82 protein-coding genes, 1 other RNA gene and 1 other annotated feature (1 of these 84 running past the window's edge) are annotated in these 89917 nt (G+C 45.1%); of the genes, 60 read left to right on the top strand and 23 right to left on the bottom strand.

Features of this window, described 5'->3' with window-relative positions:
• Nucleotides 1-504: 504 nt before the first annotated feature.
• Nucleotides 505-1728, bottom strand: a complete 1224-nt coding sequence (locus AB4Z45_RS17395) for an MFS transporter (protein WP_076266798.1) — start codon at nt 1726-1728, stop codon at nt 505-507.
• Between the two features lie 189 nt (nt 1729-1917).
• Between AB4Z45_RS17395 and AB4Z45_RS17390 the strand changes: the two genes are divergently transcribed.
• From AB4Z45_RS17390 to AB4Z45_RS17380, 3 genes are read left to right on the top strand one after another with little or no spacing between them, the layout of a single operon-like run.
• Nucleotides 1918-2439 (top strand): type IV pilus modification PilV family protein, encoded by a 522-nt coding sequence (locus tag AB4Z45_RS17390; RefSeq protein WP_441910506.1) that lies wholly within the window; start codon nt 1918-1920, stop codon nt 2437-2439.
• Nucleotides 2423-2911, top strand: a complete 489-nt coding sequence (locus AB4Z45_RS17385) for a PilW family protein (RefSeq protein ID WP_441910505.1) — start codon at nt 2423-2425, stop codon at nt 2909-2911. Before AB4Z45_RS17390 ends, AB4Z45_RS17385 begins: the two co-directional genes overlap by 17 nt.
• A 10-nt stretch (nt 2912-2921) precedes the next feature.
• Nucleotides 2922-4670, top strand: a complete 1749-nt coding sequence (locus tag AB4Z45_RS17380; RefSeq protein ID WP_441910504.1) for a hypothetical protein — start codon at nt 2922-2924, stop codon at nt 4668-4670.
• Nucleotides 4671-4784: 114 nt separating this feature from the next.
• Here the strand turns inward: AB4Z45_RS17380 and AB4Z45_RS17375 are convergent, their stop codons facing one another.
• A complete protein-coding gene (locus AB4Z45_RS17375) occupies nt 4785-8993 on the bottom strand; it encodes a DUF5057 domain-containing protein (RefSeq protein ID WP_441910503.1) in 4209 nt (1402 codons plus the stop codon).
• Nucleotides 8994-9256: 263 nt separating this feature from the next.
• Between AB4Z45_RS17375 and AB4Z45_RS17370 the strand changes: the two genes are divergently transcribed.
• From AB4Z45_RS17370 to AB4Z45_RS17305, 14 genes are all read left to right on the top strand, one after another.
• Nucleotides 9257-10921: a GspE/PulE family protein gene (locus tag AB4Z45_RS17370; RefSeq protein ID WP_441910502.1), complete on the top strand. Its 1665-nt coding sequence runs from the start codon at nt 9257-9259 to the stop codon at nt 10919-10921.
• A gap of 15 nt (nt 10922-10936) precedes the next feature.
• Nucleotides 10937-11983, top strand: coding sequence for a type IV pilus twitching motility protein PilT (locus AB4Z45_RS17365; RefSeq protein ID WP_441910501.1), 1047 nt, complete (start codon nt 10937-10939; stop codon nt 11981-11983).
• Nucleotides 11983-13191 (top strand): type II secretion system F family protein, encoded by a 1209-nt coding sequence (locus AB4Z45_RS17360; protein WP_441910500.1) that lies wholly within the window; start codon nt 11983-11985, stop codon nt 13189-13191. The genes AB4Z45_RS17365 and AB4Z45_RS17360 overlap by 1 nt, the downstream gene beginning before the upstream one ends.
• Before the next feature lie 73 nt (nt 13192-13264).
• Complete coding sequence (locus AB4Z45_RS17355) at nt 13265-13780, top strand: type II secretion system protein (protein WP_441910499.1); 516 nt, start codon at nt 13265-13267, stop codon at nt 13778-13780.
• Nucleotides 13781-13883: 103 nt separating this feature from the next.
• Complete coding sequence (locus AB4Z45_RS17350; protein ID WP_441910498.1) at nt 13884-14639, top strand: prepilin peptidase; 756 nt, start codon at nt 13884-13886, stop codon at nt 14637-14639.
• Nucleotides 14640-14655: 16 nt separating this feature from the next.
• Nucleotides 14656-16167 (top strand): pilus assembly protein PilM, encoded by a 1512-nt coding sequence (gene pilM / locus AB4Z45_RS17345; RefSeq protein WP_441910497.1) that lies wholly within the window; start codon nt 14656-14658, stop codon nt 16165-16167.
• The gene (locus AB4Z45_RS17340; RefSeq protein WP_441910496.1) at nt 16160-16759 is read left to right on the top strand and encodes a hypothetical protein; all 600 of its coding nucleotides are present in this window, start codon (nt 16160-16162) and stop codon (nt 16757-16759) included. Before pilM ends, AB4Z45_RS17340 begins: the two co-directional genes overlap by 8 nt.
• 220 nt (nt 16760-16979) lie before the next feature.
• On the top strand, nt 16980-18050 hold the full coding sequence (hemE, locus tag AB4Z45_RS17335) for a uroporphyrinogen decarboxylase (RefSeq protein ID WP_441910495.1): 1071 nt from the start codon (nt 16980-16982) through the stop codon (nt 18048-18050).
• Nucleotides 18043-18996, top strand: coding sequence for a ferrochelatase (gene hemH / locus AB4Z45_RS17330; RefSeq protein WP_441910494.1), 954 nt, complete (start codon nt 18043-18045; stop codon nt 18994-18996). Before hemE ends, hemH begins: the two co-directional genes overlap by 8 nt.
• 5 nt (nt 18997-19001) lie before the next feature.
• Complete coding sequence (gene hemG, locus AB4Z45_RS17325) at nt 19002-20468, top strand: protoporphyrinogen oxidase (RefSeq protein ID WP_441910493.1); 1467 nt, start codon at nt 19002-19004, stop codon at nt 20466-20468.
• A gap of 100 nt (nt 20469-20568) precedes the next feature.
• The gene (locus AB4Z45_RS17320; protein ID WP_441910492.1) at nt 20569-21861 is read left to right on the top strand and encodes a CapA family protein; all 1293 of its coding nucleotides are present in this window, start codon (nt 20569-20571) and stop codon (nt 21859-21861) included.
• Nucleotides 21862-21885: 24 nt separating this feature from the next.
• Nucleotides 21886-22647: a glycerophosphodiester phosphodiesterase gene (locus AB4Z45_RS17315; RefSeq protein WP_441881016.1), complete on the top strand. Its 762-nt coding sequence runs from the start codon at nt 21886-21888 to the stop codon at nt 22645-22647.
• Between the two features lie 80 nt (nt 22648-22727).
• Nucleotides 22728-23588 carry a DUF92 domain-containing protein gene (locus tag AB4Z45_RS17310; protein ID WP_441910491.1) on the top strand — a complete coding sequence of 287 codons (861 nt, stop codon included), beginning with the start codon at nt 22728-22730 and terminating at the stop codon, nt 23586-23588.
• 466 nt (nt 23589-24054) lie between these two features.
• The gene (locus tag AB4Z45_RS17305) at nt 24055-24549 is read left to right on the top strand and encodes a DinB family protein (RefSeq protein ID WP_441910490.1); all 495 of its coding nucleotides are present in this window, start codon (nt 24055-24057) and stop codon (nt 24547-24549) included.
• A gap of 74 nt (nt 24550-24623) precedes the next feature.
• On the opposite strand, the gene AB4Z45_RS17300 is transcribed toward AB4Z45_RS17305, so the two are convergent.
• Nucleotides 24624-25352, bottom strand: coding sequence for an SDR family oxidoreductase (locus tag AB4Z45_RS17300; RefSeq protein WP_441910489.1), 729 nt, complete (start codon nt 25350-25352; stop codon nt 24624-24626).
• 188 nt (nt 25353-25540) lie between these two features.
• On the opposite strand from AB4Z45_RS17300, the gene AB4Z45_RS17295 reads away from it, so the two are divergent.
• Nucleotides 25541-25888, top strand: a complete 348-nt coding sequence (locus AB4Z45_RS17295) for a winged helix-turn-helix transcriptional regulator (RefSeq protein ID WP_441910488.1) — start codon at nt 25541-25543, stop codon at nt 25886-25888.
• A 73-nt stretch (nt 25889-25961) separates the two neighbouring features.
• Here AB4Z45_RS17295 and pepF read toward each other — a convergent pair whose 3' ends face one another.
• The 3 genes from pepF to AB4Z45_RS17280 form a co-directional block, all read right to left on the bottom strand.
• Nucleotides 25962-27752: an oligoendopeptidase F gene (gene pepF / locus AB4Z45_RS17290; protein WP_441910513.1), complete on the bottom strand. Its 1791-nt coding sequence runs from the start codon at nt 27750-27752 to the stop codon at nt 25962-25964.
• Between the two features lie 194 nt (nt 27753-27946).
• Nucleotides 27947-28129 carry a hypothetical protein gene (locus AB4Z45_RS17285; RefSeq protein ID WP_076266818.1) on the bottom strand — a complete coding sequence of 61 codons (183 nt, stop codon included), beginning with the start codon at nt 28127-28129 and terminating at the stop codon, nt 27947-27949.
• Nucleotides 28130-28261: 132 nt separating this feature from the next.
• Nucleotides 28262-28495 (bottom strand): hypothetical protein, encoded by a 234-nt coding sequence (locus AB4Z45_RS17280; RefSeq protein WP_076266819.1) that lies wholly within the window; start codon nt 28493-28495, stop codon nt 28262-28264.
• A 146-nt stretch (nt 28496-28641) separates the two neighbouring features.
• Here AB4Z45_RS17280 and AB4Z45_RS17275 point away from each other — a divergent pair, with 146 nt between their 5' ends.
• The 3 genes from AB4Z45_RS17275 (at nt 28642) to AB4Z45_RS17265 (ending at nt 30638) form a co-directional block, all read left to right on the top strand.
• Complete coding sequence (locus AB4Z45_RS17275; protein ID WP_441910487.1) at nt 28642-29343, top strand: class I SAM-dependent methyltransferase; 702 nt, start codon at nt 28642-28644, stop codon at nt 29341-29343.
• A gap of 83 nt (nt 29344-29426) precedes the next feature.
• Complete coding sequence (locus tag AB4Z45_RS17270) at nt 29427-29624, top strand: cold shock domain-containing protein (protein ID WP_054024152.1); 198 nt, start codon at nt 29427-29429, stop codon at nt 29622-29624.
• A 294-nt stretch (nt 29625-29918) separates the two neighbouring features.
• The gene (locus AB4Z45_RS17265; protein ID WP_441910486.1) at nt 29919-30638 is read left to right on the top strand and encodes a YebC/PmpR family DNA-binding transcriptional regulator; all 720 of its coding nucleotides are present in this window, start codon (nt 29919-29921) and stop codon (nt 30636-30638) included.
• A gap of 133 nt (nt 30639-30771) precedes the next feature.
• On the opposite strand, the gene AB4Z45_RS17260 is transcribed toward AB4Z45_RS17265, so the two are convergent.
• The gene (locus AB4Z45_RS17260; protein ID WP_083681702.1) at nt 30772-31959 is read right to left on the bottom strand and encodes an MFS transporter; all 1188 of its coding nucleotides are present in this window, start codon (nt 31957-31959) and stop codon (nt 30772-30774) included.
• A gap of 134 nt (nt 31960-32093) precedes the next feature.
• Here AB4Z45_RS17260 and AB4Z45_RS17255 point away from each other — a divergent pair, with 134 nt between their 5' ends.
• The 3 genes from AB4Z45_RS17255 to pfkA are packed head-to-tail and all read left to right on the top strand — an operon-like array spanning nt 32094 to nt 34515.
• Nucleotides 32094-32411, top strand: coding sequence for a hypothetical protein (locus AB4Z45_RS17255; protein ID WP_076266822.1), 318 nt, complete (start codon nt 32094-32096; stop codon nt 32409-32411).
• Nucleotides 32412-32434: 23 nt separating this feature from the next.
• Nucleotides 32435-33517 (top strand): tetraprenyl-beta-curcumene synthase family protein, encoded by a 1083-nt coding sequence (locus tag AB4Z45_RS17250; protein WP_441910485.1) that lies wholly within the window; start codon nt 32435-32437, stop codon nt 33515-33517.
• Nucleotides 33518-33546: 29 nt separating this feature from the next.
• Nucleotides 33547-34515: a 6-phosphofructokinase gene (gene pfkA, locus AB4Z45_RS17245; protein ID WP_076266824.1), complete on the top strand. Its 969-nt coding sequence runs from the start codon at nt 33547-33549 to the stop codon at nt 34513-34515.
• A gap of 72 nt (nt 34516-34587) precedes the next feature.
• Here the strand turns inward: pfkA and AB4Z45_RS17240 are convergent, their stop codons facing one another.
• From AB4Z45_RS17240 to AB4Z45_RS17230, 3 genes are all read right to left on the bottom strand, one after another.
• The gene (locus AB4Z45_RS17240) at nt 34588-35784 is read right to left on the bottom strand and encodes a putative glycoside hydrolase (RefSeq protein ID WP_441910484.1); all 1197 of its coding nucleotides are present in this window, start codon (nt 35782-35784) and stop codon (nt 34588-34590) included.
• A 229-nt stretch (nt 35785-36013) separates the two neighbouring features.
• Nucleotides 36014-36202 carry a hypothetical protein gene (locus AB4Z45_RS17235; RefSeq protein ID WP_076267060.1) on the bottom strand — a complete coding sequence of 63 codons (189 nt, stop codon included), beginning with the start codon at nt 36200-36202 and terminating at the stop codon, nt 36014-36016.
• 144 nt (nt 36203-36346) lie between these two features.
• Entirely contained in the window at nt 36347-37147 is an 801-nt protein-coding gene (locus tag AB4Z45_RS17230; protein WP_076267061.1) for a YitT family protein, read from the bottom strand.
• A 194-nt stretch (nt 37148-37341) separates the two neighbouring features.
• Here AB4Z45_RS17230 and AB4Z45_RS17225 point away from each other — a divergent pair, with 194 nt between their 5' ends.
• From AB4Z45_RS17225 to AB4Z45_RS17210, 4 genes are all read left to right on the top strand, one after another.
• Nucleotides 37342-38958, top strand: coding sequence for a DEAD/DEAH box helicase (locus AB4Z45_RS17225; protein WP_339203532.1), 1617 nt, complete (start codon nt 37342-37344; stop codon nt 38956-38958).
• Between the two features lie 181 nt (nt 38959-39139).
• Nucleotides 39140-39916, top strand: coding sequence for a YesL family protein (locus tag AB4Z45_RS17220; protein ID WP_076266827.1), 777 nt, complete (start codon nt 39140-39142; stop codon nt 39914-39916).
• A 48-nt stretch (nt 39917-39964) separates the two neighbouring features.
• A non-coding RNA gene (ssrS, locus tag AB4Z45_RS17215) (6S RNA) lies at nt 39965-40147 on the top strand.
• Between the two features lie 113 nt (nt 40148-40260).
• Nucleotides 40261-40650, top strand: a complete 390-nt coding sequence (locus AB4Z45_RS17210; RefSeq protein ID WP_083681704.1) for a DUF1499 domain-containing protein — start codon at nt 40261-40263, stop codon at nt 40648-40650.
• Between the two features lie 77 nt (nt 40651-40727).
• On the opposite strand, the gene tpx is transcribed toward AB4Z45_RS17210, so the two are convergent.
• Entirely contained in the window at nt 40728-41246 is a 519-nt protein-coding gene (tpx, locus tag AB4Z45_RS17205) for a thiol peroxidase (protein ID WP_076266829.1), read from the bottom strand.
• Nucleotides 41247-41348: 102 nt separating this feature from the next.
• Here tpx and AB4Z45_RS17200 point away from each other — a divergent pair, with 102 nt between their 5' ends.
• Both AB4Z45_RS17200 and AB4Z45_RS17195 read left to right on the top strand, forming a co-directional pair.
• On the top strand, nt 41349-41996 hold the full coding sequence (locus AB4Z45_RS17200) for a rhomboid family intramembrane serine protease (RefSeq protein WP_441910483.1): 648 nt from the start codon (nt 41349-41351) through the stop codon (nt 41994-41996).
• 34 nt (nt 41997-42030) lie between these two features.
• Nucleotides 42031-42927, top strand: coding sequence for a LysR family transcriptional regulator (locus AB4Z45_RS17195; RefSeq protein WP_441910482.1), 897 nt, complete (start codon nt 42031-42033; stop codon nt 42925-42927).
• Nucleotides 42928-43020: 93 nt separating this feature from the next.
• Here AB4Z45_RS17195 and AB4Z45_RS17190 read toward each other — a convergent pair whose 3' ends face one another.
• Together AB4Z45_RS17190 and AB4Z45_RS17185 are read right to left on the bottom strand one after the other, a co-directional pair.
• Complete coding sequence (locus AB4Z45_RS17190; RefSeq protein ID WP_076266832.1) at nt 43021-43701, bottom strand: zinc metallopeptidase; 681 nt, start codon at nt 43699-43701, stop codon at nt 43021-43023.
• 35 nt (nt 43702-43736) lie between these two features.
• Nucleotides 43737-44162: a MerR family transcriptional regulator gene (locus tag AB4Z45_RS17185; protein ID WP_372238962.1), complete on the bottom strand. Its 426-nt coding sequence runs from the start codon at nt 44160-44162 to the stop codon at nt 43737-43739.
• Between the two features lie 607 nt (nt 44163-44769).
• Here AB4Z45_RS17185 and AB4Z45_RS17180 point away from each other — a divergent pair.
• The 3 genes from AB4Z45_RS17180 to AB4Z45_RS17170 are packed head-to-tail and all read left to right on the top strand — an operon-like array spanning nt 44770 to nt 47991.
• Nucleotides 44770-46134, top strand: coding sequence for an ammonium transporter (locus tag AB4Z45_RS17180; RefSeq protein WP_339203527.1), 1365 nt, complete (start codon nt 44770-44772; stop codon nt 46132-46134).
• 42 nt (nt 46135-46176) lie between these two features.
• Nucleotides 46177-47244, top strand: coding sequence for a DUF294 nucleotidyltransferase-like domain-containing protein (locus tag AB4Z45_RS17175; RefSeq protein WP_441910481.1), 1068 nt, complete (start codon nt 46177-46179; stop codon nt 47242-47244).
• A gap of 12 nt (nt 47245-47256) precedes the next feature.
• Nucleotides 47257-47991, top strand: coding sequence for a 3'-5' exonuclease (locus AB4Z45_RS17170; protein ID WP_076266836.1), 735 nt, complete (start codon nt 47257-47259; stop codon nt 47989-47991).
• Here AB4Z45_RS17170 and AB4Z45_RS17165 read toward each other — a convergent pair.
• Nucleotides 47977-48432, bottom strand: coding sequence for a M67 family metallopeptidase (locus AB4Z45_RS17165; protein WP_441910480.1), 456 nt, complete (start codon nt 48430-48432; stop codon nt 47977-47979). The two genes, AB4Z45_RS17170 and AB4Z45_RS17165, sit on opposite strands and share 15 nt — an antisense overlap.
• A 253-nt stretch (nt 48433-48685) precedes the next feature.
• On the opposite strand from AB4Z45_RS17165, the gene AB4Z45_RS17160 reads away from it, so the two are divergent.
• Entirely contained in the window at nt 48686-49225 is a 540-nt protein-coding gene (locus AB4Z45_RS17160; protein WP_441910479.1) for a TlpA family protein disulfide reductase, read from the top strand.
• A 64-nt stretch (nt 49226-49289) separates the two neighbouring features.
• Here the strand turns inward: AB4Z45_RS17160 and cimA are convergent, their stop codons facing one another.
• Nucleotides 49290-50906 (bottom strand): citramalate synthase, encoded by a 1617-nt coding sequence (cimA, locus tag AB4Z45_RS17155; protein WP_076266839.1) that lies wholly within the window; start codon nt 50904-50906, stop codon nt 49290-49292.
• 202 nt (nt 50907-51108) lie between these two features.
• Here cimA and AB4Z45_RS17150 point away from each other — a divergent pair, with 202 nt between their 5' ends.
• The 3 genes from AB4Z45_RS17150 to AB4Z45_RS17140 all read left to right on the top strand — a co-directional run bounded on the left by AB4Z45_RS17150 (nt 51109) and on the right by AB4Z45_RS17140 (nt 54236).
• Nucleotides 51109-52395 (top strand): DNA polymerase IV, encoded by a 1287-nt coding sequence (locus tag AB4Z45_RS17150; RefSeq protein ID WP_441910478.1) that lies wholly within the window; start codon nt 51109-51111, stop codon nt 52393-52395.
• Nucleotides 52396-52451: 56 nt separating this feature from the next.
• Nucleotides 52452-52688: a ferredoxin gene (locus tag AB4Z45_RS17145; RefSeq protein WP_053376893.1), complete on the top strand. Its 237-nt coding sequence runs from the start codon at nt 52452-52454 to the stop codon at nt 52686-52688.
• A gap of 159 nt (nt 52689-52847) precedes the next feature.
• Nucleotides 52848-54236 (top strand): L,D-transpeptidase, encoded by a 1389-nt coding sequence (locus AB4Z45_RS17140; protein WP_441910477.1) that lies wholly within the window; start codon nt 52848-52850, stop codon nt 54234-54236.
• 5 nt (nt 54237-54241) lie between these two features.
• Here AB4Z45_RS17140 and AB4Z45_RS17135 read toward each other — a convergent pair whose 3' ends face one another.
• On the bottom strand, nt 54242-54382 hold the full coding sequence (locus AB4Z45_RS17135) for a hypothetical protein (protein WP_441910476.1): 141 nt from the start codon (nt 54380-54382) through the stop codon (nt 54242-54244).
• A gap of 174 nt (nt 54383-54556) precedes the next feature.
• On the opposite strand from AB4Z45_RS17135, the gene AB4Z45_RS17130 reads away from it, so the two are divergent.
• The 3 genes from AB4Z45_RS17130 to AB4Z45_RS17120 all read left to right on the top strand — a co-directional run bounded on the left by AB4Z45_RS17130 (nt 54557) and on the right by AB4Z45_RS17120 (nt 60324).
• Nucleotides 54557-55654, top strand: a complete 1098-nt coding sequence (locus tag AB4Z45_RS17130) for a quinone-dependent dihydroorotate dehydrogenase (RefSeq protein WP_441910475.1) — start codon at nt 54557-54559, stop codon at nt 55652-55654.
• A gap of 17 nt (nt 55655-55671) precedes the next feature.
• Nucleotides 55672-56475 (top strand): GTP pyrophosphokinase, encoded by an 804-nt coding sequence (locus AB4Z45_RS17125; protein WP_076266843.1) that lies wholly within the window; start codon nt 55672-55674, stop codon nt 56473-56475.
• A 282-nt stretch (nt 56476-56757) separates the two neighbouring features.
• Nucleotides 56758-60324 carry a LamG-like jellyroll fold domain-containing protein gene (locus AB4Z45_RS17120; RefSeq protein WP_441910474.1) on the top strand — a complete coding sequence of 1189 codons (3567 nt, stop codon included), beginning with the start codon at nt 56758-56760 and terminating at the stop codon, nt 60322-60324.
• Between the two features lie 121 nt (nt 60325-60445).
• Here AB4Z45_RS17120 and AB4Z45_RS17115 read toward each other — a convergent pair whose 3' ends face one another.
• From AB4Z45_RS17115 to AB4Z45_RS17100, 4 genes are all read right to left on the bottom strand, one after another.
• Nucleotides 60446-60982 carry a PCYCGC motif-containing (lipo)protein gene (locus AB4Z45_RS17115; RefSeq protein WP_441910473.1) on the bottom strand — a complete coding sequence of 179 codons (537 nt, stop codon included), beginning with the start codon at nt 60980-60982 and terminating at the stop codon, nt 60446-60448.
• The gene (locus AB4Z45_RS17110) at nt 60979-61494 is read right to left on the bottom strand and encodes a thioredoxin family protein (protein ID WP_076266845.1); all 516 of its coding nucleotides are present in this window, start codon (nt 61492-61494) and stop codon (nt 60979-60981) included. The genes AB4Z45_RS17115 and AB4Z45_RS17110 overlap by 4 nt, the downstream gene beginning before the upstream one ends.
• A 309-nt stretch (nt 61495-61803) precedes the next feature.
• A complete protein-coding gene (locus AB4Z45_RS17105; protein WP_441910472.1) occupies nt 61804-62025 on the bottom strand; it encodes a hypothetical protein in 222 nt (73 codons plus the stop codon).
• Nucleotides 62026-62178: 153 nt separating this feature from the next.
• Nucleotides 62179-62397 (bottom strand): hypothetical protein, encoded by a 219-nt coding sequence (locus tag AB4Z45_RS17100; RefSeq protein ID WP_441910471.1) that lies wholly within the window; start codon nt 62395-62397, stop codon nt 62179-62181.
• Between the two features lie 245 nt (nt 62398-62642).
• On the opposite strand from AB4Z45_RS17100, the gene AB4Z45_RS17095 reads away from it, so the two are divergent.
• The 3 genes from AB4Z45_RS17095 to AB4Z45_RS17085 all read left to right on the top strand — a co-directional run bounded on the left by AB4Z45_RS17095 (nt 62643) and on the right by AB4Z45_RS17085 (nt 65917).
• The gene (locus AB4Z45_RS17095; RefSeq protein WP_441910470.1) at nt 62643-64292 is read left to right on the top strand and encodes an RsmB/NOP family class I SAM-dependent RNA methyltransferase; all 1650 of its coding nucleotides are present in this window, start codon (nt 62643-62645) and stop codon (nt 64290-64292) included.
• A 1-nt stretch (nt 64293) separates the two neighbouring features.
• Entirely contained in the window at nt 64294-65046 is a 753-nt protein-coding gene (locus AB4Z45_RS17090; protein ID WP_441910469.1) for a 16S rRNA pseudouridine(516) synthase, read from the top strand.
• 73 nt (nt 65047-65119) lie between these two features.
• Nucleotides 65120-65917 carry a Cof-type HAD-IIB family hydrolase gene (locus AB4Z45_RS17085; protein WP_441910468.1) on the top strand — a complete coding sequence of 266 codons (798 nt, stop codon included), beginning with the start codon at nt 65120-65122 and terminating at the stop codon, nt 65915-65917.
• A 242-nt stretch (nt 65918-66159) separates the two neighbouring features.
• Here the strand turns inward: AB4Z45_RS17085 and AB4Z45_RS17080 are convergent, their stop codons facing one another.
• Nucleotides 66160-67992, bottom strand: a complete 1833-nt coding sequence (locus tag AB4Z45_RS17080) for a DEAD/DEAH box helicase (protein ID WP_441910467.1) — start codon at nt 67990-67992, stop codon at nt 66160-66162.
• A gap of 127 nt (nt 67993-68119) precedes the next feature.
• Between AB4Z45_RS17080 and AB4Z45_RS17075 the strand changes: the two genes are divergently transcribed.
• The 5 genes from AB4Z45_RS17075 (at nt 68120) to leuS (ending at nt 74239) form a co-directional block, all read left to right on the top strand.
• Nucleotides 68120-68314 (top strand): YwbE family protein, encoded by a 195-nt coding sequence (locus AB4Z45_RS17075; RefSeq protein WP_076266853.1) that lies wholly within the window; start codon nt 68120-68122, stop codon nt 68312-68314.
• A gap of 53 nt (nt 68315-68367) precedes the next feature.
• Nucleotides 68368-68670 (top strand): hypothetical protein, encoded by a 303-nt coding sequence (locus AB4Z45_RS17070; RefSeq protein ID WP_076266854.1) that lies wholly within the window; start codon nt 68368-68370, stop codon nt 68668-68670.
• Nucleotides 68671-68813: 143 nt separating this feature from the next.
• The gene (locus tag AB4Z45_RS17065; RefSeq protein ID WP_441910466.1) at nt 68814-70007 is read left to right on the top strand and encodes a GNAT family N-acetyltransferase; all 1194 of its coding nucleotides are present in this window, start codon (nt 68814-68816) and stop codon (nt 70005-70007) included.
• A gap of 167 nt (nt 70008-70174) precedes the next feature.
• A complete protein-coding gene (locus AB4Z45_RS17060; protein ID WP_441910512.1) occupies nt 70175-71365 on the top strand; it encodes a CynX/NimT family MFS transporter in 1191 nt (396 codons plus the stop codon).
• A 99-nt stretch (nt 71366-71464) separates the two neighbouring features.
• Nucleotides 71465-71718, top strand: a binding site (T-box leader).
• Nucleotides 71719-71800: 82 nt separating this feature from the next.
• On the top strand, nt 71801-74239 hold the full coding sequence (gene leuS, locus AB4Z45_RS17055) for a leucine--tRNA ligase (RefSeq protein ID WP_430058016.1): 2439 nt from the start codon (nt 71801-71803) through the stop codon (nt 74237-74239).
• 40 nt (nt 74240-74279) lie between these two features.
• Here the strand turns inward: leuS and comER are convergent, their stop codons facing one another.
• Nucleotides 74280-75119 carry a late competence protein ComER gene (comER, locus tag AB4Z45_RS17050; protein WP_441910465.1) on the bottom strand — a complete coding sequence of 280 codons (840 nt, stop codon included), beginning with the start codon at nt 75117-75119 and terminating at the stop codon, nt 74280-74282.
• A gap of 201 nt (nt 75120-75320) precedes the next feature.
• On the opposite strand from comER, the gene AB4Z45_RS17045 reads away from it, so the two are divergent.
• The 7 genes from AB4Z45_RS17045 to holA all read left to right on the top strand — a co-directional run bounded on the left by AB4Z45_RS17045 (nt 75321) and on the right by holA (nt 83764).
• Complete coding sequence (locus AB4Z45_RS17045; RefSeq protein ID WP_441910464.1) at nt 75321-75881, top strand: ComEA family DNA-binding protein; 561 nt, start codon at nt 75321-75323, stop codon at nt 75879-75881.
• Nucleotides 75882-75961: 80 nt separating this feature from the next.
• Nucleotides 75962-77254 carry a homocysteine synthase gene (locus AB4Z45_RS17040; protein ID WP_076266859.1) on the top strand — a complete coding sequence of 431 codons (1293 nt, stop codon included), beginning with the start codon at nt 75962-75964 and terminating at the stop codon, nt 77252-77254.
• A 97-nt stretch (nt 77255-77351) separates the two neighbouring features.
• On the top strand, nt 77352-77882 hold the full coding sequence (locus tag AB4Z45_RS17035; RefSeq protein ID WP_076266860.1) for a deoxycytidylate deaminase: 531 nt from the start codon (nt 77352-77354) through the stop codon (nt 77880-77882).
• 110 nt (nt 77883-77992) lie between these two features.
• The gene (locus AB4Z45_RS17030) at nt 77993-80578 is read left to right on the top strand and encodes a DNA internalization-related competence protein ComEC/Rec2 (protein ID WP_441910463.1); all 2586 of its coding nucleotides are present in this window, start codon (nt 77993-77995) and stop codon (nt 80576-80578) included.
• 381 nt (nt 80579-80959) lie between these two features.
• Nucleotides 80960-81508 carry an RNA polymerase sigma factor gene (locus AB4Z45_RS17025; RefSeq protein ID WP_053376850.1) on the top strand — a complete coding sequence of 183 codons (549 nt, stop codon included), beginning with the start codon at nt 80960-80962 and terminating at the stop codon, nt 81506-81508.
• Nucleotides 81505-82470 carry an anti-sigma factor family protein gene (locus AB4Z45_RS17020; RefSeq protein WP_441910462.1) on the top strand — a complete coding sequence of 322 codons (966 nt, stop codon included), beginning with the start codon at nt 81505-81507 and terminating at the stop codon, nt 82468-82470. Before AB4Z45_RS17025 ends, AB4Z45_RS17020 begins: the two co-directional genes overlap by 4 nt.
• A gap of 259 nt (nt 82471-82729) precedes the next feature.
• Complete coding sequence (gene holA, locus AB4Z45_RS17015; RefSeq protein WP_441910461.1) at nt 82730-83764, top strand: DNA polymerase III subunit delta; 1035 nt, start codon at nt 82730-82732, stop codon at nt 83762-83764.
• Between the two features lie 160 nt (nt 83765-83924).
• Here holA and rpsT read toward each other — a convergent pair whose 3' ends face one another.
• Nucleotides 83925-84197, bottom strand: a complete 273-nt coding sequence (gene rpsT / locus AB4Z45_RS17010; RefSeq protein ID WP_053376847.1) for a 30S ribosomal protein S20 — start codon at nt 84195-84197, stop codon at nt 83925-83927.
• Between the two features lie 217 nt (nt 84198-84414).
• On the opposite strand from rpsT, the gene gpr reads away from it, so the two are divergent.
• The 5 genes from gpr to hemW all read left to right on the top strand — a co-directional run.
• The gene (gene gpr / locus AB4Z45_RS17005) at nt 84415-85422 is read left to right on the top strand and encodes a GPR endopeptidase (protein ID WP_441910460.1); all 1008 of its coding nucleotides are present in this window, start codon (nt 84415-84417) and stop codon (nt 85420-85422) included.
• Between the two features lie 204 nt (nt 85423-85626).
• On the top strand, nt 85627-86880 hold the full coding sequence (spoIIP, locus tag AB4Z45_RS17000) for a stage II sporulation protein P (protein WP_441910459.1): 1254 nt from the start codon (nt 85627-85629) through the stop codon (nt 86878-86880).
• A 17-nt stretch (nt 86881-86897) separates the two neighbouring features.
• On the top strand, nt 86898-87335 hold the full coding sequence (locus tag AB4Z45_RS16995; RefSeq protein WP_441910458.1) for a hypothetical protein: 438 nt from the start codon (nt 86898-86900) through the stop codon (nt 87333-87335).
• Between the two features lie 80 nt (nt 87336-87415).
• On the top strand, nt 87416-89233 hold the full coding sequence (gene lepA / locus AB4Z45_RS16990) for a translation elongation factor 4 (RefSeq protein WP_076266867.1): 1818 nt from the start codon (nt 87416-87418) through the stop codon (nt 89231-89233).
• Nucleotides 89234-89378: 145 nt separating this feature from the next.
• A protein-coding gene (hemW, locus tag AB4Z45_RS16985) for a radical SAM family heme chaperone HemW (RefSeq protein ID WP_441910457.1) crosses the window boundary here: on the top strand, nt 89379-89917 show its 5' portion. 631 nt of this gene lie beyond the right edge of the window; the window shows 539 of its 1170 coding nt (coding positions 1-539); its start codon is at nt 89379-89381; its stop codon lies beyond the right edge, outside the window.

Below are 89917 nucleotides of genomic sequence, written 5' to 3'. Positions count from 1 at the left end.
TCGGAGTAGGCTTTAAGCGCATATGTGTGCTTATGGGGTAGGAGTAACGTTGATTTGTGAGCTGTAAGAACCTATGTGTTCTTACAGCTTCTATCGGACGTGGTGGGAGTGCTCGGAGTAGGCTTTAAGCGCACATGTGTGCTTATGGGGTAGGAGTAACGTTGATTTTTGAGTTGTAAGAACCTATGTGTTCTTACAGCTTCTATCTGGCGTGTTGGGAGTGCTCGGAGTAGGCTTTAAGCGCATATGTGTGCTTATGGGGTAGGAGTAACGTTGATTTGTGAGCTGTAAGAACCTATGTGTTCTTACAGCTTCTATTTGGTGTTGGAAGTAAACTTTAAGCGCATATGTGTGCTTATAAGGTAGATGTCGCATGTGTCGTATCGTTTGAACTCATTAAGAACCTATGTGCATGTACAACGAGGGTACAACATTAATCTAAAAAAGGGTCATGAAGGAATTTACACTCTCCTTCATGACCCTTTGCTGTCTCCATGTAATCGATCAGCCGTCCTTGACCGGCTCTTTTGGCTGTGGCCGCTTGCGAAGCAGCGACTGCCATACCCATCCAGCGTTAATCATGAGCATGACCGCAGATAAAAGAAATAAACCTTTAATGCCGATCCAACCGGAGAGGGCACCACCCGTGATCGGGCCAATCATGTTGCCTAGACTCATTGTGCTGGTGTTGAAGCTGTAGGAACGGCTCTCCATGCCGTCAGGTGTGTATTTTCGAATAAGGGAGTTTACGGCTGGGATAAGCCCCCCGAGAAAGATGCCAAGAAAAAAGCGGGCAATGAGCAATTGCCATACAGTGCCTGCCATCGCTTGCGGAATAAAGGCGAGCGACGAACCAACAAGCGCTACGCCAAGTACACGTTCTGCGCCGATTCGGTCACTAAGCTTACCGAGCAGCGGCGAGGACACGAGATTGGAGAGACCGGTGACTGATCCGACGAAGCCTGCCAAGAAAGCAAGGTTGGCCGTTGTCCCGTGAAGCTCCTGAACATAAAGCGGAATAAGCGTCATTGGGCTCATCATAGCGAATTGAATGAGAAAAGTGACGGCAAATAACGCAGTAAGCTGAGGAATGCCGCTTAACTTCCGAAAACCTTCGATGACGGAGGCTTGCACGCGAGCAGCTGCTTTCATGCGGTCAAACGGTTCTTTTACAACAAATAGAGCAAGCAGCGAGGCTGCAAACAGCAAGGCACCTGTCAGGTAGAAGATCGGCCTAAAGCCAATAGAATCCGCGAGCAAGCCGCCAATAAATGGGCCAAGTATCGTTCCGGCAATGCCTCCTGATTGAATCGTTCCCATCGCGAAGCCCATCTTGTTTTTAGGCGTTGTTGCTGAAATTAATGCGATAGATGCAGGGTTGAAGCCGGATATTGTCCCATTCACCATACGAAGCAGCAGCAAGTGCCATGGAGTTGTGGCAAATCCCATCAATACCATAACGATGGACATACCGAAACCAGAGCGGAGAAGCATCATTTTGCGACCGTACCTGTCAGCCATCTTTCCCCATATGGGTTGAAAAATAAACGAAGTCACAAAGTTGCCCGCAAAAATAAGCCCAGCCCACACGCCGATCTCATGCTTATCGGTTAAACCTAAATCAAATTGCAAATAGAGGGACAGGAACGGAATGATCATCGTCATCCCAGCCATAACGAGAAACTGTCCGAACCACAACACGATCAGATTTTTTTTCCATTGTTCCATAAGAAAATTATAACATATGTGATCAAGGCAACAAAAATGGTTCGAATGACTTATCGAATCTTCATATTAATGTCGAAACTCGTTCTTTTGTCATAGAAAAATATACCTAGCTATAGTAAACTGAGATTAGAAGAAAAAGGAATTAATTATGTCGATGGTGGCTATGAAGAAGCGGGTGAGGAATCACAAATGAGATTTTATAAGAAAGCAGAAGGACAATCGGGCTTTTCACTAATTGAAGTACTAGCTGCATTTACAATACTATCCATCGTTGCTCTAGCAATGACAGCATTTTTCACGAATGCACTCACCTATGCGAAAGGGAATCAGAATAAGACAGTTATGGTGAATCTAGCACGGAATGCTTTATTTTATATGGAGAAGCAAGAATTTGATCCGATCAAAAAATACTTTGTTGTGGATGGCAAAACGGAGATTTCATGCGGGGCGACAAGCTGCTCTGAAGAAGTGAAAAAGCTGGTTTCGAATGGGGATATATTATTTGAGGTTCTTCACCCAACGATTAACGGTGTTGCATATCAAATATCGATTGAATATCAGAAAGACATTATGACCGATCTTTCGCTTCAAGGAAAAACAGCGAATTATTTAATCCCGATTAACGTTCTTGTAGAGCCTATTGGGGGCAGCAACAATGCTCGTGAGGTAACAAGGGTGGAGGGCTACATAACAAATGAGAAAATACGTTAGTAAGCTTCGAAATGAAGAAGGAATTTCATTAATTGAACTCATCGCATCAATGGCTTTGCTTTCGATATTTGGAGGAATCATATATTCAGTACTCGTCTTCGGAATTGGCACTTATAACAAAATCGAGGTTGAAAACTCCTTGCGTGATGAGGGAGATTTAGTTATGTCCTCTGTTATTAACGAGTTGTATACCTTCGCGCCAGATTTAATAGGGTCAACGGGGTATGGCATTGAGCTGTCCAAAAGCGATCCCGTCGAAGTGAAGATGATCAAGATCGATAATGGCGAAATAATGGTAGGAAACCGCGATCTCAAAATAAAATCAACGATTGCTCCAGCATCTACCATCAAACTCATTTGTGAGAAGCCTGGGGCCTGCAGTACAGGACTTATTGAGATTAAGCTTGTACTTAATCAAACCCACGCTGGAAAAACACAGCAATTAGCATTAGAAAGTAAATTTGGATTCTAGGAGATATGCCATGATTCGAAATGAACGCGGCTATGCGTTATTGCTTGTTATATTTATGATTCTTTTATTTACGATATTAGGGACTGCCATTTTAGGTGCTAGTTTAGGCGGAGCAACTCGAACAGAGACACGCGAAAACGATGTGCAAAGCCTTCATTTAGCGGAAAAGTCTCTTAATCAAGCCGTGTCTTATTTAATTTCCGAGTATGATGGACGAGATGATATTAGCTCTGAAGACTTAAAAAAATATATGAATGAGTTTGAGAAATCAAATACTACAAATACAAAGCTTGACGGGGCAAACGCCAAAACAAAAATTGAAGTTGTTAGTGGCAATGATCCAAAGAGCTATAAAATCAAGCTAACATCTGAAGCGATTGTTAATGGTGTTAAGCGTGCGATGCAGCAAACTGTACAGATTGATTCTTATCCTGAATTTCTCGATTATGCATTTGGTTCTGAGGAGGATGTGATTATCAATGGGGCTCCCTATGCAATAGGGAAAATTTATGCAGGTGATGAATTAAAAATATACAACCAAGCTTTTTATGACTACAAAAATGTGAATTTACGACAGCCTACGCAGTTTCCCAAGCTTAATGAAGATAATGGAGACGTATATGTGCCCTCCTTCAATGCTATCAAATATTATGAAGGCTCAGACTTAAATCCGGAAAATGGCTATAAAAGTCTGTTAACAAACGATCAGAACGAGCTCAAAAAAATACTCGGTATTAATTATGATAAAATTCATATCAAAGATGCGAGTAAATTTAGATCCATTAATATTGATCAATCGTTCATTGACAAGGCAGTAGAAGCGACTGGTGTGGTGAATGAAGTTGTTCGAGGTAAGCTCAAAATGGCTTTTAATGATGATAACATGACTCCATTTATTAATGAATTGCTCAACAACGGAATAAAGGAAGTTTCGATTGAGCATGAGCCACCATTACCAAATTTTGAAAATTCCGTAGAAGTCGATAATTACAATAAAAAGAAGCAGAAGTATGACAATTACATAAATACATTTAACAGTGTGTTATCAGAATCTATTATTCATCAGGGAGATCTGAATTTAGAGGGCGTGCTCTTTAAAAAACTCACCTATGGAGAAACGGCGAAAAAATCAGGGAAATGGTTTATTGTGAATGGTGATTTGACGATTAATAACACTGATAGCAATAGTGATCTTTTCATTTCTGCTAATATACTTGTAACGGGCAATGTGTCGATTTCAGGCAAGAAGATTAAAGTAGATAGTACGATATTTTGTTTAGGAGCAGGGTCAGAAAAGAAAGAAACTATTATACAGGATGCTGAGATAAAAGGTATGAAAGTGGGAAACGATACAAAGCAGCTTGTCCTCATATCCAAGAAAAAAATCTTGCTTAATCGATTTGATTCATTCTCCTATTATAAGAAATACGAGGGAGAGAATATCGATAAAAATAGACTCGATGCTTTCTTTTATACGGAAGATGAAGCAGAGTTATATGGAGTAGGGTCGACGTTTTGGTTAAACGGTGGTTTTTTTGCAAAAAAGAATCTTACGATAAACGCCGTTTTAGGGGATGTTAAAGAGAAATTAGATGCTTCTGGCATAGATTTCCCTCCTCAAATAGGAAGTTTAGGCAGTCTCGATTCAAGATTCATTATAGAACACAACCCTCATATTTTTGAAGAACAGTACACGACTGGTTTGCCTAGAGTGCAACGAATAAGCGTGATGGTCGGTAGAATTGAATTAATAAATTAGTATACAAAATAAAGTAGCCTTCTGAGAACTAACTCTGAAGGCTACTTTATTGCCCAACTAAAGCTAAGGAACAACAAAGCCGCCAAGCATTTGATGCTTGGCGGCTTTGTCATACTAGTATCTTCCTTTGCCGTCTGTTGTTGTTGTGGTTGGATTATTAACGATGATGGTGATCTGAGCAGCAACCTTTGGATCATTTGTATAAGCTACCGTGATTGTTGCTGTGCCTGATTTAAGAGCAGTAATCACTCCGTCAACATTCACGCTCACAATCTCGTTGTTACTACTGCTCCATAAAAGCTCGTTTTTAATTTTGTCTTTACCATCTCTAGGAATGGATTGAAGTTCACCCCATAATTCTACAACTGTTCCTGGGTCAACTGTTTTGCTGTTTAACAATTTCAATTTAACCTGGTTTACTTCAATGGTTAGCTTGTTAGAAACGTAAATACGCCCTGCGTTCGTCGTCACCGTTAGTTTAACTTCTACATTGCCAGCTTTTATGCCTTTAAGTGTTGCAGAGTCTTGTGCTTGTGAAGTCAAAATACCATTCGCATTTCCTTCCGTAACACTCCAAACTGCTGTTTTAATCGGGTCATTGCCAGAAGCAGGAATGACAGCCGATAATGCAATGCTCGTACCTAATGGAATATTACTTGGTCCACTAATGACTGGGTTCGGTATTGTCACGGTTACTAATGCATTTTTGGATATCCCACTGCCATCCGAAGCTGTAACTGTAATCGTTGCTGCTCCAATACCAACCCCTGTAATTTTACCGTCACTTCCGACATTTACAATAGAGGTATCGCTCGATGACCAGGTAACCGCTTTGTTTTTTGCATCGACTGGATTAAACACAGGTGTCATTTGCTTTGTTTCGTTAAGTAAAAGCGTTGCATCAGCTAAATCGATACTTATTAGCTTCTTGTATACCGATATTGTCTTTGTCGCGGTATATTCTCTTTTTTTGTTCGTTACAGGATCTGTCTGATCAGTAGTCACCTTTAGGGTAATGGTTGCATCGCCAGCTGATAATCCTTGTACATTCGTTGAGCTGCCGCTGGTGTTGCTTAAGCTTATATTTCCAGTGTTTGATGTGACTTTCCAGTTATAGGACGTGATATTCTCATAATCTGCTGTAAATAGTTTTGATTCCAGAATAATGGATTCACTAACGGCGACATTTTCCGGGCCAGTAATATTAAGCCCTGGGCTAATAACGGTAACGACTGCGCTTGTTGTAATTTTACTGCCATCAGTTGTTGACGCAGTTATGTGTGCAGTACCTGATGTGATGCCTGTAATAATGCCAGTACTGCTATCGATGGAAGCAACAGTTGGATGATCAGACGTCCAGATCAGTTGTTTATTAGTAGGATCTTCAGGCGTAAATACGGGAATCAAAGGCAGTCTGTCACCTACTAAAATCGTTTTATTATTTACAGTTACCGTCTTGATTTTAGTAATTGCTTTTAATACATAATGTGGGAATTGCAGCTTTTTGGAAGCCTGCTCACCAATATCTTTAAAGTCTAATTGGGCATCAAGTAATGGATAAGACCCGTCTTTTTTCGGTGTAACCGGAATACTGAAAGTAAACGGATTAGCAGTGTATGTGTTTCCAGAAAGCGTATATCTGATATCTTTAATTGTTCCAGTGACAGTGTAGCCTGTAGCCAAAGTACCGATCTTATTAAAATCAGTCGGAAGTGCTCCTATCTCTAAATTAGCAGGAAACGTTTCTTTAAATTTCAACGATGTAACGATCATTCGATCAGCGGCAAGTGCTTCGTTTCTGTTTATTGGTCTAGGTGTCAGTGTATAAGTGAAGGTTGCTGCTGTATCCTTTTCAACGGTCTCCTGAACGACATTACTGGAAACGGTACGACTCAGCTCGAGGTTGGAGGAGACTTTTACAACCCTTACATTTATGAATTTAACTACTTCAGCGCCTTTAGCATCGCTTGCGATAATTTGGACTTTCAAATCTCCGCCGTTTGGAAGAGGATTAGTAACGGTCTTATTCACGGTTGATCCTGACAGAATCTTTTCGTTAGTTGTGACAGGATAAGACTTTCCGTTGTATATCAGATTTATTGATGTTGTTAGCTCTCGATCGTTCAAGTCGAAATCCTCAGCCTTGTAGTTAATCAGAAGATCCTGATAGGAGGGGATAAAGTTATTGTCGACTTGATTATACTCAATTGGACTGAAGACAGTCAGTTGAGGAGCATGATTAGATCCCATAAATGCTCTATACATGGTATTGATAAACAACTTTTGTTCCCACGCTGGGAAGCCTTTATTTGTATGACCTGAACCTGAATAGGTCACATTGCCTTTGGAATACGTGTAATAATGATTCCAGCTGTCACCAGAAGTACGGACACCACCGATCATATTGTACCAAGGGATAACAGTAGCGTCCTCTAAATCAAGAGTGAAATACTGGTTGTGCGTCGTAGCGACCTGTGTGGATTCGTTTAATAAAAAAGGGTATTGCGTTAACAGACCTTCATTTACTTTTTCTGTTGATGTAGCTTGTAGCGGATTTCCGAGTCCCATGTCTGTACGTGGGGCAATTTGTCCAGTTGTCGTTTGGAATTTATTGAGCCAGTTTTGACTTTCGCTATTATTATTCACAAAGATAGTATCATGCGTAAACATAACGCTCTGACCTGTACTTATGAACTGCTGTACAGCAGCTGTTGCGTTATTACCGATTGGTGCAAAGTTGTTGTACTCATCGACAAATCCGAATATGAGCATGTCATATTTTCCGTTTAATGTGTTGTAACCGCTGTTATTAAAATTAGTTATTGAGGTCGTATCGATGGTAATGCCATAATCATTAGTTATTAAATCTTTGGATTGTAAATTATTGTTTAGATTGCTGTCGTTTGTGTTTTTGTTCGGCAACACTTGAAGTACTTTAATATTGATTTTCTCATCTTGGAAGCGGTATACCCCAGTTTGAATATCTTTTAAAGGACTGCCGAATTCAGATAGCTCGAGTCTCCAATACTGAAGACCAGAGTATCCGGGTGGAAGCTTATACGTAAGCGTACCGCTTTTCTCTGTAACCGTTTGAGAAGTAACAAATTGTTCAGCGCCAAACGGCAGAGAGCTGTCAGTCCCAATATACAAGTTTAAATTAATATTTTTGGAAGCTACATCGCCAAGGTTATCGACTGCATATTTAAATGTGATGATCTCATCAGGAGAATATTTTTTTGTAGAGGTTGATGTGTAGCCGTCAGGCTTCTCGGTTAGGGTGAGTAAAGGTCTGATATTCCCTTTATCGAGAAGATTGATTTTTGATACAAAATTAGCTTGGCTAGAAATGTCATTATTGTTCACAAAAATTACGTTGCTTTTAGTTTTTCCTGCTTGGTTGTAGATGGAGAAGTTCTTTTTCAAAAGAGCTTCTTTTTTGTTACTACCACTTCCTAGATCGTCTTGGTATAGCAATCCTTTTTTGCTGCTGTCTGTAGAATCGCTATAGAGAATAACTGGGAGTCCTTTGTCAACGAAGTTTTTAATAATCTCTGTTGCTTTTAATTGAGTAATATCATTTTGCTTGTTGGCCGTATTATGGGCACTTGACGTAGAGCTTTGAGTAGGGAGAGTGATACTATAACTACCCTTACCAATGTATATCGCGTCATAGTTACCATCTAGCTGTTCTCGTGATGCAACAAATTGTTTCATGCTTAACGTTTTTATCGTAATTAGGTTAGTTGTGCCGACCGCAGCAGTCAGATCTGAAGTTCCTGATTCGGTAATTTCCAATACGTTAACAGTAGGACGAAGCTTTTTAACAGAAAGATTGAATTTTTGAGAATCATTTTCTGTATCGTTTTTAGCAACTAAAGTGTTTGAATTTACTTCCAAGTATTTTTGCGAGGAATTAATTGTATTTTTCGTTTTAAATCGAACAATTCCTTCAGAAACCGCTTGCTTCACGAATTTTTCACTATCTGAAGGATTCGTTTTTGTTAAAACTGTAAGTTTATTTTGATTAGAGGATGATGTGGAATAGGAAAGATATTTGTTGGTGCCTTTGGATTTGATAGACACGATATCATTGCCATGATCCTCAAGCTCAAACAACTCGTCTAAGAAATATTGGTTTGTATTTACGCTAATTGTATCATTCTTCACGGAAACAAACTTCGAATTATTACTCAATGTAATCGTAGAACTAGGAACCGATGCATTAACTAAGTAAGGCCTAACCCCGATGTATGTAAAAGTCATAGCTAGTATCGTAATAATGCAAACGATTGAAACTCTTTTCCTCAGAAATGATAGATTCATGATCCTTTCCTCCTTGTAAACTAAAATCGAATGAGTCTTATTACCTAAAAATTGCAATGAAAACTGTTGTAATTTGCCATATGTAGGATATAATCAGTGTAAGCGACAACGCTAGTTGTTGCAAGATAAACTAGTGAAATACATAGATGAGAGCGGATATTGTTAATTTAAAGATAGGATTCAATGTGAAGTAGGTATATAGAACCAATTATATAAAACTATTTATTTGCATTGGAATAGGGATAGAGATAGGGGTTGAAGCTGTGGCGGCAATCAAAAAAAGACTAGGAGATTTGCTTGTTGAGAGCTTGCTGATTTCTGAGGAGCAGCTGCAGGAAGCATTGCGTGAACAGAGTAAGACCAAGCAAAAGCTGGGTGACTTGCTCATTACACAAGGTTATATTACCGAACAGCAACTAATAGAGGTTTTAGAGTTCCAACTTGGTATCCCGCATGTGAGTTTATACAAATTTCAAATAGATCCGGCAATCGCTCAGATTATTCCAGAGAGCATGGCAAGACGATATCAAGCTATCCCGATTCAAAAAGAAGGCGGAAGGCTGATGGTCGCAATGGCCGATCCGCTTGATTATTTTGCAATAGAAGAATTGCGAATGAGCACGGGTTTCCGTATCGAACCAGCCATTTCAAGCAGAGATGAACTACAACGAGCTATTGCTCGTCATTACGGTCTTCAAGATTCCATGAATCAGATGCTGGTCGATCTTTCTTCTTCGGATGATATTCAAGAAATAGAAGTGATGGATGAAGATTCGCCGGTCGTTCGCCTTGTGAATCAGATGATTCAGCAAGCCGTTCAACTAAGGGCATCGGATATACATGTGGACCCAGGCGAGATGCAAATATCGATTCGTTATCGGGTGGATGGTGTGCTTAGAACGGAGAAGACGGTTCCGAAGCAAATGCAAGGCTTCATCACAGCCAGGCTCAAAATTATGGCAAAGCTCAATATTGCCGAACGCAGATTGCCTCAAGACGGACGCATCAAGATGCAGGTTGATTTTAAAAATGTCGATATTCGCGTATCCTCACTTCCTACAATACACGGTGAAAAAATTGTATTGCGTATTCTCGATTTAAGTACAGGTGTGAAGGCCATTGACCAGCTAGGCTTTAACGAGCATAACTTCACCTTATTTAAAGAAATGATCGACAAGCCGTACGGAATTTTGCTTATTACTGGCCCTACAGGCAGCGGTAAAACAACTACTTTATATTCTGGACTTCAGCATTTGAATCAGGAAGATACGAATATTATTACGATTGAAGATCCTGTTGAGTATCAGCTGGAAGGCATCAATCAGGTGCATGTGAGTCCGAATATCGGGCTGACATTTGCAGCAGGACTGCGCTCTATTTTGCGGCAAGATCCGAACGTCGTTATGGTGGGTGAAATTCGAGACAGCGAGACTGCAGAAATTGCGATCCGTGCATCGTTGACGGGGCATTTGGTATTGTCGACTTTACATACGAATGATTCGGTTAGTACGATTACCCGTTTTAGAGATATGGGTGTTGAACCCTATTTGATTGCTTCCTCTCTCGTAGGCGTTGTTGCGCAAAGGCTTGTCCGACGCGTTTGTGCGGACTGCAAGCAGTCGCATGCTGTGACCGACCAGGAACGAATATTTTTGAGAAGTCGTTCAATTGAGATAGAGACGCTTATAAAGGGCAAAGGCTGTGGAAGCTGCAACAATACTGGATACCGCGGCCGAGTTGCTATTCACGAGGTATTGTTTGTGAATGATGAGCTGCGCGAGCTTATTAACGAAGGGGCATCGGTTCAACAATTGCGTGAAGCGGGAGCAGGGCAAGGTATGATTCAATTGATGGACGACGGCTTGGAAAAAGTAACACGTGGGATTACGACGCTGCAGGAAGTGCTGCGCGAGACGGTAGCACATTAGGCGGAGGGTGGTAACATGTCTGCAAAAGAGAAAATAATGGATCTGCTTAGGCAAGCCCATGAGCAGAAAGCATCCGATCTTCATATCTCGGTTGGTTCTGCCCCAACATTTCGGGTAAACGGCGGTTTAAAAGCAAGTGGAGTCGAGCCTGTTAACTCAGAGGAAGCTATGGAAATGGCGGGTTCGATGCTTAATGAGCAGCAAATGAAATTTTTTCAGGATCAAGGGGAGATTGATTTCTCCTACAGCATGACGGGCTATTCCCGTTACCGGATTAATATTTATCGGCAGCAGGGCAATGTAAGTATTGCGGCAAGATTAATACCGACGCAAATTCCTACACTGGAGCTGCTTCAGCTTCCACAGATGATTGCGCCTCTTGCCAATAAACCTCAAGGGTTAATCCTTGTGACGGGCCCGACTGGGAGTGGGAAATCGTCAACGCTGGCTGCATTTTTAGGTTATATCAATCGAACGCAGAAGAAACATATTATTACGCTGGAAGATCCGATTGAGTACGTACATAAGAGCGAAGGATCGATTATCGATCAGCGCGAGGTAGGCAGTGACACAAGAAGTTTCTCCAATGGCTTGCGTGCTGCGCTCAGGCAAGATCCAGATGTGATTTTGGTAGGGGAAATGCGAGATTTGGAGACGATTGCTGCTGCCGTAACGGCTGCAGAGACAGGCCACCTCGTACTGGCTACATTACATACTACGGATGCGCCTCAGACGATTGATCGAATTATCGATGCTTTTCCAGGTCATCAGCAGGCGCAAATTAGAGCACAGCTTGCTGCAGTTCTAGTGACAGTCATATCTCAACGTTTGTTTCCAAGAATAAACGGTCAAGGCAGAATTGCTGCGACAGAAATTCTAGTCAATACTCCGGCAGTAGCAAACTTAATTCGTACAGAGAAGGTTCATCAAATTAGAAGCGTGATGCAGACGAGCCGAGCGTTAGGGATGCATACTCTCGATATGTCGATTAAGGAATTGCTGCAAAAGGGCATGATTGATCCACTGGTAGCCAAATCTTATTTGGTGGAGGGAGGACTCTAATGCCGCAATATAACTATCAAGTCAAGGCAAACACCGGACGGCTGATCAAAGGCAAGCTCTCGAGCATGGATAAAGCTACAGCAGTAGAGGAGCTTCGCAAACGAGGCTTAAAGGTGTTGTCGGTTCAAGAGGTTCGATATACGGTCTTATCGACCGAACTATATATTGGGAATCCAGTAAAAGGGATTCATTTCATTATTTTTTGCAGACAATTTGCAACGCTCATTCGTGCAGGTGTTACACTCGTCGAATCAACCGCCATTTTGTCTGAGCAGACGGAGAGCAAACCACTGAAAAAGGCTTTAGTCGATGTGAACTCGTCCTTGCTAAGAGGGGTTTCGTTCTCGCAAGCAGCGCAGGAGCATAAACGAATTTTCCCGCCGATGTTCATCAGCATGGTACGCGCAGGCGAGGAAACGGGAGATTTAGAGGGTACGCTGGATCGTCTTGCTGTATTTTTCGAAAAAGCACATACGACGAAGGAAAAGATCAAATCGGCGATGACCTATCCGATTGTAGTTGGCATAATGTCTCTCGCGGCGGTCGTTTACTTGCTTCAAGGTGTTGTGCCGCAATTCGTCACGATGTTCGCCTCATTTGACGCAGAATTGCCGATGATCACGAAAGTCGTATTGTCATTAAGCGATAGTATATCTAATCAGTGGTATATATGGTTGCTGGCTCTAGTGGCTATCCTCACTGCCTATCAATTTGCGATACGCTCGGAGCGAGGAAGTTACTTTATTGATTATGCGAAGCTGAAGATTCCGATTTTCGGCAAGCTGCTCCAGAAGGGCGCTATCGCTCAAATGACAAGGACACTTTCTTCACTGTATGCGAGTTCCGTGCCGGTATTGCAGTCTCTGGCTATCGTAGAGCAAGTCGTTGGCAATAAGGTAATCGGAGAAGTAATCCGCAAATCAGGTGACTCGCTAAGACAGGGTAGTCCTTTATCCGATCCGCTCAAAAAATCTTGGGTGTTCCCGCCGCTCGTTACGCAAATGATAGCTGTCGGGGAGGAAACGGGGGCGCTTGATCAGATGCTCTCGAAAGTAGCTGATTTCTATGAAATGGACGTTGACAACACAGTTGACCGTCTTAAGTCGTTAATAGAGCCGCTATTAATTGTATTTCTGGCTGGCGTTGTTGGTTTGATCGTTATGGCGATCATGCTGCCGATGTTTAGCTTATATTCTACTGTTGGGTAAGCACAGGATGCGATGAGTCCGCTCATCTATCTGTTGCTATTCATAAATAAACTATTTTCAGGAGGAATTACAAATGCAAATGTTATTGAAACGTTTTAAAAAGGAAGAGAAAGGTTTTACGCTAATCGAGCTCTTGGCGGTAATCGTTATTTTGGCTGTTATCGCGGTAATCGCGGTTCCTTTGATTGGTAATATTATTAAAAACACAAAAGATGATGCTGATGTTGCAACTGCTCGTCAGGTTTATGATGCGGCTCGTTTGTATATTACATCAGAAGAGAACGGTGATTTTAAAAGTAAAACTGTAAAAGTCGTAGGAACTGGTACTACTGCATCAACTAAAGGGTTAATCAGTATGGGATATCTTGAACCGCAAATCATGTTGCCTAGTAATAAAGAACCTATAACTAATGGATTAGTTAAATTTGATTCTGACGGTAATCTAACCTCAGTAACGTTGGCGACAGGAGGTACTGCTGCAGCCCCAACAATTGCAGATGGATCTCTTCTTACAGGCGCCACAGATAATATTACAGCTGCCGGTAATAAACTTTATATTGGTGCCACTGTACTAAAAAGTGGGAAATAGTAGATGAGGTTACGGGAGAGTAACTAATGATTAATTAGTTATTCTCCACAATAATAATTTTAATGATGCAAGATTTTTAGAAATAAGAAAGCGACCAATAACCATGAACCTACTAATCTCCATCTACCTATTCATCCTCGGCCTCATCTTTGGCTCTTTCTTTAATGTAGTAGGACTTCGAGTCCCAATGAAACAATCCATTGTGAATCCGCCTTCGCATTGCCCGAATTGCGGAAACCGCTTGAAAGCTAGAGATCTTATTCCGGTATTAAGCTGGCTGTTTGCCAGAGCGAAATGCAGACAATGCAGTGTTCCGATATCTGTTGTTTATCCTCTTGGAGAATTAACGACAGGTCTTTTGTTTTTATGGATATACTTAACTTTTGGAATTTCGTGGGAAATGGTAATTGGTTTATTGCTCGTCAGTATGGGAGTGATCATCACCGTTTCTGATTTGAAATATATGCTTATTCCGAACCGGATTTTGCTTGCTTTTGCGCCGCTATTTATCATTCTTCGTCTTATTTATCCGCTGGACTCCATTTGGATTCATGTGTGGGGAGCTCTGCTTGGCGGGGGTGTTCTGCTGCTGGTCGTAATAGTGACTCGCGGCGGGATGGGAATGGGCGATGTGAAGCTGATTATGCTGCTTGGCTGGATTATTGGATTTAAAAATTTAATTCCAGCTTTTATGATTGCTTGTTTAGCAGGAACTCTTGTAGGTGGGGCGCTCTTGCTGATGCGTATCGTTCAGAGAAAACAGCCTATACCTTTTGGCCCGTTTCTTGTGTTTGGTGCATTATTAGCCTTTGCTTATGGCGAGGATTGGATTTCGTTTTACTTATCGATATTTGAGTAGCAGGATGTGATGATTAATGATTACGGGATTGAACCGAATAGGTTTGACAATCGATCATACAGGTGTTCGATATGTGAAAGCGAAGAAGAAAAAGGGCTGGGAAATCGAAAAAAGCGGCTTTTTGCCTTTTGCAGCAGGATTAATAGTAGAGGATCAATTTACAGCGGTTGAGGAGCTTCGAAATCAGCTTAAGCACTGGGTAAAAGCTGAAAAGCTAACAGGGGCATTTGTTACTGTGTCGATACCGACTTCTCAAGTGATTATTCGTAAGCTTTTTATTGAATCGTCAAATGCAAAGGAATTAAAGCAGCTGATCGAGCTTGAAATCGAAACAGCCCTTCATTTGCCTTTTGAAAAACCAGTATACGACTATGTGATCATATCTTCAGCAAATGATAGAAGTGAAGTGCTCGTTTATGTGTCGCCGCTCAAATGGATTCAGCAGTGCGTGGCACTATTAGAGGGTGCAGGTCTAAAGGTAAAGTATGCTGAATTAGCTTCTACTGCTCTAGCACGGGCTATTAAAGAGAAAAATGATACAAAGCTAGAGAGCACGATGCTGATTAATTTGGATGATTCGAATATTGAAATTTATATGTTCCATAATAGCCAGCCCGTATTTATGCGAGTCATGAATGAATATGAGCAGCTAGCGATCAAAGAGACGGGACTTGCTCCTGAATTAATAGCTAGCATCAATGCGGAAATTTCGAGACTATTAAACTTTTATCAATATAGTATTCACGAGGGCCAATCGAAAATAACGCATACGCTTGTAACGGGCAATGTCATAGGAAAAGAGCAGCTCATTAGTGAGTTCAGCTTGCTGCAGCCGGACATGCTGGTTGAAAGCCAAAGCTTTGCTTCCTCATCACCTCAGATGAAGGGCAATGAAGCGGACGAATACCGCATGGCGTTTGGACTTGCGATTAGAGAAAACAAGGATAAGGCTATAAATCTTCTTCCAGAGAGAAGCATTAACAAGAAGCAATTTTCTGCTCAGCTTGTCGTTGCAGGTGTCCTTTGGTTTGCATGCCTGATCGTCATTGTGTCCTTGTATGCAGGGGCTAGCTCTAGTCTGCAAAAGCAAACGAAAGCAGCTGACGCTCTGACGCAAAGCAATGCTTTATTAGAACAAGAGCTCGCTAATTTAAACAAGCAAAGTCAGCTCGATGTTGATCCGGAGTCAGTTATTAAGAGCATTCGAGAGCATCGACAAGATGCCGTCGCTGTCCTTGATCAATTGCAAGACCATTTGCCAGCACTCGCTGCTATTCAAACGATGGAGTACAGCAAGCCGGGCTCCATAGCACTTATTGTGAAATTTGTTGATATGAAGGATGTTGCTGATTATTTAAGTGTTTTAAGAACGCTGCCTTTTTCAGGCGGAGCGCTGCTTCAAGGCTTTACAGGGACAGAAACGCAGCAAATCGCCCGCTTCGAGATGAAATGGAAGGGTCAGCTGGAAAGCGAAACGCAAGATACTACGGGAACGACAGAAGAAGGAGGAGTTGCTGCTAATGGATAACAACAAAAACCATTCGCTCATCATCCTCGCGATCATGCTGATGTTTCTCATTTTGCTAGTTAGCTATGTGACGATGCTTCAACCGGCTTATAAGAAGCTTGGGGACAAAAAAGATCAGGTTGTTCAGTTGCAAAAAACGACCGAGCTGCTGACCAAAGCTCTTAGCAACAAAAAGGAAAAAGGGAAGTTGCCCGAGCAAGAGATTCAAGCGACTTTGCCGCTTTGGGACAATACGGAGCAGATGATCGTCAGTTTGAAGGAGATCGGACTGAGCACACAAACAAAGCTGAGCAGTGTTTCATTTAGTGTATCGGAAACGAACCAACTGAACACTTTAATTGGAACTAAAGAACCGATGTACCCAAGTGTAAAAGAGTTGAAGACGCAGTTAGTCATACAAGGCAGTTATGAACAGATACGGAGCTGGCTTGTTGAGGTTCAGAAGCTGCCACGTTTGGTCATCGTTGATAATATCCGATATTCAATGGCGATTAGCGGATCCATTTCTGCAGAAATTTCAATTACAGCCTTTTTTGATCCTTCGTATGCGTTTATGCTTGATAATCCGGTTTTGCCAAAAGCAGCTGAATAATGCTGCTGCTAATCACGAATAAATAAAAGCGCGAGTACGATTTGGTGTTGATTTCCAAGTCTTTCGTGCTTTTTTTATTTGAACATTCATACATCCTTCATGCAAGCTGCTGCTGATTGTCATACTATTGTCATAGGAAGTGGAGTGTCGGCGGTTGTTAGGTTTGCGGAAAAAGGGCATAATGGAAGCATAGGAAAATACATAGAAATGGGGAACGGGAATGTCTTATAACGACCGTTTCATACGGGCTTGCCGGAAGGAACAAGTAGATCAATTACCTGTATGGTACATGCGACAAGCGGGACGATATGATCCGGAGTATCGCAAAATAAAAGAGAAGTATTCTTTGCTTGAAATATGCAAACAGCCGGAGCTTGCGGCTGAAGTAACGATGATGCCGGTTCGTAAGCTGGGTGTCGATGCAGCTATTTTGTATTCTGATATTATGAATCCAGTAGCATCTATCGGAATTGATTTTGATATCGTAGCTAATATTGGGCCCGTAATTGCGAACCCGATTCGTTCGGCTGCTGATGTTGAGCGCTTGAAGCCGATTGATGTGGAGGGCGATCTAGGCCATGTCATTGAGACAATTCGGATACTGGACCGTGAGCTGGAAGTGCCGTTAATTACGTTCGCTGGTGCACCATTCACTATCGCCAGCTATTTAATTGAAGGAAGGCCATCCAAAAACTATTTGCGTACGAAAGAAATGATGTACAGCGAGCCGGAGCTATGGCATGAATTGATGCGTAAGCTTGGCGACATGGTCATCACTTATTTGCGCGCGCATATCGCGGCAGGCGGTAAAGCCTTTCAATTGTTCGACAGCTGGGTAGGCGCTTTGACGCCAGCGGATTTCCGGAAATTCGTCTTGCCGACGATTGAGCGTATTTTTGCAGAATTGTCAGACTTGCCGCAGCCGAAAATTTACTTCCCAGGCGTAAGCTCAGGAGAACTGCTTCCGGAACTATTAAATGTCAAATCAGATGTTATCGGTCTCGACTGGCGCGTTTCGATTGCAGAAGGCCGCCGGAGACTGGATCATGGCTTTGCCGTGCAAGGCAATCTAGACCCTACCATTCTGACTGCGCCAATTAGCGTGATTGAGTCGTATGCGAAAGAGATCATCGATAGCGGAATAGAGGAGCCAGGATTTATTTTCAACCTTGGTCATGGTTTGTTCCCTGAAGCATCACTCGAGAAGCTGGCTCAGTTAACTGCATTCGTACAATCGTATTCTAAAAAGGCAATCGCTGCACGCAGCCATAAGGAGACTAGTCATGTCTGAGCATAAAGCGAAACAAATAGGCGTACTTGTAATGTCCTACGGAACGCCGGAATCGATGGATGATGTTGAAACGTATTACACGCATATTCGCCGCGGCAATGCACCAACTCCTGAGCTGCTTGCTGAGCTTAAGGGTCGTTATGAAGCGATTGTAGGCGGGGTTTTCCCGCTGCGTGAAAATACGAACGGTCAGGTTGCCGGCTTGCAGGACAAACTAGAACAGCTGGCTCCTAACAAATTCACATGCTACCAGGGCTTGAAGCACGCAAAACCGTATATTGAAGACGGTGTTGAGCAAATGGCGAAGGACGGCATTACGCAAGCGGTGGGTATCGTACTTGCGCCACATTTTTCAACGATGAGTGTGGGCAGTTATATTAAACGTGCGGAAGAAAAGGCGAAAGAGCTAGGTATCGCGATGACTTTCATAAAGCAATACCATATGCATCCGAAATTGCTTGAGGCGCTTACGGATCGCGTTGTAGCTGGATTAGAACGCTTGGATGCTGCTACAGATGGTGAAGAGCGTGTGAAGGTACTCTTTAGCGCGCATAGCTTGCCTGAAAAAATTCGTGAGCTAGGTGATCCTTATGAGCAGCAGCTGCTTGAAACATCCGCAGCGGTTGCGAAAGCAGCTAACGTGAAGGATTGGCAGTTTACTTGGCAAAGCGCAGGACGAACAAGAGATCCTTGGCTTGGCCCTGATATTTTGGAAACATTGCCAGTGCTCGCTGAAGAGGGTGTAAAAGCAGTACTTGTTGCACCAGTTGGTTTCGTATCAGATCATTTGGAAGTGCTGTACGATCTTGATATTGAAGCACAAGCTGCTGCGAAAGAGCTGAATATGACTTTGGATAGAATTGCGATGCTGAATCGTGATCCTTTATATATGGAAACATTGGCAGAATCGGTCATCGAGGCTTTGGACAGCCAAGGGAAGGAATGAATGAGATGCGGAGAATCGGAAAACCTGATCGAATTGTCATTATTGGCGGAGGGATCAGCGGACTGAGCTCCGCTTTTTATTTGCAGCGGGAAGCGGAGCGGCAAGGCAGAGAGCTGGAGATAACCATCGTAGATGGGGCTCCTGCCTTAGGCGGAAAAATTAATACGCTGCAGCGTGACGGGTTCGTCATCGAGAAAGGGCCGGATTCTTTTTTGGCGCGCAAGCTTGCCATCATTGATTTGGCGGAGGAGCTTGGCATAGCGGACGAGCTTACGACAACGAATCCAGGAGCGAAAAAAACATATATTTTGCATCAAAGAAAGCTGTTTCCGATGCCGGCGGGGCTCGTGCTTGGGGTTCCGACTGAAATTGGGCCGTTCGTGAAAACAGGCTTATTGTCATGGGGCGGCAAGCTGCGAGCGCTGATGGATTTGGTGCTGCCTGTTCGCAAGGAGCAAAGCGATGAGTCGCTTGGCGGTTTTTTGGAACGGCGAGTAGGCAATCAAGTAATGCGGCGCATCGCAGAGCCGCTGCTAGCAGGTATTTATGCAGGTGATCTGAAAAAGCTAAGTCTGCAAGCTACGTTTCCGCAGTTTGCCGCGTCAGAGCGCAAGCATGGCAGCCTTATTCGCGGCATGCAGCATAACCGTAAAGTGAGTGCTGCTGCAGGAGCGCTTCCAGCCGTCGCAAAGGGTGGAACTTTTTTGACGTTCAAGGGTGGTTTGTCTTCGCTTGTTAACGCACTAGATAAAGCTTTGAGTAAAGTGCAGCGACGACTCAGTACAAAGGTTGTGGAAATTAAACGATGTGCGGATCTAGCATTAAGCAGCGATCAAGCTGTTTCGAGTGCGTCAGAGGGAGCTCGTTATGAGGTTGTCCTTGATAGCGGGGAGACGCTGTGGGCGGATCAAATCGTGATGACGGCACCTGCATATAACGCGGCAGAGCTGCTTGCGCCTTTGACAGAAGTTAATGAGCTGCGCGCTATTAATTATGTATCCGTTGCGAACGTCGTACTGGCATTTGATAAAGCGACGTTTGGGCTCGATTTTGACGGATCGGGATTTGTAGTGCCTCGCTCAGAAGGTTTGCAAATTACAGCTTGCACATGGACATCAAATAAATGGCTGCATTCGAGTCCGGAAGACAAGGTGCTGCTTCGCTGCTATGTCGGACGGTCGGGTGATGAAGAAAGTGTTAGACTTCCGGATGCTGAGCTTATTAAGGCTGTACGGCGAGATATTGAAGAAACAATGGGCATAAAGGCAGAGCCTTTGTTTGTTGAAATTACGAGGTTGCCGCGCTCCATGCCGCAATATCCGGTGGGTCATGTTGAGAATATGAAACAGCTGCGAGAACGCTTCGAACAGGAGCTGCCAGGAGTTTGGGTTACGGGTGCAGCATTCGATGGAGTAGGTCTTCCGGACTGCATAAGACAGGGCAAGGAAGCTGCTCAGGAACTATTAAAGTAAGCTCGCAATAATAGTTCTCCCCGCGAAGGTGGATCATTGCTATAATGGAAGAGTCTAGCTATTCATAGACTTTGATTCTATTAAAGAGGAGCCATCTTCCATGCACATATCACGTTCTGAAACGCATCAGCAGGATAGGTCTAAACGTAAAAAGAGGCTTCGAAGACTCATTTTCGTTAATTTGTCGCTGCTAGGCATCATTATCATCATATTAGGTGCCTGGCTTGCGGCTGAAAATTCAGATAAGCTCAAAGAGTTGTTAAGCTTCGTAGGTAATGGGAATAAAGGACAAAATCAAACGGTTAACACAGGTGATAAAGGTTCAGAAAAAGAGCCGGATTTAACAGAAGACGTCGATTTGTCTGGAAATGATACAGGGTCCAATCTACCAAATGAAGAGGAAGATACTTCTGCTGTAACGGATCCTAACGGAGCCGGCAGCGAGGAAGAGAGAGTCAGCCTTTCCTTTGTAGGGGATTTGCTCGTTGCTGATTATGTGAGCGCCATTACTGCCCGTGAAGGCTATGAGTATCTCTATCAACCTGCCATGCTGTACTTAAGCGAACCGGATCTGACGGCTGGCAATTTGGAATTTCCAGTAACGAAGCGTGGTACTCCGGTAACCGGAACGCCATATGTGTTTAAAGGTTCGCCTGATGTTCTTCCATCGATACGCAATGCAGGCTTTGATGTTTTGAGCTTAGCTAACAACCATGCGCTTGACCAAGGTGTTGAGGGCATGCTCGACACGATGAAATATTTGGATGAAGCAGGCCTATCGCATATGGGGGCGGGCAATAATGATACCGAGGCTTTCACTCCGGTGATCAAAGAGGTTCGGGGCATTAAAGTAGCTTATATTGGCCTCAGCAGAGTCGTGCCGTTCTCTTCATGGAAAGCGGATAAAAATACAGCAGGATTAGCTGAAACCTATGATACTCGGCGTGCTACTGAAGCGATTGCGAAAGCAAAGAAGGAAGCCGATATCGTTGTCGTGATGGTGCATTGGGGCAAGGAACGAGTCGATCAGCCCGAACCTTATCAAAAAGATTTTGGCAAACAATATATCGATGCGGGAGCAGATCTGGTGATCGGAAGCCACCCGCATGTGCTGCAAGGCTTCGAAATGTATAAAGGCAAATGGATTGCATACAGTTTAGGAAACTTTATTTTTAGCTCATATCCCAAGGAGACAGCGGGAGAGACTGGTGTTCTTGACGCTGTATGCACAAAAAATGGGGATTGCGAGATGACGTTTCATCCGATGTTTACAGTTAATGCGCAGCCTACCCCACTCGAGGGTGAAAAAGCAAAAGCGTTACTCGATCGGCTAACATCGGTCTCCTTTGGCGTAAAGCTGAACGAGGATGGACGCATTACACCTGAAAAATGAGCCGAGTGAGAGGATGAGCGTTTAATGAAAAATCCGTGCGTAGCGCACCGAGGCTGGTCTAGCCGCGCGCCGGAAAATACGATGGCAGCTATACGATTGGCGCTCGCTGATCCGCTAATTGAATGGATTGAAATTGATGTTCATCTTTCAAAGGATCATGTACCGATGGTGATTCATGATTACACGCTGCGCAGAACGACAGATGGAAAAGGCGATGTGAAAAAAAAGACGGCTGATGAGCTTGCAGCACTGGATGCGGGCAATTGGTTTTCACAAAAGTATCAAGGCGAGCATATTCCGACGCTTGCTCAGGTGCTTAAAGAATCAGTCGGACATTGCAAGCTTAACATCGAGCTGAAGACAGACGGCATCCGTTATCCGTTGATCGAGCAGAAGGTGCTTGAATGTATACAGGCATATCAAGCAGAAAGTGAAGTAGTCATCACGTCCTTTCATGAAGGGACATTATACCGAATGAAGCGCCTATGCAGCCAAATTCGTACCGGTATTATTATAGACGGCTGGCGGAATTCGCTGCCTAAGGAGCTAAAAGAGCTTGGAGCAGATTTTTTATCGATCAGCTATTCCAAGCTAAACAAGGAACGAGTCGAGCTACTGAAAAATGCAGGCATTCAAATTATGGCCTGGACGATCAATGAGAAACGTGCGATCCGTAAAATTGCTGCACTTGATCCGGAATTATTAATATGTACAAATTACCCGGAACGCTGGCATGAGCTGCGGGCTGAAAGCATGGAATTAGAAGTAGTAAATAGAAAAAAATGATTAAAAATAATAAATAGAGTGCAAAAAATAAGATAGCAAGCTTTTTTGGGGTTGTGTATAAGCAGGAGGTTGCTCGCTAGATGGTAGGATGGATAGATGAATGGTGGTTGCGTCTGATTATCGGCTTAGTGGGCAGCTGCTTTATTGCGGCAGCAGCCTATCATGTGAAATCATTGTCTGCTTCAGGCGCATGCTCGGCGATCGTAATGGGAACCGGCTTCGTAACACTAGGTGAACCGGTCTGGTTTGGATTATTGATCGGTTTTTTTGTTTCATCGAGTGTATGGTCGAAGTGGAAGAGAAAACATAGAGCGAAGGAAGCTGCTGAAGCCAAATATGCGAAGACGGGCCGCCGTGATGCAGGGCAAGTATGGGCAAATGGTGGCGTAGGACTCCTATTATGCGCCGCTCATGCAATTTGGCCTGATGAAGGGTGGCTATTCGCGTACATCGGCGTGATGGCTGCTGTAAACGCGGATACATGGGCCACGGAGATCGGGGCCTTAAGTAAGACGGCGCCGCGATCGGTGACGAGCGGCAAGCCGGTCACGCCTGGAACGAGCGGCGGCGTCACGCCGCTCGGCAGCGCAGCAGCGCTCGCAGGCGCCGTGTTCATCGGCACCGTTGCCGCGCTGCTGCTTGCGACCCCGCAGCCAGCAGAGGCTGCTGCGGGTACGCTTGGCGGCGCGGCGGCGGTATATATCGCCGCAGCGGCCGCCGCTGGCCTGGCCGGGGCGTTCGCCGACTCTTTGCTCGGCGCAACCGGCCAGGCCATGTATCGCTGCCGGGTATGCGGCAGCGAGATCGAGCGCGCCGCGCATTGCGGCAGAGCGGCGGAGCAAGTGCGCGGCTTCGCCTGGCTGAACAACGACAGAGTGAACCTTCTGTCGTCGTTATTCGCAGGCGTGCTAGCATGGGGGATCGGTCAAGTTTTTCTGTGACCGATGCGAATAGCTAATGTGAAAAGACTGATCAGGATGAAGAAATTCATCTGATCAGTCTTTTTTAACAAACCCGCGCAATAAGCACAAATATGCGCTTACAGCACCAAAAGTAACCTTACTACCTGTCTGTAAGAACACATACGTGCTTACAGAGCAAATTCAGCGCATGAGCAACCTCAAACCCGCGCAATAAGCACAAATATGCGCTTAAAGCACCAAAAGTAACCTTATTACCTGTCTGTAAGAACACATACGTGCTTACAGAGTAAATTCAGCGCATGAGTAACCTCAAACCCGCGCAATAAGCACAAATATGCGCTTACAGCACCAAAAGCAGCCTAATTAGATGTATGTAAGAACACATATGTGCTTACAGAGTAAATTCAGCGCATGAGCAACCTCAAACCCGCGCATTTAGCACACAAATGCGCTTACAGCACCCGAAATCCAAGGAGGGACTCTTATGAACGACAGTTTTAATCGAGAGTGGTTAACCAATAAATTTGAAGAAATCCGAAAAAGAATGCTGAAGGCGATCGATCAGCTTGATGATGACCAGTTGAATTGGCAGCCTGATCTCGCTAGTCACAGCATATCGATGTTGATCAATCATATAGATGGCAATATTGAAGAGAGAATCGTAAAAGGCATTTTACGCGAAGACAATAAAAGAAGCCGTGACAATGAGTTTAAACCTGAATATGTAAAGAAGGCAGTCTTGCAAAAGATTATTCAGGATAGGCTGCAACTGGTCATCGATACGATTCAGACGATTTCGGATGAAGCGTTGGAACAAACCCAAACGGTGAGGAACCGGGAAAGAACGAACTTGGATATGCTGCATCAATGTGCTGCCCATTATTCTGAACATATGGGACAACTATTCTATATTGCAAAACTATGTTTGAAAGAGGAATACACATCCACTTCAGTGGTTCGCCCAAAGTCATACGAATAGATTGCAGAACCAAAAGATTCATTGCCATTGCTAAGGAATCTTTTGGTGTTATCCGAGCTCTACAAAATACCTGCTTAACGCAAAATATATCCGCCATCAGGAAAAAGGGTGCTTCCAGTTGTATACGTATTAGTCATTAAATAAATCGTAGTATGGGCTGCTTCGTCAGCTTGACCGATTTTGCCTAACAGATTGATTTTTGCATAGGCATCATAAGACTGGTCTCTGACTTCCTGCTCTGCACCTTCCCAGTTGAAATTCGTATGGATGGTGCCGGGAGATATAACGTTGACACGTATCGGAGCAAGTTCAACCGCCAGCGCTTTGCCAAGACTTTCGATAGCGCCGTTGCAGGCAGCATAGGAAGCGCCGCCCTCAAGCGGCCGTTGGCCAAAGGCACCGGACATGAGCACAATTGAGCCATTCGAATTAATAAATGGAGCAGCGTATTTCACCGCATTGTACTGCGGCCAAAATTTTGAATTGAAGCAGCTGTGTGCAACCTCAACACTTGACGTAATTGGTCCTCGAACATAGGAGGCTCCCGGTGTAAACAAATGGTCGAAATGACCGATCTGCTCGAAAAAAGACTGAAGCGCCAGTTCATTCTTGTTATCTAATGCATAGGCTTCAACATGCTCATGGCCTAAGTACTGCCGTGCAGCATCCAACCTTTCTTTGGACCGGCCGGCAATGACAACTTGAGCCCCTTGCCCTATCGCTTGTTTTGCAGTCGCTAAGCCAATTCCTGAGCTTCCTCCGATAATGACGATACGTTTATTTTTTAATGAAAAATTAGACATGATCATATTCTCCTTTTGCAGTCAAATCACTTCTAATGTTTATTATTCATGACAAAAACAAGACTGCCAAGTACGCACTTTGTTCGTACTTAGTACGAAAAATCGTACTAATCATAAAAAAATATAATGACTGGAACTAACGTGCGCATGCAAATAACATGCGGTATGATGATAGTGGAGGGGATACGATGATTACGGATTTGAAGGAGCCGAGGCTAAAAGGTGTACTTACCACCCTTCATATGATTGGCGGGAAATGGAAGCCGCTTATATTGTTTATTTTATTAATTGACGGGACCAAACGATTTGGTGAACTAAGACGGCTTATTCCTGATGTCTCGCAAGGCACGCTTGCGAAGCAGCTTCGCGAGCTGGAAGAGGATGAGCTCATTACCCGTGTTATCTATCAAGAAGTGCCTCCGAAGGTGGAGTACAGCATTTCTGAACACGGAAGAACACTGACCTCGGTGCTAGACAGCATGTGCGGCTGGGGTAGGGAGCATTTGGCTTACGTTAATACGAAGGAAATAAAATAATCAATCCAGCTTCTCAAAAATAAACAGCAAAGAGACCGTCAAGCAGGCTTGACGGTCTCTTTTCGTATTTCGGTTATTTCGTCAATTGCTCCATTTGACCAATAAGCTCTTCAAAGACGCTCATTGCTTGCTCAATTGGCTCAGGTGAAGACATATCCACGCCGGCTTTTTTCAAGATATTAATCGAGAAGTCTTTGCCGCCGCTTTTGAGGAAGCCAAGATAACGCTCAACCGCTGGCTCGCCTTCCTCCAAAATTTGTTTGGAGAAGCTGGTTGCAGCTGAGAAGCCCGTTGCGTATTTGTACACATAGAAGCTGTTATAGAAATGGGGGATACGAGCCCATTCCATTTCAATGTCTTTATCTACGACCATGCCTGAGCCGTAGTACTGAACGTTAAGATCGTAATAGATTTTGCTAAGGTCTTGCGGCGTTAACGAATCGCCTTGCTCCGTGCGCTCATGGATGATTTTCTCGAACTCTGCAAACATCGTTTGACGGAATACGGTTGTACGGAACTGATCCGCATAATAAGTGAGCAAATACATTTTTTCTTTTGGATCAGTTGATTTGTTAAGGAGATAATCCATCAACAAAGCTTCGTTTAATGTCGAAGCAACCTCAGCAAGAAAAATCGTATATTGTGCGTCGCGGTAGTTCTGATTTGTGTCCGAATAATGGGAATGCAGAGCATGACCCATTTCGTGCGTCAATGTGAACATGCTGTTCAAGTTGTTATTATGATTGAGCAATACATACGGATGCGTGCCGAAAGCGCCCCAGCTATAAGCACCGCTGCGTTTGCCTTCATTCTCGTACACATCAATCCAGCCATTATCGAAGCCCTCTTGCAGCACCTTCAAATAATCTTCGCCCAGTGGCTTCAAGCTTTCTTTTACTGTTTTTTTGGCTTCCTCATACGTAATGTCCATTTTGAACTCGTCAACGAGCGGTGCGAACAAGTCGTACATATGCAGCTCATCCAAACCGAGCAGCTTTTTGCGAAGCTCCATATAACGATGCATCAATGGCAGATGCTTATGAATGGTGTTGATAAGGTTTGTATATACTTCCTGCGGAATGTTGTCACCATAAAGGGACATATCCAGCACGGAGTCATATTTGCGAGCTTTTGCATAAAAGCTGTTTTTTGTAACGTTAGCCGTCAATGTTGTAGCAAGTGTGTTTTTTAACTTGCCGTATGTTTCGTACACTGCTTTAAATGCCTCGCGGCGTACGTCTTGGTTTTTGCTCTCAAGAAACTGTATGTAACTGCCGTGTGTCAGCTCAACCAATTCGCCTTTTTCGTTTTTCACTTTTGGGAATTTGAGGTCTGCATTGTTCAGCATGCTGAAGATTGTACCGGGAGCGGAGCTCATATTGCCTACTTGTGCAAGCAGCGCTTCCTCGTCTTTGGATAAAATATGAGCTTTCTGGCGACGCATTTCTTCGAGTGTGTGGCGGAATTTGGCAACGGATTCGTTCGTTATCAATTGCTCCAGCTGCTCATCGGATAGACTGAGAACCTCAGGTGTGATGAATGATAATGCTTCGCCGGATTCCACACTTAGTTTTTTGGATTTCTCGGAAAGAGCCTGATAAGTAGGTTCTGCCGTATCCTCATGATGCTTCATATTTGCATATACATAAAGCCGTTCAACATGCAGTGACAATTCGTCTTCAAGCTCGAAGCAAGCTTTAAGCTGCGCGACGTCGGCTAATTTGCCTTGGAATTCGGATATTTTTTTGATTAATCCTTTTGCTTCTGCATATTCCTTGTCCCATGCCGCTTGGCTTGCGAAAATATCCTCTAGCTTCCAGCGGGTCTCAGGTGCCGATTCTGAACGTTTAGGTACGTGATTCATCGAATTCCTCCTTGGTATGGATAAGGTTGGTAAAGCATGCTCTGCATGTGCCGCGGTCTCATTTGTAGCGGAAGCACCTGGCACGAGGCTTAAAACAAGCAGCAGGGGAAGCCATTTCATCCAGTTATCACCTCAGGACACAGTTTGTTTCTACTATGTCCGTACGGGATAATGAATATTCAGCTGCCTGCCGGCTAAGCTGTACCCATTGTGAAAAAAGCATATACGATCAGAAAAAACGCAAATGCAATAAATCCAATGGATACAAGCGCAAGACCTCTGCGTATGCCAGGAGGCAAGGTATCTCGTTTCATGATAACGATGGCTCCTAGCGCAAAGGCTGCAATAATGAAAATAACTGAAGCGGTAGCATCCATTTGAAGGTAAGTCCTCCTGATTGTAAGCTGGCCTCAAAAGGCAGCATTCTAATTTTACCTATGCACAAATGCGTAACGATATGTTCGCCGCGATGTGTGAAATATCCTGCTGATTGGTTAGAAATAGACTGCTTATACTTCCTTTAGCGCACTCATAATGGATGCTAGTTCATCTTCGCGTCCAACAAAGTCAGCTGCGCGAAACCGATTCTGTGCCCAGTGAAGCATCTCAGGGCGGCTAATAAAAGTATGTGTGTCCTCGCCCCATTGATCAGAAATTTCCCGAACAATAAGTGTTTTGCCTTGAACTTCAACCGTCAACATATTGTATTTGTCGGTCTTGTAAATTTCGTGTTTCTTAAACATGCGTAAATTCCACCCTTATAGTAGTTAATTATGGTATTCTTATCATCATAGCCATTATGGCGGCGGTAATCAATACGACGCTGCAAGAAGAAGCTATAGCTGTAACGAGAATAGTTGAGATGAGACGAGCAGAGGAGAGTGCAAGAATGAGTAAACAGGGCTATGAGCAAATGGGAGTCGCGATGACTTGCAGAAGCTACGAAGAGTATTTAAGGATGTTTGATTTACAGCAGGAGGATCTTGCTAAAGGGGAAATTCTTGATGTTGCAGCCGGGGGTTCGTCATTTACTGCAGAAGTAAACGAGAAAGGTTTTTCAGCAACTGCTGTTGATCCGCGCTACGGGGCAGGAATTGAGCAATGGATTTCTGAGGCTGCTGAGGAAATCGAAACATCAACGGCGAAGATTGCAAAAATTCAGGAGCATTTTGACTGGAGCTATTACGGGTCGGTTGAGAATCATCGAGCTGGACGCGAAACATCCATTGAGCGATTTAAAGCCGATGTATTAAGAAATGAGAATAAACAAATCTATATAGATGGCAAGCTTCCAGAGCTGCCCTTCAAGGAAAATCGCTTTTCACTCATTTTGTGCAGCCATTTTATGTTTTTGTATGCGAATCAATTTGGTCATGAATTTCATTCGCAGGCTGTTCTGGAACTGATGCGTATTTGTAAACCAGGCGGTCAAATTCGAATTTATCCGCTTATATCGCTTAACTGGGAGTCTTATTCGGAACTAGATAACTTGATTGCGATGATAGCTGCTAACGGAGGGCGCACAGAGCATGGAAACTCAAACCTTCCGTTTATCCCTGGATCTAGTCAATATTTGAAAATTTTACTTTAATTGCTTTTTTGAAATGGGATAGCTATAATAATTTTACTCGCACGTTCAAATAAAACGGCGGTCATATTTAGGAGGTTGTTCAATTGAAAGGAACAGTTAAATGGTTTAATGCAGAGAAAGGCTACGGCTTTATCCAAACAGAGGGCGGAGAAGACGTATTCGTACATTTCTCAGCGATTCAAAGCGATGGCTTCAAATCTTTAGATGAAGGGCAAGCGGTTGAATTCGACATTACTGAAGGTAACCGCGGTGCTCAAGCGGCCAACGTCATTAAACTATAGGAAAATGTGCGAATGGAGAGGGTTCCCTGGAAGCAGGGAGCCCTTTTTTAATATGAACATATTACCATTAACAGTATTTTTAGATTCTAATGTCAGCCTTTTATAAATAATCAAAGCATTTTTTATATATTTTGAAGCTGGACTATTAAACCATCTTTGCAATACGAATTTCCAAGCCATAATCAGATCAATAGATAACGTGAAATAACCGCCGTTTGCGCTTGCTTTCATTGACCAAGACCTGTTTGCAATGATAAACTGTTGCTTGGAAACTTTGTCAGGGGAGCGAGCATAATGAAATTTAAATTGTTCAAAGACCGTAAAGGAAAGGCCGATCAGGCTAAAAATAACAAGTTCGTCAAGCTTGGACGTGAAATTTATGTACAAGCCCGCAGAGGCGGACCAAACCCAGACGCGAACTTTGGTTTGAAAACAGCGATTGCCAACGCAAGAGCGGAGCAAATGCCAAACGATAATATCGAGCGTGCGATCAAGAAAGCAGCTGGTGCAGGCGATGGCGTCGAATACGATGATATTATGTATGAGGGTTATGGCCCAGGCGGCGTAGCTATTATGGTTAAATGCTTGACGGATAATCGGAATCGTACGGCAGCGGACGTTCGTTCTGCGTTTAATAAACGTGGCGGCAATATGGGTGAGAGCGGCTGTGTAGGTTATATGTTCGACCATAAAGGATTGCTTGTTGTCGATCGTGAAGCTCATGAGACAGATGAGGATACGATGATGATGGTTTCGCTTGAAGCTGGAGCTGAGGACGTTATCGTCAATGACGACAGCTTTGAAATTTTGACACATCCGCATGAGTTCGAGCAGGTGAAGAATGCGCTTGAGAAGGAAGGGTACACCTTCGTAAATGCTGGCGTGCGCTGGCTTCCGCAAACGATTGTTAAAGTCGACGGCGAAAATGCGGAGAAGCTGCTTAAGATGATGGATGCTTTTGAAGACAACGACGATGTGCAGGATGTATACTCCAATTTTGAAATTGTAGAATAGTATCTGCGTAAGCAATAAAAAAGGCTGCTCCAAGCGTAGGTGATACGCCTTCTGGAGCAGCCTTTGTTTAACTATAAGAAATGATTTCATTTGTGACACTGAAGGTGTTTTTGCTTGGATGAACTAGAGCTCATTATCGGTTCGTGCGACTGAAAAAGTATCTTGTTAGGAAGGCAGCTGCTGCAACCAGTGCTAAGGCAGCTCCCATACGAAAGAAGGTCTCGCGTCCGAAATGCTCATAAATATAACCGCCGAACATGCCGCTGATCACACCGGCAAGTCCAGTCCAGACAACGGCATAAACGGCTTGGCCGGATGCGCGGAACTCGTCGGGAATCAGGTGGGACAAATAACGCAGCGCAGTTGAAAAATAAATGCCGAACGAAACGCTGTGCATGGCTTGGGTAGCAATTACCCAGCGTGGATCTTGAATGTCGCTTAGCAGCCATAGTCTGACAGCATACATGATGGATGCGATCATAAGCAGCGGCAGCTCCTTAAATTTATGGCCGTATTTGCCGAGCAGAAACAAGATCGGAATCTCGCTCATCGCGGACACGAGCCATGCAAGTCCAACCAAAGAATCGCTTGCTCCCATTTGACGCATGGTGACGGCAAGAAATCCCTCGTACATACGGTGCGGGATCGAAATGGTCAAAATAATTAAAAAGAACAATAGGACATCGCGCTGGCGAATAAGCTTAAAGAATCCAGAGAAATCGATTTTACGAGCGCTTCCTTGATAGTCTCTAATTCTCGTCGTTAAGGCGAGGGTGATGGCTATGGTACAAAGTGCTAGCGGAAGCGTCCACTGTGAGCCAATTTCTTTTAGAATAAGTCCGAACGTATAAGCCGTTACTGCAAAGCCAAGCGAGCCGAATATGCGTATTAAAGCGTATGGCGTTCCGGTGTACTGACTTGATAATAGCAGCAGACTGTCACTTAATGGATTAATAGGTGTCTGAAAAAAATAAAAGCCCATCATAACAAGGCAAACAAGAGCAAAGTTCTCAATAGGGAAAAGCAATGAAATCATGACAAGCTGTCCAAATAACAGAATCATAAGCAGTTTTTTTATCGTTCTGAATTTGTCGCTGGCTATCCCAAGAAGGATATTCGCAAAGATTGATATGAACGGTCCCGTTGAGTAAATAATTCCAATTTGCTGCTCAGAGAAACCTCTATCCAAAAAGTATAACGGGATAAAGGAAACAACCATCGCAGCGGTAGAATAAGAAGAGAAGCTGTAAATTCGCAGTGAAAGTGTTTCCTTGCGTGCAGTCGAAGAGCGCTCTGCTGGCGCAATCTCAGATGTGTCCATCTTTTAAAGCTCACTCCATCTCTTTACAAAAACAATATGGTTCTCAGTATAACATGGATTAGTTATCGAACCAATGAGATTTGAAGCTGGATTATTATGAGCTGAGATGATACATTTAGAGGCGGAGGTTTACAATGGGTGCTTATCGTTTTGACTGGAATGAACGGCTTCGGATCCGTATTCCCGTGCTGGAAATGGAATGGGAGCAGTATGCAGCAGCTGTGCAGCTTGCGATCGTAGAGCAGTGGGAACTCATTCGTGGGACGATCCCCGATCGCGTGAAAGAGTTTGAAGCGTTCATCAATGAAAAGCAGGCAAAGCTGTTTGAAGAAGATAGCTTTGAGCAATCCTGTATACTAAACTATGAAATTGCCGATTATGCAAGTAGGATAAACGACCTTCATATTTGGTATCGCCTAGAGCAGCAATTAGAGCCGCGCTGGCATTCATGAACGATTTTGAGGAGAGGTGCATCATGAGATTGACGACTTTGACAGGCCATCGAGTGCCCCAGAGCCCACTAAAGCTCATGCATCGCGTATATAAATATGTACTTCCCGAAGTGGCGCGAGAGCTCGAGCAACATCGCGTATTTGCACTGCAAATACCAGATGCTGAGCTGCGAACACAAGCTCTTAGCAGTATGGACAGCAAGAAGTTTCATTGCCAAGGCGGCGGAGTTTATGCAGCGGCGAACTTAGAGCACAGACATGTGCTCATACCGTTAATTGTTGCACTGCAGACCATTAGCGACTATTTGGATAATTTATGCGATCGCAGTACTTCTCTTGATCCGAATGATTTTCGATTATTGCATCAATCGATGCTCGATGCCGTCAATCCCGAAGCTCAGCTTCAGGATTATTATGCATTTCGTGATGAAAAAGATGATGGCGGTTATTTGCATCATCTGGTTCGAACTTGTCAGATCCATGTCGCGCAATTGCCTTCCTATGGAAGTGTTCAACAGCATGTGATTGAGCTAGTCACTTTATATGGCGATTTGCAGGTGTACAAGCATATACGCAAGGAATTGCGCGAGGAGCATTTGTTTGCATGGTGGGAGCAGCATCGAGGGAACTATCCAAACCTGAAATGGAATGAATTTGCTGCGGCATCAGGTTCGACGCTGGGCATGTTTATGTTGTTTCTAGCCGCAAGCGAGCCATGCTTATCCACGCAGGACGCTGCAGCGATCAAAAATATTTATTTTCCGCATGTTTGCGGACTTCATATCCTGCTCGATTATTTAATAGATCAAGAAGAGGATCAAGTAGGCGGAGACCTTAATTTTTGCAATTATTATGATAATGACAGTCTGCTTGTTGAGCGTCTCGGTACGATTGTGAACCGAGCGCGTGAGGATGTGAAGCAGCTTCCTGCTTCTCGTTTTCATCGTTTGATTATTGAAGGGCTCTTAGCCTTATATTTGTCAGACCCGAAGGTTTGCCACCAGGCGGATGTCAGAAATGTTTCTAGGAGGCTAATGAAGAACAGCCCGCTTACGCGTCTGTTTTTCCTTATTAACAGCATCTGGATTCGGAAACAACAGGCTTAACTATAAATAAAAAAAGTGGAGGAATGACCATGTCTGCAGTCAAATCAATCGCAGTATTGACAAGCGGAGGAGATTCGCAAGGAATGAACGCAGCCGTTCGTGCTGTTGTAAGGAGTGCACTATATCACGGTTTGGATGTATATGGTGTTCAAAGGGGTTACCAAGGGCTTATCAATGACGACCTTAGACAAATGGATTTGAGAAGCGTTGGCGATATTATTCAACGCGGCGGTACAATTTTGCAAACAGCTAGATGTAAGGAGTTTATGACACCTGAAGGCCAACAGCGCGGGGCCGAAGTGCTTCGTGCTAGAGGTATTGACGGTTTGGTCGTTATTGGCGGCGACGGCTCTTATCATGGCGCTAATAAGCTAAGCAAGCTGGGCATCAAAACGATGGGACTTCCAGGAACGATTGATAACGATATTCCGTTTACGGATATTACAATCGGCTTTGATACCGCGGTTAGCATCGTAGTAGATGCGATTAACAAAATTCGCGACACGATGTCATCGCATGAGCGTTCATCCGTCGTTGAAGTTATGGGACGTCATTGCGGCGATATCGCTTTGCATGCTGGTCTAGCAAGCGGTGCGGAGACGATTCTTGTACCAGAGGTTCCTTTTGAACTGACTGAGGTTGCAGAGCGTATGAAGACGAATTTTGCCAAAGGCAAGCGTCATTCAATTATTGTTGTAGCAGAAGGTGCGGGCAAAGGTGAAGAGGTAGCAAGACAGATTACTGCTAATAGCGGAATTGAGCCGCGTGTAACTGTACTTGGACATATTCAACGCGGCGGTACGCCGACAGCAATCGATCGTATTCTAGCAAGCCGTCTTGGTGACTTTGCTGTTAGACAGCTAATGGCTGGCGATTCAGGCAAAGGCTGCGGCGTTGTTAAAGGCGAGCTCGTAACGACTGATATTGATCTTGTTGTCAATACGAAGAAACCATTTGACACTGATATGTATGAGCTGGCACTTCGTTTATCCCAATAAAATAAATATAAAAAAGTCCACCGCCGCTTTGTATGCGAAGGTGGACTTTTTTGTGTCTAAATAGGATTTAAGCTAATCATATTCCACGTTAGGAGTGTATTTATTTCCGGCATTCCATAGGAGAAACTCCTTGATGCCTGTTTCTTTCAAAGCTCTAATCTGAGCTTCGACTTCCGTTTTGCCATACTTCACAAAATGACCAGCGCCTAACCAGCTTGCTGTGAAATCTTGAATCCACGGACGAATAATCGGTTTTGACTCCGTACCCGGATCAAGCTTCTTATGCGTATCAAGCATGGCGCCTTTTATAGTCTCATATGGGCTTTTGTCAGGATCCTTTTGTTTAAACCATCCTGTACTATAGTGACTAGGATAAACCATAGGCGAAATGACATGCACATCATTTGAAATTTTCACAAAATCTTGGCCAATGCCTTCGGCTGTCGGTACGGATGCCGCATAACCAAATATATCTACCGAAACCCTAACACCGAGCGGCTGAAGCTGTTCTCTAGCATATTTGACAAATCCAGCGACAGTGTCCACGCGGCTCTGATCAGCCTTGCTGAAGGTCAGTGTATCAGATTTGTTATCAAAGCCCTCTGGGAACCGAACATAGTCGAATTGGATTTCCTTAAAGCCAAGCTTTGCTGCTTCCTTGGCGACAGCAATATTATAATCCCATACTTCTTTGCGATAAGGATTTACGAAGCTCTCGCCGCGATTATTTTTCCATATCGTTCCGTCTTGCTGGAGGAAAGACAGCTCAGGCTGCTTTCGCGCAAGTACCGTATCCTTGAAGACTACAATTCTGGCTATCGGATAAATATTATGTTTTTTTAAAGTAAGCATAAGTTCATTAATATCTCGGATATATTTCTTCGAAGCGCCAACCTCTAGCAGTTCGGGTGTTGTAGTAGGATATGTAATGTAGCCGTTGTCATCTTTAATGTCGATTACCATACTATTGAGGTCCGTGTCGTCAAGCAGCTTTAAAAGCGATTCCATGCGCGCACCGCCCGCGCTATGAGCAGTTACATAGATTCCTTTGATCGGCGGTGTTTCAGGCTGCGGGTCTTTTTTGACCAGTCCAGCGTGATTTTTTCCTGAGAGTTCGCCTCCATTTGCAGCATCATCCGGATTAATGATGGTTTGGCCAGCTGCGGAATTTAAGTATGCAATTGCTAGCTGCTTCACTGCGGTGTTATGCTCTCCGCTTCCAGTGAGCAAGCTGTACAGCAGCAGCAATGTTGAAATGATGTTGTCCATTTTGCTCTCTCCCCGTTAGCTATTCTGTTCAAATTATAAAGCAGATGGCATGTCTGGGTCATTAACTTTTTTACAATTGTCATAAAACTCATATTGAAAATTTGCTAAAAAGCTGAAATAAAGACTTGAGAATAGGGGGATTATCGCCGCCGTTTTCCTGTAAAACAAACAAAAGCCAGCCGAGTGTGACTCGACTGGCGCATAAATAATCCGTGTGTGTCCCGCATTGTCATTGTAACAAAGCTTCTCTCTGCTGATTGCAAATACTGTGCTGCACAATTTCCATTGCGTCAGCAGGCTCTAATACTGCAAGACCGTCACGCAGCACAATGCTGATGTCCAATTCGCGTTTCGTAAGAAAAGGACTGAGCTCTGGGGCTAGCTTCTCTACAATTTGAGACAATTTGACCGTTTCCATATCCACCTGAGCCTCACCCTTTCATATCTAATGTTTAGGGGAAATCATATGGCAAGAAACCAAACTACGGGATACAAACATTATATCAGGATCATTTTCAAAAACATAGGGATACGGTGTAAAATCCATACCTGCGTATATGATTTAGTCTTTTGGCTTGTAAAAATCGCCGATGACACCAACCGTTTCTACGATGTTAATGAATGCACGCGGGTCGATGGTGGTAATCGTCTTGCAAAGCTCTGCTATTTCATATTTCGTTCTTACAGTCATCAGCATATCGCGATCACCCGAAGAATATGCACCGCGTGTTTTTATTATTGTAATTCCGCGCGGGTGCAAGAGCAGCTTTGCGAGCAGCTCTTCGGTTTTGGTCGTGATAATGAAGGCCGTAAGTTTAATATGCCTCACGTGGATGAGATCTACTACTTTTCCAGCGGAAAAAATAGCGACGAGCGAGTATAAGGCTAAATTCCAGTCCTTCGTAAACAAAATCAACACTGCAATGACTACGCCATTCAATAAAAAAATAATCATGCCTATTGGCCAATCGTGTTTCCGCGTTGCAATCGAGGCAATAATATCGAAACCGCCTGATGAGCCGCCGTACCGAAGTGTTAAGCCGCTGCCAAACCCGACTATAATCCCGCCGAATACAGCGCCAAGCATAAGGTCATCCGCAATTTTCATGACGGGTATAACCTGTAGGAATACCGTAGAGGCGACAACGGTGTAGACGCTCCATATAATAAAGCGATGACCTACGATAAACCATCCCCATAATAGCACCGGTACATTGAGGATAAAATAAAGCAAGGCGATGTTTCCGCCCGTAATATAGCCGACCATCATGGAAATACCAGATATTCCACCGCTAAGCAGCTGGTGCGGAATTAGAAAAAAATTGAAGCCCAGTGCGATAAGGAAGGCGCCTATTGTCATCATAGGGATTGTAAAAAGGTAACGCAGGGAATGCGGATTCAATAAAATCGCTCCAATGCAACCGACTTGTTTAATTCCTTTATTTTGGCATGCTTAGTATGGCTTAAATTGGTTTGCTGGTATTCATGATTGATTGTGTGCTATAATGATTTGGATATTCTTAAGTAGGCTGCAGATAAAAGGAGTTTGAGAAAAGTTTGAAAACATTTGCTGAATTTGGCTTGGAACCAAAAGTGTTACAAGCAATTACCGAACTTGGATTCGAGGAATCTACCCCGATTCAAGACAAAGCTATCCCTATTGCTATGGCGGGACAAGATTTAATTGGCCAAGCACAAACGGGTACAGGAAAGACAGCGGCATTCGGAATTCCGCTCATTAACAAAATTCCGACAAGCGAGGAACGCATTGTCGCATTAATAATGACGCCAACCCGTGAACTCGCTATTCAAGTGGCTGACGAGATCGGGAAGCTGACAAGGTACAAAGGTCTTCGCTCATTGCCGATTTATGGCGGACAGGAAATTGGTCGTCAAATCCGTGCATTGAAGAAGAAGCCTCAAATTATTATTGGTACACCAGGACGTTTGCTTGATCACATCAACCGCAAAACAATCCGTCTTGAAGATGTACAAACCGTTATTTTGGATGAAGCAGATGAAATGCTTGATATGGGCTTCATGGAGGATATTCAATCTATCCTTAAGCAAGTGCCAGACGAGCGTCACACGATGCTGTTCTCTGCAACAATGCCAGCAAACATTCAGAAGCTTGCACAGCAATTTCTGAAAAACCCTGAGCATGTTTCAGTTATTCCAAAACAAATCACAGCTCCACTTATTGAGCAATCTTATATTGAAGTGCATGAGCGCCAGAAGTTCGAAGCGCTTAGCCGCTTGCTTGATATGGAATCCCCTGAGCTAGCTATCATTTTCGGTCGTACAAAACGTCGGGTTGATGAGCTTAGCGAAGCGCTTCAAAAACGTGGATATACTGCAGACGGTTTGCACGGCGACTTGTCGCAGAACCAACGCGACAGCGTAATGCGTAAATTCCGTGATGGCAGCATCGATGTATTGGTAGCGACTGACGTTGCTGCTCGTGGCCTTGATGTATCCGGCGTAACGCATGTTATCAACTTTGACCTTCCGCAAGATCCTGAGAGCTATGTACACCGTATCGGTCGTACAGGCCGCGCAGGTAAAGAAGGTACAGCTTGGTCATTCGTTACACCTCGTGAAACGGACCACTTGCATTTCATCGAGAAAGTAACGCGTCAGAAGATGAACCGCAAGCCGCTTCCAAGCATCGCAGAAGCGATTGAAGGCAAACAACGCGTAACAGCTGAACGTCTTCTTGAAGTCGTTCAAAACGAAGAGTTCTCTGAGTACAAAGCGATTTCGATTCAATTGCTTGAGCAATATGATTCCGTTCACTTGCTCTCAGCAGCAATTAAATTGCTGACTGGCGAGAAGAAAAACGTAGAAATCGAATTGACACCGGAAGATCCGCTTCGCGCGAAAAAACGCAAGCCGGACATTCGTTCAAACGGTCGTCCATTCAACCGCAGCGGTTCGTCCTCTTCATACGGCGGCAATCGCAGCAGCAGCACTGGCGGCAGCGGTGGCGGCGGATATCGCGGTCGCGATGACAGACGCAGCAGCGGCAGCAGTACTGGCGGCAGCTCACGCGGTGGCTATGAGTCCCGTGGCGGCAGCAGCAGTGGCGGCGGCTACGCTGGTAAAAGAAGCAGCGAAGGACGTCCAGAAAACCGTCGTCCAAAAAGCTCTTCCGACGGTTATGTAAATAACTAATAATCGTTTCCCTTGTATAACCAAAAAAATCGAGGAAGTCCGTGATCCCTAACGGGCATCTGGACGACCTCGATTTTTTTATTATTATTCTATTGGTTGTCTTATTACAAAACAGATATACGAATTCCGCTATACTTTGTAGTCTAGTGGGAGTAATCTTACTTTTCTGGAGGCAGATCCGATGGAACCAAAGGGGCTAATGGGTGGGTTTTACCGAATTTCGGAATGGATCATGAGATTGGCAGTTATTAATGTTTTGTGGTTGATCTGTTCGATTCCATTCGCTTTTTTTGCATGGGGATTGGTTTTGTCACAGGATGTCAATCAAATCTATTCCGCTCTTATTGCGATGGCAGTCGTCGCGCCATTCTCTTTATTTCCAGCAACAGCAGCTATGTTTGCGGTTGCGCGCAAATGGGTAATGGGAGAGAGTGACGTTGCGCTGTTCAAAACGTTCTTCCGCGGTTACAAGGAAAATTATAAGCAAAGTATGCTAGGCGGTATTATTTATACGATACTGCTTGCAATTATGGTTGTTGACTTTATCGTATATCGTGAACAATTGAATTTGCTTTCATACATTTTCATTGCATTTTTGCTGCTGTTAATCGTATCGCTATTTAATTTTTTCTCTATGCTTGTCCACTATCATATGAAAACGTTTCAATTACTGAAAAACGCTGTTCTCATTACGATCGGCAAACCTTTCCGTTCGCTTTCTACAGCGATTATGAGCGGTGCGGTTATGTATTTCAGTACTAGATTCACTTTTCTTATTCCTTTCTTTATGGGCAGCATCATCGCTTACCTGGCGTTCTGGAACTTCAACTTGATTTACCAGAAGCTGCAGGACCAAGCGGAAAAAGCGCGTTTGGCAGAGGAAGAAGAAGCAGAGAAGGCTGCCGAGCTAGACCGTATCGATTTGGTTAAAGAAGATTCGAGCGGCTCCAGTAAATAACAGCCCATCAAAGTTTACTTTTTCTTTTGTTCAGTCTATAATAAGCAATACCTCCTGCGATGCTCGTTACGGCTTTACGCTGTTTTGAACCAATGGCTGTTTCACGGGAGACCAATATCGAGACGCAGCTGACATGCCCCCGAAAGGGGATCTCAAAAGCGGTTCTGCGGTCACCCACCTGCGTAAGCGGGTTCAGAAACATGTGAGTCGGACGGCATAGGCGGGTTCTCATTTTCAAATAAAGAGCATTTGCTGGTTAAATCCAGTGATAGCTCTTTTTTCATGGGACAAATCATGGTATCATATAGAGTAATGTACATAGATGCCGGAGGGGGAGATCGTTGTTGTTGAAGCGGACCTTGATCGGGCTGCTGCGCAGTCATGAACAGACGGGCGACAGGGCTAAGGATCCAATGCTCAAATCTCATTTCTACAAGCTGTCGAAAGATAAGGCTTGGGAAGAAGTGATATCGACTCTTAAGAAAATGCAAGGATATAAGGTGCTTCATGAGGTGCAATCCGTAGGGGAGATTGTGCTGGAGAAGCGCACAGCATTTGGAAGAACGATGGACATCACCGTTTCCGTTATTAGCGTAAATCCGCTCCAATCAGCTGTCGATATTTATTCAGCATCCCGCGGCTCACTAGGGGATCTTGGTTCTAATTACAGAGTCATTATGGATTTATATCGTACGCTTGATAAGAAGCTGGCTGCATTTAAAGTAAATAATTAATTCATAAACAAAGCGAGGAAGGGTAGCCTTCACTCGCTTTGTTTGCAATAGTGCTGAAAATTTTCTTTGTTTTGAAATTACACGAGTGCTTTTACAGCGTTGATTGCTTGCTCGTAATTCGGGTGCTCTGTCATTTCAGGCAAATATTCAACATATTGGATCGTATCATTAGCATCGATAACGAAGATCGAACGTTGATCCAAACCAAGTTCTTTAATATATACGCCGTATGATTCGCCAAAGCTATGCGCTTTGTAGTCGGACAGCAATACAACTTTGTCGATACCTGCAGCACCGCACCAGCGTGCTTGTGCGAACGGTAGATCAACGCTGACCGTTAGGACAACAACATTGTCGCCTAGTTCGCCAGCAGCTTCGTTAAAGCGACGAGTTTGTGCATCGCAAACGCCAGTGTCGATTGAAGGCACAACGCTGATTAGTTTGATCTTACCGGAGTAGTCCTTGAGGGAAACATTTTCAACAAGTGATTTGTTAAGATTGAAGTCTGGGGCTTTGTCCCCTGCTTTAAGTTCTGGTCCTACTAATGTGATCGGGTTGCCTTTGAATGTGGCAGCTCCATTACGTTCTTGTGTCATTTGTAAATTTCCTCCTCTAATAGATATGGTCAATACCAGATTTATTATAATCGTTATGAAACAACCTTGTCCAATTGTTGGATTGAGAAAGGGGATGTACTAGTGATCTTCTTGCGATATGAGAGCTTTCGCTCTTACTTAAAGATGTATCCCGTAACATCAATATTAATTTTATTGAATATTATTTATTTTATTGTCGTATTATGGAATGGCGATCCTAATGATTCCTTGCATGCATATCAGTATGGCGCGTTTGCTACTGATCCTGTAAATGATCCATTTGGATTAGAACAGCCGTGGCGTTATATAACAAGCATGTTCATGCATGCGGGATTTGAGCATTTGCTCTACAATATGTTTGCTTTGCTCGTGTTTGCACCGCCGCTAGAGTATCTGCTTAAACAAACGAGATATATTATATTTTATTTACTTTGCGGGATTGCGGGAAATGCGATGAGCGCTTTCGTAAATGTGCTGCAAGACGATCTTTATGGTCATGTGGGTGTAGGAGCCTCTGGGGCGATTTACGGCGTGTATGGCGCCTTTCTGTTCATATCGTTGTTCCGCAAGGCTCAGCTTGACGAGAGCTCTCGTAAAACGGTGTATACGATATTAATATTTGGGGTTATTTATTCGATTGTAGTAGCCAAAGTGGATTTATGGGCACATGTTGGCGGCGCTCTTGCAGGCTTCTTGCTCTACCATTTCTTTGACCGAATAAAGACTCAAAAGAAACAGCGATACTCATAAAAACTATGTAAGTACGGGAGAGAATTGAACCGGTATGGAACTTCGTCAGCTTCATTATTTTGTAAAAGTAGCGAAAAAAGAGCATGTAACGCAAGCGGCGGAAGAGCTGCATGTGGCGCAATCTGCAGTAAGCCGGCAGATTCATCAGCTTGAAGAAGAGCTTGGCGTAAAACTGTTCGTTCAAAAAGGTAGAAATTTGCAGCTCACACCAGTCGGTCAGCTTTTCCTAAAGCGTGCTGAAGTGATATTGGCTGATCTGGAACGTGCTGTCATTGAAATACATGAATTTCTGGACCCCGAGAAGGGTGAAATTAGACTGGGCTTCCCGCATAGTCTTGGGATCTCATTAATTCCACAGGTTGTGGCAGCTTTTCGCAAGCTCCATCCGAATGTGAAATTTAAATTTAAGCAGGGGATGTATCCATCGCTTATTCGTGACATGGTGAAAGGCGAGATTGACTTGGCGTTTATATCTCCTTTCCCTGATGAACATGAATTCGTTTGCGGCGAAGTATTGCTGACAGAGGAGCTATATGCGATATTGCCGCCGGGGCATCGCTTATCAGACAAAGCATCGATTGCACTGAAAGAGCTGGAGCATGAGACGTTCGTGTTGTTTAGCGAAGGGTATTCGCTTAGGCCGATCGTTTGGGGAGCTTGCCAAGAGGCAGGCTTTACGCCGAAAATCGGTTTTGAAGGGGAAGAGACGGATACGATACGCGGTTTGGTAGCCGCTGGGATGGGCGTAAGCCTTCTTCCTGAGATGGCGCTTCACTATACAGGGCCATTGCAGCCGACTAAAGTAAGGGTAATCGAACCTCAGGTGACTCGTACAATCGGACTTATCCAGCGTTCAAATGAGAAATTGCCTTTAGTTGCGAAAGTGTTTCACGGTTTTCTGCTTCGTTATTTCCAGAACACGATAAAATAGATAAAAGAACAAAAAAAGAGGAGCAGTTCCTGTCGGTCGATGAAGACCGAAGGGGAGCTGCTCCTCTTTTGTTTAGCTATAAGACACGTAAGTTTATTCCTGACGGCTGCCGCCTACGAAGATTAAGATATATCTGACAAGCTCCAGCAAGGACAAGAGAGCCGCTGCTACATACGTTAAAGCCGCTGCGTTAAGCACCTTTGCAACTCCGCGTTCCTCATCATTCGTTATGAACCCTTCAGCAACCATAATGTCTCTAGCTCGGTTGCTTGCATTAAATTCAACCGGAAGTGTAATGACCTGAAAGGCAACTGCTACTGAGAAAAATATGATGCCAAGCCCAATTAGATTGAGTGCAGAGAATAGAATACCGGCAATAAATAAAAATGGTGCTACGCCGGATGCAAAGTTCACGACTGGGAATATACGATGTCTGAGCACGAGCATTGGGTAATGCTCCGCATGCTGAATGGCATGGCCGACTTCGTGACAAGCGACTGAAATCGCTGAAATTGAATTTTCATAATACACAGGCTCCGACAAACGTACAACTCGGTGAATAGGATCGTAGTGATCGGTCAGTGTACCGCGTACTGGCTCGATCGGTACATCATGAAGTCCGTTAGAATCAAGCATTCTTCGTGCTGCCTGGTAACCGGTCAAACCGCTGTTCGCTTGAACTTGCGTCCATTTTTTAAACGTTCCTTTGACTCGGAATTGAGCCCAAATTGTTAGTATAAATGCAAGTACGATTAAAACATAGATAAACGCCATTGAGTCATTCCTCCAATTTTTGATGAAATGTATAGCTACATGAGGGAGCTTTTGTTAATGAGAAGCATAAGTGCCTCTATGCAAGCTGCGGTTTGCGGCATAAGACGAGTGTAGAGGTGATTGGCTTGACGAGGCTTGAGCTTCTTAATAACAGGCTCTAACTCCTTCACTTCACGCTCGAGCTGGCTTAGATGGTACTGCAAGTCCGTAAGCTTACGTGAGACCTGCTCCTCAGGTGTAATCTTGCTCCAGCTTTCAATTGTGGCCTTAATCTCATCTAATGTATATTTATCTTTTTTCATCTGTTCAATACGTTCCAGACGCTGCAAAGTTTCATCAGAATAGAGGCGATAGTTTTTGGCGGAACGCTCTGCAGGCTCTATTAGACCGATTGAAGTGTAATAATCAATGGTTCGTGCACTGATTTGCGCAAGCTTGGATAGTTCTCCGATACGATACATTTTCAAATCCTCCATTCGTTCAAAATATAAGTAAACTAGATCCCGCTTGCGTACTAAGCTTATGTTTCATCTCATTCTGAGATGATGTGTCGACAAAGAACAGGTTTGTTGTTTTAGCTCGTCATGTCTAAAAGAACATCATTACCTATTGAGGTGAAATTCACAATCACCATCTTATGGGAAAACGTATAACTATTGTTCCTCTAATGATAATAGGAAAGTAACCATACAGTCAAACGTGTTACATGACTATACAATTTTAGTGTCAATTTTCAATTTCGACAGGGCGTTTTCATGTGTTTCTTCTATATAACGTAATTTAGGTGACATGAAACGGGTGTGAGTCATAGTGATTTGCGTTTTTAACTAGAAAAAGTAGGAACCAATACCTATATAGAGTGAAAATGCGAAGAATAAGGAGTTTCAGCTGACGATTTTGGCGTTGATTTGCCTCATTTCTTAACGTTCGTGTTAGATTATATGCCGAATGTTTGATTTTTTTTATAAAAATAGTTAAAACGTATTGTCAAATTGAGCACTACTGACTATAATGACATTAAGTCTTTCTTAACGTGTAAGGAAATATAACATTTAGGGAGTGGTCGTAGTGATTAAGAAAACGATGTTAGCTTTAGGAATCTTCACCTTATTGTTCCCGGTAATGGCGTTTGCAGAGGATCCTTCCGCAGCAACGTTGAACATGGGTCTCAACTCTCTATGGGTTATGCTCTCATTCATTCTTGTTCTTCTCATGCAAGGCGGTTTTATTCTTCTTGAAACAGGCTCAACACGGATGAAAAATGCTGGTCACGTTGCTGGCAAAACGATTTTCACAACGGGTTTGGCAGCACTTATTTATTGGGCTTTCGGCTATGGCATCGCATTTGGCGGGGATAGCGGAATTAACGCATTGATCGGCTGGGGCAATTTCTTCTTCGATCCATCACTAGCAGCTGGTGAAGGCGAGAGCTATCCAAGTACTGTATTCTTCTTGTTCCAATTAGCATTTGCAGCGGTTTCGCTTTCCATAGCATGGGGCGGTTTTGCAGAAAGAGCTAAACTTTCAGCTTATATCGTATTTACTGTATTCTTTATTGCGATAATCTATCCTGTAGTAGCTCACTGGATCTGGGGCGGCGGTTGGCTCGCTGAAGATGGAGCGCAAGATTTTGCAGGCTCCACAGTTGTTCACTTAACGGGTGCGCTTGCAGCATTTGCAGCGACTGTATTACTTAAACCTCGTATTGGTAAATTTAACAAAGACGGCTCTGCGAATGAGATTTTGGGACATAACCAAGTATTCACAGCACTTTCTGTATTGCTTCTATGGGTGGGCTGGTTTGGGTTCAACGCAGGCAGCACGGTAGCGATTGGCGATGGATTTTTTGGATATGTAGCATTCAACACGATGCTTGGAGCAGGCGCAGGCGGCGTGGCAGCACTTCTTATCTCTTGGGCAGTAACAGGCAAAGCTGACATTACGGCTATGCTGAATGGTACGCTAGCAGGTCTAGTTGCAATTACAGCTTCTTGTGCTTACGTGGCTCCTTGGGCGGCAGTCGTCATCGGTTTAGTAGCTGGCGTGCTCGTGTTCTACAGTGTGAAATTTTTCGAGAAAGTTAAAGTAGATGATCCTATCTATGCATTATCTGTACACGGTGCGGCTGGTGTGTGGGGTACGCTTGCCAACGGTATCTTTGCAACACAAGAACTTGCTGATAAAGTGGGAGTTGGTACAGGCGGCTTGATCGACACAGGCAGCTGGAAGCAACTTTGGGTACAATTCGAATCGGTAGTAGTCGTTGGCGCATTCGTACTCGCTGCATCATTCCTTATCCTAGGTATTATGAAGCTCGTGATGGGCTTCCGCGTAACAGAGGAGCAAGAAATTATCGGTCTTGACCTGAGTGAGCATGGAGCTTATGGTTATCCTGAGCAAATGAAAAAAGCTGGTCAAAACATTCAAGGCTAATAGAAGGTACGCGATGGACTGACCGAAAGGAGAGAGCGTCGCATGAGTGATCCGGTGCGATTGCAGCTGCTTAAGCAGATTGGTTCAGCTGATCATGTGGATAGGCTGCGAAACTTGCGGGATCAGGTTCACGAGCATATGGAGGCTCTTCTCCCAACGCGTCCAGTCGAACAATTTAATGAACAATTAAATGAGGTGCACGACGCGGTGATTCAGCGCTCGATTATCCTCGCAGAAGCGGAAATGGCACGGAGGGGGAATGGTTCTCCCCCCGTGCCTTACGCATATGTATTGTTCGGCAGCGGCGGTCGGCAAGAGCAAACTTTGTCAAGCGATCAAGACAGCGGAGTTGTCTATCAAGATCCAGTGGCTGATTCAACAGAAGTTAAGAACTATTTTTTGAATTTAAGTGCGCTCATTGTAAACAATCTCCAAAGTGTAGGTTACCCGCCTTGTGAGGGCAATGTGCTAAGCAGCAACTCGGATTGGTGTTTGTCCATTTCGGAGTGGAGCGTTAAACTGGGTGCTTGGTTTGAGGAGCCTGCTTGGGAGGCAGTGCGTTATTTGCTTATTATCGCTGATGGCCGCTGTATTTATGGTGATTATAAGCTCGTTGAACAGCTTAAAGAATTGTTTTTTATTGATATGCTTAACCACCAGATCATCCTGCAGCGGATGCTGGATAATACGCTACGGCATAAGGTGCTGCTAGGCTTTTTTGGCCAATTGCTGAAGGAGCAGTATGGCGAGGAAGCGGGCAGCTTGGATATTAAATATGGCGCCTATATTCCTATGGTTAATTCGATTCGGCTATTATCCATACAAGAAGGCATCCGTGAAACCTCTACGCTTGAAAGAATTAGAATGCTTGTAAAGGCAGGGAAGATGTCATCAGCTGACGGGGCTATTTATGATCAAGCTTTTCGGATTTTTCTCCGGCTCCGTCTAATGACGACTGAGAAAAATGCAGATGGCTTATATGCCAACAATGGAAAGCTGTCGAGCCATAAGCTTACGAAGGAAATGACGGATGAGCTTAAGAGCGGACTGCGTCTTGGCAAGAGGCTGCAACGAACGGTTTTTAAGCAAACAATGGGCAGGTTTACGTAAGGCGGTGGAGAAATGAAGGAACAAAAAGGCGTCGGTCGCATGTGGAACCTATACAAAATGGGAGGATTTACGCCTGCCATCGCTTCTATGCTAGGCTCGCAAAATGCGCAGCAAATGGCGTTTATTCGGAATGTCAATAAAGAGCAGCGCAAGCAGTCGATGTTCGATATGCCCCTTCGAGAGCTGGAGGTCATTGTTTTTGATCTAGAGACTACAGGCTTTTATCCGAATAATGGGGATGAAATTATTTCATTTGGCGCTGTATTGTTTCGAGATGGCGAGCTTGTTGAAAGTGAAACCTTTTATAGTCTCGTGAATCCTAAACGAAGAATTCCGAAAGCGATAGTCGAACTGACCGGCATTACGAATGAAATGGTACAGGATGCGCCTGATTTGATGCAGGTGCTTCATGATTTTATGGAGTTTGTCGGCAGAAGGCTGCTTATCGCTCATGCTTCCGGCCACGATAAGCAATTTCTGAACGCGGCATTGTGGAGGACGTCAAAGATTAATTTGAACCACAGAGTGCTGGACATGATGATGGTTGCCAAATGGCTCGAGCCCAATCTGGAAGGATACAGTCTCGATGATTTGCTTGAGAGCTGCTGTATTCCAATTACAGAGCGGCATCATGCTTTGCAGGATTCAATCATGACAGCAAAGCTGTGGCGGAACTATTTGACGCGCATTTTGGAACGAAATATTACGACGCTCGGCGATCTGTATGCCTACTTAAGCAAGCACTAGCTGCAGTGGAATAAATGAACCTTCTGAGCGGCGATAGGGCTTAACGTCAGGCGATTTCAAGTTCTCGAGTGAAACAATCCAATAGGAAAGCTCCGAAGCGGGCAGGAAACCGTCAGTGTCGCTAGAAGACGGAATAGCCTTTGTATGCGGATGCGAATGAAATAAGCCGACAAGCGTTTGTCGGTTTTTTTGCATGTCATAATAAGCTGCGGTCCACTCGGTCGGGTCAAACGAGAACGAATGCATGGGATCGTTATGATTATTAGTTATGGGGATAACGATATCTATAATGGCTTCATTTTGATCAGTGGCAATGGAATGTAAGGATTGGCTGCTTGCCATAATGCCGCATGCCTCTAAAGGTTGAGCATCCGCACATATTTGAATAAGCCGCTCGTATGCCGATTTGGTTATGCATCCACGCGTTTGCTGTGATTCCAACACAATGCCTCCTTTTTTATAATGCGAATGAATTAAGTATAACGAAATAGGCTTAAGTACGCTAACTTCAATAATGATGGGTATGAATAATACTCAACTTACCCATAATAGTCGTCAGAGAATAGATAAGAACCATTTCTTTAAAAATGACGTTTTGATGGCTAATTTGTCCTGTGTATTGAGCTTCTATACGGTGCATGATACCATGAAGCGATATAGGCATTTGAAAATGTGAAAAAAAGGATGGAACCTCATGAAGCGTGTCGCAGCACTATTTACGATTGCGTTGCTGTTTGCAGGATTAGCTGTATTTCAATATAAAAATGATGACTCGGATTCAGCAGCGTTAGCAGCCACCTCCGTCGATTTTAAGCCGAAAGCGGGATTTCAAGCGACAATCTTCAAACTCCCTGATCTTGATGAGAAGTCCTATGAAATAGGGGGCAAACAGGATAAACTGACCTTCGTTAATTTCTGGGCATCTTGGTGTGGTCCTTGTGAGCTGGAAGCGCCGGATCTGCAGCGGCTGCATGAGCAATACGGGGAAAAAATTTCACTCGTTGGCGTTAATGCTACGAAATTTGATAAAGAACGGGCAGCTAGAGACTTTGTCAAAGAATATGAGTTCACGTTTCCAATCTTAATGGATCGGGTGGGCGATGTGACGAAGCAGTATAAGGTAGATACGTTTCCAACAACGTTCCTTATTGACAGTGAGGGCGTCATTAGAGAGCGGATCAATGGCGTCATTCCTTATGCGGAGTGGGAACGCATGATTGAGAAATGGATGTAGTCGGCAGCAACAACAAAAAAGAGTCGAGCAGGCGTGAACAGCCTGTTCGACTCTTTTTGTTGTTCTAATGATTGACGAGACCCATGCGATCGTGAGGATCAACTAGCGTGCTGTCAACCTTTACCATGTTAAGCAGGGCATAACGAATACTGTCTACGAGAGCTTCCCAGCTTGCTTCGATAACGTTGTTTGATACGCCAACGGTGCTCCACGTATTGTTTAGTCCTGTCGACTCGATAAGAACACGCACCTTAGCTGCTGTAGCGTCCTTCTCGTCGATTACACGGACTTTATAATCCGATAGATGGATATCAACGATTTCCGGATAAAACTGCACCAGCGCCTTGCGCAGGGCGTTATCGAGGGCGTTGACAGGTCCATTGCCTTCAGCAGCCATATAAACTTGCTGGCCGCCAACGTTGATTTTTACAATCGCTTCTGAAATCATTTGGCCGTTTGTTTTTTCAACGAGCATTTTGAAGGATTCAACCTTGAACAATTCTTTTACTTCGCTGCCGAATGCTTCACGAAGCAGCAGCTCCATAGAAGCGTCGGCGCCTTCAAATTGATAGCCTTGATGCTCGAGCTCTTTAATTTGATCCATAATGAGCTTTGTTTTCTCATTATTTGCGTTGACATCAAGTCCAAGCTCTTTTGCCTTGGATATGATATTGCTTTGTCCTGCGAGCTCAGAGACTAGAATACGCTGCTTGTTGCCAACAAGCTCTGGTTGAATATGCTCATAGGTTTTGGAATCCTTCATAATGGCGGAGACATGAATGCCGCCTTTGTGAGCGAATGCGGCATTGCCGACATAAGCTTGACCAACAGGCATGTGGACATTCGCAATTTCACTGATATATCGAGCAGTACTCGTCAATGTGCGAAGCTTATCCTCTGGCAAAACGTCATAATTCATTTTGATTTGCAAGTTAGGGATGATGGAGCATAGGTTCGCGTTCCCGCAGCGCTCGCCGTAGCCGTTAATCGTGCCTTGTACTTGACGAGCTCCAGCTTCGATTGCTGCTAAAGAGTTTGCGACAGCCAGCTCACAGTCATTATGTGTATGAATGCCGATAGGAGCCGTTAGCTCCTGCTTCACGCGCGAAACGATTTCATGGATTTCACTAGGCAAAGTGCCGCCGTTCGTATCGCATAGGACGAGCCAGTTGGCGCCAGCCTCCTGTGCTTTCTTCAAAACAGCAATGGCATACTCCGGATTGTTCTTGTAGCCATCGAAAAAATGCTCGGCATCGAACAAGGCTTCCATTTGATTTTGCTTTAGAAAAGCAATGGAATCAAAAATCATCGACATATTTTCTTCTAAAGTCGTTTGCAGGGCTGTATGTACATGGAAATCCCATGACTTGCCTACAAGCGTAGCGGCCGGAACACCGGACTCCACGATGCGAACAAGGCTGGCATCCTGCTCTGCCAAACTGTTTTTGCGACGAGTGCTGCCGAAGGCAGTAATTTTGGCGCTTAAATTGAAAGCTTTGATCCGCTGAAAAAACTCAATATCCTTACTGTTGCTTCCAGGATTTCCGCCTTCAATATAATGAACGCCCAACGTGTCGAGCTTCTGGGCAATTTTTAATTTGTCATCTGCCGACAGGCTGATCCCTTCACCTTGAGTACCGTCACGCAGCGTCGTATCGAATATAGATATGTTTTTTGTCATTAACGGGACGCCTCCTTCACTGAATGCCTTTTCAAATCATAATTTAGTATTATAACACTTGTCGCCTTGAAAGTAGAGGGGGCAAAAGGAATTTTTGTCAGCTCGCGCGTGCTTCGTTGACTTGACCCTATTGGAATTGTATGCTTGGGTGGATAAGCTTATGTAGGCTTATGGCTTAGGTTAGGCGGTGTGTTGCGCGATTATGACAAATACGAATGAGTTCTATCCGGCTAAGGGCCGAGTGATCATTCATTTAGATATGAATGCTTTTTATTGTTCCGTACATGAGGCTGAGGAGCCGGAGAAATATAAGGACAAACCAACTGCGGTGTCCGGCAGCGTTGAGCAGCGAAAGGGTATCCTCGTCACTTGTTCTTATGCAGCACGGAGCAGAGGGATAAAGACGGGAATGACAGTCAGACAGGCACTAACACTTTGTCCTGAGCTTATATTAATCAAACCGGACTTTTCGTTATACCGCAAATATTCACATGGCTTTATGGCAATCGCTAGACAATATACGCCGCTCGTTGAGTCTGTATCGATTGACGAATGTTATATGGACATTACCGGTTCGAAAATGTTCGGCTCGCCGCTTGATATTGCGGCTTCGCTGCAGCAGCGGATTAAGTCCGAGTGGTCTCTTCCTTGTTCAATTGGTTTAGCTCCAAATAAGCTGCTTGCAAAGATGGCATCCGACATGAAAAAACCAAACGGGCTGACTGTGCTGCGGATTCGTGATGTGCAAAAGGTGCTTTGGGATAAGCCATGCGATCATTTGTTTGGCATTGGCAAAAAAACAGCTGATAAGCTCAGCAAGCTGAATATTCGGACGATTGGCCAGTTGGCGGCATCGGATGAAACGATGCTGAATAAGCATTTTGGCGTAGTTGGCTCTTGGATGAAATCAGCTGCCCATGGACTTGATTATTCTGAAGTTAACCCAAATCGGGAACGGAACAAATCGATCGGTCATACGACCACGCTTCCAAGCGATATTACATCGCGGGACGACGTTTTCCGGGTGCTGCTTAATTTGGCGGATCAGACAGGTCGCAGGCTGCGAAGGCAGAAGATGGTCGCAACCACGGTTCAAATCACAATTCGCAAGCCGGATATGACGACGATTGCCCGCTCCCACACCCTTGCAGCTCCTACGGAATCGAGTGAAGATTTCTATAGGGAGGCGTGCAAGCTATATGACCGGCATTGGAAGGAAGGCGAGCCGATTCGGCTGCTTGGCATAACGCTCCAGAACCTCACTTTGCTTGCGGAAACTGCATTGCAGCTTGATTTGTTCAGCTACGAGAAGCAGCCGAGAAAAGAAGCGTTGACTAAAGCGATGGATCAGCTCCGCGACAAGTATGGAGAGGATGCTGTTTTGACTGCAGGAATGCTTGGTGATGATCCTTCAACCTTAATTAGGAATAAACGAATTCGCGGTACATCCTTGCAAAAGGACGATAGTTTGTTATATATTGATGAATGAAGCTTGACTGTACAGAGACGAGATTATTCCGTTTATTTATTTGGGAGGGGATTTCCATGGGTAAGTTTACTTGGGTTGAAAAAGATACGTGCATCGCTTGTGGAGCTTGCGGAGCAACTGCTCCTGACATTTATGATTATGATGACGAAGGTCTTGCAGAAGTTATTTATAAAGCTGACGGCAATACAGGCAACACTGAAATTCCTGAAGATTTGTTCGATGATTTGCAGGATGCAGCTGACGGCTGTCCGACAGATTCAATCAAAATTGCAGACGTTCCTTTTAATTACTAATTTTTGAGTGATGATAAAAAAGTTCCTCTCCGCTTTGCTATGCAGCGGTGAGGAGCTTTTTTTGTATATGGAGCAATAACAGAAATGGACTCGGGATTACAATCAAACTCCTTGCCTGCCGATATAGAGGATATATACCACATGTCGGGAGGATGGGGGATGGACTCTCCGGAAGATATTTTTTATTTGAAGCAATTTGTAAAGCAGCACCCTGATAACCAAATGGGTTGGTATTTGTTAGGCAAGCAATACAAGCTCGCCGGCAAGGAGGGCAAAGCGAATTATTGCTTCCTGCAAGCTGGTGAAGTATACGATGCCTTCGAGCATGAAAGTCATCCGTTATCGGAAAATCAATTGCAGTTGCTTAAAGATTGGGATTTGCAGCAAAAGAAAAAAAGGCGAGCTCGCAAATTAGGAGCATTAGCTCTATTGTTCCTGCTCGTTGCAGTGTTTGCTCCAGCTAGCACTTCCGTATTCAAGGAAAGGCCAGAGCAGCCCGAGCCTATAGCCTTAGTTGAAGTGAACCCAATTGGCGTTGTGTTTATACCGCGTAAAGAACGAAATCCAGTCGGCAGCGCATGGAACAGCCTCATTGCAGCCGGCAAGCAAGCACCTCTTCATACCATTGCAGCTCGCCTTGAGGAAGATGAGGGCTGGCGGAAATGGACAGGGAACACTAGACTGCTCATGTCTGTAGAAAAGGAAAACGGAAGCAGTAAGCTGGATGTAACGATGTATGACCGCCTTACCTGCGAGTGTGAGCCTTCCGAGGCGAGCTCGGCAGCAGCACAATATAAGGAATGGAGCAGGCAGCAAGAGACGCACTGGACGCTTGCAAGCGGCATCTATCAATATGAGAAAAAATATAAAAAGTGGCCGGAGCAGCTGGATGATCTCATTCAATCTTATCCGAACAATGTTCTTTCCGGGGAACGCAGCGGTATGCGCTCTATGTTTCCGGCTGTATTGCGAAAGCTGAAAGTCGCGCAGGCACAAAAAAACCGTTCAATCCAAGAGCAAGCAGCAGGAAATCAGCAGCAAGAGGAAAGCGATAAAAGAACGAGTCCGATCGTAGGCACAAATGGAATTTTGGATAAACAGTGGAGCCAGCCGCTGGAGGTCGTAGTGGATAAAGCAAGTTATCGACTTGCTGTCATCCAAGGTGACATTATTGTGCGCAGCTATAAGGTGGGCCTCGGAGGCGATGCAACGCCTGAGGGAAGCTTCTACATTAGTGAAAAGGTTAGAAATCCGAATGGGCGTGACGATGGAAACTTCGGAAGCCGAGGAATGACATTATCGAATACGCTGTACGCGATTCATGGAACGGATGAACCCGGCAGTATTGGCAAGGACGAATCACTTGGCTGTATCCGGATGGGCAAAGCTGATGTGGAGGAGTTGTTTGATATGGTGCCGCTAGGAACGGTTGTCAAAATAAAAAATGGGACGCTTCCGTCTAAGGTGCAGCAGCCAGCAGAACGCTTTCAGCTGGAGCCGCTCCAAAACGAAACCAATCCCTTGAAAATCTATAAATGGTTGACGTAGACCGCTTACGAAGTGAAAATAAGAAGCAGCGCGACAGCTACAACGACTACGCCGACGATTGAACCAATCCATATAAGCGCTTTTTTGTTTACTTCATCCTTCGGTTTCGCTTTTATTGTAGCCGGTCTTCTTTTTGGTGAACTCATCGACAATCAACCTCTCTATTTCATAGTAATAAATAATATGATTTCATTGTAATCGTTTTCTAGACAAGCCGCAATACAATGGAAGCTTGCACCTTGCGTGCAGGCTCTTTTCTTTTTGCCGCAAAAAAGATAAACTGTCAGATAGAGCATACATCTAAGATCGGAGTGAGTAAGTTGATTTATTCTTCAATTTTAAAACCTATTTTTTTTCGAATGGATCCTGAGAGGGCCCATCATCTTGTGATTGACGGCTTAGCTGCCGGCGGTGTAGTTCCAGGGCTGAATGGTCTGATGAATGCGATGTATGGCGTAGCAAAGTCGCCTGAGCTTGCTACAGAACTATTCGGACTGCAATTCCCGCACCCTGTTGGACTTGCTGCTGGACTTGATAAGAACGGCAAAGCTGCGGACGGTTTCTCAAGCATAGGTTTTGGTTTTGCTGAGGTTGGAACGGTAACGCCAAAAGGACAAGCCGGCAATGAGCAGCCGCGATTGTTCCGCCTCCCATCAGACGAAGCGCTTATTAATCGGATGGGCTTTAACAATGATGGCACTGCGGCAATGGCAGAGAAGCTGTCACGACGCAAAATAAATAGAATCCCGATAGCGGTTAACATTGGCAAAAACAAAATAACGCCAAATGAACTTGCTCATGAGGACTATCAGACCTGCATACGCGAATTGTATACATACGGCGACTTTTTTGTCGTCAATATCAGCTCTCCCAACACCCCGGATCTGCGTGATTTGCAGCATGGTGAAGAACTGAAAAATTTGCTTGCCGCTGTAAAAAAGGAAATAAACACGCAAGCGGCGAAAACAGGAGCAAAAGCAAAACCTGTTCTCGTCAAAATTGCGCCTGACATGACAGATGAACAGCTGGAGCTTACCGTTGCGACTATTATGGAAAGCGGAGTTTCAGGTATAATTGCAACAAACACAACATTATCGCGCCAAGGCCTTCAGCATTCGAATGCTGGCGAAGCGGGCGGGCTCAGCGGCAAGCCGCTGCGAGATCGTTCAACGGAGGTCATACGGGCGGTATATCGCCAAACCGGGGGCAAGCTGCCCATTATTGGCTCGGGCGGCATTTTTACAGCACAAGACGCATACGATAAAATCCGCGCGGGAGCTTCACTTGTAGAAATCTACACGGCGCTTATTTACAAAGGGCCTGGAGTGCTGCGAGAGCTAACGAGTGGATTGAAGGAATGTTTACGCAAAGATGGCTACCGCAATATTGCCGAAGCAGTTGGTGCAGATCACGTTTAAGAACAGGAGGCGGCCGGATGGACGGTAGAGACTGGAATCTTTTTTTACAGCCTTATGAACAAGCGGTTGAAGAACTTAAAGTGAAATTTAAAACGATGCGGGTCGAACTGAAGATACGAGAAGCTTACGCGCCGATAGAATTCGTCACCGGCCGGGTTAAGCGAATTTCTAGTATTCTGGAAAAGGCCAAGCGTCTCAAAGTCCCCTCGGATCAATTGGATACGGGTATAGAGGACATTGCAGGTATTCGCATTATGTGCCAGTTTGTGGATGATATTCACCGCGTAGCTGGCTTGATTCGCACGCGTAAAGATCTTTCCCTTGTATATGAGAAGGATTATATTACGAATTTCAAAGACAGCGGCTATCGAAGCTACCATATGATTGTAGAATATCCAGTTCAAACAGCACTAGGATACAAAATCGTGTTGGCTGAAATTCAAATACGGACGTTAGCGATGAATTTTTGGGCGACAATCGAGCATTCATTAAACTACAAGTTTAAAGAAAGCTTGCCTGAAGATGTGCGTGAGCGGTTGAAAAAAGCGGCTGAAGCCGCATCGCAGCTGGATACAGAAATGACCAGCATACGCAAAGAAATTTTGGATGCGCAGACCGAATTCGAGGAGCAGTCCAACGTGGTCTCGAAGGTGCTTAAAGGCATTCAAGATTTGTATTTTTATAATCGGGTTCGTGAAGCTGCTCAATTTCAAATGAAATTTAATGAGAAATTTGAAAAAGAGGACTATCATGAGCTTAATCAGCTTTCGCTTGATATTCAAACAGCCATTGGGAAAGCTAAGAAAGCAAACCAAAGCTAGTATAAAAGCAGGCGCAAAACCAATTTGAATTGGATTTAAGATAGTTAGGCAAAATGAACATTGAAGACGACTTTCACTCCATTATAGAGTGAGAAGTCGTCTTTTTTTGTTGTCTAAGGGAGGTTGCGCCCATTCCATCATTTACAATAAACAAACGTTAAAATGACTTCTGTTTAACAATACAACCAATCAAAACATATATAATGCACATGAAACAAGAAAATAAAAGGAGTGATTGAGTTGTTTTATAGGTGGAGGAGAAGTTTAGCGGTTTTCATAGTTATGGCTGTTTTATGTTCCAATGCACAAGGGTTCATTCGATCAGCAAGCGCTGCCGATGGTGCGGTACAAGCACCTGAAGCATCTGTTGCTGGAGGGCGTTACGAGGCTGCAATAGCGGTTGTATTAAGCTCTAAAACAAGTGATGCTAGCATTTATTATACACTTGACGGAACGCTGCCTAATGAGAAAAGCAAAAAAGCTGACAATAATCCGATCACGATTGCCAAAACCACAAACCTTAGCGCGATTGCGATAAAGGATGGCGTGGCGAGCAAGGCAGTAACGTTTGGCTACATGATTAAAACAAGTGAAAAGCCGCTGCTGCAATTTGTAGCGATGTCAGACGTTCATGTAGGCTCGCGCACGACAGGTGATCCAAGATATGAAAGCTATTTCGATACGATCGCATCGATCTTTCCAAATCCTGATGCCATCCTAGTTGTAGGTGATATGATCAACGATAACGGGGGAGACAAACCGAACGATCATCAAATGGTAAGGGAAATTTTCCAAGCGAATCTAGCTAGAAAAAATATGACCAATACAAAGATGCATGTTGCAATGGGAAATCATGACGCGACAGTTGCAAAAGTGAATGAGCATTATCCTGCGGATTGGTTCACATCACAGGCTAATGGCTATTATGAAACTCAAATCGGCGGCTATTATTTTTTCTTCTTGAACGGAAACAACTACAACTCGGATACAAGCCAGCGCAATTGGCTTAAGGGCAGACTAGCTGAAATTACAGCTGATCCGTTAAACAAAAATAAGCCGATCTTTGTAGGCATCCATCAGCCGATCACAGGGACGGTAATGGACGGACAGCAGGCGTCCAATCCGAATCTTAACAGTGATCTGGCGGGCTACCCGCAGGTTATTACGTTGTCGGGGCACTCCCATCTGACCAACAGCGATGAACGCTCTATTTTCCAGAAGGATTATACGGCTCTGAATCTAGGCTCGATGTCGTACATTGAAGCAGAGCATGGCTACTCTGCTGTAACGAATGCAGGGCTGGTCAGCCGCTTTGAATTTCCGGTATCTCAGGCTGATTTTATTGAAGTGTATGCGGATCGGATTGAAGTGGATAGAATTGCTTTTAATGCAGATCCGGCAGATATAATGGATGATTGGACGCCGGTTCCCCCATTCAGCAGCGTCGGTACAATTGCTGGCGAGAAATGGGTTATTGAACTGAAAGGCAACACGATTCAAGAGATTAAAAGCAATTTCAAGTATACGAGTGCAAACCGCAATAAAGTAGCACCGCAATTTCCTGCTGAGACGGATCTGAAAGTGACGGATCTGGATGGAACGCCTAAGCTGAGCTTCAATCAAGCGAAGGATGACCAAAACATGCATCATTACGAGCTGACGCTTACGAACAAAAGGACGGGTACGACCGCAAAATCGGTTAATGTGTTCTCCGACTATTTCTTTACGCCGATCCCGAATGCGATGACGATTCCACTGGAAGGACTTGATCCGCAAACGACCTATACTGCGGTCATTTATGCCGTTGACAGCTACGGGAACAAGTCTAGCGCGATCCAGCATACATTCCGTACGGAGGGTACGCTGCCTGAGCTTACGCCGATTGACCCTGAAACGATGTGGAAGGACCTAGTCGTTGATATGAAGTTTGACGACAACTTAAACGATGATGCGAGCGGCGTGAAGGGTTCAGCTGTATCACGCGGAAGCGTTGCGTATGTGCAGGGCAAATCAAATAAAGCTGCGTACATTCCGGCAGGCAATGCGAATTATATCGATATGGGCAGCCGCAGCGATCTGAAGTTTGGCAGTGGCAGCTTTACGGTATCGTTCTGGCATACAGGCAATTTATCCGGTGATCAGACGGTCATTTCGAATAAAAACTGGAACAGCGGCAAAAACGTCGGTTGGTATATCGGACCTGCTGTGTCCAATGCAATGACGTTAAACATTGCAGACGGCACGAACCGAATGGATACTTCGGCGGGTAGCGTAGGAAGTGAATGGCACTTGCTCACGGTCACCGTCGACAGAGCAAATCAAGTTGGCAAAGTGTATGTCGATGGCGTGGAGAAGGCCTCTAAAGAGATGACTGCACTTGGCACGAGCAGTGTAGACACCGCTTTTAATACGATGATTGGCGCAGATGGCAACAAAGGAAACGGCGGTGCCAATGTTACGATGGACGATTTGAAAATTTGGAAACGGACGCTCACTGCAACGGAGATCAAAGCGTTATCCGATTCCTACAAAATCATTCCTGCCTATACGTATGAGCAGCTTAACAAGTTGAAGATTGATGCTTCGGCCTTTGATGCTGCCAGTGAAAGTGTTGTTGGCGTCACCTATTCCGCTGCCAAGATGATGGAGCTCCGTTCTGCTTTAAGCAGTGCATCGGCGCTTACTCCTGAAAGCCCAGTTAACGAAATCGATGAAGCTTATGTGAATCTTATGCTCGCCTTGGAAGCGGCAAAGGAATCTGTTACTTATCAGTTCCTATCGAAATCGGCATTTGCAATCGAATCTTTCAGCTCTTATGCGGATAATGAAGATGCATTTGCATCAAATATTCTCGATGGAGATTCGGCGACTATTTGGCACTCCAAATGGGAAGCTCCCGCGGCAGATTTCCCTCACTGGGTTATTATTGATTCAAAGAATAGCCCTAGCTTGAGCGGCATTCAAAGAACAAGCAGAATGAATCAAACTGCGCTGGAATTTCCGAAAGACTTTGAGGTATACGCATCTGATCGCTTGTCAGATCTAAGTGACGCGGCATTCCTTGCGAATGAAGCCAATAAAGCGACAGGCACCTTCGGCAAATCGTGGACAGGCAGTACGTATAAAGACTTTACACCGCTTAACAAAACGATTTCCGGCAGATATATCAAATTTGTTGTAAAGAGCACTTATAATGCAGCAGGCACCTTTACGAGCATGAGTGAAATTGATTTTACAGGTACCGTGAAGGACAAGCAGACGGAAAAAGCCAGCTTAAAAGGTGAAACGAAAGTAACAGTGGGTGGTTCCATTGCGCTTACTTACGGTCTGGAAAACGTAGTCGGTTCCGTTATGGCAGAGGACATTACGATTGAATATGATCCTTCCAAGCTGACCTTTGTTTCAGCAGTATCCATGGATGAAACTAAATTTTTGATCCCAGAAACGAAGGATAAGGATGGACAAGTAAGATTGATTGCAGTCCATTTGAATGAGGCACAGACGAATGCGAATGGGGATTGGATGAAGCTCACATTCCAAGCTAAGGCAGGAGCTTTGGCAGGCCCAACTCAAATTACAGTGAAAAAAGCAGTATTATCCGACAGTGTGGAAGAAGTAACGATAGCCGGCGATTCGCTTGCACTTGAGGTTATTAATATCCCTGGCGATTATAACAATGATGAGAAGGTAAGCATCGTTGACTTAGCAATCCTCGTAAAATCATATGGTGCGAAGGAAGGCGACAGCAACTGGAATGCAGTTAAATCTGGAGATTTGAACAACGACAAGGTCATTGATATTCTCGATCTCGTATTAATGGCCAAATTAATCGTTGATTGGAGCAAATAAGAAAGAATAAGTAAATAAAGCCTTAGCTGCATTACATGTTTGAAAAAAAGAAGCTGTCCAGCAAGGTCGGAGTAGACCTAGCTGGACAGCTTCTTCAATTTATACAGCAGATGAGCGTTAACTAATCTGTTGATTTTTTTGGTTTGTACAGCTTATCGATGGCTTCACGTATTTCTTCCTTGGTCTTGCCTTGCTTGCTTAAGGCGATTACTTCTTCCATCTCTTTCTTACAAATGCCGCAGCTGGTACTGTGATTGGTCCATGTGACAGCGCCCTCGTCCGCGGGATGTTCGGCAACATAGCAGCGCAGAAGCGAGTCATGGGGGGTTTCAACTGCTAACCCATCTGAGCAACCGCAATAACATGTGATACCGCTCATAATGTCGGCGTGAGCATGGACTCCTTTATAAAGCTCGCTCGTATGTGGCGTATAGTCCGCTAAAAAACCAGGCAGCTCGTCATAGGATGCTGTTGTTTGCCATGTTTCGGAACCGTGTTGATGCTCAGCGCCTGCCTTGTCGTCGTTCGCTAAGCCGCATGCGGTGAGCAAAGTAATAAAAGCGAATGCGAGCAGCAAAGCATACATGATGCTGCGAATGCGAGAATTTTTTTGCTCCTCCGTAATCTGCTCAGCCGTTTGGCGCTGACGCTTCATCATTTGGTTTCAGCCCCCGAATATTTATTGAAAAACGCTCTAAAATCATCTAGTTTATAGCCGGTAGTTCCTTCTTCAGCAAGTCCGCCCTCTAGCTTGTCAATTTGAACGCCATCTTTGAAATAAGCAAGTGTAGGCGTAAACTCGACATTATATTTGTTGAAATAGCTTGGGAATTCTCTTAAGTTGAATTGCGGAAGGTCAATTCCGAGCTCATCAACAAGCGGCATAAGCTGTGGCGTTGTTCTTTGGCAATGCGGACAATCAGAAGCGAATAGGTAAACGAAGAAATCTTCCTTATCGGCCACTTTCTTGTCTAATTCAGCAGGTAAAATGATATTCTGATAGTTAGGATCATTAAGCAGCTTGCGTGTTTCTGGGTTCAGCTCGGAGAGGGGCTTGTCATATACGGCGTTTACCTTGCCACTGTTGTTTAAAACGGTAATAAGACCGAATAAAATAACAACGATACCGATATAGACGTAAATCATTTTCAATTTCTTTTTCTTCTTCATGTAAGCAACTACCTCCGAAACAGGTTTAAGTGGACAAGCTATGAAAGAACAGCATGTCCTTACTTAAATATATTATATAACAAATCCGTATTGGTATGTAAGAGCTTGAACATCAATGTCATACAACATTCGGATTTAGAGAATGAAAGGAAATATACGGATAAAATGTTGGATATTACTGGTTGTCTGATCTGGCGTTAATTGCTTGAGGATCTTGCATGGCTTCTCTCTGTTCAATATAGTTTACGCTAAACGAATGCCTGATGCAGATCGATTTGTTCTTCGGTTCGTTCTGGAGCGTGACCAGCCTCATAATCGCTGTCGATATAGACTGTTTTTTCGCTTTTCGAATATTTTCATATAGGCGATTCGGTATAGCCGATCCTGCGGACTCGCGATCAACTTGGAGAAGCTTTCGTCATCGCCGGCTATTGCTTTTTTTACAAGTTCAATTTCATTTGAAATGGCGGTCGGCCTCCTTATGAGTGATAGTCGTGCTCTAGTTATGCTCTCCCACATGATTACATTCATACTGAACCTTGCCCCAGTCAGGTGCGCCGATAGTGGCTGTTCCAAAACCTGAGGCAAGCACTTTTTCACCATGTTTTAGGGTATAATGATAGGTGCCCTCTGAAAGTCTCGCCTCGCCCTTTAAGGAATAATTGACGGATACAGGAGTGATCATCAGGTTGTGAAATGATTCGTTATCGACTTTTTGCTGCTTGCGTACATCGTTAGCGGTATGATGACTTTGCGAACTTGTTCGACGCTCTCTTGATGAATTTCATATAGCTCGATATGGAGCGGGATGTCGAGTGACAACTTGTTCACCGGAACGATAATGGTCTGATTCACTTTGCCCCATTCCGGTCCGCCTACAGAAGCAGTTCCAAAATCAGTCATGATGATTTTATCGCCCTGCTTGATTGTGAAATGGTATGTGCCTTCGAATAGGCTTGCTTCGCCATTAATTTCAAATACTAAACTTTGCTTCGCTGCTTCAAAATAGCGTTTCGGTGCTTGTCTAACTTTTCAACAATTTTAATGGCGCTTCATTATTCCGTGCGTTGTATAATGGATCCTTAAGCTTTGTGTACGAATGCCTCGGCGAATGCTGAGAGGCTATTTATTTGGCAGGAGGAAATAGCATGAACGGCAATTTGCCGCGTAATTTCACAGAAAAAATGGAAAAGCTGCTTGGTGATGAGTTTGATAGCTTTATGTCTTCGTATGATGCACCGAGAGTATATGGTCTTCGAATCAATCGATTAAAGCTAGGTGTCGAACAATGGAAAAAGCTATCTGACATGGGCGAAGAGGTGCGTGAAATACCTTGGGCACCGGATGGTTTGTATTACAAAGAGGGTGAACGGCCAGGCAAACATCCGCACTATCATGCGGGGCTCTATTATATTCAAGAACCGAGTGCGATGGCTCCGGTAGAACTGCTGGACGTTCAGCCTGGTCAACGCGTACTTGATCTATGCGCGGCTCCAGGAGGCAAATCGACGCAAATTGCAGGGAAGCTGCAAGGAAGCGGAGTGCTCGTCACGAATGATAACGCCAGAGAAAGAACAAAGGCTTTGGCCAAAAATATAGAGCTTGCCGGCGTACGCAATGCTGTCGTGCTTAACGATGAGCCCGCAGCAATTGCCGCTGTTTTTCCACAATGGTTCGATCGTATTCTCATTGATGCCCCATGCTCCGGCGAGGGCATGTTTCGCAAGGATGATTCAATGATTGCAGAATGGGAGAAACACTCGATTGAAAAATGCTCCTTAATGCAGCGCGATATTATGCAGCATGCCGCAGCGATGCTGGCACCTGGAGGGAGAATGGTCTATTCGACATGCACGTTCTCGCCGGAGGAGAACGAGCAGCAAATAGCTCAGTTTTTAGCCGAGCATGAAGATTTTTTTGTTGAAGCTATTTATCCTCAGCATGGCTGGAGGGCAGGCAGAGCGGATTTAGCAGAAGGCATGGCGCAGCTTGATGAAGAGCGTCTGCAATCCATTCAAGGAACGGTAAGGCTATGGCCGCATTTAATCGAGGGAGAAGGTCATTATGCGGCTGTCCTTAGACGCAGCGGGGAGCGGACAAGCAATATTGAAGAAGGGGTCGCTGCTTCTGTAAAGCGCCAGAGCGTCCAGTCTGCTGGCGGAAGCTTAAAACGCGAAGTCGTGCCAAGCAGCGGGAAAAGACAAGAAAAGAAACAAGATCATAGGGATGAGCGCCGCGCAGCTAAACGGCAAACGAGAAATGACTTTGCCAACACTGGATTGGAGCGCCCTGCAAACAAGAAAGGAGCAGGGAGTGGTCGTGATGGAGCCGCGATGAACCCTACTAAAGAAGCAAGTCCAATTGAGCTGTGGCACCAGTATGCAGAACAATTTGCGATAAATGCACGAAGCTGGCCAGGGCGTGTTGTAGCCTTTGGTTCTCGCGTATATATTCAGCCTGCCGAACTGCCATCGCTCGATGGCTTGCGCGTGGTTAGAGCCGGCTGGTATGTAGGTGAAGCTATTCGAGGTCGATTTGAACCGTCACACCCGCTAGCCATGGGGTTAAAGCGAGATGAAGCCGTGCGCTCCGTTAATTGGAGATCGTCTGATGAGCAGACGATTCGATATCTCAAAGGGGAAACCTTGTTTGTTGATGATTCGGAATTAACGGTGCATGCTGGCGCCCCCTCAAAAGGATATATATTAGTTTGCACAGACGGTTTCCCGATAGGTTGGGGGAAATATGCCGCTGGAATGATCAAAAATGAACTGCCTGCAGGATGGAGATGGATGTAGAATGAGTAAACGTATTCGAATTGACAAGCTGATCGCCCATATGGGACTGGGTACGCGCAGCGAAATTAAACGAGCTGTGAAGCTCGGCATGGTTGTTGTCGATGATAAAGTAGTGAAAGACAGCGGACTAATCGTTGACCCTGATACAGCAAAGGTTTATTTTGACGGCGCACCTGTCGTGTATCGTGATGTCGTTTATTTCATGTTGAATAAGCCGCAGGGCGTTATTTCTGCAACAGAGGATAGCCGTGAACGCACGGTAATCGATTTACTTGAGCTCTCCGATCGGCAGCGAGATCCATTTCCAGTCGGACGACTGGATAAAGATACGGTTGGCTTGCTGCTGCTGACGAACGATGGGCAGCTTGCTCATGAACTGTTGTCTCCGCGCAAGCATGTTGCGAAGACCTATGAAGCATTGGTTCTTGGCGATGTTGGCGAAGAAGACCAGCAGCTTTTTTTGGCTGGCATTGCATTAGACGACGGGTATGTTACGATGCCGGCTGAGCTACACATCAAGAGTCGTGAACAACGGGATGATGAAATATTTTCGAGTATCTCCCTTACTATTATGGAAGGTAAGTTCCACCAAGTGAAAAGAATGTTTGAAGCTGTCGGCAAAAAGGTCGTATACTTGAAAAGAGTATCGATGGGACCGCTTAAGCTTGATGAAACCCTTGAAGAGGGCTCCTATCGGGAGCTGACGGAAGAAGAACTAGAGCTTCTGCGCTCACATAAACGGAAGACGGATTAGACATTGTATCTAGTGTTTGCTGTAATTAAGAGATAGAGAGAGCACTTACAGAGTTTGGAATAGGAGTGGAGACATGAGCCTTAATTATGACTTAATTGCTTTAGATGTGGATGGGACACTGCTTACAGATGATCATGTGCTGACGAAAGCTATTCGTGAGTCGGTACATGAGGCTGCCAATCGCGGAGCTCAAATCGTATTATGTACTGGGAGAGGACCATCAGGCGCACTTCCTGTGCTGAAAGAGCTTGGACTTAGCGGGACGGTGATTACTCATAACGGAGCAGCAACGATTAATGCGGATGACCATTCCGTTGTTCACCAATTCGATATGGTACCTGAGCATTTATTGCGTTTTATTCAATATTGCCGCGAGAATGGCATTCATTTTGATTTGAATACTGCTTTTGAAATGATGGTCGAGAGCATGACGCCGGAAGTAGAAGCAATGTATGGTCATTTTCAAGCTAAGCCATCGATTCATGATTTCCGCCTGGGCTTGCCTAGCGGCCTTGTAAAATTTACAGTTTTCGGAACGAAGGATCAGATGGATGTCGTACAAACGGAATGGTCGGGATGGCCTAAGCAGCTTCATTCGATTCGGAGCGGCGACTTCTTTATCGATGTGCATCATAGTGAAGCCAATAAAGGAAAAGCGTTGCAGCAGCTTGCTGCAATTAAAGGCATTGATCGCAGCCGAATTCTAGCAATCGGCAATTATCATAATGATATAACAATGCTTCAATTTGCGGGCATGGGCATAGCAATGGGCAATTCTCCTGAGGAAGTGAAGCTGGCAGCTAATGCAGTTGCACATTCGAATAGCGAGGATGGCGTGGCTAGAGCGCTTTATGAGCACGCTTGGAGCTAATATTTATCCCGGATTTACGAAAACTAAATTTTACGTTTTCGGATGCAGCGGCGCGTATAAATGCCAATGCAATTCTACTAGCTGCGGCAGAGGATATTATGACGCCACATTGACTATCAATAATAATCAGTATGATCTAACGGTTAACGAAGTAAGATCCTGACGGAATGAAATAGAAAAAGAAAGAGCGGTCAGCACTAGGAATAAGTTCCTGTGTTGACCGCTCTTTCTTTTAAAGTTGTTTACCGATTGCGTCCGCCGCCACCGCGCGGTTTGCTCGAAGAGCTTCCGCCACCACGCGGGCTGTTGCCGCGACCGCCGGCAGGTGAGCCGCTGCGTCCGCCTGACGATGATTTGCCGCGCTTGCCTGTTCCACGGCCGTTTTCGTGCTCATTTAATGTTTTCGCTTTGAAATCACTGCGCGCTGCTTCCCAGGGGCTATCCACCTTGGACGAGGCACGGCCTGCTACATGCTCTGCGCCGCGAGGACTGCCGAAGCCGCCGGTGCGAGTTGCACCACCGCGAGCTGAGCCGCCACGACTCTCGGAGCGTTCGCCACCGCGAGCTGAACTTCCGCGACTTTCGGAACGATCACCGCCGCGAGTGGTACTGCTGCGGCTTTGGGAACGGTCATTACCGCGAGCGGGGCTTGCGGATTCGAATCGGTCCCCACGGTTGGCTGTCCAGCCTGTGCTCTCGCCAGCTGCTTCGGAAGCTTGACCGCGAATCTCAGCTGTTCTGCCTGTACGTTTGCCAGCATTAGGACGTACGGTCTCGCGTTGGCCTCTGCGTCCGCCTGGCTTCGCATTGCGATCGCCTTGAGCAGAACGGTCACGACCGCCGCGGCGTCCACCCTCGGATGGCTTGCTGCTGGAACCGCGTGTACTGCTTTTGCCAGCTGCACTGCGTGTTCTCTCTGGACGATCGCCAGATTGTGCGCGTACAGATGTTTCGTTGCCTTCGCTGTCAATCGCACGGCGTGCAAGCTTAGCATTTATGCTTTGTTCAATAAGAATCAAATGGTTTTTGTCATAAGGAGTTGCGAGTGTAATGGCTGCGCCATCTTGCCCAGCGCGACCTGTTCTGCCAATACGGTGAATATACAGCTCGCCGTCTTGTGGAACGTCGTAGTTGTAAACATGGGTAACCCCTTCAACATCGAGTCCGCGAGCAGCAACGTCAGTCGCTACGAGCACCTGCAGTCTTGCATCTCTGAAGCGCTTCATTACTTGCTCACGCTTCGCTTGCGTAAGATCGCCGTGCAGCTCATCCGATTCGATGCCGATCTCTTGGAGTTCCTTGTTTAATTTTTTCGCGCGAACTTTAGTCCGGCAAAAAATAACGGCCAAATAGGGCTGATGACGCTCTAGCAAATGCACGAGAGTTTGCTGCTTGCTTCTATCCGTTGTTTCATAGACGATTTGTGTAATGCTGTCGAGTGTGACGTTGGTACTGCGTACCCGAATATCGACAGGCGTCTTCATATAATCAGCAGCCAGCTTGCGAATAGCATCAGGCATTGTAGCTGAGAACAACATCGTTTGACGAGTTTTCGGCGTTTGTGAAATAATGCTTTCTACATCTGGCAGGAAGCCCATGTGAAGCATTTGATCCGCTTCATCGAGAACAAGCATCTGCAGCTTGCCTAGGCTGACGGTTTCACGTTTCATATGATCGATTAGACGACCAGGCGTTGCAACTACGATATGGGGCGAGCGCTGCAGCTTGCGAATCTGAGCATCAACGTCTTGGCCGCCATAGGCAGCAAGCACGCTTACGCCAACAGCGGGAACAAGTTTTTTGAGCTCGCTCGTAATTTGAATCGCAAGTTCCCTCGTTGGAGTTAATATGAGAGCTTGGACTTGTTCTTTCTCTATATTAATACGTTGCAAAATAGGCAAAGCAAACGCAATCGTTTTGCCTGTGCCCGTTTGAGCTTGTGCAATAACATCCTGCCCGTTGAGCAGAAGTGGAATCGCTTGCTTTTGAACCGGAGTCGGTTCGATAATTCCATCATGGTGAAGCAATTCGCTTAGCTTGGGAGTTATACCCAAAGCGTTAAATGCGTTAGACATTAATACATTTCCTCATTTCGTTTACATCTTTTGATGTTAAGTATAACAGCTGTCCTTATAATGTGCATCTTTACTTTGCTTATGCTATGCTAAAAGCCGACATTAGAGCAGCAGAGGAATGGTAAATATGAATGGAACAGAGCGCTCCGCGATCAAAGCGGGCCTATCGGTAGACATTGTTTTGAAGCAGGATCAACGGACTGGCAAGCTGACACGAGGTGTCGTGAAAGATATTTTGACGAATTCGCCTAAGCACCCTCATGGCATTAAAGTGAGACTGGCTGATGGGCAAGTAGGGAGAGTCAAGAATATCCTGACTTAAAGAGTCCATATCTAGTCAGGAAGGAATGTTCAACGTTAAAGGAGCGATGTGCTGTGGCCTTTGGCATAAAAAGAAAAGAGTTGCAGCGATGGAAGGAAGCCGTTGCCCGCGGAGAAATTGCATTTCTGACGCATTACTGGCTGGATTCAAGGTTTCCAGACATGAAGACTGTAACAAAGGTAGGCTGCTCCGATATGGAGAAGCTCTCGCGCTGGTGCCTCGATAACGGCCTTAATCCTCGCTATATTCATGCGCGGTCAGAGTATCCGCATTTTGATTTGCTTGGACCGATGCAGCGTGAAATATTGAAGCGAGAAAATCAGCTGGAACAGCTTGAACGATTTGATATGGTATGAGGATCAGAATCGCAATTAGCTGCTCATGAGGCGGCTTTTTTTATTACAAAAATGGAAAAAAATCTCGCTCCTTAATGAATCATCCTTTATGATAAATGGAAGCTTGGATGATTATGTCAGTTTAAGGGGAGTGGAATTTGCATATGGTTACCGAGAAATTGCAGCTGCTGGACACCTTCAAAGAATGGATAACGTTTGTAACCGATTTGGCGCGTTACGACGAACGTATTTGGAATCAGAGCATTGCCGCAGGAAAGTGGTCAATTCGAGACGTCACAGCCCATATTTTACGTTGGGATATTTATTTTTATGAAGAAGCAATCTTAAAGGTGCGAGAGGGCTTGCCGCTTACGGTTAAACATTTGGATTATAATGAGTTTAACGAACAAGCAAAAATATACAGCAAGTCAACTTCAATCGCTGAGCTCGTTCATGAAGCTGCAAACATACGTGAGCGGATTATTGACACGATAGCACAGTTAGCAGATGAGCAGTACGAAGCTGCCTATGTAGACGCGGATGGTCATGCCTTTGAAGTGAGTCAATATATAAAAGATTTTATATGGCATGATCAGCATCATATGGAGCAGATTAAGCGACTGTTGCATTTTCGAATAGAGGAAATGAGCTTAAATGGTTGGCCAGCCTTGCAAACGGTTGTCTACGACGGCTGGCTGCTTCGTTTTGCAGAAGGTTATACGAAACGTTCCAATTCGATTAATCCTGTGTACGACAACACGCTCCAGCTTGGTGCGAAAATAAGCTCCTGCGAGGAACTTTATGAACACAAAGGCATTCGCTCTGTTTTTAAAATAACACCCTTCGCTCAGCCTGCCTCGCTTGATGAGGAACTGGCGACCCGCGGTTATGAGCTTATCGATCGGACGATTGTAAAAACGATTCACCTTTCTGATGCTCCATCGCCGCTGCATGCTGAAATTTGGCTAGAGCAGGAAGTTTCAGAGAGCTGGCTGGATGCGGTTGCGGTTTTTAGTCGCTTAACGGATGAACAGCGGTCAACTACACGAAAAATGTTAAAACAGTCACCGCTGGATAAATGCTGCGCGGTTTTGCATGACAATGGAATACCGGTAGCATGCGGCTTTGCGGTGATTGAGGATGGTTGGATTGGTATTTATGATATTGTGACCGATCCTAATTATCGAAATAGAGGTTTTGGAGAGCAGCTTGTGCTGCATCTTCTGCAATGGGGCAAGGGACGTGGAGCGACTGAAGGTTATCTGCTCGTCGTAAAAGATAACGCAGCAGCTAATCGGCTGTACGATAAAATCGGGTATGTCCCGCAATACGAGTATTGGTATCGAGTAAAAAAATAAAAGATGCTATTTGTTTTTTGTAATAATCGTATAAGGCGCCTTGTCGAATGTTTAAGGCGTTTATATGGGAAACTAAACAACTTAGATCGATCAGCATGAGAAAGAAGGATTACTTCGTGAAAATCAGCCATTCAAATTTATCATCAGCATCAGCATCTTCTGCGCCAATTGCAATAACAAGCTCATGGCTTCTGATTCTTGGCATATTGCTAATAGCAGCTAATTTGCGAGCGCCGCTGACAGCAGTTGGACCAATCGTATCTGAAATTCAGCGTTCGTTTGGCATTTCCAGTGCGCTCACTGGGCTGCTGACGACCTTGCCGCTGTTAGCATTTGCACTTATTTCTCCACTTGCACCACGAATTGCTCAGCGCATTAGTATGGAAAACACACTATTTATTGCAATGGTTGTGCTAACTGGTGCAATTGTGATTAGATCCCTTCCGACGATAGCCGCTTTATTTGTTGGAACAATCCTGCTGGGCATGGCGATTGCTGTTGCAAATGTACTGCTTCCGAGCATGATAAAAAGAGATTTTCCGGCCACCGTCGGTTTAATGACTGGTTTATATTCGGTAGTGATGAATTTAGGTGCTGCTTTAGCTTCAGGATTTAGCATTCCCATTACAGAGAAGCTTTCCTTTGGCTGGCAAGGAATGCTGGCCTGCTGGGCACTGCTCGCTCTATTTGCTACGATTGCTTGGGTACCGCAAATTCGTTCGTTTGCCCAGAAGGACAACAACAAAGCAGCAACGAACGGTGAGAAGAATGGTGGTCTGCTGCGCTCTGGCTTAGCTTGGAAAGTAGCATTATTTATGGGTCTTCAATCATTTTGTTTCTACGTTAATGTATCATGGCTGCCTGAAATTTTATCTGATCGCGGCATGAGCCACGTTGATGCGGGATGGATGCTGTCACTGCTGCAATTTGTCAGCTTGCCCGCGACATTTATTATACCTGTCATTGCGGGAAAGCAGGCAAGCCAAAGGCTGCTTGTTATTCTTACAACGATATTGCTGCTCCTAGGATACTTAGGTCTTCTTAGCGGGAATGTAAATCTTATTCCGATTTGTATGATTTTACTCGGAATTGCCGGCGGTTCCGGCTTTAGTCTCGCGGTTATGTTTTTTGTACTGCGGACAAGCAGCACAAGGCAGTCGGCTCAGTTGTCAGGTATGGCACAGTCCATTGGTTATCTGCTTGCCGCTGCCGGACCGCTGTTGTTTGGACTTATTCATGATTTGACGAATAATTGGACTGTCTCATTAGTAATGCTAGTAGTTGTTGCTGTTATTTTTGGATATATAGGCTTCGGAGCTGGAGCGAATAAAACGATATCAGGAGCACAAGAAAATTAAATATGGTGAAAAATTGATTATAAACCGTTTGGAGTTCAAGTTCGTTCTCTTGACACCGAACCGTGTGATCTTTATAATCGAAACTAACGATTTTATGCATATGGAGCGTTGAAGAGGAACAGTAATTTCGTTTGTCAGGCCTAGAGAGCCGGTGATTTATGGTGGAAGCCGGACCTGCAGCGAAATGAAGCTCGCCTTGGAGCTGTGCGATTAACGAAAGCGATGTTTACGAAACATCGTTTACGCGAAAATCACCGTTTGGCCCGCGATAAGGGCGACAAGTGAGCGATCGGCAAAGCATGTCTTTCGCTAACTAGGGTGGTACCACGGGAGAACAACCTCTCGTCCCTAGCGATAATTCGCTAGGGGCGAGAGGTTTTATGTTTTTTTGTACAATTATGCATTCAGCATTTATTTGAGAGAGGATATGAGCACATGAGTCAAGAACAGCAATTTCACGGCTATAACCCGCTTGTTGTGGAGCCGAAATGGCAGCAATTTTGGGATAAAAACAAAACGTTTCAAACGACAGAGGATGCTGAAAAACCAAAGTTTTACGCATTAGATATGTTTCCATATCCATCTGGAGCTGGCTTGCATGTAGGACATCCCGAAGGGTATACAGCGACAGATATCGTGTCTCGCTACAAAAGAATGAAAGGTTATAATGTCCTTCACCCGATGGGCTGGGATGCGTTCGGATTGCCTGCTGAGCAGCATGCGCTAGATACAGGAAAGCATCCGCGCGATATTACGTTTGTAAACATCGATAATTTCCGCAGACAAATAAAATCACTTGGCTTCTCATACGATTGGGATCGCGAGATTAGTACAACCGATCCTGAATATTATAAATGGACGCAATGGATTTTTATCCAATTGTACAACAGAGGACTCGCTTATGTTGCTGAAGTATCAGTTAACTGGTGTGAAGCTCTTGGAACGGTGCTTGCCAATGAAGAGGTTATTAACGGCCTAAGCGAGCGGGGCAATCATCCCGTTGTTCGCAAGCCTATGCGTCAGTGGATTTTGAAAATTACGGAATACGCGGATCGTCTGTTGGATGATTTGGAAGAACTGGACTGGACAGAAAGCATTAAGGATATGCAGCGCAACTGGATTGGAAAATCCAAAGGAGCTGAGGTTACCTTTGAGATTGACGGTCATGATTCCGCTTTGGTCGTATTTACGACTCGTCCAGATACATTGTTTGGCGCGACTTATTGCGTACTCGCTCCTGAGCATGAGCTTGTTGCAAAAATCGTAACGGCAGAGCAAAAAGAAGCAGTTGAAGCTTATCAACTGGCAGCATCGCGCAAGAGTGATTTGGAGCGTACTGATTTGGCGAAAGACAAGTCAGGCGTGTTCACAGGAGCTTATGCCATTAATCCCGTTAATGGCGTGAAAACACAAATCTGGATCGCAGATTATGTTCTTGCTGGTTATGGAACGGGTGCTATTATGGCTGTTCCAGGTCATGACGCTCGCGACTGGGAATTTGCTAAGCAATTTGATTTGCCAATCGTTGAGGTTGTTCAAGGCGGAGATGTTACGAAGGAAGCTTATGCAGGCGACGGCATTCATGTCAATTCCGATTTCTTGAATGGTTTGACGAATGAAGAAGCGATTGCGAAAATGATAGAGCATCTGGATGCATCGGGCAAAGGCAAAGGGAAAATCACTTACCGACTGCGCGATTGGTTGTTCAGCCGCCAGCGCTACTGGGGTGAGCCGATTCCGATCCTTCACTTGGAGGATGGTACGATGAAGACTGTTCCTGAGGATCAGCTTCCGCTTCTGCTGCCTGATGTTGATGCTATCACTCCTTCAGGAACAGGGGAATCACCGCTTGCCAGCGTTACGGAATGGGTGAACACGATCGATCCTGAAACGGGCATGAAGGCTCGCCGTGAAACGAACACGATGCCGCAATGGGCTGGCAGCTGCTGGTACTACCTGCGCTTCATCGATCCTAAAAACGACAAACAGCTTTGTTCGCCAGAGAAGCAAAAGCAATGGCTGCCGGTTGACCTTTACATTGGTGGCGCTGAGCACGCTGTTCTGCATCTGCTTTACGCTCGTTTCTGGCACAAGGTGCTTTATGATATCGGCGTTGTAGATACAAAGGAGCCGTTCCATAAGCTTGTCAACCAAGGCATGATCCTTGGAAACAACAACGAAAAAATGTCCAAATCGCGTGGAAATGTTATCAATCCAGATGATATCGTAAACGAGTTTGGCGCAGATACGCTTCGTATGTACGAAATGTTTATGGGGCCGCTTGAAGCAACGAAACCTTGGAATACCAATGGTGTGGAAGGAACATATCGTTTTCTTAACCGTGTATGGCGTTTGTTCGTGAACGAGGACGGCAGCTTGAATGCCAAAATCGGCAATGGCGAAACGAGTGATGCATTCAAGCGCACATGGCATCGTTCAATCAAAAAAATTACGGATGATTATGAGGGACTTCGTTTCAACACCGTAATCAGCCAGCTCATGATTTTTGTAAACGAAGCCTACAAAACAGATGTACTTCCGCAAGCAGCAATGGAGCAATTCGTTCAATTGATTTCTCCAATTGCGCCGCATATCGCGGAAGAGCTATGGGAGAAGCTGGGACGCACGGATTCGCTTACGTATGCAGCGTTCCCGACGTTCGAAGAAGCTTGGACGGTCGATCAAGAGGTTGAGATCGTCGTACAAGTAAATGGTAAAATCGCAGATCGCATCTCCATTGCAGCTGATATGGACGTTGCTGAGATGGAAAGCATAGCGAAAGAACTTGAGAAGGTACAAGAGCTGATTGCCGGCAAAACAATCCGTAAAGTCATTGCGGTAAAAGGCAAGCTAGTCAATATCGTTGCCAATTAAGACAAACAGAAGAGGTGAGCGGGCATTAGCTGAAGAACAGCTATTGACCGTTCACCTCTTCGCCTATAAAGGCGGTCGAAACCTTGACCACATCTTCATCGAACTTTGCATGTGTCGTACGGATGAGTTGATTGAATACTCCTTCTGTCTCGCGGCGCAGCAGGTTTAGCGCTTGGGCTGTAATGCCGCCAGGGACGGCAACTCTCTCTTGCACCTCTGCTGGTGTAAGGCCGCCTTCGGTCAGCAGCAAGCCGGTTCCGAGCAGCATGGCGCTTGCAACACGCAGCGCTTCATCACGGCTTATACCCGTTTCTTCAACCGCAGCATCAACAAATTGCTCAAGCAGGAAAGACATAAAAGCTGGTCCGCAGCTTGAAATGTCGGATACGATGCGTGTGTAATTCTCATCTATTCGCAGCGGCTGACTAATATGGGATAATAAGTCCTCCAGTTGAGCCATATCATTGTCATCAATCGTTTCCCCATAAATACAAAGCGATGCTCCGCTCCATACATAATTTGTAATGCTCGGAATAACCTTAGCTACCTTGCAATCGAGTTCCCCTTCTAGATGAGAGATAAGGACAGGACTCGTTATAGATACGACAATCTGGTTTGGTCGAATAGTTGCCTTCAAATCATCGACCACTTTTTTGAACTCCAAAGGCTTTACGCACAAAAAAACAATATCGGAGCCGTAAGCAGCCGCAGCATTCGTATATTCGGCTCTCATGCCGGAATAACGGTTGGCCAAGGCTTGCGCTTTTGCAAAGGTGCGATTGCTGACGGCAATTTGTTTTGGTGATAATGCACCAGATGCGATCAAAGCTTCAATGAGCAGGCTTCCCATTGTGCCCGTCCCGATAAATCCGACATTCATGCTGAACCCTCCTATAGGTTTGGCGCGCGCATAACCTGCTTTAATTTGTAGAGAAAGGTTATATGCGAACAAATCCCGAGTGAAAATTTCAATAGCCGTACTCATTTCGTATTTCGTGTGCTCTCTTACCTTATTCCGCAGGACTTGTTTCATATGTCACTAATTACCAAAAAAACATCGCTTTCAAAGGAGAGTGAAGAAGTGAAGCCTTTAAATGGAACGATTTCTAGCAAAGCCATTATATTTACTTTTATTTTAATACTTGCTGCAGCTATATTGCTGGCCGCTGCTTTTATGGAGCCTAAGCAGCCGGAAACAGGTGATTGGGTACCTTTAAACGATGCTGTGAAATCTGCAGTCGCTGCAATTGAGGCAGCAGATACGGGTGAAGAAGACGTAAAGAACAAGAAGGATACTGAGATGATCCCGGAAAAGGAGCAAGAAGCATCAGCTGCAGGTGTTGATCATCGGAATGAGCAGGATGGGAAAGCTGCTTTAAAGGAAGATACGATTGTATCCACTGCGCCAGCAGCACCAATTGCTGATGCAGGCATGGATGATGCAGCAAAGCTTGATATCAACCGTGCAACGGAGGCGGAACTTGATGATTTGAAAGGAATCGGACCGTCAAAAGCAAAAGCAATTATTGAAGATAGAGAAAGAAACGGCAAATTTGCGACCGTTAATGATTTGCTCCGTGTCAAGGGAATTGGAGAAAAACTATTAAAAGGATTGGAAGACAGCATTGTAGCTCGTCCATAATTGTGAGAGAATGGAAAGAAGCGGACATTTACAACTTCCGTTTGCCATTATCTATTAACTCATTTGAAGGAGTCGAGAAAATGTCAGAACAACGCAAGCTTTCCCTTGATACACTATCCGTCCACGGAGGTCAGCAAATCGATCCGACTACGTTGTCGCGCGCGGTACCTATCTACCAGACGACATCTTACGGATTCAAAGATACAGATCATGCAGCGAATCTATTTGCATTGCAGGAATTTGGAAATATTTACTCCCGAATTATGAACCCGACATCGGATGTTTTTGAGAAACGTGTAGCTGAATTAGAGGGTGCTCCGGCAGCATTAGCAGTTGCTTCTGGTCAATCGGCTATTACATACGCGATTCTAAATATTGCAGGAGCTGGCGATGAGATCGTTTCCGCTACAAGCCTGTACGGAGGTACTTACAACTTATTCTCAATGACGCTTGCAAAGCTTGGCATCACTGTAAGATTTGTTGATCCGTCGAATCCGGAAAACTTCCGAGGAGCAATCAACGAGCGTACGAAAGCAGTATATGCTGAAACGATCGGAAATCCGAAGGGCGATGTGATCGATCTTGAAGCGGTTGCTGCAATTGCACATGAGAATGGCATTCCATTTATCGTGGACAATACATTCCCGAGCCCTTACTTGTGCAGACCGATTGAACATGGAGCAGACATTGTGGTGCATTCCGCGACCAAGTTTATCGGCGGACATGGAACATCAATCGGCGGTATCATTGTAGACGGCGGCAAGTTTGACTGGAAAGCCAGCGGCAAATTCCCAGGTCTTACTGAGCCGGATCCAAGCTACAATGGCGTTGTTTACACCGATGCAGTTGGCCCTGTCGCTTATATCATTAAAGCACGCGTCCAATTGCTAAGAGATATGGGTGCTGCCATTTCACCTTTCAACTCTTTCCTATTGCTTCAAGGACTTGAGACGCTGCATCTTCGGATGGAACGCCACAGCTCAAACGCGCAAAAGGTAGCTGAATATTTGGAAGGCCATGAAGCGGTTGAGTGGGTTAGCTATCCAGGACTTCCAAGCCACCCGTCCTATGACCTTGCACAAAAATATTTGCCGAAGGGCAAAGGCGCTATTATGACATTTGGCATTAAAGGCGGAGTAGAAGCGGGCAAGAAAGTGATCAACTCCGTTCAGCTATTCTCGCATTTGGCGAATGTCGGTGATTCCAAGTCGCTAATTATTCATCCGGCAAGCACAACACATCTGCAATTGTCTGAGGAACAGCAAGCTAATGCTGGCGTTTCACCAGGCATGATTCGTCTATCGATCGGTACAGAAGGCATTGATGATATTTTGGCGGATATTGAGCAAGCCATTGCTGCCAGCCAAGCCTAAGCCTAAACGCTTTAGTAGGAAGCTTTAACGAAGAAATATACGATAAATAAATGCAACCAGAGATCATCAGATGCAGCATGAGAGAGGAAGTTGAGTTATGAGCACCCAAACGAAGGATGCCGACCGCAAGGACTGGGACACCTACTTCATGGATATTGCCTATATGGTTTCGACGCGTTCGCGTTGTCCGCGCAGACATGTTGGAGCTGTTCTTGTACAAGGAAAAAAACTGCTTGGCACAGCGTATAACGGCGCTCCGATGGGCGTGCAGGATTGTCTTGAGGCAGGCTGCATGATTTCGGAGGAAGTTGAGATGAAGCTGGTCGACGGCAAGGAGCAGCCATTCAAGAAGCAACGCTGTATTCGAACGATACATGCGGAGCAAAATTTGCTGCTGTTCACCGATCGTACCGATCGCGAAGGCTCAACCGTTTATGTAACCGACCAGCCTTGCTGGACATGCGCTAACATGCTCGCGAACAGCGGCGTTATCGAAATCGTCTATCATCGGAGTTATCCGAAAGACAGTGAAAAGGTGAGCAATATGATGGCCCAGAAAGGTATTGTTTTCCGTTGTTTGGATCATTACGAGCCACCTGCTCAGGCGCATATGGATGTAACATCATAGCGTTGTTCATGAAATAGTAGAAACGAGGAGGAACCTCTGATTGCATCTTTTGATGCGACAGAGGTTCTTTTTTTTTGTTATGAGGCTTTGCGAATTGGAGGGAGCTAGAGGTGAATCGACGTCCTTTAATTTGGTTTGCGATTTGTTGGGTATTTGGGGGCGCGGCTGCTGCCGGTTTGAACAGCAGCGGCGTTTGGCTTGCGGCGGGAGCGGGAATATTGCTCGCAACCGCCGCAGTGCTTGGCAAGCAAGCGACGTGGCAGCTCGCGGCGGCTTGTGCTTTGGCAGTGTGCCTTGCCGCAGGAGAGCGGTTATGGGCGGATGCCCGCAACGTGACTGCGCTGCCAGCACTGCTTGCCGCCGCTGAGGCGGATGGACCGCGAGCTGCGTATGCGGCGGAAGCGGAGGGCGTTATTGTGTCGGCGGTGGAGGTCGACGGCGACCGCGCGATGTTTCGCGTGGAGGCGCACAGCATCCACGTTCAAGGTGAAGCCGCTGCGCAGCCGTTGCGCGAGCGGTTGATCGTGCATGTCCGGCTGATGGAACAGCCGGAGCAGGCTATCGCCGCGGCTTGGCAGCGCGGCGCCAAAGTGCGCCTTGCCGGCGAGCTTACGCGGCCGGCTGGCGCATCCAATAGCGGCGGATTTGATTACCGCCGCTACCTCAGCAGCCAGAGAATCCACTGGCTGCTCAAAGTGAAGGGCACCGCCGCCGTAAAGCCGGCGCCGGGCCCCAAGTGGACCGCGGCCGCGCTGCTCGGCCGCGTCGACAGCGCGCGCGCATGGCTTGGCGCGCAGATGGAACAGCTGTATCCGTCCTCGCAGTCCGGATACATGAAGGGGCTGGTCCTCGGCATTCGCGAGGACCTCGATCCAGAGCAATTCCAGCAATTTTCAAAGCTAGGTTTAACGCATATTTTAGCGATTTCGGGCCTACATGTTGCTGTATTCCTTTATGCGCTTAGCGGACTGCTGCGCGTCGCACGTATAAGCCGCGAACGAATGCTGCTCATCCTCATGTTGTCCGTTCCCTTGTATGTGCTGCTTGCCGGCGCTTCCCCTTCGGTTGTCCGCGCAGGTCTAATGTCCGTTCTTGGGCTATTGGCAGCCCGGATGGGCAAGCTGAAGGATGGGCTGCATCTGCTAGCTGCTGCTGCGGTGCTCATGCTTATTTATGATCCCTATTTTATCGAGGATGTCAGCTTTCAGCTGTCGTTCATTGTAACGATCGGTCTGATTGTCGGAGTCCAGCCTGTACGGCAAGCGATGCCGAGGTGGCGCAGAGGAAAATCGCTGCTTGATCTGGCAGCGGTTACGCTCGTAGCGCAGATTGTTTCTTTTCCATTGACGATTTATTATTTCAATCAGTTTCATGTGTTGTCTATGCTCGCGAATTTTGTGCTCGTTCCGTTCATCAGCTTTATCGTTATGCCGCTTGGCGCAGTATCGCTTCTGCTTGCGATACCTTGGGAGGGCGGCGGCAAGCTGCTGGCCTATTTCTCGCATTTCGCGAATGAATGGACGTTTGCTTTCGTCGAGCAGCTGTCCGAAGTGGATTCACTAAGGACGATTTGGGCAACTCCGCCTCTTTGGTGGGTGGCAGCTTGGCTGATTATATTTGGTGTCATATTTCGGATTTTGCGCAGTTGGACGATGCAAATCGCTGCGAAACATGAGGAAGAAGCAGCGACCATAGAGGAGACAGCTGCAATTGGAGCGGTTCATCCTTACTTAGTGGTTAAAGAAAACAGTAAAAAGCTAAGGACTAGCCTATATCTGCTGTTAGCGTTAGTTTTGATTATGATTTTTTATGCCTTTAAGCCGGATTTATTTAACCGTCAGGCAGAGGTTAGTTTTATTGATGTTGGTCAAGGCGATGCTGTACATATCCGAACACCCGGCGGCAAGCATATTTTAATCGATGGCGGAGGTATGATGAGCTTCCGCAAGCCGGGAGAAGAGTGGAAGGAGCGGAGCGACCCTTTTGAAATTGGGGAAAAGGTGCTTGTGCCTTTACTAATGAAAAGAGGCGTGCGCGAGATTGACATCCTCGTCATTTCACATTTGGATAGCGATCATATCCGTGGTTTAAAAGCGGTTTTGGAGACAATTCCAATACGCAGCATTTGGTGGAATGGAACGGTGAAGGAAGCAGATGATGCTCAGCAGCTAATTAAGCAGGCACTTGCGCTGGGAATTCCAATGTACAGCGCGTCTGCGGGCATGAAGCAGCAGGTAGATGCAAATACGAAGATAAGCGTTCTGTGGCCCTTGGCGCAAAAAGAGGAAGCGGTGGCTCACCTTGAGGAGCAGAATGAAGCCAGTGTTGTGCTTAGTGTTCAGCTTTTTCAGTCGGTCTTCTTGTTTACCGGTGATATTAATGCAGCCACGGAACGCGCCATTATACGAAATGAGCGGCAGCAAAATATAATGGATTCAAATGAAAAGACTGTCTCCGTTATGAAGGTTGCACATCATGGCAGTCGTTTTTCAACAAGCGCAGAGTGGCTCGATTATTGGGATACTCTTGGAGCAGTAGCTTCTGTTGGAGCAACAAACACCTACGGCCATCCTAGTCCAGATGTAATTTCTCGATTAAATCAAGCGGGAACCGCTTTGTGGCGAACAGATCGTGATGGCGAGGTACGGTTTATTGTAACCAGCCAAGATTTATTTACGTATACAAAAATTAAGTAGGGCGGGTATCGAAAAAATGGGAATAGAAAGCCTTGCCTTCATCTTTCCGTACCTAAATTCGCATAGCATATGAAAATCATTCATACTTAGGAATAAAGAAGTCGAGCCGTTTTCAGAGGTTTTCGACTTCTTTCTATATACGAGTTAGTTGAAATTTGGTATCCTTTAATGTGGAGTTTATTTCGATTCTTTCACAGCATAGCGAGTATCTGTAAATTTTTTATGGTTTTTTCCTGCTTCGTGCATTCAAGACGGTCCGCTTGGGGACAATCGCTCTGCTTGTTAAAACTTACTAAAAAAAATAAAGTAATATTTCTAATTTATCTGCAACTTTTACCGCAACCAGTTCGTCAGAATGGTTGCAAGAGAGGGGGATCCTTCGTGGTGGAGCCGGAGCTTATAAGAGCCGCTCAGTCGGGAGATCGCGACGCTTTAATTACTCTATTGCGAGAGATTGAAACGCATGTTTATCGGACAGCCTATTATATATTAAATAATGAACAGGATGCCCTTGATGCAGCGCAAGAAGCGCTAATTCGCATCTATACAAAAATAGGCTCGTACGAAGAAAAAGCGCAGTTCAAAACATGGATTCAACGTATTGTAACCAACATTTGCATTGACAAGTTTCGGAGAAATAAACCGACCGTCTCAATAGATGAGCACGACATGGTATTCCACGAAAAACAAAACGTGGAGGACGAGGTAATGTCTGCTTACGCTGTTAAAGACATTCAAGCCGCTATCGACAAGCTTCCTGAGCATCATCGTGCGGTCGTCGTCCTTCGGTATTTACAGGATTTCTCTTACAATGAAATTGCAGATTCGCTCGATTTGCCGCTCAATACAGTGAAATCCTATTTATTCAGAGCTAGGCAACAGCTGCAGACTTTACTCCATGATTATCAGAAAGGTGGTGTCCGGGGATGAATTGTCAAGAGGTGATGGAACTAATGCAAAGACAGCTAGACAACGATCTCGATGAAAGCGAAATCGAAGTCTTGATGAATCATACTAGACAGTGTCCGGACTGTGCAGCCATGTTCGAGCGGTTACAGCTATTGTCCGCCGAGCTTACCAGTTTGCCAAAAGTTATGCCGAGCTATAGCTTAGTCGATGCGATTATGCCTCAATTAGAGCGGATGGAACTGTTTGGTCAGGCTGAAGCGGAACCGCCATCCATGGTTAGCAGAACGGAAGCAACAAAACGTCTTTCGAAGCGTCAACGCCGCTGGCCGTCCATGCGCATTATGAGTGGTGTGATCGCAGCCGGAATCGTTGCAGGGCTGTTTCTCGTAACGTATAATTCAGGCTCGATTGGCGATATGAATGCATCACAATCTTCAGCCAAGCGATCGAATAACGTCGCGGCTGATATGATGAACGATACGCCAGTGGAAATGTCTTATAAAGCGAGCGCTAACGGTGCTGAAGACCCAGAAGTGAAGACAGAAACGGCAAAAAAAAGTGATGAAGCCGATTCATCGCCATCGTCCAAGAGTACCGCAATAAATCCTTTAACCAATGAAGACAAAGCGCCTGATGGTGGGTCATTTGAGGATGGCTCAATCAAGGGCTTAACTTCGAATCCTTCTGAAGGGTTGGTTGAAAACGAAGGCGAGAATGGTTTGGGTGCGAATGCGAACAGCACAGCAACGGTTTCACCCGATGGCCTTTATAGCGGCAAGGCTGACAATTTTAAAATTAAAGTAGTTGCTGCTGCCGATCAATCTGTCGTCTTCACATCACCGCGCAAAAACGGTGAGCTGCTCAATCTGGCCTGGTCTGAGGACAGCAAAAAGCTGACCTACGAGGTTCATGTTGAACAAGGAGCAATTGAGAAGTATGTGATCGATTTATCTACGCTGACGGAGCAGAAGGCAGGGCATTAACTTGGAAACTGCTCGCTTCAGCACAGATTGCGGTCTGCAAAAATTAAGGGTTATTACGCACATTTACATCGATTTATGCGTATAATGTTAGCAGCGATAGTGTCTGCGACGAATCCTTAACGTCGTATGACCATCCGCAGGGCGGTACCATGGACCTGCCTGCGAATGTTTATATAGATGTTCGGCAAAGGGATGAGGCTTTATATGGCTCATCCCTTTGTTGCCGTCTAATTGTACTTACTCGTGACGAGGTGAAGGTATGGATGCAAAGGAAGCATTAAAAGAAATAAAGGGCGGACGTTTCCGTCCCATTTATGTGCTGTATGGCAAGGATCGTTATCGGCTGCAGCAATTTATTAACGTATTGACCGAGGCGATGTTTACAGCTGAAGAACGAGAGCTTGGCATTGTTAAATTTGATACAGCGGAAACCTTGATTGAAGAAGCGGTTCTTGAAGCGGAAACATCGCCTTTTTTTGTGCAGCGGAAGCTGATTTTGATACGTGATGCGACTGTGCTGTGTGCCGGAGGCAAGGAAGGCGGTAAGCTTGAGCATCGTCCTGAGAAGCTGATACAGTATATGGAGTATCCTTCAGAGACATCCATTATCGTTATTTCTGTCCAATCAGAGAAGCTGGATGAACGTCGAAAGCTTGTAAAAACGTTAAAGGATCGTCATTCCTTAGTTCCCTTCCCTGAACTCGACGCGGCTCAGCTTAAGCAATGGATGATTAAGCGTGCAACAGATCAGCAAAGAACTTTGTCTTCAGATGCGGCTGAGCTGCTCCTATCACGTGCTGGAGCGAATATGCAGCAATTGTCGCAGGAAGTGGACAAGCTGTGCTTGCACGCGGGAACAGGCGGTGTCATTGATGTAGAGACGGCATCTATGCTAACTGCAGCAACAGTTGAGGAGGACGTATTTGCGCTTGTGGATGCGATCGCTGAGCTTCGCATTGACAAGGCTATTCGTCTGTACAGAGAATTGCTGGTTCGTCGTGAAGAACCGATCAAGATCGCCGCTCTTATCGCTAGGCAGTTAAGAATCATGCTGCAAATCAAAGAGCTGGAGCAGCATCACTATTCCCCTCAGCAAATGGCTGGCCAATTAGGATTGCATCCATACGCCGTCAAGCTTGCCGCGGAGAAAAGCCGGAAATTTCAAGTGGCTAGACTTGGCAGGCTGCTGGCTTCACTTGCAGATCTCGATTATAAAATGAAAACCGGAGCAATTGATAAAACGCTCGGTTTAGAGCTGTATTTGCTTTCACTTGGCATGGAGAAGGGCGCATAGCGTTCTTTCCATTGCCTTTTTTTATGTGAAAAGCAGATAAGCAGCATGGAACAACAAAAAAGCTTCACCGCTCGATAAGAGCAGTGAAGCTTTTTTGATGTGCTAAACGAATTTCAGTTGACCAGATGGACAACGTCATTCGTATGAGCGGTTATCTTGCTTAGGCTTGAGCCGAAAGGGCATTCAGACGTTTAGCAAGACGAGATTTTTTGCGGGAAGCCGCATTTTTATGAATCAGGCCTTTAGTTGCTGCTTTGTCCAACTTTTTCGTTGCAGCGATAAGAGCTGCTTTAGCAGCATCTACATCAGTGCCAGCGATAGCTTGGTCAGCAGATTTAACGGCCGAACGAAGTGCGGATTTTTGGGATGCATTCAAAGCACGACGCTTTTCACTTGTTTTAACGCGTTTAATCGCGGATTTAATATTTGGCATGGAATTCACCTCCTAAACTGTTTACAACGGTTTATCTACATCATAAACCTAGACAACACAACTTAAAGTATATTATCATGCCACTCCTCAAAAAGCAATAGCAGGAAGCTCCTTATAAAAACTGTATTCCGTAAGGATGAAGGCTCATCTACGAGTATGAAAATAATCCATCTGCAAACAATAACATCAGAACTGGTGTTTGAAGGGAGAATGAGCTATGGAGAACGAACTTGATTTGCAAAAATATAATGTTAGAACAGACTTGGCGCTTGAAGCGAAGGAGATGGCAGAGGCGCCAAGCGGCGGGCCTATACCAGGCATACAATCCGAAACTTCGGAAGATGAAGGAATAACGATTACGCAGCTGCATGTACAAAACGAACAAGGCGCTCAGGCCATTGGCAAAATGCAAGGGCATTATGTGACGATTGAGGTTCCGGAGCTGCGAAAAGGGGATACGGGGCTGCAGGATAGGGTGGCGACACAGTTTGCCAAACATTTTGAAGCTTTCCTTGAACGGTTGTCCATAAATAAAACAGCGCGAGTTCTAATTGTAGGTTTAGGCAATTGGAATGTTACGCCTGATGCTCTTGGTCCAATTGTTGTTGAGAATGTAATGGTCACTCGTCATTTTTTCGAGCTGATGCCTGATCAAGTGGCGCCTGGTTATCGCGCGGTAAGTGCGGTAGCGCCTGGAGTACTTGGCATAACGGGTATTGAATCCAGTGAAATCGTTCAAGGTATCGTTGAGAAGACGAGTCCGGAACTCGTCATTGCTATTGATGCATTAGCATCTAAAGCATTAGAGAGAGTGAATACAACGATCCAAATTGCAGATACAGGCATTCATCCGGGCTCTGGCATCGGGAATAAGCGAAAAGGGCTTACAAAAGAAATTTTAGGTGTCCCGGTCATTGCGATCGGAGTGCCTACCGTTGTTTATGCTTCGACCATCGTCAACAACACGCTTGAGATGATGAGCAGTCATTTTAAGAAACAAAGCGCAAACTCGGATCAAATTTTAGGTTTGGTAAATCAGATGGAAGAAAACGAGAGGCTGCAGCTCGTCAGGGAAGTGCTCAGCCCGCTTGGCCATGATCTGCTGGTTACGCCAAAGGAAATTGATGAATTTATAGAGGATATCGCCAACATTATAGCAAGCGGACTAAATGCATCGCTGCACGAAGCGGTTGATTCAAGCAATGTTGCTGCGTATACGCATTAAATTCCTATGATAATTAAGAAAGAAGCTTTCTAAAGGCATAACCTTTGGACAGCTTCTTTTTTTTGCGCGATTCGCTATTTTGTATCCCTATAACTCTATCAACGCTAATTATTCCACATAGATTTGGTTCTATGAACTCTATCACTCTCATAGTTTAGTAGTGACTAATGCGGTTAGCACTATGAAGCGGGAGGTAATAAACCAATGAAAAGAAAAATTATGCTGTTTGATATAGGGAAGGAAAGTAGACGAGTGAGACAATTGCTAGTAACGGGACGTACATTCGCGTTGCTCTCATTTTGCTCAATGGTATTTTTTATTTTGTTAGGAGCAGCGGGTATGGCGCATCAGCAAACGACAGCTTCGCCTGTAAATTCAATGAAAGGTTTTGCTGCTGCTGTATCGAGCGGTTTTTTTGGGGATATGCTAGAGATGGAGATGCCAGCATTTCAAAGCAGTCGGGAAACAGATACTTTTACTTCAAAGCAAATTAGTGCGTTTCTTATGCGAGCTTTAACAGATATTAATCCTAACGATCCCAAAAGCTTGCTTGCAGGCGAGCTGCCTGGCATGGGGGTTAATGATGCTTACTTAATTCGCAAGGGCATCGGTACGGATACAGCGGTGGGGCCGGAAGATAATGCACCGATTACATATGATCCGCTTGGCGAATTGCATGAGGATACAGGAACAGATGTATCGAATAATGGGGCGACAGAAGGAAATGAGGAGGAGCCGCTGCCGGTACAGACAGACAAGCCATCTTCAGGAACTGGCGAAGGTGATAACGGGGAGCCGGCGAAACCTACGACTGGCGGAAAAAAAGTGGCTTTTATCTATCACTCGCATAATCGCGAATCCTGGTACCCTGAACTGACAGATAAAAAGAAAGACCCGAATTCTAGTACAAAAAATATTACGCTGGTTGGCAAACGGCTTGCCCAGAAGCTGGAGGAGAAGGGTGTAGGCGCACAGCACTCGAACACTGATTATCCAACGGCGATTAAAGGATATGATTGGAACTATTCTTATAAATATTCGATGAAAACGGTGAAAGAAGCCATTGCCAGCAACAAGGATTTGAAGTTTTTCTTCGATCTTCACCGAGACTCGCAGAGGCGGAAAGAAACGACCATCGATATTGATGGCAAAAGCTATGCGCAGGTTTATTTCATTATCGGCCATAAAAATCCCAATTGGGAAAAAAACGAAGCCTTTGCGACTAAAATTCACGAAGCGCTCGAAAAAAAATATCCAGGCATCTCTCGCGGTATTTGGGGCAAAACAGCCTCATCAGGCAATGCCGAATACAATCAATCGCTAGCTGAGGATAATGTGCTTATTGAGGTAGGGGGCGTAGACAACACCCTCGAAGAGTCCTATCGAACAGCGGATGCGCTGGCAGCAGTTATTTCCGAAATTTACTGGGCAGACGAGAAGGCATCAACAAAAAAGTAGGAGGGGGCGAAGAATAAGTGAAACGAAATGCGCTAAAATGGACGGTGCTGGGCGGTGCTTTGGCGATAATCATCATGTATGGCATTGATATGTCCTCTTCGGGCATCGAGCGTATATATGGACCTATAGAAGGCTCAAGCGGGTACACAGAGATTCCGCAGACAGAGCAAAATGTGCAGCCAGTTAATGATTTTCAGAAGGAACAGCAGCAAAAGATTGCCCAGCTTGAGCAGGAGCTTAAAGAACTAAAGCGACTTGCTGCATATGATGACGAAACCACAGGAGAAACGGCCGAAACCTTTCCTGCCGAAAATGAAAGGATGCCTGGTCTTCCGCTTAAGAGTGACCAGCCAGCAGTAAATAAGATCGCAGATTCAACCTCTGGTTTGCTGCAAAATATGTCAAGTGAAGGCATTCGAATGGTCGTATCTATATTCGATGGGCTGACGAAGTGATAATGAACATTGCTGGTCTTCCCCTTAACTGATATAATAGGAGGAATGATTAGCATTATTGGAAATTGTGGGGGTTAGGCATGACTGACGTACGTGACCGACAAAAGAGAATTAGGAATTTTTCCATTATCGCGCATATAGACCACGGAAAGTCTACGCTTGCTGACCGGATCTTAGAATTTACCGGCGCTTTGACATCACGCGAGATGCAAGAGCAGGTTCTTGACAAAATGGATTTGGAGCGGGAACGCGGAATTACCATCAAGCTGCAAGCGGTACGCTTGGCATATAAGGCAGATGACGGGATCGAGTATATACTCAATCTGATTGACACGCCTGGACACGTCGACTTTACATACGAGGTTTCACGCAGTCTCGCTGCTTGTGAAGGTGCTTTGCTCGTTGTTGACGCTGCGCAAGGCATTGAAGCGCAAACGCTGGCTAACGTATACTTGGCGTTAGACAACAATTTGGAGATCGTACCTGTTATTAATAAGATCGATTTGCCAAGTGCGGAGCCTGAACGGGTAAAGCAGGAAATTGAAGATGTCATTGGATTAGACGCCAGCGACGCGGTACTTGCTTCTGCAAAAGCGGGAATCGGCATTAAGGAAATACTAGAGCAGGTTGTGACGAAGATGCCTTCACCAGAAGGAGATCCAGATCAGCCGCTTAAAGCGCTTATTTTTGACTCCCATTATGATCCCTACAAAGGCGTAATCGTTTATGTACGAGTTATGGATGGAAGCATCAAAGCAGGCAATAAAATTAAGTTTATGGCAACGGGAGCAGAATTTGAGGTCATCGAGGTTGGGGCATTCATGCCGAACATGGCGATCGTGAAGGAGCTTGCGGTCGGTGATGTTGGTTTTGTCGTTGCGGGCATCAAGAACGTGAAGGACACGCGTGTCGGTGATACAATTACGGATGCGAAGAAACCTGCACCAGAACGTCTGCCAGGCTATCGTCAGATTAACCCGATGGTATTCTGCGGACTCTATCCAATCGAGACACAGGACTATAATGACTTGCGTGATGCGCTTGAGAAGCTGGAGCTTAACGATGCATCACTCAAATATGAGCCGGAATCATCAACTGCTTTGGGCTTTGGTTACCGCTGTGGATTTCTTGGCTTGCTTCATATGGAAATTATTCAAGAACGGATTGAACGGGAATTCAACATCCCGCTTATTACGACAGCACCAAGCGTAATTTACAAAATTACGCTGACAAATGGCGAAACGATGGAGATTGATAATCCATCGAACTATCCTGAAGCAGGCAAGCTTGACTTCGTAGAAGAGCCTTTCGTTAAGGCTGCTATCATTGTCCCAAATGACTATGTCGGCGCAATTATGGAGCTTTGCCAGAACAAGCGTGGCGAGTTCGTGAATATGGAATATTTGGATTTGAATCGTGTAACGCTTACGTATCAATTACCTTTGTCAGAAATTGTGTATGATTTCTTCGATCAGTTGAAATCAAGCACGAAGGGTTATGCATCGTTCGATTACGAGATATCGGGCTACCGCAGATCCAATCTGGTCAAAATGGACATCATGCTTAACAATGAACAGGTTGATGCTTTGTCTGTCATTGTCCACCGCGATCGTGCTTACCAACGCGGCAAGGTTATTTGTGAAAAGCTGAAGGAACTTATTCCGCGTCAAATGTTCGAGGTGCCGATTCAAGCATCTATCGGCAACAAAATCATATCGCGTGAGACAGTAAAAGCAATGCGTAAAAACGTTCTTGCCAAATGCTACGGCGGTGACATTAGCCGGAAGCGGAAGCTGCTTGAGAAGCAGAAGGAAGGCAAGAAGCGGATGAAGCAAGTAGGTAGTGTAGAGGTGCCGCAGGAAGCGTTCATGGCGGTACTCAAAATCGGCGAGGATTAAAACGTACGAGGATGAGGGAGGGCGCAGCTCTCCCTCTTTTCTATTTTAAGTGAACTGTATTTACCGACTTATATTTCAACGCGGGACGTGAGCCTGCCGCTCTTATGCAGTGCCAGCCGTTTACGCTTGAAGGAGAATGTTAACGATGAACATGACGCAATCACCACGCGCTTTATATATACACATCCCTTTTTGCACGAATAAATGTCATTATTGCGATTTCACTTCCTATGTACTGAAGGGACAGCCTGTTGATCAGTATCTCGACGCGCTTGAGCAAGAAATGCAGCGTACAGTTGCTGAATGGCCGCCAGTAGAAATTGATACTGTTTTTGTTGGTGGAGGTACGCCTACCGTACTGACTCCTCCGCAAATGGAAAGATTTCTAAAAGCAGTACGCACTTATTTCCCGCTTGCTCCAAATGTGGAGTTTACGATGGAAGCGAATCCGGGCACAACGGACATAGACAAGCTGACAGCTATGAAGGAAGGCGGCGTGAACCGGATTAGCTTCGGGGTTCAATCCTTTGATAATGGATTGCTGGAGCGTATTGGCCGCATTCATAGCGTAGACGATGTATATCGCAGTATCGAGAATGCACGCAAAGTTGGATTTACTAACTTATCAATCGATTTGATGTTTGGCCTGCCAGGTCAAACGGTTGAGCTGTTAAGAGACAGTGT

Source organism: Paenibacillus sp. MCAF9, from assembly GCF_052114265.1.
In the GTDB taxonomy this organism is placed as follows: Bacteria; Bacillota; Bacilli; order Paenibacillales; family Paenibacillaceae; genus Pristimantibacillus.
Note: the sequence above shows the minus strand (reverse complement) of the source record. Positions and strands in the feature narration are given on the sequence as shown.

Excerpts from the sequence above, each read along its gene's own strand:
- AB4Z45_RS17075 (WP_076266853.1), top strand. The coding sequence starts at position 68,120 with ATGAATGGAACAGAGCGCTCCGCGATCAAAGCGGGCCTATCGGTAGAC.
- pilM (WP_441910497.1), top strand. The coding sequence starts at position 14,656 with ATGATTACGGGATTGAACCGAATAGGTTTGACAATCGATCATACAGGT.
- AB4Z45_RS17220 (WP_076266827.1), top strand. The coding sequence starts at position 39,140 with ATGGAACCAAAGGGGCTAATGGGTGGGTTTTACCGAATTTCGGAATGG.
- AB4Z45_RS17285 (WP_076266818.1), bottom strand. The coding sequence starts at position 28,129 with ATGGATGCTACCGCTTCAGTTATTTTCATTATTGCAGCCTTTGCGCTA.
- AB4Z45_RS17145 (WP_053376893.1), top strand. The coding sequence starts at position 52,452 with ATGGGTAAGTTTACTTGGGTTGAAAAAGATACGTGCATCGCTTGTGGA.
- AB4Z45_RS17095 (WP_441910470.1), top strand. The coding sequence starts at position 62,643 with ATGAACGGCAATTTGCCGCGTAATTTCACAGAAAAAATGGAAAAGCTG.
- AB4Z45_RS17235 (WP_076267060.1), bottom strand. The coding sequence starts at position 36,202 with ATGGAAACGGTCAAATTGTCTCAAATTGTAGAGAAGCTAGCCCCAGAG.
- AB4Z45_RS17395 (WP_076266798.1), bottom strand. The coding sequence starts at position 1,728 with ATGGAACAATGGAAAAAAAATCTGATCGTGTTGTGGTTCGGACAGTTT.
- AB4Z45_RS17275 (WP_441910487.1), top strand. The coding sequence starts at position 28,642 with ATGAGTAAACAGGGCTATGAGCAAATGGGAGTCGCGATGACTTGCAGA.
- AB4Z45_RS17100 (WP_441910471.1), bottom strand. The coding sequence starts at position 62,397 with ATGACTGATTTTGGAACTGCTTCTGTAGGCGGACCGGAATGGGGCAAA.
- AB4Z45_RS17255 (WP_076266822.1), top strand. The coding sequence starts at position 32,094 with ATGGGTGCTTATCGTTTTGACTGGAATGAACGGCTTCGGATCCGTATT.
- tpx (WP_076266829.1), bottom strand. The coding sequence starts at position 41,246 with ATGACACAAGAACGTAATGGAGCTGCCACATTCAAAGGCAACCCGATC.
- AB4Z45_RS17380 (WP_441910504.1), top strand. The coding sequence starts at position 2,922 with ATGATTCGAAATGAACGCGGCTATGCGTTATTGCTTGTTATATTTATG.
- AB4Z45_RS17140 (WP_441910477.1), top strand. The coding sequence starts at position 52,848 with ATGGACTCTCCGGAAGATATTTTTTATTTGAAGCAATTTGTAAAGCAG.
- AB4Z45_RS17120 (WP_441910474.1), top strand. The coding sequence starts at position 56,758 with ATGGCTGTTTTATGTTCCAATGCACAAGGGTTCATTCGATCAGCAAGC.
- AB4Z45_RS17310 (WP_441910491.1), top strand. The coding sequence starts at position 22,728 with ATGGTAGGATGGATAGATGAATGGTGGTTGCGTCTGATTATCGGCTTA.
- AB4Z45_RS17315 (WP_441881016.1), top strand. The coding sequence starts at position 21,886 with ATGAAAAATCCGTGCGTAGCGCACCGAGGCTGGTCTAGCCGCGCGCCG.
- AB4Z45_RS17085 (WP_441910468.1), top strand. The coding sequence starts at position 65,120 with ATGAGCCTTAATTATGACTTAATTGCTTTAGATGTGGATGGGACACTG.
- AB4Z45_RS17190 (WP_076266832.1), bottom strand. The coding sequence starts at position 43,701 with ATGGCGTTTATCTATGTTTTAATCGTACTTGCATTTATACTAACAATT.
- gpr (WP_441910460.1), top strand. The coding sequence starts at position 84,415 with ATGGAGAACGAACTTGATTTGCAAAAATATAATGTTAGAACAGACTTG.
- AB4Z45_RS17115 (WP_441910473.1), bottom strand. The coding sequence starts at position 60,982 with ATGATGAAGCGTCAGCGCCAAACGGCTGAGCAGATTACGGAGGAGCAA.
- AB4Z45_RS17230 (WP_076267061.1), bottom strand. The coding sequence starts at position 37,147 with ATGATGACAATAGGCGCCTTCCTTATCGCACTGGGCTTCAATTTTTTT.
- AB4Z45_RS17170 (WP_076266836.1), top strand. The coding sequence starts at position 47,257 with ATGAAGGAACAAAAAGGCGTCGGTCGCATGTGGAACCTATACAAAATG.
- AB4Z45_RS17280 (WP_076266819.1), bottom strand. The coding sequence starts at position 28,495 with ATGTTTAAGAAACACGAAATTTACAAGACCGACAAATACAATATGTTG.
- AB4Z45_RS17340 (WP_441910496.1), top strand. The coding sequence starts at position 16,160 with ATGGATAACAACAAAAACCATTCGCTCATCATCCTCGCGATCATGCTG.
- AB4Z45_RS17385 (WP_441910505.1), top strand. The coding sequence starts at position 2,423 with ATGAGAAAATACGTTAGTAAGCTTCGAAATGAAGAAGGAATTTCATTA.
- hemE (WP_441910495.1), top strand. The coding sequence starts at position 16,980 with ATGTCTTATAACGACCGTTTCATACGGGCTTGCCGGAAGGAACAAGTA.
- pfkA (WP_076266824.1), top strand. The coding sequence starts at position 33,547 with ATGTCTGCAGTCAAATCAATCGCAGTATTGACAAGCGGAGGAGATTCG.
- AB4Z45_RS17365 (WP_441910501.1), top strand. The coding sequence starts at position 10,937 with ATGTCTGCAAAAGAGAAAATAATGGATCTGCTTAGGCAAGCCCATGAG.
- spoIIP (WP_441910459.1), top strand. The coding sequence starts at position 85,627 with ATGAAAAGAAAAATTATGCTGTTTGATATAGGGAAGGAAAGTAGACGA.
- AB4Z45_RS17135 (WP_441910476.1), bottom strand. The coding sequence starts at position 54,382 with ATGAGTTCACCAAAAAGAAGACCGGCTACAATAAAAGCGAAACCGAAG.
- AB4Z45_RS17035 (WP_076266860.1), top strand. The coding sequence starts at position 77,352 with ATGAGCACCCAAACGAAGGATGCCGACCGCAAGGACTGGGACACCTAC.
- pepF (WP_441910513.1), bottom strand. The coding sequence starts at position 27,752 with ATGAATCACGTACCTAAACGTTCAGAATCGGCACCTGAGACCCGCTGG.
- AB4Z45_RS17175 (WP_441910481.1), top strand. The coding sequence starts at position 46,177 with ATGAGTGATCCGGTGCGATTGCAGCTGCTTAAGCAGATTGGTTCAGCT.
- AB4Z45_RS17355 (WP_441910499.1), top strand. The coding sequence starts at position 13,265 with ATGCAAATGTTATTGAAACGTTTTAAAAAGGAAGAGAAAGGTTTTACG.
- AB4Z45_RS17240 (WP_441910484.1), bottom strand. The coding sequence starts at position 35,784 with ATGGACAACATCATTTCAACATTGCTGCTGCTGTACAGCTTGCTCACT.
- AB4Z45_RS17305 (WP_441910490.1), top strand. The coding sequence starts at position 24,055 with ATGAACGACAGTTTTAATCGAGAGTGGTTAACCAATAAATTTGAAGAA.
- AB4Z45_RS17300 (WP_441910489.1), bottom strand. The coding sequence starts at position 25,352 with ATGTCTAATTTTTCATTAAAAAATAAACGTATCGTCATTATCGGAGGA.
- AB4Z45_RS17265 (WP_441910486.1), top strand. The coding sequence starts at position 29,919 with ATGAAATTTAAATTGTTCAAAGACCGTAAAGGAAAGGCCGATCAGGCT.
- AB4Z45_RS17390 (WP_441910506.1), top strand. The coding sequence starts at position 1,918 with ATGAGATTTTATAAGAAAGCAGAAGGACAATCGGGCTTTTCACTAATT.
- AB4Z45_RS17320 (WP_441910492.1), top strand. The coding sequence starts at position 20,569 with ATGCACATATCACGTTCTGAAACGCATCAGCAGGATAGGTCTAAACGT.
- cimA (WP_076266839.1), bottom strand. The coding sequence starts at position 50,906 with ATGACAAAAAACATATCTATATTCGATACGACGCTGCGTGACGGTACT.
- AB4Z45_RS17090 (WP_441910469.1), top strand. The coding sequence starts at position 64,294 with ATGAGTAAACGTATTCGAATTGACAAGCTGATCGCCCATATGGGACTG.
- AB4Z45_RS17195 (WP_441910482.1), top strand. The coding sequence starts at position 42,031 with ATGGAACTTCGTCAGCTTCATTATTTTGTAAAAGTAGCGAAAAAAGAG.
- holA (WP_441910461.1), top strand. The coding sequence starts at position 82,730 with ATGGATGCAAAGGAAGCATTAAAAGAAATAAAGGGCGGACGTTTCCGT.
- AB4Z45_RS17185 (WP_372238962.1), bottom strand. The coding sequence starts at position 44,162 with ATGTATCGTATCGGAGAACTATCCAAGCTTGCGCAAATCAGTGCACGA.
- AB4Z45_RS17040 (WP_076266859.1), top strand. The coding sequence starts at position 75,962 with ATGTCAGAACAACGCAAGCTTTCCCTTGATACACTATCCGTCCACGGA.
- hemH (WP_441910494.1), top strand. The coding sequence starts at position 18,043 with ATGTCTGAGCATAAAGCGAAACAAATAGGCGTACTTGTAATGTCCTAC.
- leuS (WP_430058016.1), top strand. The coding sequence starts at position 71,801 with ATGAGTCAAGAACAGCAATTTCACGGCTATAACCCGCTTGTTGTGGAG.
- AB4Z45_RS17375 (WP_441910503.1), bottom strand. The coding sequence starts at position 8,993 with ATGAATCTATCATTTCTGAGGAAAAGAGTTTCAATCGTTTGCATTATT.
- AB4Z45_RS17105 (WP_441910472.1), bottom strand. The coding sequence starts at position 62,025 with ATGAATGTAATCATGTGGGAGAGCATAACTAGAGCACGACTATCACTC.
- AB4Z45_RS17260 (WP_083681702.1), bottom strand. The coding sequence starts at position 31,959 with ATGGACACATCTGAGATTGCGCCAGCAGAGCGCTCTTCGACTGCACGC.
- hemG (WP_441910493.1), top strand. The coding sequence starts at position 19,002 with ATGCGGAGAATCGGAAAACCTGATCGAATTGTCATTATTGGCGGAGGG.
- AB4Z45_RS17160 (WP_441910479.1), top strand. The coding sequence starts at position 48,686 with ATGAAGCGTGTCGCAGCACTATTTACGATTGCGTTGCTGTTTGCAGGA.
- AB4Z45_RS17020 (WP_441910462.1), top strand. The coding sequence starts at position 81,505 with ATGAATTGTCAAGAGGTGATGGAACTAATGCAAAGACAGCTAGACAAC.
- lepA (WP_076266867.1), top strand. The coding sequence starts at position 87,416 with ATGACTGACGTACGTGACCGACAAAAGAGAATTAGGAATTTTTCCATT.
- AB4Z45_RS17065 (WP_441910466.1), top strand. The coding sequence starts at position 68,814 with ATGGTTACCGAGAAATTGCAGCTGCTGGACACCTTCAAAGAATGGATA.
- AB4Z45_RS17080 (WP_441910467.1), bottom strand. The coding sequence starts at position 67,992 with ATGTCTAACGCATTTAACGCTTTGGGTATAACTCCCAAGCTAAGCGAA.
- AB4Z45_RS17295 (WP_441910488.1), top strand. The coding sequence starts at position 25,541 with ATGATTACGGATTTGAAGGAGCCGAGGCTAAAAGGTGTACTTACCACC.
- AB4Z45_RS17360 (WP_441910500.1), top strand. The coding sequence starts at position 11,983 with ATGCCGCAATATAACTATCAAGTCAAGGCAAACACCGGACGGCTGATC.
- AB4Z45_RS17110 (WP_076266845.1), bottom strand. The coding sequence starts at position 61,494 with ATGAAGAAGAAAAAGAAATTGAAAATGATTTACGTCTATATCGGTATC.
- AB4Z45_RS17125 (WP_076266843.1), top strand. The coding sequence starts at position 55,672 with ATGGACGGTAGAGACTGGAATCTTTTTTTACAGCCTTATGAACAAGCG.
- AB4Z45_RS17250 (WP_441910485.1), top strand. The coding sequence starts at position 32,435 with ATGAGATTGACGACTTTGACAGGCCATCGAGTGCCCCAGAGCCCACTA.
- rpsT (WP_053376847.1), bottom strand. The coding sequence starts at position 84,197 with ATGCCAAATATTAAATCCGCGATTAAACGCGTTAAAACAAGTGAAAAG.
- AB4Z45_RS17350 (WP_441910498.1), top strand. The coding sequence starts at position 13,884 with ATGAACCTACTAATCTCCATCTACCTATTCATCCTCGGCCTCATCTTT.
- AB4Z45_RS17150 (WP_441910478.1), top strand. The coding sequence starts at position 51,109 with ATGACAAATACGAATGAGTTCTATCCGGCTAAGGGCCGAGTGATCATT.
- comER (WP_441910465.1), bottom strand. The coding sequence starts at position 75,119 with ATGAATGTCGGATTTATCGGGACGGGCACAATGGGAAGCCTGCTCATT.